The sequence below is a fragment of the Campylobacter taeniopygiae genome, from assembly GCF_005406225.1.
Classification (GTDB): Bacteria; Campylobacterota; Campylobacteria; order Campylobacterales; family Campylobacteraceae; genus Campylobacter_D; species Campylobacter_D taeniopygiae.
On the sequence record NZ_NXLY01000002.1, the window covers coordinates 57,672 to 153,391 of the forward strand.

100 protein-coding genes and 2 pseudogenes (1 of these 102 only partly in view) are annotated in these 95,720 nt (G+C 29.6%); 58 read left to right on the forward strand and 44 right to left on the reverse strand.

Going from position 1 to position 95,720, the window contains the following annotated elements; translation table 11 throughout:
- The 5 genes from ccoG to CQA75_RS01295 form a co-directional block, all read left to right on the forward strand.
- Positions 1–172, forward strand: partial view of a cytochrome c oxidase accessory protein CcoG gene (gene ccoG, locus CQA75_RS01275; RefSeq protein ID WP_137623253.1) — the 3' portion only. The gene continues 1,196 nt to the left of window position 1, outside the view; 172 of the gene's 1,368 nt are visible here — the last part of the coding sequence; its start codon lies off the left edge, out of view; the stop codon is at positions 170–172.
- On the forward strand, positions 169–795 hold the full coding sequence (locus CQA75_RS01280) for a TetR/AcrR family transcriptional regulator (RefSeq protein WP_137623254.1): 627 nt from the start codon (positions 169–171) through the stop codon (positions 793–795). The genes ccoG and CQA75_RS01280 overlap by 4 nt, the downstream gene beginning before the upstream one ends.
- 93 nt (positions 796–888) lie before the next feature.
- On the forward strand, positions 889–1,989 hold the full coding sequence (locus tag CQA75_RS01285; RefSeq protein ID WP_137623255.1) for an efflux RND transporter periplasmic adaptor subunit: 1,101 nt from the start codon (positions 889–891) through the stop codon (positions 1,987–1,989).
- Positions 1,989–5,108, forward strand: a complete 3,120-nt coding sequence (locus CQA75_RS01290; protein WP_137623256.1) for an efflux RND transporter permease subunit — start codon at positions 1,989–1,991, stop codon at positions 5,106–5,108. Before CQA75_RS01285 ends, CQA75_RS01290 begins: the two co-directional genes overlap by 1 nt.
- Positions 5,101–6,564 (forward strand): efflux transporter outer membrane subunit, encoded by a 1,464-nt coding sequence (locus CQA75_RS01295; RefSeq protein WP_137623257.1) that lies wholly within the window; start codon positions 5,101–5,103, stop codon positions 6,562–6,564. The genes CQA75_RS01290 and CQA75_RS01295 overlap by 8 nt, the downstream gene beginning before the upstream one ends.
- Positions 6,565–6,573: 9 nt before the next feature.
- Here CQA75_RS01295 and cmeU read toward each other — a convergent pair whose 3' ends face one another.
- Complete coding sequence (gene cmeU / locus CQA75_RS01300) at positions 6,574–6,825, reverse strand: CmeU family protein (RefSeq protein WP_137623258.1); 252 nt, start codon at positions 6,823–6,825, stop codon at positions 6,574–6,576.
- A gap of 110 nt (positions 6,826–6,935) precedes the next feature.
- Between cmeU and CQA75_RS01305 the strand changes: the two genes are divergently transcribed.
- Positions 6,936–8,276, forward strand: coding sequence for a coproporphyrinogen III oxidase family protein (locus CQA75_RS01305; RefSeq protein WP_137623259.1), 1,341 nt, complete (start codon positions 6,936–6,938; stop codon positions 8,274–8,276).
- A 2-nt stretch (positions 8,277–8,278) separates the two neighbouring features.
- On the opposite strand, the gene hemJ is transcribed toward CQA75_RS01305, so the two are convergent.
- The 4 genes from hemJ to CQA75_RS01325 form a co-directional block, all read right to left on the reverse strand.
- Positions 8,279–8,731: a protoporphyrinogen oxidase HemJ gene (gene hemJ, locus CQA75_RS01310; RefSeq protein ID WP_137623260.1), complete on the reverse strand. Its 453-nt coding sequence runs from the start codon at positions 8,729–8,731 to the stop codon at positions 8,279–8,281.
- Complete coding sequence (gene lspA, locus CQA75_RS01315) at positions 8,715–9,176, reverse strand: signal peptidase II (RefSeq protein ID WP_137623261.1); 462 nt, start codon at positions 9,174–9,176, stop codon at positions 8,715–8,717. Before lspA ends, hemJ begins: the two co-directional genes overlap by 17 nt.
- Positions 9,169–10,506, reverse strand: a complete 1,338-nt coding sequence (glmM, locus tag CQA75_RS01320; RefSeq protein ID WP_137623262.1) for a phosphoglucosamine mutase — start codon at positions 10,504–10,506, stop codon at positions 9,169–9,171. Before glmM ends, lspA begins: the two co-directional genes overlap by 8 nt.
- Before the next feature lie 89 nt (positions 10,507–10,595).
- Positions 10,596–11,615, reverse strand: coding sequence for a cytochrome-c peroxidase (locus CQA75_RS01325; RefSeq protein WP_137623263.1), 1,020 nt, complete (start codon positions 11,613–11,615; stop codon positions 10,596–10,598).
- Between the two features lie 205 nt (positions 11,616–11,820).
- Here CQA75_RS01325 and plsY point away from each other — a divergent pair, with 205 nt between their 5' ends.
- The 5 genes from plsY (at position 11,821) to CQA75_RS01350 (ending at position 15,314) form a co-directional block, all read left to right on the forward strand.
- Positions 11,821–12,432 (forward strand): glycerol-3-phosphate 1-O-acyltransferase PlsY, encoded by a 612-nt coding sequence (gene plsY / locus CQA75_RS01330; RefSeq protein WP_137623264.1) that lies wholly within the window; start codon positions 11,821–11,823, stop codon positions 12,430–12,432.
- Complete coding sequence (locus CQA75_RS01335; RefSeq protein WP_137623265.1) at positions 12,417–12,734, forward strand: dihydroneopterin aldolase; 318 nt, start codon at positions 12,417–12,419, stop codon at positions 12,732–12,734. Before plsY ends, CQA75_RS01335 begins: the two co-directional genes overlap by 16 nt.
- A gap of 79 nt (positions 12,735–12,813) precedes the next feature.
- Positions 12,814–13,485 (forward strand): homeostatic response regulator transcription factor HsrA, encoded by a 672-nt coding sequence (hsrA, locus tag CQA75_RS01340; RefSeq protein ID WP_137623266.1) that lies wholly within the window; start codon positions 12,814–12,816, stop codon positions 13,483–13,485.
- A 120-nt stretch (positions 13,486–13,605) separates the two neighbouring features.
- The gene (locus tag CQA75_RS01345; protein WP_137623267.1) at positions 13,606–13,851 is read left to right on the forward strand and encodes a YfhL family 4Fe-4S dicluster ferredoxin; all 246 of its coding nucleotides are present in this window, start codon (positions 13,606–13,608) and stop codon (positions 13,849–13,851) included.
- Positions 13,851–15,314, forward strand: a complete 1,464-nt coding sequence (locus CQA75_RS01350) for a Ppx/GppA phosphatase family protein (protein WP_137623268.1) — start codon at positions 13,851–13,853, stop codon at positions 15,312–15,314. Before CQA75_RS01345 ends, CQA75_RS01350 begins: the two co-directional genes overlap by 1 nt.
- A gap of 2 nt (positions 15,315–15,316) precedes the next feature.
- On the opposite strand, the gene CQA75_RS01355 is transcribed toward CQA75_RS01350, so the two are convergent.
- The 3 genes from CQA75_RS01355 to CQA75_RS01365 are packed head-to-tail and all read right to left on the reverse strand — an operon-like array spanning position 15,317 to position 16,833.
- Entirely contained in the window at positions 15,317–16,102 is a 786-nt protein-coding gene (locus CQA75_RS01355; protein ID WP_137623269.1) for a hypothetical protein, read from the reverse strand.
- Positions 16,103–16,408 (reverse strand): flagellar motor switch protein FliN, encoded by a 306-nt coding sequence (fliN, locus tag CQA75_RS01360; RefSeq protein WP_137623270.1) that lies wholly within the window; start codon positions 16,406–16,408, stop codon positions 16,103–16,105.
- Complete coding sequence (locus CQA75_RS01365) at positions 16,408–16,833, reverse strand: chemotaxis protein CheX (protein WP_137623271.1); 426 nt, start codon at positions 16,831–16,833, stop codon at positions 16,408–16,410. Before CQA75_RS01365 ends, fliN begins: the two co-directional genes overlap by 1 nt.
- A 200-nt stretch (positions 16,834–17,033) precedes the next feature.
- Here CQA75_RS01365 and CQA75_RS01370 point away from each other — a divergent pair, with 200 nt between their 5' ends.
- Together CQA75_RS01370 and uvrA are read left to right on the forward strand one after the other, a co-directional pair.
- Entirely contained in the window at positions 17,034–17,819 is a 786-nt protein-coding gene (locus CQA75_RS01370) for a sulfite exporter TauE/SafE family protein (protein ID WP_137623272.1), read from the forward strand.
- A gap of 52 nt (positions 17,820–17,871) precedes the next feature.
- Positions 17,872–20,694, forward strand: a complete 2,823-nt coding sequence (gene uvrA / locus CQA75_RS01375) for an excinuclease ABC subunit UvrA (RefSeq protein WP_137623273.1) — start codon at positions 17,872–17,874, stop codon at positions 20,692–20,694.
- Positions 20,695–20,774: 80 nt separating this feature from the next.
- On the opposite strand, the gene CQA75_RS01380 is transcribed toward uvrA, so the two are convergent.
- Together CQA75_RS01380 and CQA75_RS09120 are read right to left on the reverse strand one after the other, a co-directional pair.
- Entirely contained in the window at positions 20,775–22,370 is a 1,596-nt protein-coding gene (locus CQA75_RS01380) for a disulfide bond formation protein B (RefSeq protein ID WP_137623274.1), read from the reverse strand.
- Between the two features lie 11 nt (positions 22,371–22,381).
- Positions 22,382–22,549, reverse strand: coding sequence for a hypothetical protein (locus tag CQA75_RS09120; protein WP_171000065.1), 168 nt, complete (start codon positions 22,547–22,549; stop codon positions 22,382–22,384).
- Positions 22,550–22,701: 152 nt separating this feature from the next.
- Between CQA75_RS09120 and CQA75_RS01385 the strand changes: the two genes are divergently transcribed.
- From CQA75_RS01385 to motB, 4 genes are all read left to right on the forward strand, one after another.
- Positions 22,702–23,145, forward strand: a complete 444-nt coding sequence (locus tag CQA75_RS01385) for a YqaA family protein (RefSeq protein WP_137623275.1) — start codon at positions 22,702–22,704, stop codon at positions 23,143–23,145.
- A gap of 70 nt (positions 23,146–23,215) precedes the next feature.
- Positions 23,216–25,858, forward strand: a complete 2,643-nt coding sequence (gene polA, locus CQA75_RS01390; protein ID WP_137623276.1) for a DNA polymerase I — start codon at positions 23,216–23,218, stop codon at positions 25,856–25,858.
- A gap of 9 nt (positions 25,859–25,867) precedes the next feature.
- Positions 25,868–26,644, forward strand: coding sequence for a flagellar motor stator protein MotA (motA, locus tag CQA75_RS01395; protein ID WP_137623277.1), 777 nt, complete (start codon positions 25,868–25,870; stop codon positions 26,642–26,644).
- A gap of 2 nt (positions 26,645–26,646) precedes the next feature.
- Positions 26,647–27,378: a flagellar motor protein MotB gene (motB, locus tag CQA75_RS01400; protein ID WP_137623278.1), complete on the forward strand. Its 732-nt coding sequence runs from the start codon at positions 26,647–26,649 to the stop codon at positions 27,376–27,378.
- An 11-nt stretch (positions 27,379–27,389) separates the two neighbouring features.
- On the opposite strand, the gene flhB is transcribed toward motB, so the two are convergent.
- Positions 27,390–28,481 (reverse strand): flagellar biosynthesis protein FlhB, encoded by a 1,092-nt coding sequence (gene flhB, locus CQA75_RS01405; RefSeq protein ID WP_137623279.1) that lies wholly within the window; start codon positions 28,479–28,481, stop codon positions 27,390–27,392.
- A gap of 107 nt (positions 28,482–28,588) precedes the next feature.
- Positions 28,589–29,185, reverse strand: coding sequence for a peroxiredoxin (locus tag CQA75_RS01410; protein ID WP_137623280.1), 597 nt, complete (start codon positions 29,183–29,185; stop codon positions 28,589–28,591).
- Positions 29,186–29,431: 246 nt separating this feature from the next.
- Between CQA75_RS01410 and CQA75_RS01415 the strand changes: the two genes are divergently transcribed.
- From CQA75_RS01415 to CQA75_RS01440, 6 genes are all read left to right on the forward strand, one after another.
- The gene (locus tag CQA75_RS01415; RefSeq protein ID WP_137623281.1) at positions 29,432–29,716 is read left to right on the forward strand and encodes a DUF362 domain-containing protein; all 285 of its coding nucleotides are present in this window, start codon (positions 29,432–29,434) and stop codon (positions 29,714–29,716) included.
- A 133-nt stretch (positions 29,717–29,849) separates the two neighbouring features.
- On the forward strand, positions 29,850–30,263 hold the full coding sequence (ndk, locus tag CQA75_RS01420; RefSeq protein WP_137623282.1) for a nucleoside-diphosphate kinase: 414 nt from the start codon (positions 29,850–29,852) through the stop codon (positions 30,261–30,263).
- Entirely contained in the window at positions 30,264–30,623 is a 360-nt protein-coding gene (locus CQA75_RS01425) for a hypothetical protein (protein ID WP_137623283.1), read from the forward strand.
- A 21-nt stretch (positions 30,624–30,644) separates the two neighbouring features.
- A complete protein-coding gene (rpmF, locus tag CQA75_RS01430) occupies positions 30,645–30,791 on the forward strand; it encodes a 50S ribosomal protein L32 (RefSeq protein WP_002778205.1) in 147 nt (48 codons plus the stop codon).
- 5 nt (positions 30,792–30,796) lie between these two features.
- Positions 30,797–31,783, forward strand: coding sequence for a phosphate acyltransferase PlsX (gene plsX / locus CQA75_RS01435; protein ID WP_137623284.1), 987 nt, complete (start codon positions 30,797–30,799; stop codon positions 31,781–31,783).
- A complete protein-coding gene (locus tag CQA75_RS01440; RefSeq protein WP_137623285.1) occupies positions 31,776–32,756 on the forward strand; it encodes a beta-ketoacyl-ACP synthase III in 981 nt (326 codons plus the stop codon). Before plsX ends, CQA75_RS01440 begins: the two co-directional genes overlap by 8 nt.
- On the opposite strand, the gene CQA75_RS01445 is transcribed toward CQA75_RS01440, so the two are convergent.
- The 16 genes and pseudogenes from CQA75_RS01445 to CQA75_RS01520 form a co-directional block, all read right to left on the reverse strand.
- Positions 32,757–33,107: a RidA family protein gene (locus CQA75_RS01445; RefSeq protein ID WP_137623286.1), complete on the reverse strand. Its 351-nt coding sequence runs from the start codon at positions 33,105–33,107 to the stop codon at positions 32,757–32,759.
- Complete coding sequence (serC, locus tag CQA75_RS01450; RefSeq protein WP_137623287.1) at positions 33,104–34,174, reverse strand: phosphoserine transaminase; 1,071 nt, start codon at positions 34,172–34,174, stop codon at positions 33,104–33,106. Before serC ends, CQA75_RS01445 begins: the two co-directional genes overlap by 4 nt.
- A gap of 3 nt (positions 34,175–34,177) precedes the next feature.
- On the reverse strand, positions 34,178–35,347 hold the full coding sequence (gene xseA / locus CQA75_RS01455; protein ID WP_137623288.1) for an exodeoxyribonuclease VII large subunit: 1,170 nt from the start codon (positions 35,345–35,347) through the stop codon (positions 34,178–34,180).
- Positions 35,344–36,051, reverse strand: a complete 708-nt coding sequence (ubiE, locus tag CQA75_RS01460; RefSeq protein WP_137623289.1) for a bifunctional demethylmenaquinone methyltransferase/2-methoxy-6-polyprenyl-1,4-benzoquinol methylase UbiE — start codon at positions 36,049–36,051, stop codon at positions 35,344–35,346. The genes xseA and ubiE overlap by 4 nt, the downstream gene beginning before the upstream one ends.
- Positions 36,051–37,253: a hypothetical protein gene (locus CQA75_RS01465; RefSeq protein ID WP_137623290.1), complete on the reverse strand. Its 1,203-nt coding sequence runs from the start codon at positions 37,251–37,253 to the stop codon at positions 36,051–36,053. The genes ubiE and CQA75_RS01465 overlap by 1 nt, the downstream gene beginning before the upstream one ends.
- 44 nt (positions 37,254–37,297) lie before the next feature.
- A complete protein-coding gene (gene perR / locus CQA75_RS01470; RefSeq protein WP_137623291.1) occupies positions 37,298–37,708 on the reverse strand; it encodes a peroxide-responsive transcriptional repressor PerR in 411 nt (136 codons plus the stop codon).
- Positions 37,709–37,819: 111 nt separating this feature from the next.
- Positions 37,820–39,658, reverse strand: coding sequence for a 1-deoxy-D-xylulose-5-phosphate synthase (gene dxs, locus CQA75_RS01475; RefSeq protein ID WP_137623292.1), 1,839 nt, complete (start codon positions 39,656–39,658; stop codon positions 37,820–37,822).
- Positions 39,651–40,469, reverse strand: a complete 819-nt coding sequence (gene fliH, locus CQA75_RS01480) for a flagellar assembly protein FliH (RefSeq protein WP_137623293.1) — start codon at positions 40,467–40,469, stop codon at positions 39,651–39,653. The genes dxs and fliH overlap by 8 nt, the downstream gene beginning before the upstream one ends.
- A gap of 7 nt (positions 40,470–40,476) precedes the next feature.
- Entirely contained in the window at positions 40,477–41,505 is a 1,029-nt protein-coding gene (gene fliG, locus CQA75_RS01485) for a flagellar motor switch protein FliG (protein ID WP_137623294.1), read from the reverse strand.
- Positions 41,506–43,188, reverse strand: coding sequence for a flagellar basal-body MS-ring/collar protein FliF (gene fliF / locus CQA75_RS01490; RefSeq protein WP_137623295.1), 1,683 nt, complete (start codon positions 43,186–43,188; stop codon positions 41,506–41,508). It lies immediately after the preceding gene.
- 227 nt (positions 43,189–43,415) lie between these two features.
- Positions 43,416–43,667 (reverse strand): annotated as a pseudogene (gene pheA / locus CQA75_RS01495) (chorismate mutase); the annotation flags it as partial.
- Entirely contained in the window at positions 43,655–44,422 is a 768-nt protein-coding gene (locus CQA75_RS01500) for an HAD-IIA family hydrolase (RefSeq protein WP_137623297.1), read from the reverse strand. The gene CQA75_RS01500 and the pseudogene pheA, both read right to left, overlap by 13 nt.
- Position 44,423: 1 nt before the next feature.
- The gene (gene lysA, locus CQA75_RS01505; RefSeq protein WP_137623298.1) at positions 44,424–45,632 is read right to left on the reverse strand and encodes a diaminopimelate decarboxylase; all 1,209 of its coding nucleotides are present in this window, start codon (positions 45,630–45,632) and stop codon (positions 44,424–44,426) included.
- Positions 45,633–45,661: 29 nt separating this feature from the next.
- Complete coding sequence (locus tag CQA75_RS01510; protein WP_137623299.1) at positions 45,662–46,720, reverse strand: LptF/LptG family permease; 1,059 nt, start codon at positions 46,718–46,720, stop codon at positions 45,662–45,664.
- Position 46,721: 1 nt separating this feature from the next.
- On the reverse strand, positions 46,722–47,264 hold the full coding sequence (gene pth, locus CQA75_RS01515) for an aminoacyl-tRNA hydrolase (protein WP_137623300.1): 543 nt from the start codon (positions 47,262–47,264) through the stop codon (positions 46,722–46,724).
- The gene (locus CQA75_RS01520) at positions 47,261–47,797 is read right to left on the reverse strand and encodes a 50S ribosomal protein L25/general stress protein Ctc (RefSeq protein ID WP_137623301.1); all 537 of its coding nucleotides are present in this window, start codon (positions 47,795–47,797) and stop codon (positions 47,261–47,263) included. The genes pth and CQA75_RS01520 overlap by 4 nt, the downstream gene beginning before the upstream one ends.
- Positions 47,798–47,904: 107 nt before the next feature.
- Between CQA75_RS01520 and CQA75_RS01525 the strand changes: the two genes are divergently transcribed.
- The 4 genes from CQA75_RS01525 to CQA75_RS01540 are packed head-to-tail and all read left to right on the forward strand — an operon-like array spanning position 47,905 to position 49,844.
- Entirely contained in the window at positions 47,905–48,237 is a 333-nt protein-coding gene (locus tag CQA75_RS01525; RefSeq protein WP_137621930.1) for a DMT family transporter, read from the forward strand.
- Entirely contained in the window at positions 48,237–48,551 is a 315-nt protein-coding gene (locus CQA75_RS01530) for a DMT family transporter (RefSeq protein ID WP_137623302.1), read from the forward strand. Before CQA75_RS01525 ends, CQA75_RS01530 begins: the two co-directional genes overlap by 1 nt.
- A 9-nt stretch (positions 48,552–48,560) precedes the next feature.
- Entirely contained in the window at positions 48,561–49,130 is a 570-nt protein-coding gene (bioD, locus tag CQA75_RS01535) for a dethiobiotin synthase (RefSeq protein WP_137623303.1), read from the forward strand.
- Between the two features lie 33 nt (positions 49,131–49,163).
- Positions 49,164–49,844, forward strand: a complete 681-nt coding sequence (locus tag CQA75_RS01540; protein WP_137623304.1) for a tetratricopeptide repeat protein — start codon at positions 49,164–49,166, stop codon at positions 49,842–49,844.
- 141 nt (positions 49,845–49,985) lie between these two features.
- On the opposite strand, the gene CQA75_RS01545 is transcribed toward CQA75_RS01540, so the two are convergent.
- Positions 49,986–51,260, reverse strand: coding sequence for an adenosylmethionine--8-amino-7-oxononanoate transaminase (locus tag CQA75_RS01545; protein ID WP_137623305.1), 1,275 nt, complete (start codon positions 51,258–51,260; stop codon positions 49,986–49,988).
- Between the two features lie 133 nt (positions 51,261–51,393).
- Between CQA75_RS01545 and CQA75_RS01550 the strand changes: the two genes are divergently transcribed.
- From CQA75_RS01550 to CQA75_RS01595, 10 genes are read left to right on the forward strand one after another with little or no spacing between them, the layout of a single operon-like run.
- Complete coding sequence (locus tag CQA75_RS01550) at positions 51,394–52,014, forward strand: tetratricopeptide repeat protein (RefSeq protein ID WP_137623306.1); 621 nt, start codon at positions 51,394–51,396, stop codon at positions 52,012–52,014.
- Between the two features lie 9 nt (positions 52,015–52,023).
- On the forward strand, positions 52,024–53,166 hold the full coding sequence (locus tag CQA75_RS01555) for an aminotransferase class I/II-fold pyridoxal phosphate-dependent enzyme (protein WP_137623307.1): 1,143 nt from the start codon (positions 52,024–52,026) through the stop codon (positions 53,164–53,166).
- Positions 53,163–53,774 carry a pimeloyl-ACP methyl esterase BioG family protein gene (locus CQA75_RS01560; protein ID WP_137623308.1) on the forward strand — a complete coding sequence of 204 codons (612 nt, stop codon included), beginning with the start codon at positions 53,163–53,165 and terminating at the stop codon, positions 53,772–53,774. Before CQA75_RS01555 ends, CQA75_RS01560 begins: the two co-directional genes overlap by 4 nt.
- Positions 53,771–54,448, forward strand: a complete 678-nt coding sequence (bioC, locus tag CQA75_RS01565) for a malonyl-ACP O-methyltransferase BioC (protein WP_137623309.1) — start codon at positions 53,771–53,773, stop codon at positions 54,446–54,448. The genes CQA75_RS01560 and bioC overlap by 4 nt, the downstream gene beginning before the upstream one ends.
- Before the next feature lie 47 nt (positions 54,449–54,495).
- Complete coding sequence (modA, locus tag CQA75_RS01570) at positions 54,496–55,233, forward strand: molybdate ABC transporter substrate-binding protein (protein ID WP_137623310.1); 738 nt, start codon at positions 54,496–54,498, stop codon at positions 55,231–55,233.
- Positions 55,230–55,625: a TOBE domain-containing protein gene (locus tag CQA75_RS01575; RefSeq protein ID WP_137623311.1), complete on the forward strand. Its 396-nt coding sequence runs from the start codon at positions 55,230–55,232 to the stop codon at positions 55,623–55,625. Before modA ends, CQA75_RS01575 begins: the two co-directional genes overlap by 4 nt.
- Positions 55,618–56,289: a molybdate ABC transporter permease subunit gene (gene modB, locus CQA75_RS01580; protein WP_137623312.1), complete on the forward strand. Its 672-nt coding sequence runs from the start codon at positions 55,618–55,620 to the stop codon at positions 56,287–56,289. The genes CQA75_RS01575 and modB overlap by 8 nt, the downstream gene beginning before the upstream one ends.
- 8 nt (positions 56,290–56,297) lie before the next feature.
- Positions 56,298–57,176 (forward strand): sulfate/molybdate ABC transporter ATP-binding protein, encoded by an 879-nt coding sequence (locus CQA75_RS01585; protein WP_137623313.1) that lies wholly within the window; start codon positions 56,298–56,300, stop codon positions 57,174–57,176.
- A 2-nt stretch (positions 57,177–57,178) separates the two neighbouring features.
- A complete protein-coding gene (locus CQA75_RS01590; protein ID WP_137623314.1) occupies positions 57,179–57,376 on the forward strand; it encodes a hypothetical protein in 198 nt (65 codons plus the stop codon).
- Between the two features lie 42 nt (positions 57,377–57,418).
- On the forward strand, positions 57,419–57,955 hold the full coding sequence (locus tag CQA75_RS01595) for a hypothetical protein (RefSeq protein ID WP_137623315.1): 537 nt from the start codon (positions 57,419–57,421) through the stop codon (positions 57,953–57,955).
- A 116-nt stretch (positions 57,956–58,071) separates the two neighbouring features.
- Here CQA75_RS01595 and CQA75_RS01600 read toward each other — a convergent pair whose 3' ends face one another.
- From CQA75_RS01600 to surE, 4 genes are read right to left on the reverse strand one after another with little or no spacing between them, the layout of a single operon-like run.
- Positions 58,072–58,395: a type II toxin-antitoxin system RelE/ParE family toxin gene (locus CQA75_RS01600; RefSeq protein ID WP_137621917.1), complete on the reverse strand. Its 324-nt coding sequence runs from the start codon at positions 58,393–58,395 to the stop codon at positions 58,072–58,074.
- A gap of 30 nt (positions 58,396–58,425) precedes the next feature.
- A complete protein-coding gene (gene blaOXA, locus CQA75_RS01605) occupies positions 58,426–59,184 on the reverse strand; it encodes a class D beta-lactamase (RefSeq protein WP_246023722.1) in 759 nt (252 codons plus the stop codon).
- The gene (locus CQA75_RS01610; RefSeq protein WP_137623316.1) at positions 59,181–59,837 is read right to left on the reverse strand and encodes a ThiF family adenylyltransferase; all 657 of its coding nucleotides are present in this window, start codon (positions 59,835–59,837) and stop codon (positions 59,181–59,183) included. Before CQA75_RS01610 ends, blaOXA begins: the two co-directional genes overlap by 4 nt.
- Complete coding sequence (surE, locus tag CQA75_RS01615) at positions 59,834–60,604, reverse strand: 5'/3'-nucleotidase SurE (RefSeq protein ID WP_137623317.1); 771 nt, start codon at positions 60,602–60,604, stop codon at positions 59,834–59,836. Before surE ends, CQA75_RS01610 begins: the two co-directional genes overlap by 4 nt.
- Before the next feature lie 170 nt (positions 60,605–60,774).
- On the opposite strand from surE, the gene CQA75_RS01620 reads away from it, so the two are divergent.
- From CQA75_RS01620 to dcuC, 5 genes are all read left to right on the forward strand, one after another.
- Positions 60,775–61,557: an RICIN domain-containing protein gene (locus CQA75_RS01620; RefSeq protein ID WP_137623318.1), complete on the forward strand. Its 783-nt coding sequence runs from the start codon at positions 60,775–60,777 to the stop codon at positions 61,555–61,557.
- A gap of 11 nt (positions 61,558–61,568) precedes the next feature.
- Positions 61,569–62,375 (forward strand): cytolethal distending toxin subunit B family protein, encoded by an 807-nt coding sequence (locus tag CQA75_RS01625; protein WP_137623319.1) that lies wholly within the window; start codon positions 61,569–61,571, stop codon positions 62,373–62,375.
- Positions 62,376–62,948, forward strand: a complete 573-nt coding sequence (locus tag CQA75_RS01630) for an RICIN domain-containing protein (RefSeq protein WP_137623320.1) — start codon at positions 62,376–62,378, stop codon at positions 62,946–62,948.
- A 128-nt stretch (positions 62,949–63,076) separates the two neighbouring features.
- Entirely contained in the window at positions 63,077–63,781 is a 705-nt protein-coding gene (gene pepE, locus CQA75_RS01635) for a dipeptidase PepE (protein WP_137623321.1), read from the forward strand.
- A gap of 11 nt (positions 63,782–63,792) precedes the next feature.
- Positions 63,793–65,091: a C4-dicarboxylate transporter DcuC gene (gene dcuC, locus CQA75_RS01640; RefSeq protein WP_137623322.1), complete on the forward strand. Its 1,299-nt coding sequence runs from the start codon at positions 63,793–63,795 to the stop codon at positions 65,089–65,091.
- Here the strand turns inward: dcuC and pepT are convergent.
- Positions 65,081–66,316 (reverse strand): peptidase T, encoded by a 1,236-nt coding sequence (gene pepT / locus CQA75_RS01645; RefSeq protein ID WP_137623323.1) that lies wholly within the window; start codon positions 66,314–66,316, stop codon positions 65,081–65,083. The two genes, dcuC and pepT, sit on opposite strands and share 11 nt — an antisense overlap.
- An 85-nt stretch (positions 66,317–66,401) precedes the next feature.
- Here pepT and CQA75_RS01650 point away from each other — a divergent pair, with 85 nt between their 5' ends.
- The 12 genes from CQA75_RS01650 (at position 66,402) to CQA75_RS01705 (ending at position 82,107) form a co-directional block, all read left to right on the forward strand.
- Positions 66,402–67,154 (forward strand): extracellular solute-binding protein, encoded by a 753-nt coding sequence (locus tag CQA75_RS01650; protein WP_137623324.1) that lies wholly within the window; start codon positions 66,402–66,404, stop codon positions 67,152–67,154.
- Between the two features lie 101 nt (positions 67,155–67,255).
- Positions 67,256–69,718: a DNA methyltransferase gene (locus CQA75_RS01655; RefSeq protein ID WP_137623325.1), complete on the forward strand. Its 2,463-nt coding sequence runs from the start codon at positions 67,256–67,258 to the stop codon at positions 69,716–69,718.
- Complete coding sequence (locus CQA75_RS01660; RefSeq protein WP_246023724.1) at positions 69,711–71,498, forward strand: ATP-binding protein; 1,788 nt, start codon at positions 69,711–69,713, stop codon at positions 71,496–71,498. The genes CQA75_RS01655 and CQA75_RS01660 overlap by 8 nt, the downstream gene beginning before the upstream one ends.
- 64 nt (positions 71,499–71,562) lie before the next feature.
- On the forward strand, positions 71,563–74,403 hold the full coding sequence (locus tag CQA75_RS01665) for a DEAD/DEAH box helicase family protein (protein WP_137623326.1): 2,841 nt from the start codon (positions 71,563–71,565) through the stop codon (positions 74,401–74,403).
- Complete coding sequence (lpxB, locus tag CQA75_RS01670; protein WP_137623327.1) at positions 74,400–75,494, forward strand: lipid-A-disaccharide synthase; 1,095 nt, start codon at positions 74,400–74,402, stop codon at positions 75,492–75,494. The genes CQA75_RS01665 and lpxB overlap by 4 nt, the downstream gene beginning before the upstream one ends.
- A gap of 11 nt (positions 75,495–75,505) precedes the next feature.
- A complete protein-coding gene (gene greA / locus CQA75_RS01675) occupies positions 75,506–75,991 on the forward strand; it encodes a transcription elongation factor GreA (protein ID WP_137621905.1) in 486 nt (161 codons plus the stop codon).
- A 2-nt stretch (positions 75,992–75,993) separates the two neighbouring features.
- A complete protein-coding gene (locus tag CQA75_RS01680) occupies positions 75,994–76,752 on the forward strand; it encodes a UDP-2,3-diacylglucosamine diphosphatase (RefSeq protein WP_342772951.1) in 759 nt (252 codons plus the stop codon).
- A complete protein-coding gene (locus CQA75_RS01685) occupies positions 76,745–77,698 on the forward strand; it encodes a chemotaxis protein (protein ID WP_137623328.1) in 954 nt (317 codons plus the stop codon). Before CQA75_RS01680 ends, CQA75_RS01685 begins: the two co-directional genes overlap by 8 nt.
- A 3-nt stretch (positions 77,699–77,701) precedes the next feature.
- Positions 77,702–79,972, forward strand: coding sequence for a hybrid sensor histidine kinase/response regulator (locus CQA75_RS01690; protein WP_137623329.1), 2,271 nt, complete (start codon positions 77,702–77,704; stop codon positions 79,970–79,972).
- A gap of 4 nt (positions 79,973–79,976) precedes the next feature.
- The gene (locus CQA75_RS01695; protein ID WP_137621902.1) at positions 79,977–80,501 is read left to right on the forward strand and encodes a chemotaxis protein CheW; all 525 of its coding nucleotides are present in this window, start codon (positions 79,977–79,979) and stop codon (positions 80,499–80,501) included.
- Positions 80,501–81,124, forward strand: a complete 624-nt coding sequence (gene serB, locus CQA75_RS01700; protein WP_137623330.1) for a phosphoserine phosphatase SerB — start codon at positions 80,501–80,503, stop codon at positions 81,122–81,124. Before CQA75_RS01695 ends, serB begins: the two co-directional genes overlap by 1 nt.
- Positions 81,124–82,107: a transaldolase gene (locus CQA75_RS01705; protein WP_137623331.1), complete on the forward strand. Its 984-nt coding sequence runs from the start codon at positions 81,124–81,126 to the stop codon at positions 82,105–82,107. The genes serB and CQA75_RS01705 overlap by 1 nt, the downstream gene beginning before the upstream one ends.
- Here CQA75_RS01705 and CQA75_RS01710 read toward each other — a convergent pair.
- The 10 genes from CQA75_RS01710 to CQA75_RS01755 all read right to left on the reverse strand — a co-directional run bounded on the left by CQA75_RS01710 (position 82,093) and on the right by CQA75_RS01755 (position 91,949).
- Positions 82,093–82,515, reverse strand: a complete 423-nt coding sequence (locus tag CQA75_RS01710) for a Sua5 YciO YrdC YwlC family protein (protein ID WP_137623332.1) — start codon at positions 82,513–82,515, stop codon at positions 82,093–82,095. The genes CQA75_RS01705 and CQA75_RS01710 overlap by 15 nt on opposite strands.
- An 8-nt stretch (positions 82,516–82,523) precedes the next feature.
- Positions 82,524–85,793, reverse strand: coding sequence for a carbamoyl-phosphate synthase large subunit (carB, locus tag CQA75_RS01715; RefSeq protein ID WP_137623333.1), 3,270 nt, complete (start codon positions 85,791–85,793; stop codon positions 82,524–82,526).
- Between the two features lie 101 nt (positions 85,794–85,894).
- Positions 85,895–86,644, reverse strand: coding sequence for a rod shape-determining protein MreC (mreC, locus tag CQA75_RS01720; protein WP_137623334.1), 750 nt, complete (start codon positions 86,642–86,644; stop codon positions 85,895–85,897).
- Entirely contained in the window at positions 86,634–87,674 is a 1,041-nt protein-coding gene (locus CQA75_RS01725) for a rod shape-determining protein (protein ID WP_137623335.1), read from the reverse strand. Before CQA75_RS01725 ends, mreC begins: the two co-directional genes overlap by 11 nt.
- Positions 87,675–87,688: 14 nt before the next feature.
- Positions 87,689–88,912, reverse strand: a complete 1,224-nt coding sequence (gene clpX / locus CQA75_RS01730; protein ID WP_171000066.1) for an ATP-dependent Clp protease ATP-binding subunit ClpX — start codon at positions 88,910–88,912, stop codon at positions 87,689–87,691.
- Complete coding sequence (gene lpxA / locus CQA75_RS01735; RefSeq protein WP_137623337.1) at positions 88,905–89,696, reverse strand: acyl-ACP--UDP-N-acetylglucosamine O-acyltransferase; 792 nt, start codon at positions 89,694–89,696, stop codon at positions 88,905–88,907. Before lpxA ends, clpX begins: the two co-directional genes overlap by 8 nt.
- On the reverse strand, positions 89,696–90,136 hold the full coding sequence (fabZ, locus tag CQA75_RS01740; RefSeq protein WP_137623338.1) for a 3-hydroxyacyl-ACP dehydratase FabZ: 441 nt from the start codon (positions 90,134–90,136) through the stop codon (positions 89,696–89,698). Before fabZ ends, lpxA begins: the two co-directional genes overlap by 1 nt.
- Positions 90,137–90,214: 78 nt before the next feature.
- Positions 90,215–91,288 (reverse strand): epoxyqueuosine reductase QueH, encoded by a 1,074-nt coding sequence (locus tag CQA75_RS01745; RefSeq protein ID WP_137623339.1) that lies wholly within the window; start codon positions 91,286–91,288, stop codon positions 90,215–90,217.
- Positions 91,288–91,746 carry a thioredoxin-dependent thiol peroxidase gene (gene bcp, locus CQA75_RS01750; protein ID WP_137623340.1) on the reverse strand — a complete coding sequence of 153 codons (459 nt, stop codon included), beginning with the start codon at positions 91,744–91,746 and terminating at the stop codon, positions 91,288–91,290. Before bcp ends, CQA75_RS01745 begins: the two co-directional genes overlap by 1 nt.
- Complete coding sequence (locus CQA75_RS01755; RefSeq protein WP_137623341.1) at positions 91,743–91,949, reverse strand: tautomerase family protein; 207 nt, start codon at positions 91,947–91,949, stop codon at positions 91,743–91,745. The genes bcp and CQA75_RS01755 overlap by 4 nt, the downstream gene beginning before the upstream one ends.
- A 240-nt stretch (positions 91,950–92,189) precedes the next feature.
- On the opposite strand from CQA75_RS01755, the gene CQA75_RS01760 reads away from it, so the two are divergent.
- The 4 genes and pseudogenes from CQA75_RS01760 to CQA75_RS01775 form a co-directional block, all read left to right on the forward strand.
- Positions 92,190–93,257, forward strand: a complete 1,068-nt coding sequence (locus CQA75_RS01760; RefSeq protein ID WP_137623342.1) for a prohibitin family protein — start codon at positions 92,190–92,192, stop codon at positions 93,255–93,257.
- A gap of 19 nt (positions 93,258–93,276) precedes the next feature.
- On the forward strand, positions 93,277–93,807 hold the full coding sequence (locus CQA75_RS01765; protein WP_137623347.1) for a DUF2393 family protein: 531 nt from the start codon (positions 93,277–93,279) through the stop codon (positions 93,805–93,807).
- The gene (locus CQA75_RS01770; protein ID WP_137623343.1) at positions 93,807–94,316 is read left to right on the forward strand and encodes a DUF2393 family protein; all 510 of its coding nucleotides are present in this window, start codon (positions 93,807–93,809) and stop codon (positions 94,314–94,316) included. Before CQA75_RS01765 ends, CQA75_RS01770 begins: the two co-directional genes overlap by 1 nt.
- A gap of 115 nt (positions 94,317–94,431) precedes the next feature.
- Positions 94,432–95,720: pseudogene (locus CQA75_RS01775) on the forward strand (cache domain-containing protein); the annotation flags it as partial.

The following is a 95,720-nucleotide window of genomic DNA, read 5'->3' on the forward strand; positions in this document are numbered from 1 at the left end:
CAAAAAAATTGTCATCATTAAGGCTATAAAAAAACTTGCTAACGATAATCATAAAGATGTTATTTTTCCGCTTTCAATTAAAGCTTATGCTAAAGATGATAACAAAATCGTTATTTTTAGAAAAACGATTTTTATTTATCCTAAAGTTTCAATTTTTAAGGAGGTAAAATGAATTCAAACAAAATACTTTCTAAGAAAAATTTGGCTCGAAAAGATAAAATAAAAAAAGTCGCCTGCGAACTTTTTTTAGCACGAGGATTTCAAGAAACCAGCCTAAGTGATATTATCAAAATTTCTGGGGGCTCTTATTCTAATATTTATGATTGTTTTCAAAGCAAAGAGGGTTTATTTTTTGAAATTTTAGATGATGTTTGCAAGAAACATTTTGATCTTATTGCATCTCAAATTCATATCTCTGAAAATAAAAATTTAAAAGAAAATTTAATTTCTTTTGCTAAAGTTTTTGTCAATATATATAATACAGCTCCAATGGTTTCTTTGGGAAAAATTATTTTTTCTCAAGTTTATAATACAGATTATCTTCAAAATTGGATACAAGATAATCAAAAATTTTTCGCTCATAACATCTTAGCAAATCTTTTTTCAAAGCAAAAAAATAAATATATCTGCGATAATGCCGCAAAGTTAGCCATTACTTTTTGCAATATGCTAAAAGAACCTTATTATACTTTAAATGTTCTAGTAGATTTCCCGCTTATGAATAATAAAGAACAAGAAGAACATATAGAATTTATGGTTGATCTTTTTTTAAATGGTATTTCAAATAAAACCTAAAAAATATTAAATTCAAGTTTAATTAATAAAATTTAATTAGAATACCAATGTTTAAATATTTTAATAATAAAAAATACAAAAATTAAGGTAAAAATGATGAAATTTGTAAAAAATATCTTTTTAATAAGTATTGCATTTTTAGTTTGTGCTTGCGAAAAAAAAGAAGCTCCCAAAATACAACAAGATCCAATATCTGTAAGTTTTATGAAAGCAAAATCTGAAAATTTACCTCTTAGTTTCACCTATCCAGCAAAACTTGTAAGCGATTATGATGTGATATTAAAACCTCAAGTAAGCGGAGTGATATTAAAAAAATATTTTAAAGCCGGCGATAGAGTTAAAGAGGGTCAAAAATTATTTCTCATTGAACCTGATAAATTTGAAGCAAATGTTAATTCTGCACAAGGAAAATTCTTAATGGCAAAAGCTAGTTTTGACAATGCTCTAAAAGATTATGAAAGAAACAAAATTTTATTTTCAAAAAAAGCCATTTCAAAAAAAGAATACGATACTTCTTTAGCAAATTTTGATAGTGCAAAAGCAGAACTTGCAAGTTCCAAAGCTGATCTACAAAACGCTAAAATTGATCTTAGTCATACTGAAATTCTTGCACCATTTGATGGAGTTGTCGGTGATGCTTTAGTCAATGTAGGAGATTATGTTAATTCCGCAAATACAGAATTAGTCCGCGTTACAAACCTTAATCCAATTTATGCAGAATTTTACATTTCTGATACAGATAAACTTAATATTATACGAAATACTCAAAGTGGAGAATGGGATCTTAAAAATATTCAAGCTACATTGAATTTAAATGGAGAAGAAGTTAAGGGAAAACTTTATTTTATCGATTCAGTGATAAATGCAGATAGTGGAACTGTTAAAGCTAAAGCTATTTTTGATAATAACAATTCTAGTCTTTTACCAGGAGCATTCGCCACAATCACTTCAGAAGGATTTATCCAAAAAAATGGCTTTAAAATACCACAAAGTGCCATTAAACAAGATCAAAATGAAGTATATGTTTATACCATAGTTAATAACAAAGTTACAAAAAGCCCAATCCACATCAGCTATCAAAACAATGAATATGCCATCATCGACTCTGGACTTAAAAATGATGATAAAATTATTTTAGATAATTTCAAAAAAATTCACATTGGATCTGAAGTTCAAGAAATTGGGAGTAAATAATGTTCTCTAAGTTTTTTATAGAAAGACCAATATTTGCCTCTGTTGTTGCCATTATTATTTCAATTTCTGGAGCCATAGGTTTAATCAATCTACCCGTAGAGCAATATCCTGCGCTAACTCCCCCTACAGTTCAAGTAACAGCAAGTTATACTGGTGCAGATGCTCAAACGATAGCCTCAACTGTTGCAACTCCTATTGAAGATGCAATCAATGGCGTTGATAATATGATTTATATGGATTCTACGAGTTCTACAGGCCAAATGAAACTCACTGTTTATTTTGATATAGGAACTGATCCTGATCAAGCAACTGTGAATGTAAATAACAGAATTTCAGCAGCAACAGCAAAACTCCCAGAAGCAGTTAAAAAACTTGGGGTAACCGTTAGAAAATCTTCTTCTTCGATACTTGAAGTTGTTTCCATCTATTCAGATGATAATTCGATGAGCGATGTAGATATTTTTAACTATACTACTTTAAATATCTTAGATGAATTAAAAAGAATTCCTGGAGTTGGAGATGCTAACGCCATAGGTGGTAAAAACTATTCTATGAGAATTTGGCTTAAACCTGATTTATTAAACAAATTTAACATAACCGCTACAGATGTTATCAATGCAATTAATGAACAAAATGCTCAATATGCGACAGGAAAAATTGGCGAAGAACCTGTTATCAATAAATCCGCTCAAGTACTTTCTATAACAATGCAAGGAAGACTTTCCACTCCTAAAGAATTTGAAAATATCATTATAAGAGTTAATAAAGATGGATCTTTCTTGAGAATTAAAGATGTGGCAAATGTAGAAATAGGATCTCAAGAATATACCTCAACCGGACGTTTAGGAACCAAACCAGCTGTTCCAATTATGATTAATTTACAATCAGGTGCTAATGCTGTAAGCACTGCAAAATTAGTCAATAAAAAACTTGAAGAACTTTCTAAAAATTTCCCTCAAGGTTTAAAATATAAAGTTCCTTTTGATACAACAATTTTCGTTAAAGCTTCTATTAAAGAAGTGATAAAAACTTTTGCTGAAGCCTTAATTTTAGTTCTTATTGTTATGTATCTTTTCTTGAAAAATTTCAGATCAACCCTTATTCCAATGATCGCTGTTCCTGTTTCATTACTGGGAACTTTTGCTGTGCTTTATTTACTTGGCTTTAGTATTAATCTTTTAACTCTTTTTGCTCTTGTTTTAGCCATAGGTATTGTTGTTGATGATGCTATCATAGTGGTTGAAAATATTGATAGAATTATACATTCTAACCCCAATATTTCGATCAAAGATGCAGCTATTCAAGCTATGCATGAAGTAAGTTCACCGGTTATTTCTATTGTTCTTGTTTTATGTGCTGTTTTTATCCCTGTGTCATTTATTTCAGGGTTTGTAGGAGAAATTCAAAAACAGTTTGCCCTAACCTTAGCCGCTTCTGTTGCTATTTCTGGATTTGTTGCACTCACATTGACTCCTTCATTGTCTGCAATTTTTTTAACAAGAAATGAATCAAAACCTTTCTATTTTGTTCAAAAATTTAATGATTTTTTTGACTGGAGTACTTCTGTATTTAGTGCTGGTGTAGCCTATATGCTAAAACGCACTATTCGCTTTGTTCTTATTTTTTGTATTATGCTAGGAGCGATTTTTTATTTATATAAAATTGTACCAAGCTCTCTTGTTCCAAGTGAAGATCAAGGTGCTATTATAGGTCTTATCAATCTACCTGCTGGCACACCTTTACATAAAACCATAGAAGAAGTAGAAAATATGAATAAAGATATCTACAAAATGGATAGTGTAGAATCAGCTATTTCTCTTATAGGATTTGATCTTTTTACAAGCTCTTTAAAAGAAAATGTTACGGTAACATTTTTAAAATTAAAAGATTGGAGTGAAAGAAAATTAAATTCTAATCAAATCATTGGTATGTTATTTGGAAAATATGCAAACGATAGAAACGCTCAAAGCTTTTTTATTAACCTTCCTGCGATCCCTGGAATCAGTTTAACAGGTGGTTTTGAAATGTATGTCCAAAATAAAAGCGGAAAAACTTATGATCAAATTCAACAAGATGTTAATAAACTACTAGAAGCAGCAAAAAAAAGAAAAGAATTATTTAATGTAAAAACAACTCTTGATACTAATTTTCCACAATATAAACTTATTATTGATCGAGATAAAATGAAATATTTTAATCTCAATATGCAAGATGTTTTTAATACTATTAGTGCAACAATAGGAACTTATTATGTTAATGATTTTCCTATGTTGGGAAAAAATTTCCAAGTTAATATTCGAGCTTTAGGAGATTTTAGAAATACTCAAGACGCGTTAAGAAATATCTTTGTAAGATCAAATGATGGAAAAATGATCCCTCTTAACTCATTTTTAACCCTCTCTAGAAGTGTTGGGCCTGATGATGTTAAAAGATTTAATCTTTTTCCAGCTGCTCTTATACAAGGAGATCCTGCATCGGGTTATTCTTCTGGACAAGCTATTGAAGCGATCTCAGCTGTTGCTAAAGAAACCTTAGGAAGTGATTATTCAATTGCTTGGGCAGGAACTGCTTATCAAGAAGTTAATTCTAAAGGCACTGGATTATTTGCTTTCACCTTAGGAATGGTTTTTGTATTTTTAATTTTGGCAGCTCAATATGAAAGATGGCTTATTCCACTTGCTGTTGTTACCGCTGTTCCTTTTGCAGCATTTGGATCTTTTCTTTTAGTAGCTCTTTCAGGATTTGACAACGATATATATTTTCAAACTGGACTTTTGCTTTTAATCGGACTTTCTGCAAAAAATGCAATTTTGATTATTGAATTTGCTATGGAAGAACATCTTAAAAAAGGAAAAAGTGTTTTTGATGCTGCCATTAGTGCTGCAAAATTAAGATTTAGACCTATTGTTATGACTTCACTAGCCTTTACTTTTGGTGTTTTACCAATGATTTTTGCTCATGGGGCAGGAAGTGCTTCCCGTCATGCTTTAGGAACGGGGCTTATAGGTGGGATGATCGCTGCTTCTACTTTAGCGATTTTCTTTGTTCCATTATTTTTCTATCTTTTAGAAAATCTAAGTATTTGGATTAACAAGAAAAGAGGTAAAATCCGTGAATAAGATTATTTCAATAAGTATTATTACAAGTCTTGGATTATTGATTTCAGCCTGCTCTTTAAGCCCAAATTTAAATATTCCTGAAGCAAATTATACCCTTGCTGATAGCAAACAAGAAAATAATAACGGTATTGATCAAAGATGGTGGGAAGAATTTCAAGATGAACATTTAAATAAACTTGTTGATTTATCCCTTAGGAACAATTCTGATTTAAAAATTGCTTATATACATTTAAAACAAGCTAGCGCACAATTAGGGATCGATTTTAGCAATTTATTGCCAAAATTTGATGCAAGTGCAAATGCTCTAAGAAGTAAAACTTCGATAAATGCACCAACAAATAAAAGTGGTCAATTTAATTATGGCAATGACTTTAAAATGGGGTTAAATTTAAGCTATGAAATTGATCTTTGGGGTAAGTACCGAGATTCTTACAGAGCAAGTAAAGCTTCTTTTGAGGCAAGTAAATATGATTATGAAGCGGCAAGACTTTCCATTATTTCAAATACAGTTCAAACGTATTTTAATCTCGTAAATGCTTATGAAAATGAAAATGCTTTAAAGCAAGCTTATGAAGCAGCACAAGAAATTTATCGCATTAATAATGAAAAATTTTCAGCAGGAACTACTGGAGAGTATGAATTATCTCAAGCTAAAGCCAATCTTGAAAGTATTTCTTTACAATACAATCAAGCACAACTTAATAAAGAAAACTATCTTAAAGCCTTAAAAATATTAACCTCCAATGATTTAAATAATATACTTTATCAAAATCAAGACTACCAAACCTTTAATCTTAAAGAGTTTGATATTCCAACTGGAATCACTAGCGAAATTTTATTACAACGTCCTGATATCAGCTCTTCTTTAGAAAAACTCATGCAAAAAAATTATCTTATAGGCGTTGCTCGTTCAGCTTTTTTACCTAGTCTTTCCTTAACCGGACTTTTAGGTTTTGAAAGTAATGATTTAGATACTTTGGTAAAAAATGGCTCTAAAACGTGGAATATAGGTGGAAGTTTTTTAATGCCTATTTTCCACTGGGGTGAAATTAATGAAAATGTTAATTTAGCCAAATTAAATAAAGATGAAGCCTTTATAAACTATGAGAATACTTTAAAAACGGCCTTTGGGGAAATTCGGTACGCTTTAGTTTCTAGAAAAAACATACGCTTACAATACGATAATGCTTTATCTAGCGAACAAGCCTATAAAAGGATTTATGAAATTGCTAAAGAGCGTTATGATGTAGGAGAAATGTCTTTGCAAGATTATTTAGAAGCTCGAAAAAATTGGCTTAATTCTCAAATCAATTTCAACAATACAAAATACTCTTATGCTAACTCTATCGTAGATGTTATCAAAGCCTTTGGCGGTGGATTTGATCGACAAGATGAAAATTCTTGGGAAAATGCCCAAAAAGAAGAGTTTCAAAATTTAGAAAATTCTTTAAAATAAACGTTTGATTTAGAAATCTTTTTCTAAATCAGCGCTTGTGATTTTATAGGCCTTATAAATAGCTGGTAATATTTTTCTTATTGCATAATCATAATGATAAAATCGTTTATACATCTCTTGAGCATTTAAATCTTTTGCATTTTTAAAATCAAAAACTTCAGTATTTTTCAATTTTTCAATATTTTCATCAAAAAAAGAATAAAATTCTGATCTTTTTTTAAATAAGGCATTTAAATCCTTAACAATTTCTGATTTTTCCATAATATCACATCCTTTTAAAATAATTTCTATTGAAATATAAAAAATTTACCATTAATTTAGTAAAAATTTGATAAAGTTCTCTATCATACTTTAATTATTAGGTTTATTCGATGAATTTGTTTCAAAATTTAGCTTTAAAATATTCTCATATTATGATGGAAAAATCTTTAGAAAAAGGTTTTAATGTTGAGCTTTTAAAGGATCCAAAAGAAAAAATCCCAAAAAATGATAAAACTTATATGCTTTATGCTCATATACCTTTTTGTCATACTTTTTGTCCTTATTGCAGTTTTCATAAATATTATTATGATGAAGAATTAGCTAAAATTTATTTTGAAAATCTAAGAAAAGAAATACTCTTAATTAAAGAAAAGGGGTTTGATTTTACCTCTATGTATGTTGGTGGTGGCACAACTCTTATTCATGAAGAAGAGCTACTAAAAACCTTGGAACTTTGTAAAAAAATTTTCAATATTAAAGAAATTTCTTGCGAAACGGATCCAAATCATATAAAACCTGAAAAACTTTCCATGTTTAAAGGCGTAATCGATAGGTTAAGTTGCGGAGTTCAGAGTTTCAATGACGATATTTTAAAAAAAGTTGCAAGATATAATAAATTTGGCTCTTCTCAAATGCTTCAAGAAAAAATTTCAAAAGCAATAAATATTTTGCCTATTTTTAGTATAGATTTGATCTTTAATCTTCCAGGACAAACAACAGAGCAACTTTTAAATGATTTAACTGTTGCTAAAAATTTAGCTCCTCAACAAATTACAACTTATCCCTTAATGAAATCAGGATTAACCAAAGATAATATAGCTAAAAGTTTAGGCGTAAGCACTGAAGATAATGAATTTAAATTTTATCAAATCATACGAGACTTTTTTAAAGATTATCAGCAAAATAATGGCTGGAGTTTCTCTTTGGAAAAAAATACATTCAATGATGAATATGTAAGCTCTCATCATGAATATTTAGGAGTGGGTAGTGGTGCTTTTAGTTTTTTAGATGGAGAACTTTTAATCAATGCTTTTGATTTAAACGATTATTCAAGACTTATAAAAGAAAAACAAAATGCAAATATTGCAAAAGCTAATTTTGATAAAAAAGAAATCATAAAATACGTCTTTTTAACTGAAATTTTTGCGGGAAAAATAGATATCAAACGCTTCAATAAAACTCTTAATTGCGATCTTGAAAAAGAGCTTTTTATTGAGCTTTTGGGTCTTAAAATGAGCGGAGCCATCAAAAAAGAAGATGATTTTTTAACTACAAGCAAATTTGGTCAATATCTTTTTGTTGTTTTAATGAAAGATTTTTACACTGGAATGGATCTTGTTCGTGCAGTTTTTAGAGATAGTAAGCGTATTAAAAATAAAAACTTTATCGACATTATGAAAGAAGATGTTAATCCGCTTGAACCCGCTAGTATGGAGATCAAGGCGAATTAAGATTAGAACGGGCGGACAACCATCATTAAAGCAATGATGATAAACATAATTGTGGGAAATTCATTATAAATTCTAAAGTATTTTCCGCTTTTTGTATAAATATCTTTAGATAAAGCTTTTAAACAAAAATAATTGTGTATATGAAAAAGGATTAAAAGCGTTACACAGGTAAGTTTTACATGCATATAAGCTGCCCCTTCCATTAAAATTTCTTTATGAGCATGCAACATTAAACTTCCGGTAATCAAAGTCGCAATCATTGCAGGGTTTTGTATAGCAAAATAAAGTTTTCTCTCTTGAATTTTTACCACATCAGTAAAACCTTTATTTTCTTTATGTTCTACATGATATACAAAAAGTCTTGGCAAGTAAAAAAGTCCGGCCATCCAAGAAACAAAAGCTAGATAATGCACCCATTTAATCCAAAAATAATACTCATTAATCCATTCTGTCATTTTTACTCCTTCTTTTTATAAAAATTTCTTGTATAAAAATCAACGCAACACTAATATTTATCATAACATCTGCTACATTAAAAATAGCAAAATTAAACCATTTGTGCCAAAAAAACATATCTACAACTCCACCATGTACAAAACGATCCAAAAGATTTGAGCATCCAGAACCTAACATTATCCCAAAAGCTACGATATGTTCTTTTAAAAATTTTTTTTGCCAAAAAAGATACATGACAAGTATCAATATAAATACCAAATGAAAATATTTTAAATAATGATCTAAAAAACTAAGCATTGAAAATGCAATACCAGTGTTTAGAGCAAAGGTTAAATCAAAATATTCACTTTGCCACCTCATCCCCCCTAAAGTCAATTGCTTAACCCATTGATCTAGGATAAATGCTGCTATAAAACAAAGGATAAATTGTAATTTTTTACTCATTTAAAGCTTTCTTAAAAAAATTAATAACATTATTCATTTCTTTTTCCAAAACTTTACTATCTTTATTTTCTAGCAAAAGCCTGATCAAATTTTCAGTTCCAGAGTAACGAAATAAATAATTAATATTTTTATTTTCCAAATCTTTTTTTAGTTCTTTTAAACCTTTAATTTTTTCTAAGTCTTTTTTTTCAGAAATTTTCAAATTTGTTAAAAGTTGCGGATAAGGCTTAATTTGACTTAAAATCGCACTCGCACTTTTTTTCCTTGAAAGCATTAATGCACTAAATTGCAAGGCTGCTATAAGCCCATCTCCTGTTTTAGCATAATCACTAAAAATAATATGCCCACTTTGTTCTCCACCAAAATTTCCACCGATGGCTTTTAGTTTTTCGAGTACATATTTATCTCCAACATTGCAAGTTTCAAGTGAAATTTCATGCTTATTTAAAAATTCTTTCAACGCCCCATTACTCATAATAGTTGCAACAACGCTTGATTTTAACTTGCCTTGCTCTTTTAAATAAAGAGCTAAAACACCTAATAAGCTATCACCATGTGCCACTTCGCCTTTTTCATTCACTACCACCAAACGATCAGCATCTCCATCGAAAGCAAAACCAACATCTGCACGAAATTTTATCACTTCAGATGCTAAATTCGACGGGTGCAAAGCTCCACAATTTTCATTAATATTAAGCCCATTTGGTTGATCATTGATCACAATAACTTCTGCCCCAAGCTCTCTAAATACAGTTGGTGCTACCTTATAAGAAGCTCCATGCGCCACATCTAAAACAACACGTAATGATTTTAAAGTCAAATCTTTAGGAAAAGAATTTTTAATTGAAACAATATAACGTCCTATAACATCATCAATTCTTTTAGCTTGTCCTATTTGATCCATACTCACTTTAGAATCTTGTATAAGTTTGTCATTAAAATAAATTTCTTCTATTTTTCTTTCAACATCTTCATTAAGCTTATTTCCATGTGCGTCAAAAAATTTAATACCATTATCATAATAAGGATTATGAGAAGCCGAGATCATTATACCTGCATCGCAACGCATATCTTCTGTTAAAAAAGCAATAGCAGGGGTTGGCATAGGTCCTATTTCAATGACATTATATCCTATAGAAGTCAAACCTGATACAATAGCATTTTCTATCATATAACCACTTCGCCTAGTATCCTTACCTACTAAAATATTATTTGTAATACTTTTATCTTTAAAATAAATTCCAGCAGCCATAGCCAAACGCATCGCTAAAAAACTATCTAGGAATTCTCCAGCTTTTGCTCTTACGCCATCCGTTCCAAAAAGTTTCATTTATATCCTTTTTTGATAGTATTACTTTAAATTATAACAAAAAATAAAGTCTAAAAAACTAATAGACTTAAAAAAGTCTATTAGTTTAATTAGAATTGAGGTAGTGGTGTTTTTTCTGTGGAAACTGGAAGCTGAGGATAAATTATTTTAGGTTTAACACCTGTTAAAGATTTTAAAAATGTCTCTATACTTTTTGCATCTTTATTAGAAATGTTAATTCCAAGTTGCACACTTCCCATCTCTTTGATAGCATCGGTTAATTTCCAAATCGCCCCATTGTGAAAATAAGGTGCTGTTTCGGCTACATTTCTTAAAGTTGGAGTTTTAACCATTCCGTTTGCATCTCCTTTAAAATCACCTAAATTAGAAAATTTATATTTTCCAGCTACTTCGAAAGGTTGCATATTTCCGCCCAAATTAACTCCGTTATGACAAGCCACACATCCTTTATCTATAAAAAGTCTTAAACCTTTTTTCTCATCATTGCTTAAGGCTTTTTCATCGCCATTTAAAAAAGCATCAAAGCGAGATGGAGTAATCAAAGTTCTTTCAAAATTTGCAATCGCATCGGCTATATTGTCAAAACTAACACCACTTTTGCCATAAATTTGTTTAAATTCTTTCACATATTCAGGTAAAGATGAAATTTTTTCAACAGCTAATTTTGCAGGAGTAGCCATTTCTGGTTCTGATTGTATAGGGCCTTTGGCTTGATCTGCTAAATTTTTCGCACGACCATCCCAAAACTGTACATTATTTAAAAATGCATTATAAACAGTTGGAGAATTTAAATGATGGGGATTTTCTTTCCATTTATTTCCTATAGCAGTTGAAACTCCATCTGCACCACCTAAACCTAAATTATGACAAGTATTGCATGAAATAATACCACTTTTTGAGAGTCTAGGATCAAAATAAAGTTTTTTACCAAGTTCAACTTTTCTAAGATCAAATTGACTTACTTTCACCCCATTTGATTTTAAAATTTCCTCAACGCCTTTTTGATCTTTTGGCAAAGGCTTTAAACCAGAATTTTTAGCCTCATCAATTAAATTCATTGCACTTAGGCTTGAAGCAACAAATATTGCTGCAAACAACAAAAATCTCATCTTTTACTCCTTTATATAGAATTAAAAATTTTAAATTTATTAATCTATATTAATAAATTATGAATAAATACTATTCTTTTAACGCTTAAATAAGAATAAAAAATATGTATTAATATTTTTTATTCTTAGCTAGACTTATTTATTTTTTTTATCTATAATATTCCTTTACAAACAACCTAAAAATAATATTATGAGGTTTATAACAGTGGAAAATTTAATTATTTACGCTATGGCTTATTGCTTAGGTGCAATTCCTTTTGGCTTAATTTTGACAAAAAAATTTGCAAATATAAATATCAAAAATCAAGGATCAAAAAATATAGGAGCAACTAATGTTTTAAGGGTTGTAAAAGAATATAATCCCGCTTTAGCTAAAAAACTTGCCATCACAACAGTGATTTTAGACTTTGCAAAAGCTGCATTACCTTTACTTGTGTTAAAATTTTTAAATTATGATTTAAATGTGCTTTGGAGCGTTGCTGTATTAGCTGTATTTGGACATTGTTATTCTATTTATTTATTATTTGAAGGTGGAAAAGGTGTTGCAACAGGCGCTGGAGCTATGATTGTACTTTTACCTTTAGAGGTTGTAACAGCTTTTGTTGTTTGGTTTATTGTGGGTAAAATTTTTAAAATTTCTTCCTTGGCATCTTTATTGGCCTTAGTAACCTTTATTGGAAGTTCTTTTATTTTTAATTACAATATGGAAGTTATTAATACTCACGCACCTGTATTTATCATAGCTTTTCTTATTTTTTATAAGCATATTCCAAATATTTATAGATTAATTTTCAAAAAAGAATGCAAAGTCATATAAGCATAAAAATACATTTTAAATGTATTATCGGAATTTTAAACTTTGAACGCAAAAAAAAGCAAAAAATTTGTGTTAAATTAAAAGCTAAGGCAAATGATTTTTTAGACTATGCAAAGGTTTCAAAAAAAATCAAAAAAATATACAAAAAAGAAAAATTTTTTACCTTAGAGGAATCTTTGGATTTTGTAAGTGAAAAACTTCATTGTAAATTTCCTCAAATCACTTATTTGAAAATAGCAACTTTTAAACCTAAAATAATAAAAAATGGCAAAGTTGGAGTAAAATTAAAAAAAAGATATTAATTTTTTTTTAAAGATATCTAAACATTTACTTAAACTATGTTATAATTTTTAAAATTTTCTTATTACGAAGGATAAAACAATGAGAATTTTAGTTATAGAGGATGAAATTAGCCTTAATAAGTCTATTATAGATAATCTCAATGAATTTGGCTATCAAACAGATTCATCGGAAAATTTTAAAGATGGGGAATATTATATTGGAATAAGACATTATGATTTGGTATTAGCAAGCTGGAACCTATCTGATGGTGATGGTACAGAACTTATCAATATCATAAAACAAAAATCCCCTAGAACTTCAATAGTTATCATGTCTTCAAAAACTGATAAAGAAACAGAAATAAAAGCTCTTAAAGCAGGAGCTGATGATTTTATAAAAAAACCTTTAGATTTTGATATTTTACTAGCAAGAATTGAAGCAAGATTAAGACTTGGTGGAACAAATGTGATTAAAATTGAAGATCTTATCATTGATCCAGATGAAGAAAAAATCACTTATAAGGATCAAGATATAGAACTCAAAGGGAAACCTTTTGAGGTTTTAACTCATTTAGCTAGACATTCAGATCAAATTGTATCTAAAGAACAACTTTTAGATGCTATTTGGGAAGAACCTGAACTTGTAACCCCAAATGTTATTGAAGTAGCTATCAATCAAATTCGCCAAAAAATGGACAAACCTTTAAATATTTCTACTATTGAAACAGTTCGTAGAAGAGGATATCGTTTCTGCTTTCCTAAAAAATCTTGAAAAAAATTTTACACCATTTCTTGGTGTAAAATTTATCTTTTTTATTTAATTTTATATTATATTTAAGTTTGATTATTGTATAAACTAGACAAAATATTATTTAGTTTATGAAAGGTTATAATGGCTCTTTTAATAACAAAAGATTGCGTATGTTGCGACGCTTGCAGAGAAGAATGTCCTGATGAGGCTATTTATGAACATAGTCCAATTTATGTTATTGACGCTGATCTTTGCTCTGAATGTGTGAATGATTTTTCAGAGCCTGCTTGCATAGTGGCCTGTCCTTATGAATGTATTATTCCAGATCCTGATAACATAGAAAGTATAGAAGAGTTAAAATTAAAAAATCGCAATAGAGATCTATAATGGCCAAAAAAACCGCTGTTGTTGATTTAGGATCAAATTCTATTAGAATGGTGATTTTTGAAAAAACTTCAAGATATGGTTTTTATACAACTTGTGAATACAAACGTAAAGTAAGATTAGGTGAAAATTCTTACAATAATGGTAAAATTCTTCAAGAAGAAGCTATGCAAAAAGCTGAAAATGCTTTAAGATTTTTCAAGCAATGCTCTTTAAAACACAAATGTAAAAAAATTTTCATCATAGGAACTTCAGCTTTAAGAGATGCCCCCAACTCTAAAGAATTTATAAAAAGAATCAAAACCAAGCTTAATTTAAATATACGATGTATTGATGGGAAAGAAGAAAGTTATCTAGGTGGTTTAGCCGCTTTAAATCTTTTAAGCCCTTTTAAAGATGCCACTACTCTTGATATAGGTGGAGGATCAAGTGAGCTTTGTTTGATTAAAAACAATAAAATAGTTTCTTGTATTTCTTTAGATATAGGAACAGTTAGATTGAAAGAATTGTTTTTTGACAAAGGAAAAACCAAATCTTTAGATCAGTTTATCGATCCTATTTTAAAACAAATTCCTAAAGAATTTTGTAATCACAATCTTATAGCCATAGGTGGAAGCTTAAGAGCTATTTCAAATTCTATTATGCAAAAAAATTCTTATCCTTTGAAAAATTTACACGATTTTCGTTATGATTTAGAAGAAGAAAGAGAGCATATTGAAAAAATTCTTGAAGCTAAAGTTGATTCTTTGGCAAATTTTGGCATCAAAAAAGACCGTTTTGATACTATTAAAAAAGGAATTTTTATATTTTTAAAAATTGCCCAAAAACTCAATACAAAATATATTATAACAAGTGGAGTGGGAATTAGAGAAGGAATATATTTAAAAGATTTATTACGCCCAAACAATCGTTTTCCTGTAAATTTCAATCCTAGTTTAAAATCCTTGCAAGATAGATTTCTACAAGAAGATAAAAATAATCATACAGCCAAATTTGCAATGCAATTATTCAATGCTTTAAAAAACATTCACAAAATTCATGATCATTATAAACAAAGCTTGTTAGCTGCAGCCAAACTATGTCATATAGGAGAGTATTTGAATTTTTATTTTTCAAATGAACACTCTGCGCATTTTGTTTTAGGTGGATTAAATTATGGTTTTTCACACAAAGAAAAAGTTTTAATCGCAAATATTATTAAGCTAAATGGAAAAAAAATCAACCCATATAATCTAGAGCCTCATAAACAACTTTTGCCTAATTTTCATATTCTTTCTTGGTTAAATTTCATACTCAATTTAGCAAAAACTCTAAACAATACCAATGAAAGCAAAATCAATTTTACCGTTTTAGATAATACGCTTTATATTTTTAATGAATTTAAAGAACTAAATTTACCAAAAGAAGAATTGAAAAAAATTGCAAAACCTACATCAATAGCTTTAAGCTTTAATCAAAAGCCTTAGAGCTATTTTTTCTGACGTTGTTCTATAAGATTTTGTATGCGTTTTTTATTTTCCTCAAAAAAAGAATCAAAATTCTTTTCTTTTTTTTCTAAATCAATTTGCCCCTGCTCTGCTTCTGCACTCTCTAAAACAATATTAGAATTACCTATTATCATAGTATATCTTTTATGGGCATATTCAAAAACGACTAATTGATTGTTTTTATCTAAAAATCTTTGAAAAATCATACGAAAATCTCTTGAAATACCGCTTTTTTTTGAAATCAAAGAATTTTTAAACCACCAAAGTATTATAAGTAAAATTATTAAAATCACCATAACTAAAATATAGTTTGTATAATCATATTTAACCAAATTTGCATCCTTAAATTCAAATGAAGTTTCTTTTTCTTGATTTGATTTCAAAATAGAATCTTGACTCAAATTTTCTTGTTTATTTTGCTGTGTAACTCGAATTCTTACTCCGAATTTATCATTAATAGAACTCACATTAAGTGAAATATTTTGTTTGTTTTTTAACATGATATAAGTATCATTATTTTTCGAGCTAATACTAACTCTATCAACGAGTTTAGAATTTAAATTTTTTAACTCGTCTTTAGAATACGTTAATTTGCTAAAAGTTAAAAGAATAAAATTCTTATCTTTTGTTTGAGAAATTTTCCCATTATAAGCATTATCAAAAGAAAGCATCAAATCTACCCGATCATTTCTATCATAAATATTATAATCGACTAATTTAACCGCAAACAAAGGCAAAGTCAAAAAACATAATAAAAAAAATTTCATTTATATTTCTTTTTTAAAATATTGAAGCACAGTTTTAGAATCTAAAATTTCATTAATCCTTATCGCTAAATTTTTCTCATAAACCATAACTTCACCCTTGCCAAAAATACGTTTATTGATATAAAGTTCCACGCTTTCACCAGCAGGTTTTTCAAGATCAATCACTGAACCTACTTCCAATCTTAAAAGATCTGCCACACTCATATTTGTTGTACCAAGCTCACTGACAAAATCTACACTGATATCTAAAATATCTTCATAAGATTGTAAAAGTCCGTGAGTTTCAAATTCTATTTCATTGCTCATTATTGACAATATCCTATTCTAAAACAATAATCTTTAAAACCATAAGTTAATGACTGGTCTAAAATAATATTTGGATTATGTATTCTTCCTAAATATTCTGGTATGCCGAGTTTATACTCATCATCACCACCTTTAGCATCATTGAGTAATTTTTTCGCATATCCTACAATCTGATTAGCACATTCTTTAACAAGATCACACCTATCATCTTCTTGAAAATCTTCCTCTCCAATGAAAATGGTTGAAACTAAATGTAAAAATTCGGTCGAAAAAAATAAATAAAAATTATATTCTCTACCGCTTTTTTCTACCACAGAAATACTAGAGCCATAAAATTCACCTTTTAATTCTTCAATGGGTTCCATATGAACCTGTAAAATGTGCTCAAAAAAATGTATTATGGAATATTCAAGAGTTTTTAACATAATCTATTAACCGCCTTTAATTAAAACCCTATAATTATTATAAAATATAATAAAATAAATTTGCTTATAAACTATTTATATCGAATAAATAATGCGAAAATTATAAATACCAAAATACCTTTTAATATTAAACATAAGATAATACTTAGCTTAATAAGATAAAATATTTAACTTAAAAATAACAATTACTAGGAAAAATTATGGATTTTTCAGATCTACCTTATTTATTAATAGGCATATTTTCAGGTATAACTTCAGGTCTTTTTGGTATAGGTGGAGGTATGGTTATCGTTCCTGCGATGCTCGTTTTAAATGAGAGTTCCCATCATGCGATTGGAATTTCAATCTTGCAAATGATTTTTGCTGCAATTTTTGGATCTTATATTAATTACAGAAAGAAAAATTTAAATATTAAAGATGGTATCGTTATAGGACTTGGCGGACTTTTAGGCGCAAGCTTTAGCGGATTGCTTTTAAAATTTTTAAATGATATTAGCCTAACAACAATCTTTTTATGCGTCAGCTGTGTTTTTTTTATAAAATATGCTTTTGGCTTTAAAGAAAATGCCGTTAAAAGTGAAAGAAGTGCTTTGCAAAAAAATATTATTTTATTTATAGCTGGCTCTTTTACTGGAATTTTTGCGATTTCTTTGGGTATAGGCGGAGGACTTTTGATCGCTCCAATTCTGGCTTATTTTTTAGGATATGATAGCAAAAAAGTAGTTTCTTTATCTTTATTTTTTGTTATTTTTGCTTCTATTTCTGGGATTTTATCTTTATCAACTTCAGGAGTTATTGATCATGTAGTAATTCATAAAGGTATTATTGTAGGCATTGCCTCTATGATAGGAGTTTTCATTGGTATAAAAATCATTGAAAAAATGCAAATTTCTTCTCATAGAAAAATTTTACTTTGCATTTATGCCTTATCCATACTTGGGACAACTCATTCTTTACTTAAAAAACTTGCAATCATAAGCTTTTAGTAAAATTGTGTTAAAATTTTAATTTATTTAATATAAATTTTTAGGAAAAATGATGAATGATAAAATTAAAATTATCGGTGCTAAAGAGAATAATTTAAAAAATATTGATCTTGAAATTCCAAAAAATAAACTTATAGTTTTTACAGGGCTTAGCGGTAGTGGAAAATCAACACTTGCTTTTGGGACACTCTATGCTGAAGGACAACGCCGCTACATAGAAAGTTTAAGTGCTTATGCAAGGCAATTTTTAGATAAAGTAGGCAAACCCGATGTAGATAAAATAGAAGGCTTAACTCCAGCCATTGCCATCGATCAAAAAACTACATCTAAAAATCCTCGTTCTACTGTCGGGACTATCACTGAAATTTATGATTATCTAAGGCTTTTATACGCAAGGATAGGCATTCAGCATTGCCATCAATGCGGTCAAGAAATTTCATCCATGAGTGCTAATGATATAGTCAATGAAATTTTAAAATTTCCTAAAGGAGCAAAGATTATTATTTATGCACCTTTAATAAGAGAAAAAAAGGGCACTTATACTGATTTGCTTGAAAATTTACGCAATAAAGGCTACGTTAGAGCACAAATTGATGGAGTTTTAGTTAGACTTGATGAAGAAATAGAACTCGCAAAAACAAAAAAACACACGATAAAATTAGTCATTGATCGCCTTGAAATTAGTGAAGATTTACTTTCAAGACTTGCAAGCGATATTGAAAAAGGTTTGGAAGAAAGTTTTAGAGAGATTGAAATCGAAGTTTTAAATCACGAAGAAGTAGGCATCAATAAACACTATCACTATAGTGAGCATTCAGCTTGTTTTAATTGTAAAATTTCTTTTGTTCCTCTAGAGCCTTTAAGCTTTTCATTTAATTCTCCAAAAGGTGCTTGTCAATCTTGCGATGGCCTAGGCATTCGTTATACCTTGGATATGAAAAAAATCATCGATGAAAGTTTAAGCATAGAAAATGGTGCTGTAAAAATCATGTATGGCTTTAACAAAAGTTATTATTATAAATTTTTAATCGCTTTTTGCGAACAAAATGAAATTTCTATCAAAAAACCTTTTTTAGAGCTTAGTGAAGAAGAAAAACGTCTTGTATTATACGGCAATGCAAAAATTATAGAGTTTTTTTGGAAAAGAAATCGCTTAAAAAGAACTTTTGAAGGCGTTGTTAAAATGGCTTATGAAATGCTAAAAGATGAAAAAGACTTGGGTGAATATATGAGTGAAAAAATCTGCAAAGATTGTCAAGGACACCGTTTAAAACCTGAAAGTTTAGCTGTGCGTGTTGCCAAAAAAGATTTGGGTGAAATTTTAGATATGAGCATAGAGGATAGCACGACTTTTTTTTCCAATGAAAAAAATTTCTCCTATTTAAGCAAACAGCAAAAGCTTATTGCTAAACCTATTTTAAAAGAAATCAATGAAAGACTTTTCTTTTTATATGATGTAGGTCTTGGTTATCTTTCTTTGGGGCGCGATGCAAGAACTATTAGCGGAGGGGAGGCACAAAGAATTCGCATTGCTTCTCAAATTGGAAGTGGATTAAGCGGGGTTATGTATGTCTTGGATGAACCAAGCATTGGACTTCATGAAAGAGATACAGCAAAACTCATTAAAACTTTAAGAAATTTGCAACAAAAAGGCAATACCTTAATCGTTGTAGAACATGATAAAATGACTATAGAAGAAGCAGATTTTATAGTCGATATTGGTCCAAAGGCAGGAAAATTTGGAGGAGAAGTTGTATTTTGTGGAACTTATAAAGAGCTTTTAAAAAGTAAAAGTGAAACCGCGCTTTATATGAATGGCAAAAAACAAATTTCACAACTTCACAATAGAAAACAAGAAGAATGGCTAGAGCTTAAAAATGTTAATATTAACAATATCAAAAATCTAAACGTTAAATTTCCTTTGCAAAATTTAGTTGCCATTACCGGCGTTTCAGGATCAGGAAAAAGTTCTCTTATACTTCAAACCCTTTTACCTTTTGCTCAAGAAGAATTAAATCGTGCCAAAAAAGTTAAAAAACTTGGTGGTGTAGAAATTGAAGGACTTGATAAATTAGATAAGGTTATTTATCTTGATCAAAGTCCTATAGGAAGAACTCCACGTTCCAATCCTGCTACCTATACTGGTGCTATGGATGAAATAAGAAATCTTTTTGCAGCTACTAAAGAAGCAAAAATGCGAGGCTATAAAGCGGGGCGTTTCTCTTTTAATGTCAAAGGGGGACGTTGTGAAAAATGTAGCGGCGATGGAGAAATTAAAATAGAAATGCATTTCTTACCTGATGTTATGGTGGTTTGCGATACTTGCCATGGCAAACGTTACAATGACGCTACTTTAGAAATCAAATATAAAGGCAAAAATATAAGCGAAATATTAAATATGAGTGTTTTAGAGGCAAATGAATTTTTTGCTTCAGTACCAAAGATTCGCCAAAAATTAGAAACTTTAGTTAAAGTGGGACTTGATTATCTTACTTTAGGACAAAATGCTACAACTTTAAGCGGTGGAGAAGCTCAAAGAATCAAACTAGCCAAAGAATTAAGTAGAAGTGATACCGGAAAAACACTTTATATCCTTGATGAACCTACTACTGGACTTCATTTTGAAGATGTTAATAAACTTATTTCTGTATTACAGCATTTAGTCGATCTTAAAAATTCTGTTTTTGTCATAGAACATAATTTAGATGTCATTAAAAATGCTGATTATATCATCGATATGGGTCCAGAAGGAGGGATAAAAGGCGGAAAAGTAATCAGCACAGGAAGTGTAGAAAAAGTAGCTAAAGATCATAAAAAAACAGGGTCTTATACCGGATATTATCTAGATTTAGAACTTAAAAATATAAAAAATTAAAAATGACACAAGTGCAAAAAAATAGTATTTTTTAAATTACTGATTATCTTGCCATTAAAAATTTAACAACAAATTAAAACCTATAAAGGATTTTTATAGGTTTTAATAATATCTTTATGATTATTTGTACGATCTAAAATATAAATGATATCATTTTTTATGGCCATAGATTTTGGATTTTCAAGCCCATTTATTGTATATGCATCTATAATTTTAGCATTCTTATAATCAATCACAAGCATAGTGCTATAACGCAAACTTAAAGCTAACATTTTATCTCCAACTATATCGGTTGCAACAATATAATAATCATTAATATTTCTATCTTTTTTAAGCTTTAAATTTTTATCTACACTTAAAACAGATTCTCCGCTTAAAAGATAATCTTTTGTACTTGCATAAGATAATATAAGTTTAGGACTAAATTGATTTGGAACCGTAATAAGATATAAAAAATTACCATCACTGGTATAAGAATGAACATAATTTTGCTTAGATCTTATGGTTAAAATATATTTTCTTGAAGGCTCATACCACCCTTCCTTATGAGAAAAAAATGCTGGCATAATAGATCCACTAGTTTGTTTAAATGCTTGCCATTCAAGCATAGGATCAATTTTCACTTCTTTAGAAACTTTTTGAGTTCCACTAAAAGTTTTATTAAAAGCCCCTATAATCAATTTATCGCCAACAAAAGTAGCGCCAACTATATACTTCATATCATTACCATTGGTTTTATCAAATAAAACAAAGCCATTTGATCTGTTAAAATCTTTAGTATAAACCACAGCCATTTCATTGGTTATTAAAGCAAACTCGTCACTATTTTTATTATAAGCTATAGCATTAATTGATTTAAATTGATTTAATTCTGGAATAGTAATTTCATAACTGCGATTAAGAGATATAATGCTCTTATTGATTTCAAAGGCACCTTTAGAGCTATCTCTTTCAAAAGTTAAATTTTTTGGTTCATTTAAATCTTTGATAAATACACTTTCTGGAACATTTTTACCTAAAAGATTAAATTTAGCTAATCTGCTCCAAACTTCAGTTGTCCAAGTTTTTGTCATAATCGACATATCAAAAGTCAAACGATCAGGATTAGATTTTCCAGTAAATGGAGGAATTCCATTAACAATTAAGGCTTGAAAAGCATTTGAGCAAACCACTATAAAAGAAAGCGTAAATACAATTTTTGAATATAGACTTAAAGGCTTTGGTTCCATTTTTTCACTCGCTAAATCTCGCATCATGGAACTTTTTTTACGTATAAAAAGAAGAGCTAAACTCATTACTACTACAACACACCAATAAACTACAACAGCCCAAGTATAAGTATGAGCTCCTACAAGCTTATCTCCAAGTCCTATACCTATATCTCTTTGCCACCAACTAGCAGTATGGCGAATTCCCATATAAATTCCATAAGATGCAAATAAAAAAACACAAACAATATATTTTACCTGTGGTCCATAACGTAAAATAAACATTCCTAAAACACCTATAATCACCATTCCTATGCGTTCAAACCAGCAAAGAGTGCAAGGTGATTCATTGTGAAAATATCCTAAATATATGTTAGCAAATCCAACCGGCACAGCAAGTATAAGCAATACCGCAGTTGTCATAAACAGATAAAAATACTGATCATTTTTATTTAAATAAGCATTCATTGTTTCACTCCTTACCAATTACCGCTTGGAATAACAGAATCAAAACTAGCTATTAAATACATAAAATAATTTAAACACGCGCCTATAAGAAAAATTCCAAAAATCAATCTTTCTCTTTCCGGCTTTATCAATATAAGCAATATAGAAATTGCTAATAAAACAAGTATAGTAAATTCCATAAACTGACTCCTTGATTTTGAAGATTATAAATTATATAAAAATAAAAATTAAATAAAAATTATAATTTTTTAATATAAAATTAATATTTTATAAAAATATAGACATTTTAAACAATTTAAAATATAATATTTATTTTATTTGGCGGATTAAAATGTTTGATTTTTTATATAGTGATATAAGCTATTTAGGGCTTTTTTTAGTATGCTTTCTCTCAAGCACTCTTTTGCCTTTAGCAAGCGAAGCTTTTGTTTTAGGTTTTATAAAACTCAATTTCAACCCAACACTTGTACTGACAATAGCTACCTTAGGCAATACTTTAGGAAGTTTAAGCACCTATGGCTTAGCTTTTTTGGGTAAAAAAAATATTTTGGAAAAATATTTTAAAAAATCTTTAAAAAAACTTGAAAAATGGGATACAAATTTTTTTAAATTTGGTGCCTTTTTTGCTTTTTTTACTTTTTTACCTTTGGTTGGTGATATTTTTGCACTTGGACTAGGTTTTGCTAAATATCCTTTCTTAAAAAGTACCTTTTTTATTTTGCTTGGAAAATTTAGCCGTTATTTTTTTATCATTTTTTTATCAAGTTATTTTTAAAATCATAAGTTTTTAATATAAAAATTGACATAATATAAAAAATTTTAATCCAAAAATTAAGAGAAAGATTTTGAAAACTTTAACAATTATAGATACTTTTGGCTTTTTTTTCAGACTTTTTTATGCTTTAAAAGGTTTTAAAAATTCCCAAGGACAAGCTAGTGGAATGATTAGTGGCTTTGCTAATTTCATTTATAGTTTAAAAAATGAATATCAAAGCGATTATATTATCTTTGCGCTAGATTCTAAAGGAAAAACTTTTAGAAGTGATATCGATCCAAATTATAAACAAAATAGAACTCCTCCGCCTCCTGAATTATTAGAACAAATTCCAATCTGTATTGACATGATAGAAAAAATGGGGTTTATGAATATTTCTTGCGAAGGATATGAAGCTGATGATATCATCGCTTCTGTAGTGAAAACTTTTAAAAATGAAGATGTTTTTATCCGTATTATCACTCAAGATAAGGATCTTTATCAACTTATAAAAAATGAAAAAACAAGCATTTATAGTCCTATTTCAAAAAATGAATACAACGAAGAAGCTTGTTTGGAAAAATATGGTGTTAAACCTTGTCAAATTAGAGATTTTTTAGCACTTTGTGGGGATACTTCAGATAATATTCCAGGAGTTAAGGGTATAGGAGCTAAAGGAGCTAAAAAACTACTTGATGAATTTGAAAATATTGAAAATATATATGAAAATCTAACATTGATCCGCAATGAAAGAACTCGTTCTTTGCTTTTAGAAGGAAAAGAGAATGCTTTTTTGAGTAAAAAACTCACTTCCTTATATGAAGATTTAAAATTTGAAAATTTACTCGAAAAAGCTGTATTTCCTAAAGATGAGCCTCTTTTAAATGTGCTTGAAATTCTAAAACATTATGAGCTTAATTCCTTGCTAAAAAAATTACATAACAATTCCGAAAGCTACGATAAAAAATTAGATTTTAAAGCTAATTTAATTTTAGATGAAGATAAACTTTTTGAAATTTTAAATTCCCTTGATCAAGAAAGTATTGTTGCCTTTGATACAGAAACTACAGGACTTGATACTAAAGAAGCTAAAATTGTAGGATTTAGCTTTTGCATTAGCGAAAATGAAGCTTTTTATGTGCCTTTAACACATAGCTATTTAGGAGTAAAAGAACAAATTTCACTTTCAAGTGCCAAAAAAGCAATAGAACTAATTTTTAGACATTTCATAATAGGACACAATCTAAAATACGATTTTCAAATCATTCAAAACAATTTTGCTTTAAATCCCCCAAAAAATTACGCAGATACTATGATTTTAGCTTGGCTTTTTAATCCATCTTTAAAAGTTAATATGGATGATTTAGCCCTTAGACTTTTTAATCATGAAACCTTACATTTTGAAAATCTCGTAAAAAAAGGTGAAAATTTTGCAAATGTAGAACTTGAAAAAGCTTGTCAATACGCAGCTGAAGATGCTTACATTACCTTAAAATTTTATCTTTATTTTTTAAAAAATCTTGATCCTAATTTATTAGAAATTGCTAAAAATCATGAATTTAATTTTATAAAAATCATTATGATGATGGAAGAAAATGGAATTAAACTTGATACGCAAGCACTTGAAAGTTTAATGAAAAAATTTGAAGGTGAAATCAAAAATTTAAGCGAAGAGATTTACACACTATGTCAAGATAAATTCAATCTTAATTCACCAAAACAAGTGGGTGATATACTCTTTGAAAAATTAAAACTTCCTAGCGGCAAAAAAACTAAAACAGGTTATTCTACAGATGAAAAAGTTTTAAATGAAATCATTGATCAACATCCAGTTGTAGCTAAAATTCTAGATTATAGAGAGCTTGCAAAGCTTTATTCTACCTATTGCGAACCTTTAATAAAACTAGCTTTAAAAGATAAAAATTCACGTATTTATTCAAGTTTTTTACAAACTGGAACCGCCACAGGGCGTCTTTCTTCAAAAGATCCAAATTTGCAAAATATCCCAGCTCATGGACAATATGCTAAAGATTATAAATCATGTTTTATTTCACAGGATGGTTTTAGTTTTATTAGTCTTGATTATTCTCAAATAGAGCTTAGAATGCTCGCGCATTTTAGCGAAGATGAAAAACTCTTAAATGCTTTTGAAAACAATGAAGACATTCATGCTAAAACAGCTTTAATGATTTTTGGTGAAAACAACTATCAAACAAGAAGTGTAGCAAAAAGCATTAATTTTGGCCTTATTTATGGAATGGGCTATAAAACTTTAAGCAAAAATTTAAAAATTGAAACCAATCTTGCAAAATCTTATATAGAAAAATATTTTGAAAATTTCACTAGTATTAAAAATTATTTTGAAAAAGTCAAAAAAGAAGCAAAACAAAATGGTTTTATTTCAACCTTGCTAGGGCGCAAACGTTATTTTGATTTTGAAAATGCAAAACCTATGCAACTGGCTATGTATGAAAGAGAAAGTATTAATTCCATCCTACAAGGATCGGCTGCAGATATCATAAAATTAGCCATGATAGAAATTTCAAAAGATTTAGATGAAAATAAAAAACTCATTTTGCAAATTCATGATGAATTGATTTTTGAAGTTAGAGATGATTTATGTGTAAATTTTGTTAAAAAAGCTAGTGATATTATGGAAAATATAGTAAAATTAAAAGTAAAATTGCAAACAAGTTCTAGCATCGCCAAAAAATGGGGCGATTTAAGCAAATAAGGAGAAATAATGGATCTTTCAACCATACTAGGGATGGTTCTTGCGGTAACTAGTATTTCCGTAGGGGATATATTAGAAGGGGGAAATCCTTTACATGTTATTCACCTTTCTTCTTTTCTTATCGTTATGCCAACTGCCGCTTTTTGCGCAATGACCTCAACTCATAAAAAGATTGTTAAGGCAGCTTATAAAGAATTAAAAATTGTTTTCAAGGGTTCAGGAGTTAATTTGCCAGAAAGAATAGCTCAATTGATTGAATTTGCAGTTATAGCACGTAGGGATGGACTTTTAGCTCTTGAATCAAGAACTAATGAAATTGAAAATGAATTTTTAAAAAATGCTATGATGATGCTTGTTGATGGTAAAAGTTTTGAAGAAATTCATGAAAGTATGGAAATTCAAACCGAACAATTAGAGGAACACTATAAAGAATGTGCCGAATATTGGATAGTCTTTGGAGAAACTTGTCCGACTATGGGACTAGTTGGAGCTGTTTTTGGTTTGATTTTAGCCCTTAAACTTTTGGATAACCCTCAAGCAATGGCGGCAGGTATTTCAGGTGCATTTACAGCTACGGTTACAGGAATCTTTGGAGCATACGCTTTATATACTCCATGGGGTAGAAAATTAAAAGCCAATGGTATGGAGTTTGTTAAAGAACAAATTGTAATTACAGAAGCCGTCAAAGGAATAGCAGAAGGAGCAAATCCTAGAGATTTAGAAGCTAAACTCTTTAATTTCTTAAGCCATGATGATGTAAGAATTTCACAATTTGATAAAGGTTAAAAATGGCTAAAAAAGTAAAATGTCCAGAGTGCCCAGCTGGTGAAAAATGGGCTGTTCCTTATGCAGACTTTTTATCTTTACTTTTGGCACTTTTTATTGCTCTTTGGGCTATTTCAAAGTCTAATCCAGCTAAAGTAGAAGCTTTAAAAACCGAATTTGTTAAAATTTTTGATTATACCGCGACTCAAACAGTGCAACAACAAAATCAAGATACCCATAAATTTAAAGGTTCTCAAGAAGAAAAAGATGATGAATTAAATAAATTAAAAAAAATGACTCTTAATCAGCAAGAAATCATTAAAAAACTTCAAGCTGCACTTGATCAATCAGACAATCAAGAAATACTCAATCTTCCTTCTAAAGTTGAATTTGAAAAAAACAGCTCTGAAATAGAATCTGCTGATATTCAAGATTATCTAAAACGCATAGCTCAACTCATTTCATATCTACCTCCTCAAGTAAAAATTGAAATTAGAGGTTATACGGATAACAGTGAATCTTCTCTTAGAAGTTATGAGTTAGGATACGCAAGAGCTCAAAGCGTTTTAAAATACCTTATGAAAGGTGGAATTAATACTAAAAATATCACCCTAAAAAGCTATGGACTCAATGATCCTCTAAATGGAAATCCTCAAGCTTTAGAAAACAATCGGGCAGAAATTTATTTTAAAGTTGATACACAAGATAAAGACGCTAAACAATCTGTATTAGATCTTATAGAAAAGAGTAAATAAAATTTACTCTTTTAACTATTATTTTTCTTTACTTGCCCTGCTAAACGCCCCTTATTATTAGTATTATAAACAAAGCCTAATACCTCAGCAACCGCTTTAAATAATTCTCTAGGAATCAAATCATCAACATCGCAAACCTTATAAAGCTCTCTTGCTAAAGGAGGGTTTTCATAAACCACTACATTATTATCATAAGCAACTTGCTTAATACGCAAAGCAAGAAAATCAACTCCTTTAGCAACTACACGAGGTGCTTGCTCTTTTGTAGTATCATAACGTATAGCAACTGCATAATGCGTAGGGTTTGTGATCACCACATCAGCTCCAGCAACATCTTGCACCATACGACGCCTTGCAGCTTCCATTTGCAAACGTCTGATTCTACCTTTAACTTGTGGATCTCCTTCCATTTGTTTATATTCATCTTTTATCTCTTGTTTGCTCATCCGCAAACTTTTAAAATATTGAAATCTCACTAAAAAAACATCTAAAACAGCAATCACTAAAAAAGCAATGATCACAATAGAAGCTAAAATAATTACTTTATCTCTAAGCCAATTAAGTTGTTCAACTAAATTATAACGCTCAAGAAGGGGCAATTCATTCATAAATTTCAAAAGAACAACAAAAGCTATACTAAAAACCACTCCTACTTTTAGAAGAATTTTAAAAGTATCTAATATCTTTTTTAAAGAAATTAAATTTTTAATTCCTTTTAAAGGATTGATTTTTCCTAAATTTGGCATAATGGGTTTAGTAGTAAAAATAAAACCAAACTGCATAATATTTCCCAAAACCCCAGCCACCATAATACTTAAAACTATAGGTGCAAGCATGATTAAAACCTCCAAAATACTTTTAATCATAATACCTTGAACTATACGCAAATCCAATTCCGCACCAATAAAACTTTGATAATATCTATATAAATTTGTAATTCTTTGGCCTATAAAACCCATAGTAAATAAAGTAACAGCTAAGCCTATTATTAAAGTTACTATAGCTGCAGCATCTTGAGATTTTGGAACATTACCTTCATTACGGGCATCTTCTATTTTTTTGGACGTGGGTTCTTCGGTTTTTTCTTGATCTTCGCCTGGCATTAACAATCCTGATTAAAATGATAAGAAAATTATATAATGAAAAAGGATGAAATTCAATAAATTCAAGAAGTTTTAAAGAGGAATGCCTCTTTAAAGAGGCATTTTAATTATAATTTACTTTCATTTTTATTAAGATATTCAGCAACACCTTTAGGATCAGCTTTCATACCCTCATCACCTTTATTCCAACCTGCAGGGCAAACTTCACCGTGTTCATTTGTGAAAAGCATAGTATCTACCATTCTAATCATTTCATCGATATTTCTACCTAATGGTAAATCGTTAATAACTGCATGACGAACTGTTCCATCAGCATCTAATAAGAAAGAACCTCTAAGTGCCACCGCTTCAGCATAAAGAACATCAAAATTTCTAGCAATTTGTTTTGTTAAATCAGCCACAAGTGGAAATTTAACCTGACCAATACCACCTTGATTAACTGGAGTATTTTTCCAAGCAAAATGTGAAAATTCATTATCTCCTGAAATTCCGATTACTTCGATGCCACGATCTTTAAATTCTTGATATCTCTTATCAAAAGCGATAATTTCTGAAGGACATACAAAAGTAAAATCTTTTGGATAAAAAAATACCACAGCACCTTTTGGTCCTATATTTTTATAAAGATTAAAATCTTGAACTATTTCATTATTTCCTAGTACTGCAGGTGCAGTAAAATCTAAAGCTTTTTTTGTAACGATCATATTTTTCTCCTAAATAATAAATTTTATTAGTAACAAAATTATATCATTTAAATCTTTAAAAAATTTTAAAATAAGATAATTAATGTATTGTATTAAATTCTTTGGAATTTTTACAAAACATAATCTTTATAAAATATTAAAATATTATTATCAAAATTTTAGTTTTTTGATTATCAAAATTTTAGTTTTTTTAAGAATAGTATGATACAATTTTTTTCGTAAAATCTCAAATTAAAAGGAAAAAAGATGGCTGTAAAAATTACAGATATTTGTATTGCTTGTGGTTCTTGTATTGATGAGTGTCCAGTTAGTGCTATTGTTGATGATGCTAGCAATCCAGAAGGTCAAGATAGTTATTATGTTTATGCAGATAAATGCGTTGAGTGTGTAGGTCATAATGATCAACCAGCCTGTGCAAGCGCTTGTCCAACTGATGGATGTATAGTATGGAGCGAAGTTGCTTCAGGGCAACCAAGCCGCGATAATATCGGTGCAGATATGAGAAATGGAGATACTCCAGTTTTTGCTTAATCCATCCAAAAGCTAGTTTCTACTAGCTTTTCTTTAATTTTTTTTAAAAAAAATCTAGTATAATTCCAACTTTGCTTAACATAACAAAAAAACAAATTTATTATTTTTGTATTATTTTAGGAGTAAGTTTATCATGGAAAAAACTTTATCAATTATTAAACCAGATGCTGTTCGAAAAAATCTCATAGGTAAAATTTTAGATCGTTTTGAAAGCAATGGACTTAAAATAATTGCATTAAAAAAAATTCAACTTACAAGCGAACAAGCGGAGAATTTTTATGCTATTCATAAAGAAAGACCTTTTTTTAAAGATTTAGTGAATTTTATGATCAGTGGTCCTGTTGTTATTTCTATACTAGAAGGCGAAAATGCTGTCTTAAAAAACAGAGAACTAATGGGAGCAACCGATCCAAAAGAAGCTAAATCCGGCACTATTAGAGCAGATTTTGCAGAAAGTATCGATGCAAATGCTGTTCATGGAAGTGATAGTTTAGAAAACGCAAAAAACGAAATTGAGTTTTTCTTTAAATCAAATGAAATTTGCTAAATGAAAATTAGTTTTTCAAAGATTAATAACACAAACTATCCTTTTAAACTTAATCTTGAAAATATAATTTTTGAAGGAAATTTAGCAAAAATAAATACAAAACTTGTTAAAATAAATGCAATAATGCAAGGTTTTGTTTATAGACCTTGTGATAGCTGTGGTGAAGAATTGGAACTTTGTGTTCATGAAAATCTAGAGCTTTTTGCAAGCGATGGTATTTTTAAAGATGAAAATAACGAATTAAGCAATACCATAGAATTTTTCGATGGACAAATAGATCTTATAGAAGTTGCAATTAGCGAACTTGAAGCTTATTTGAGTGATTATTTTTATTGTAATCACTGTAAAAATAAAAATTAATTAAATTAAAAAGGAGATAAAATGGCAGTACCTAAGAGAAGAGTAAGTAAAACTCGTGCAGCAAAAAGAAGAACTCACTATAAAGTTAGTCTTCCTATGCCTATAAAAGATAAAGATGGCAGCTATAAAATGCCACATCGTGCAAACCCAAATACTAAGGAATATTAAAATCAATGATAAGCATTGCTATTGATGCAATGGGGGGAGATTTTGGGGAAAAACCTATTATAGAAGGCGTTATTGAGGCATTAAAAGAAAAACCTTTTAATGCTGTACTTGTAGGTGACTCTAAAATTTTAAAACCTCTAATTCCAAAAGATTTTGAACAATATATCCAATACGAAGAGGCTCATGAAGTTTTTTCTATGGATGAAAATGCAACTGATGCTTTAAAACGTAAAGATACTACAATTTACAAAGCCATAGAATTAGTCAAAAATGGCAAAGCCAAAGCTGTTGTTTCAGCTGGTCATAGTGGGGCAAGTATGTCTTTAGCCACTTTAAGACTTGGAAGATTAAAAGGAATTTTAAGACCTGCGATCGCTACTTTAATGCCAAATGTAGTCGGCAAAACTCTCTTTTTAGATGTGGGAGCAAACACAGACTGTAAAGCAGATCATTTGTTTCAATTTGCTATTATGGGAGATATCTACGCTAAAGAATTAATGAAAATTTCTAAACCTCGCTTAGCATTGCTATCCAATGGAGAGGAAGAATGCAAAGGGAATGAACTCACTAAAGAAGCACATCAAATGATGAAGCAAATTCCAAATTTTATCGGCAACGCTGAAGGTAGAGATATTTTTAATGGAGAAATTGATATTTTAATTTGCGATGGCTTTAATGGCAATGTGATCTTAAAAGCATGCGAAGGTGTAGCGACAGCTATTTTTCAAATTTTAAAAAGAGAAGTTCGACAATCAATTTTTGCAAAAATAGGTGCTTTGATGATGAAACCTTGCTTTAAAAAACTTAAAAAACATATGGATTGGCAAGAATATGGAGGAGCACCTTTGCTAGGAGTGAATGGTTGTGTGATCATTAGTCATGGAAAAAGCGATGCTAGGGCGATTAAAAATGCTATTTTTCAAGCGATCAATTTTGGAAAATCCAATATTAACACCTTAATAGAAAATGAATTAGAGAAGTACAATGCCTAAAGCAAGTTTAAAAAGTATAGCTTCTTATGCACCTGATAAAATTTTAAGTAATTTTGATCTTGAAAAAATGGTCGATACAACCGATGAATGGATTGTTAAACGCACTGGAATTAAAGAACGCAGAATTGCTAATGATGATGAACAAGCTAGTGATTTAGGAACAAAAGCAGCTATAAAGGCCATTGAAAGGGCGAATTTAAAAATTGAAGATATTGATGCCTTACTTGTTGCGACTTTAAGTCCTGATTATTTTACCATGCCATCTACAGCTTGTAAAATTGCTGCAAATTTAGGACTTAAAGATGTTACGGCTTTTGATGTTTCAGCTGCTTGTACTGGATTTATTTATTTATTAGAACAAGCCAAAGCTTTTGTAGAAAGTGGTCTTAAAAAAAATGTTCTTATTATAGGAACAGAAAAAACAAGTTCTATTATTGATTATAGTGATAGAAGCATGTGTATCCTTTTTGGAGATGGTGCAGGAGCTGGTATTGTCAGTCTTGATGAGCAAAATACCATCCTTGATGTCCATACGGCAAGTAATGGTAATTTTGGAAATCTTTTAATGACTCAAAGAGCCCAAAAATCTAGCATTTGCCATCCTTTAATGATGCAAATGAAAGGAAATGAAGTTTTTAAAGTAGCAGTGCAAACGCTTAGCAATGATGTTGTTGATATTTTAGCGAAAAACAATATTGATTCTAAAGATATAGATCTTTTTATCCCTCATCAAGCTAATTTACGCATCATTAAAGCTGTTCAAGAGAGACTAAATTTAAGCGATGAAAAGTGTGTTGTTACAGTCCATAAATACGGTAATACTTCAGCAGCATCTATACCTATGGCTATGAATGATGCTTATGAGGAAGGACGTCTTAAAAAAGGAGATTTGATTTTGCTTGACGCCTTTGGAGGAGGATTTACTTGGGGTTCTGCTTTATTAAAATTTGGTGGAGAAAATTATAAGCAATAATTAATTATTGCTTATTTTTCCAAAAGCTTGAATTTCCACAAGATAGCCTTCTGCTAAAATGCTTTGAACACAAGCTCTTACAGGTTTAGCATAATCTTTAATCCATTCATCATAAATTTCATTCATAGCTTCAAAATCATCCATATTAGCAAGCCATATTTGAATTTGTATGAGAGAATTTTTATTGGCACCTATTTTTTTAAGCAAAAGTTCAATTTCTTGCAAAGCTTCTTGGGTTTGTTTTTTAATATCGCCTTTAGGATCAAAAGCTACTTGTCCTGCTGTTTTAAAATAATCATCATAAACGACAACTTGAGACATTCTTTGACATTCATCATAACGTTTTATCATTGATATTTCCTTCTAAATTCTTTCATAAATTCACATAAAATTTGCACCTGTTCTAAAGTGATGGCGTTATAAATACTTGCCCTAATTCCACCTAAAATTCTATGACCCTTTAAACCTATTAATCCTTCTTTTTCAGCCTCTTGAACAAAAATAGGATTTAAGTCTTTATTGATTGAAAAACTAACATTCATTAAAGATCTATCTTTTTTATGAGCATGTCCTTGATAAAATCCTTCACTTGAGTCTATATAATCATAAAGCATTGTAGCTTTTTTTAAATTTCTATCATATATTTGATCAAGTCCACCTTGTTTTAAAATCCATTTTGTTTCCAAATCAAAAATATAAATAGCAAAAGTTGGAGGCGTATTATATAAAGATTGATTTTCAACATGAATAGCATATTTAAGCATGCTAGTTAATTTTTTTTGACGTGATCTTTCGATCATATCTTTACGTATAAAAACACAACTCAAGCCAGAAATTCCAGCATTTTTTTGTATGCCACCATAAAAAAGAGCTATATTTGAAAAATCAACTTTTTTAGAAAAAAAATCACTTGATGCATCTACAATCAAAGGACTTTTTGTTTTAGGATAATCTTTAAACTGCGTTCCATAAATAGTATTGTTAGAACAAATATAGGCATAATCAGCATGATCGCTAAAATCGATATTTGGAATGTGATTGAAATTATCATCTTCACTGCTAGCAACTACTTTAACATCAACGCCTAAAATTTGAGCTTCTTTAATAGCCTTACTTGTCCAAACCCCTGTATTAGCATATTCACAAATTCCACCCAAAGATAAATTCATCGGTATCATTGCAAATTGCAAACTAGCGCCTCCATGCAAAAAGAGAACTTCATAATCATCATCTAAACCATAAATTTCTTTTGCTCTTTCCATAGCTCCAAAATGTATTTCTTCAAAAACTTTAGAGCGATGTGAAATTTCCATAATAGAATATCCCTTGCCTTGATAATCACATAATTCATTTCTTGCATGCTCTAAAATTTCCAAAGGTAAGGTAGAAGGACCTGCACTAAAATTAATCTTTCTCATCTTTCACTCCTCTAAAATTTTTGCTTGTTTTTGCACAGTTTGAGAACTTAAAAGCACGGTATCACCATCTTTTAAATCTTGCAATTTTACTATTTTACCATTTTGACTTAATGAAATTAAATTTTCACTTTTTTTAAAAAAATTTTCATGCTGAAAAAAAGAATTTTCTATTTTTTCCAATTTTAAATTTGCTTTTTCTAATTTATTTTTAATTAAAAGCTTGATTTGTTTCATTAAAAGTGAAATTTGATCTTGTTTATCCCCTATAGTTTTTTTTAAAGATTTAGCTTTAAAAATTTGATACAAATTTAAAAGCAAGTCTTGGTAATTTTGCATCTTTTGATTCATCGTTTTTCTAAAATTTTCTTCTAAATTATCCAAATTTTGCTCTAAATCTAACTTAGAATAAAATAAAAAATCTATCGCTGCCGAAGGAGTTGGCGCTCTAAAATCAGCAACAAAATCACTAATAACATAATCAATCTCATGTCCAATAGCTGAAACAATAGGGGTTTTAGCTTTAAAAATTTCTCTTGCTAAATTTTCATCATTAAAGCAAAAAAGATCTTCTCGACTGCCACCTCCTCTAGCTATAATAAGAATATCAAGATCCATAGCATCGGCTTTTCTTAAAGCATTGATTAAAGAGTTTGGCGCTGTATTGCCTTGGGTTAAAGCATTAAAAATATAAATTTTGGCCAAAAAATATTCTTTTTGATCAATAAGCTTTAACATATCTTGTAAAGCCGCTGAAGTTTTTGAAGTGATGATTCCTACTTTTTTTGGAAATTTGGGCAAAGCTTTTTTATGGATACTATCAAATATACCCTCGTTTTGCAATTTTTCTTTTAGGGCAATGAATTGACTTTCTAAATCACCAAATCCAGATTTTTTCATATTATTAGCAACAAATTGGTACCTTCCGCTTTCAGGATACAAACTAACATTGCCAACCAATTCTAGCAAATCCCCTACTTCGGGCTTAAAATGAACTTTTAAATTATTATTTTTAAACATAACGCAAGCTATGCTTGATTTTTCATCTTTTAAATCAAAATACCAATGTCCTGAACCATGTATAGTGATTTTTGAAATTTCACCACTAAGCACAATATCAACAAAATGCGTTTCTAATAAAGCCTTAGCTTTTAAATTTAATTCACTTGGAGTCATAATTTTTTAGCTATAAACATTGAACTAACACCAAAACTAAAGCTTTTAAAATCTATCATTTCAAAACCAGAGTCACTCAATTCTTTTATAAATTCTTCCTTACTTAAAAATTCATCAATAGAATTAGGCAAATACTCATACGCGCTTTTATTTTTACTGATAATTCCACCTAAAGTTGGCAAAATATTTTTCAAATAAAAATCCCTCAGAGTTGCTATAAATCCGCCTTTTTCTCTTTTTGTAAATTCTAAAATAACAAAAATTCCGCCTTTTTTCAAGACTCTAAAAAATTCATTTAAAGCTTGTTTCCTCTCTACTACATTGCGAATTCCATAACTTATACTTACGATATCAACGCTTTGACTCTCTAAAGGTAAATTTTGAGCCTTTGCTTGTATAAAATCAATGTTTGGAAATTTTTGCTTAGCAATCTCTAGCATACCTTCGCTTGGATCAATGCCTTTAATGCTTGCAATATTTTTAGAAAGCATCTTAGCTTTTTCTTGCCATATAGCGATCATATCGCCTGTTCCGCAAGCGACATCAACTATATTGATAAAATCAGGTTTGTAATACTTTAAAACCTTTTTGCAAGCGAATTTACGCCAACTTATATCAACCCCGAAACTTAAAATTCTATTGGCTTTGTCGTAACTTGGAGCAATTTCATTGAACATTTCTATGATTTTATCTTGTTTTTGCATTAATACCCTTTATAAATTTTTAATCCTTTATTTGATCGAGAGATTAATTTAAAGAATTTTTCTCTTTTTTTAATCATTTTTACAATCATTTTTTCTCTAGTTTCAAAAAGAAAAAATTTTTCATTGAGCTTATTTAAAGATTTTATATCAAAAAAATTGCAAAAATATTCTAAAAAAATTAACAATTCTGAAAAACTCCTTGAAAATTTTTCATTCTCAAAATTTTTCAATAAATTTTTTTTAAAAAAAATCAGCTTTTTTCTAAATTCATTAGCTAAAATTTGTTTAAAAAGTTTATCCTTTTGCAAACCTTCATAAAAAGAATTTTCTTTTATAAAAAAATCAAAATCACTAAACAAACTTTGCAAATTTTCACTGCTTAAAAACAAAAGCAATTCTTCAAGATTTTCATCTTTTTGAAAAAAAATATTGCATTTTTCGACAATTTCTTGAAATCTTAAAGATAAATTTGTATTTAAATTCTTATCAAAAATTTCTTCTGTGTCTAATAAAACTATATTAATTTTATCAGCATAAGAAATAAACTCGTAAAAATATTCTTCTTTTTTCTTATCTAAAGCCAAATTCCAATAAAATTTTAACTTTTTAAAAAGATAAAATAAGAAAATTCTATAACCCTCAAAAGCATTGATTAAGCCTGAAAATTTTAAATTAAAAGTCTGATTTTTTTCGATATTCTTAAAATATTTTTCTATATTAATTTGTTCAAAATCACAACCATAAAGAGTTATAAATTTAGAATCCAAGATGTAATCAAATTCCTTTTGAATTTTAAACTCATAAGGCAAAATAAAACGATTTGCTTCATCTAAGGTTGGAAAAAAAATTTTCAAAATATAAATTTTAGATTTATTATAAACTTCAATAAAACTTTTTAAAGAGCAAAATTTAAACTCGTAACGTTTCTTTTTAATGCTCTTTCCTATACTTTTTTTACGAGCTTTTTCAAATTCTTTTTTTGATATTTGTTCTTCTTGATTTTGCTCTAAAATTTTATCATTAGTTTCTATGATTTTATAATAAAAACCATCAACACTCTTAAATTTGATACTTTGAGAATGGGTTATTTTGGTATAAAAAATCTCAAGCTCGTGAATTTTAAATAAAACTCCGTCTTCTTGAAGATTTTTTAAAAGTGTGGCATTAGGAAGTAAAAAATTTTTTTGAATTTCATATACCATTAAAATAACCTTTAAATTAATAGGTTATTTTAACTTTATTTTCCTTAATGACACTTTTTGCAACTATCAATATAGGTGCAAACCGCTAAATAGTTGATCAAGCTTCCTATTTTCTTTTCTAAAAATTCTTGATACTCTTTAAGTTTTACATCCTTAAAACTAAGATCTTCTATATTCCCACATTTAGAACAAACAATGTGCATATGTTCTTCTTCATAAATATCATAACAAGTTTTTTGATTTAAAGCATTGATTTCAACAACTAAACCTTGCTCTCTTAAAGTATTTAAATTCTTATAAACTGTAGCAAGCGATATGGAAGGATATTCTTGCTTGATTTCCTCATAAAGCTCTTCAATATTTGGATGTTCATGTCTTTTTAAAATCTTTAAGATGCATAATCTTTGTGGAGTAGCTTTTAAATCATGCTTTTTAAGCATTTGTAATATTTCCATTATCAACAATCCTTAAAAATTTATGATGAAAGGAATGATAATAAAATTTTCATTAAAAGAAGTTTATATCAAATAATATTTTTTATCAATTAATAAAATAAAATTTATTTATCATTGCAAATAAATCTTTATTTTTTCCACTATGCTTTTAACATCGAGTTTTAACTTTTTCTCTACTTCGCTTGTCTTTCCGTGTTCAATAAATTCATCTTCATATTCAAAAGAAATGATTTTAATGTCTAAATTGTATTTTTGGATAAAGCTTTGTAATAAACTTGCTACTCCGCCAATTTTAGCATTTTCACTAAATACAAACCAAATTTTACTTTTTTGTGCCAAATCTTTTAAAAGCATCTCATCCAAAGGTTTAGCAAAAATCAAATCAATTAAATTAATTCTTTCTTGCATTTCATTTAAAACTTGCCAAGCTTTGCCCACGCCTTGCCCATAACCTATAAAAGCGATTTTACTTTGTTCATTTTTTATCAACCATTGTGCTTTACCTAACTCTATCTTAGAAGAAGAAAATTCTTGATTTAAGATAAAACTACCCCTAGGATAACGAAAAGCTAAAGGTCCTTGATGATGATAAGCATATTCCATAATATTTTCCATCATCAACTCATCTCTAGGAGCAACAAGGGTTAAATGAGGCAAAGGCGCTAAAAAACTCACATCAAAAACGCCTTGGTGAGTTTCTCCATCTTCACCCACTATACCAGCTCTATCCATAGCAAAAACAACATTTAAATTCATAATAGCACAATCATGAATCACTTGATCATAAGCGCGCTGTAAAAAAGTACTGTATATAGCTATAAAAGGTTTAAATCCTTCTCTTGCCATAGCTGCCATAGAAGTTACTGCATGCTGTTCAGCAATGGCAACATCCCAAAATCTTTGCGGATATTTCTCAATTAATTTATCAAGCCCTGTTCCACTAGGCATAGCAGCTGTAACACCTACGATATTTTCATATTTTGAAGCTAATTCTAATAATTTTTGAGAAAAAATTTCAGTTGCACTTTTAGTAGAACTTTTTTTCAAAGCCTCGCCGCTATCAATATCAAAAGCTCCCACCCCATGCCATTTAGAATGCTGACCTTCTGCTAAAGCATAACCCTTACCTTTTAAAGTTTGAGCGTGAATTACACAAGGTTTTTGCATTGCCTTTGCTTGCTTTAAAGCAGAAATAATCTCTGCTAAATTATGCCCATTAATAGGCCCTATGTATTCAAGTCCTAATTCTTCAAACAAAAGCCCAGGAGTGATCAATCTAAAACTTTCCTCAAAACGCTTAGCCATATAGGTTGCAGAATCTGGTAAAACACCCAACATTTTTGCAACTCGTTTTTTAAAATTTTGATAAAACTGTGTCGCCATTGCTTGAGAAAGATATTTTGAAATCGCACCTATTGGTTTTGAGATACTCATCTCATTATCATTTAAAATTACAACGCAAGGAAATTTAGAATCCCCTAACTCATTTAAAGCCTCATAAGCCATTCCTGCACTTAAAGCTCCATCGCCTATGAGTGCCACAGGGATACGTTTTTCACCCTTTAAGGCTATAGCTTTACAAGCCCCAACCGCTAAAGAAAGAGATGTGCTAGAATGTCCCGCAATAAAATAGTCTCCCTCGCTAGGCTTTGTATAACCGCTTAATCCATCAACTTGTCTTAGAGTATGAAAAATTTCTTCTTTTCCGCTTAAAAGTTTATGGGTGTAAGATTGATGAGAAACATCAAAAATAAAAGGATCAGTTTTTGCATCAAAAACCGTATGCATAGCTATTGTTAATTCCACCGCTCCCAAATTAGAACTTAAATGCCCCCCATTTTTAGAGACAACTTTTATAATTTCTTCCCTAATTTTTTGAGCTAAATTTTCAAGTTCATTAATACTTAAAAATTGTAATTTTTCTTGAGTATGAGTAAAAATTTTATTCATTATTGATCATCTTTTTAATTTTAGTCAAACGAGAATTTAAATTAGACTCTATATTTCCAGCATCACTTAAGATAATCACACTTCCTTTACTAATAGCATCATCAAGATTTATTTTTATGTGTTTAAATTCACTAAAATGATCTTTTAGATAATCATAATCATTAGAATTAACCTTAATTTCAATCGCACTAGCCCCTTTTAATTCACTCACTAAATTTTGAGCTAAAGCATACGCGATTTTGCTAGAATTATTTTCAAGTTCTTTAATAATAACTTCCTTAGCTATATCTATAGCTGTATCAGCTAATTCTTTTTCATTTTTTTCTATAAAAGAATCTAATTTTATACAAGCTTCATCAAGCTTGGCAATGCTTTTTAAATATTTATCTTTTAATTCATCTAATTCTTTTTGGAATTCTATCTTAGCTTTTTCGTATCCTTCTTTTGAAAATTTTTCTTTAGCATTTTCAAGTTCAGAATTTAAGCGATTGTTAAATTCATTTTCTTGACTTTCAATTTGCATTTGAAGTTTTATAATATTGCTTGACATTTCATCAGTTTTTTTAAGTAAATCCTCTACAAAACTTGGTTGAAAAGCAGGTATTGTATTGGATTCATTTTGTATAGGTTCTAAATTGGACACTTCTTCTTGTTTTAATTCTGGCGTTGTAGGAGTGGGAATTGCTTTCTCATTTTCTTGAGTATTTTTCTCTACTTTATTATCAAATTCTGAAATAACCTTAAAATGATAACCTTCAACAACATGCTGTTCTGAAGTTGCACCCGAAATAACATTACTACGACTAGCCATTTTCTACCTACTCTATCATTTCATCAGCATCGCCTGTTTGAACTAGGCCTTGCTCTGCTAATTTTTGAACCACTTCAACCACTTTTCTTTGCGCATCTTCAACATCTTTCACACGCACAGCTCCCAAAAATCCCATTTCTTCAAGAAAAGCTTCACTCGCACGTGTAGACATATTTGCTAAGAATTTTTGTTTTAATTCTTCACTAGCTCCTTTAAGACCTATCATAAGATCTTTTTTATCTGCTACTTTTAAAATTTCTCTTATTGCTTGAGTGCTGAGTTTTTGTATATCATCAAAAGTAAACATAAGTTCTTTAATAGTTTCAGCCAATCTCTCATCACTTTGCTCAATATAAGTAATAGTAGATTTAGAAGCCTTTTGACCCAAGCGATTAAGTACTTCAGCCACGGCTCTTGGACCACCCACTTCAACTTTATAAGAAGTAAGACTTTCAAGCTTGCTTTCCAATACAGCAGAAACCCTTTTAATAATGCTTGGAGAAATATCCCCAAGATTTGCCATTCTGATCACAACTTCAGCTCTTAATTCATCACTAAAATACTCTAAAGTTTCCGCAGCATGAATTGAATCCATGTGTGCTAAAATAAGAGCAATAGTTTGCGGGTGTTCTTTTACAATAAAATCAGCAAGTTGCTGAGGTTTAATTTGTGCCAAATAAGCAAAATTCTGATTATTTTCCATACTTTTTGTAAGTTTTTCAAGAATCCTATTGGCAATTTCAGGACCAAAAGTACGAAATAATATTTCTTTAGCATATTCTAAACCGCCACTTTTAATGTATTGATTAGATTGAAGTAAGGTATAAAATTCTTCCAAAACAGCTGTCGCTACAGATCTATCAACATTTTTTGCCATAGCAATATATCGTGAAATTTCTGTAATAACATCAATTTCCATATGCGAAAAAACAGAAGTTGTGGCATCTTCACCAAGCTGTATAAGAAAAATCGCTACCTTTTCAGGCATCGATAAATCATCATAAACCATTTTTTGTTCTTCGCTAAGCTTGATCATCTATATATCCTTATCACTAAATTCGCTATCATTTTGAATTAAATTCTGCAAAAGCACAGCAATTTCTTCGCCCTTATCACTTACTAAACCTCTTAATTTTTCAAGTAAAACCTCATATTGAATAGTATCTTCATTGAAATTTTCTCCGAAGCCAAGTTGCTCTTCAACCTTTTTCCTAGCCATATTGAATTTTTCTAATGCGTCTTCAGCCTCATCTATAATTGCATTAACCCCGCCCTCTTTAATATCTTCTTGAGTAGCCATATCCTCAAGCATTTTTTGTGTAAATGGCGTAATGACTTTTTTGTAAAAAATAAAAAGCAAAATCGCTGCAATAAAATACTTAACAGGTGGAATGAAAGGCTCAACAAAACGATTGTAAAAGGTTTTAACCTTGCTTTCAACCCTAACAGTCTCGCGATGGAATGGTAAATTTTGCACCACAACACTATCACCTCTAGCTTGATTGTAATTAATAGTGCTTTTAACGATACTTTCTATACTAGCTAGTTCTTGTTTTGTGAGAGGAACATATTCACTTTTAACATCTCCATTTGCATCAACAACATCTTGATATTTTCCATCAATCGTAACCGCAGCTGAAGTTCTAATAATGGTTGCAAATTGTTTTTTTGTATTGGTAATTGTTTTTGAAATTTCATTATTGGTTGTAACTTGATTTTTCTTATAAGTATCAATTTCTCCCTTATTATCAAGCCCTTCAACAGGACCTGTATTTGAAACCGCACCTGGAACACCTTGAACTTCACGATCTTTTCTTCCAGTTCTTTCTTCATTTAAAGTTTGCTCACTTCTTACAACAGTATTTGGATCATAAATTTCACTTTGAGATTCTTGTTTAGAAAAATCAAAATCTATATTTACACTTACCTTTACCTTATCTGTCCCTCCTGCAAAAGGAGCTAAATTCTCTATAATTTTATCCTCTAAGGCTTTTTCTTGATCGCTTTTATATTTGATCTGCTCTCGAACTAAATCATCACTGTTATCTTTATCATCTAAAGGAATACCTCTTTGATCACTGATTTTAATATTGTCTTTTTTAAGATTTGCAACTGCAGCCGAAACGATATTTTTAATCCCATCAATTTGCTTTGCCGTAAGCCTTAGACCTTCTTTAACATTAACTACTACTGAAGCGGTTGGCGGAATTTGTCTTTCTGTAAAAACAGAATCTTTTGGAATAGCTATATGCACGACTGCACTACGAATAGGCTCTAAAGTTTCAATCGTTCTTGATAGTTCCCCTTCAAGGGCTCTTCTATACTTTATAGCGATATCTTGATCGGTTGCACCAAATTGCTGTTGATCAAAAGCTTCAAAACCTATGCGACTATCCTTAATAAGTCCTTCGCTTGCAATGAACATTCTTTGGCGATAAACCTGATCTTTAGGAACTAAAATTTTATTTTCACTAGCAAGTTTGTAAGGGATATTGTTTTGCTCAAGCTTAGCCACAATAGCAGCTGAAGAGCTAGGACTAACATTTTCTACTAAAACTGCATATCCATCACTTGAACCACTTCCACCTCCGCGAAATAATGCTAAAAACACTAAAAAACCTACAACAACCACTATAGATGCAGCAATAACAATCAATTGCTTACGAGTTAATTTTTGAAAAAGTTGTCCGATTTGGTGTAGCATTTCTTTAAAATCCATTAATTTCCAGTCCCCAGCTTAATGATTTTTATATTTTCAATTCTTTAAATTTCAATAAAATCAGCAAATTTTATCAATTTTAATATAATTTTACCAAATTTATTTATTAAACTCATAAATTATTTTTATATTATCAAACATTTTAGCAAAAAGCACTTTATAATTTTTAAAAATTTACATTAATTTTATATTTTGTTATAAAAAATATAAAGTTTATTTCAAAATCTTTCCAAAGTTCTTGCAACGGCAAAAATTTTGTCATAAATCAATTCTATGGCATCATGATCTAAATTTTTTAAATTTTTATTTTTTAAACGATCAAGAATCTCTTTTTCTCTTTTGGGATAATAAATTTCTTTATTATGGTTTTTTTTAATTTCTCCTATAATTTTAACATAAGCCATTCTTTCATTTAAAAGCTCTAAAATTTTATCATCCACTATATCAATTTTATCTCTTAGTTCTTTTAAATCAAGCATTGCTCTTCCTTTAAAATTTCAAAAATACTCGGATAAACTCCATCAAGAACGCTTGTATCAATGCCTTTAGTATTGTTTAGTTTTCCACTTAAAACTAAATAAGTTTTCATATTTAATTCTTTTGCTTTAAGTAAATCCCCTTTAAAATCGTCACTGATTATTTTTATATCTTCAAATCGAGCATTGTAATTTTGCATTTTTAACAATTTTAAAGCCTCGTTATAAAAAATCACACTTGGCTTACCCACAACATCATATTCAAAATGAATTGCGTTTTTAAGCATAGCCATTATACTTCCTACCCCTGGGTAAGATTTATTGTCTTTTTTATAAATGCTACTTTCATGCATAGCCACAACTTTAACTCCATTTTTAATCATTTCTATAATACTAGCAAAATCATTAAATTTAAAATCATCAAAACTAGCAATAAGAACTAATTCTGGATTTTTAAAATCCAACTTAAAGCCAAGCATTTCAAGACTTTGCAAAAACTCATTAGCACCAAAAGCAGCAACTTTACAAGGCTTAAAAAGAGTTTTTAAAATACAAAAAGGATCTAAATAAGCATTATCTTTTATATTTAAGCCCTTTTGTCTTAAAATTTCTAAAAAATCAAGTTTTTTGGTATTGTTTGTGATAATCACATAAGCAAGATTATTTGTATTTAAAAAATCGATTAATTCTTTGGCTCCAAAAATTAAAGATTTATCAGCATCTGAAATAAGCGTTCCTTGAACATCTAAAAAAAACATTTTAAACCTTTATAAACTTCTCCTCTAAAGCAATTTGATCTTTAAAGCTTTCTCTTTGGCGAATCAGTCTTATCATCCCATTTTCTAAAGCTAATTCGCAAACTTTATTTCTAGTGTTGTAATTACTACTCATACTAAAGCCGTATGCTCCAGCATTTTTAATCACCATTATATCACCATTTTGCGTATGAGGTAATAATCTTTCCTTAGCAAAAAAATCACCGCTTTCACAAACCCCACCTACAACGTCACATAGGCTTTCTTCTCCTTGATTATAAGGCATATCAATTTCATGATAAGCTTCATATAAACTTGGACGTATCAAATCATTCATAGCGCCATCAACGATAATAAAACGCTTTGTTTTATTGTGTTTTTCATAAAGTACTGAACAAACAAATTCCCCATTTGAGGCTACCAAAAATCGCCCTGGTTCCATTCCTATAGTTACATCAAGTCCATTAAGACTAGCTAAAATTGCTTGTGCGTACTCATAAAGATTAGGTTCTAGATCTGTTTTTTCATAAGCTACGCCAAGCCCTCCACCAATATCAAAAAATTTAAGATCAATCTTTAAAGCTTTTAATTCTTTAACGAGTTTTGCAACAATACTAGCTGCTTCATATATAGGGCTTAAATCTAAAAGTTGTGATCCAATATGAAAATGTATCCCAACAGGTTCTAAAAAAGAAGAATTCTTTGCATAAATATACATTTTCTTAGCACTCTCAATTTCAACCCCAAATTTATTTTCATTTAATCCTGTAGAAATATAAGGATGAGTTTTTGCATCTACATTAGGATTAACCCTTATGCTAATTCTTGCCTTAGTGTTTAATTCTTTAGCCACTTGCTCCAAAAGTATCATTTCAGCTTCACTTTCAAGATTGATATATAAAATGTTATATTTTAAAGCAAGTTTGAGTTCTTCTTTGGTTTTACCTACTCCACTAAAAATGATTTTATAAGGCTTTGCGCCCACTTTTAAAGCACGTTTAACCTCACCTATACTCACACAATCAAATCCGCTATCTAATTTAACAAGCATTTGTAAAAGGCTTAAATTTGAATTGGCTTTTACGGCATAAAAAATTTGTGATTTTCTAGCTTTAAAGGCATTTTTTAATTCTAAAAATTTTTCTTTAATCGCATCAAAATTATAGATATAAAAAGGGGTTTGAAATTCATCTTTAAGTTTTTTATAATCCATACTTTCCTTCTTTAAATTTTAATATCAAATCAACGATTTTTATAAAACTTCATTAGGCCAAAAAAGCCTAGCAATACAATAGGCAAAACGATACCAATTTCACTGATTATAACGCCATTTTCACTTAATCTTGAAAACAAATATAAAAATCCCCAAGATAGTAATGTCACCACAAAAGCAACAAAAGCCACAAAAGCAAGATTAAAAAATCTAGAAATAACAGGAAAATAATAATACATAATAAGCATTAAAAAAGGAGCAAAAAATGGCATAAATATAAGTTTATAAAGATTAATCTTTAGCGTTTCTATGCTAATGTTTTGATCCTTGAAAAGCCTTAGACTCTCCCAAGCATCCAAAATAGAATAATTACTATTGCTCGCAACACTTTCAATGATTTTTGGCTTAAAGCCCTCTAAAGCACTTAATTCTTTAAAATCTTGCACATCAATGCCTTTAGCGCCCAGCATATATTCTTTAGGAAGAGTGGTTAAATTTCCATCTTTTAAGATCCAATTTCCCTCTTTAAAGGATGCTTTTTTAGCTTCAACAAAAGAATTTAAGGTAGAGTTATTAAGATCAAAAATTTTGATATTTTGGACGCTGTTTTGTCCATTGTTTATTTTAGAAATATAAACAAAATCATTATTGAATTTTAAAAAAACTTCTCCACCTTGTTTATTTAAAACTCCATTTTTTAAAATATTTTTTTTATAATCATTTGCATAGGCAAAAGAAGTAAAATTTAAACCAATATAAACACAGCAAAAAAACAAAGCCCATAAAAAAGGGAAGATAACGACTAAATTTTTACTGATTCCTAAAGCGTAAAAACTTACAAATTCATTAGTTCTAATCATTGAAATGAGTGACAATATAAATGCAAAAACTATAGAAAGTGGCAAAATATAAGGCACAGCAGAACAAGCTAAAAAAACCACATAAAGTAGCTGAAGATTGACACTTTGTGGCAAATCTTTAAAATTTAAAAGCAAATCAATACCACAATAAAAACCAATTAAAGATAAAAATATTATGAAAAAATTCTTAAGATAAATTTCTGAAATGAAACGAAAAAAAATCCACATTTTAAGCTCTTAAACTATACAAAGATGAAACACTTGATAAATCTTTTTCAATCAGTTCAAATAATGCTTTTTTAGAGTGTTCTAAGATTTTATCTAAAATTATTTTTTCCTCGTCTTTAAATTGTCCTAAAACATGAGAGATGACGTTTTCTCCCTTGCCTACGCCTATACGCACTCTTTCATAATCATTGCCACATAAAGAATCGATACTTTTTAGCCCATTGTGTCCGCCGCTTGAACCGCCTTTTTTAAAACGCAAAGCCCCTAAATTTATATCGATATCATCATGTATAACTATAAGTCTTTCACATTTATAAAAATCCTTAACCGCTTTAACGCTAGTGCCTGAATTATTCATATAAGTGCTAGGTTTAAGAAGAAGTAAGGAGGAGCCAATCTTAAATAGCTCTCCTTTAAATTTTGAATTGTTAAGATTTGTAAAATTTTGATCTTTTAAAATCAAATCAATGAGCATAAAGCCTACATTATGGCGAGTATTTTTGTATTCCTCACCTATATTGCCAAGCCCTACGACTAAGATCATCTAGCTTTTTCTACGCCAACAACCGCTATCCTATCAGCGTCTAAAATAGTAACACCCTCAGGAACTACTACATCACGAACAAGTAAAGCATCACCTACATCAAGTTTGCTAACATCAAGTTCAAAGAAATTTGGTAAATTTTCAGCTTTACATTTAACTTTTAATCTTCTCTTAGATTGGATTAAAACACCTTTATTTTTAAGACCGATAGCTGTTCCTGTGATTTTAACTGGAACCATATATTTAGAAATCACACCTTTTTGTGCTACTTTTAAATCTACGTGTTTTAAATCACTTGTAACTGGATCTTTTTGATAATCCACAACCACAACATTTAAAGTTTGAGAACCCACTTTAACATCAAAAGCTAAAGTTGTTTTTTTACGAACTTCTTTAATGAATTCATTGACCTTAAAAGCAGCGTGGATATTTTCCAATCCTTTACCATAGATGTTTGCTATTAGATAACCATCTCTTTTTAAAGCTTTAGCTGCTTTTCTACCGATACTCTCTCTAACGATACCTTCTAACATCTTTTTTTATCCTTTCAAAAAAATAAGCTTTAATTTTAGCAAATATTGGCTTAGTTAAAAGTAAAAAAGTATATAATTATGATTTAAAATTGTATTTGGGATATTTTTTGAAAAAAGAATTAAATACTGCTTGGCTATGGGTTATTTTTGGAGCCTTGATAGAGTGCTTTTGGGTGAGTGGTTTAAAATACTCCTATGAAATTTGGCATTATTGCTTAACCGCTATAGGCATTTTTATCTCTTTTAATTGTTTTTTAAAAGCATGTAAAAAAATAGAAATCAGTGTAGCTTATAGTGTTTTTGTAGGCATTGGAACCGCTGGCATTGTGATAGCTGAAATTGCCATTTTTCATGAAAAATTTTCTATTTTAAAAATCTTTTTCATACTGCTTTTATTGCTCGGTGTGATAGGTTTAAAATTTAGTTCTAAAGAGAATTAATGGCTTGGATATTTTTAATCATTGCTGGAATTTGTGAAATTATAGGTGTTATCATCATGAAAAAATACGTCGACACACACGCAAAAAAATATCTTTTATTACTCATATTTTGCTTTATGTGCTCTTTTATGAGTTTGAGTTTAAGTATGCAAAGCATTGCTATGAGTATTGCTTATGCTATTTGGACAGGTATTGGTGCCGTGGGTAGTGTTGTAGTTGGTATAGTTTTATTTAAAGAGAGAAAAAATTTTTTAAAACTCTTTTTTATCTCAATGATTTTATTTTCCACTATAGCTTTAAAATTACTTTCTTAAAGGATTAAAATGCAAATTTATATTAGTGGTATTCACACTGATGTTGGAAAAACGTATTTAAGTGCTAGAATTTGCAAAGAATTGGGTTTTGATTATTTTAAACTCATTCAAGCAGGCACTCCAAAAGATAGTGATATCATAGCTCAATTTAGCCCAAAAACTAAAATTTTTAAAGAGGGTATATTTTTACAAACTCCCGTATCACCTCACAAGGCAAAAACTCTAGAAGGGTTAAATTATAAAGCTTTTGATATTGCTTTGCCTCAAAGTGATAAACTCATTATAGAACTTGCAGGTGGTATTTTTTCACCTATTGATGATGAAAAAACAATGATTGATTTTATGCAAAAATTTAAACGCCCTACCATTTTAGTCGCAAAAGATTATTTAGGAAGTATCAATCATACGCTTTTAAGCATAGAAGCCTTAAAACAAAAAAATATACCCATCCTAGCCTTAGTTTTAAAAAGTGAAGATCCTTTTAGTAAAGATTTTATACAAAAATATACACAAATTCCCATCATAGATTTTGATGATAAGGTTTGCGAGAAACTTTTAAAAATCATTAATAAATTTTAATGTATTATTTGTTTATCAATAAAGGAGTGAAAAATGAAACAAATATTATTTAAATTTTTGATTTTGAATTTTTTACTTGTAGTTTGTGCATGTTCACAGGATGGTTCATCCGTAGATGACTTGTTTAAAAAAGGTCAAGAGGCGTTAAAAAGTGGTGATCGAGATAAGGCTATAGAGTATTTAAAACAAGCTTGTAATTTAAATTCGGGATTAAGATCAGGATTTTCTTGTTATCAAGTTGGAAATTTTTATCGCAATATTGTGGGTGATACACGTAAATCTTCGGAATATTATGAAAAAGCTTGTGATTTAAATTTAGGACTTGCTTGTTTTGCAAGTGCAGATACATACCGTATTATAAATCCTGATAAAGCTTTAAACTATTATAAAAAAGCTTGTGATTTAGAAATATCACAAAGCTGTGTTGAACTTGCAAATTTATACATAGAAGAAAATAATGCTTCTAAATTTTTAGAATATCTTAACAAAGCTTGTGATTCAAAAGATGCAAAAACTTGCAATGATCTTGCAAAAATATATGAACAAGGGGTAATAAAATATAAACTAGGAATAGAAGATAAAGAAATATCAATCAAAAAAGATAGCTCTAAGGCCTTACAATACTATAAAAAAGCTTGTGATGAAGCTGAAAGTAATGATAGCGCTAAACAAGATTATTGCGAAAAATATCATCAATTAAAAAGCAATTTTTAAAAATTATTTTAATCCTAACTTTTACATTATAAAGTTAGGATTTCACATTTTAGCTTCACATAAAATCTAATTTTAAAAAATCTTTAAAATTTTTATCATGTAAGCAATTTTCTAAGCTTCTTTTATCGTATATCACTAATTTCAAAAATCATTGAAAATTTGCTCTAAACTATCCACTACATAAGAAATTTGCTCCTTTGTAATCACATAAGGGGGCATAAAATAAATTGTATTTGCAAGCGGCCTCAAAAGCAAATCTTTTTTTAAAGCTCTTTTAAAAACCTCAAGCCCAGCTCTTTCGTATTTTGCATTTAAAATATCAAAAGCACTGATCATCCCGCAAGTTCTAAAATTACCAAGAAAATCAAATTTTTTAAGTCTTGAAAACTCTTGCTGTATAAAGGTGCTTAAAATTTTATTTTTTTCTAAAATATTTTCATTTTCAAATATATCTAAAACTGCATTTGCCGCAGCACACGCTAAAGTATTTCCCGTATAACTATGAGAATGCAAAAAAGCTTTATAGTCTTTGTAAGGTGCGTAAAAAGCTTGATAAATTTCATCCTTAGTAAGCACCACAGAAAGAGGCATAAACCCACCCGTAATTCCTTTTGAAAGACAGATAAAATCAGGGCTTTGTTTGCATTGATGTAAAGCAAAAAGCGTCCCTGTGCGTCCAAATCCCACGGCAATTTCATCAAAAATAACTTGCACATTAAATTCATGACAAAGCTTTATGGCTTCATCAATAAATCCTGCCTCATACATATGCATATTTCCAGCACACTGCACTAAAGGTTCTAAGATAAAAGCACAAATTTCACTAGAATGCTTTTCTAAAATCCCTTTTAAAACAAAAAGTTCTTCTTGATAGTCTTTATTTTTTGGGACAGGGGTATTAAGACATTCTAAAAGCAAAGGATTGTAAGTATCTTTATAAAGTGCAACATCTCCCACGCTTAAAGCCCCTAAAGTTTCGCCATGATAAGAATTGCTTAGAGATAAAAATTTATTTTTTTTCAAACCCTGATTTAAATGATAATGAAAACTCATTTTAAGTGCTATTTCTACCGCACTTGATCCATTATCTGCGTAAAAACATTTATTAAAATCTCTCCCAACTTTTTCACAAAGTCTAGCTGAAAGTTTGATAATAGGCTCATGCGTAAAACCAGCCAAAATCACATGTTCAAGCTCATCAACTTGCTTTTTAATGGCATTTGCGATTTTTTCATTACAATGCCCAAAAAGATTCACCCACCAAGAACTGATGCAATCTAAATATCTTTTATCGTCAAAATCATAAAGCCAAACCCCCTTAGCTTTTTTTATAGGGATTAAAGGCACATTCTCATGATCTTTCATTTGAGTACAAGGATGCCAAATGTGTTCTAAGTCCAGTTCTTTTAAATTCATTTTTACTTCTTTGATTTTTAGTGCAATAATACTACATTTTTATACAAAAGCACTTTAAAATCAACATAGATATTTAGAAAATATTTATATAATTAAGATTTATAATTATCATTTTTATTTTGAAAGGAAAACGATGAAAAAAATATTAATTATTTTGGGATTTTTATTTAGTTTTGTATATGCTCAAGAAGATTTAGTCAAAAAAGGAGTTGAAGCTTATAGCAAGGGTGATTATCTGACAGCTTTAAAATATTTTCAAAAAACTTGTGATTTAAAAGATGGTGAGGGTTGCAGTAATCTTGGATTTATGTATGCATTTGGATTAAAAGTTAATAAAAATTATTTTAAAGCTATGGAATTATTTAAAAAAGCTTGTGATTTAAAAAATGGTGACGGATGCAGTAGACTTGGGGTTATGTATCAAGAGGGAATAGGTATTAAAAAAGATCTTTCTAAAGCTTTAGAGTTTTATAAGAAAGCTTGTGATTTAAATCATGGTTTTGGATGTTGCAATCTTGGGATTATGTATGCAGATGGAACAGGTGTTAAAAAAGATATTTCTAAAGCTTTAGAGTTTTTTGAAAAATCTTGTGATTTAAATGACGATCTTGGGTGTTATTATCTTGGTGCTATGTATGAAGATGGAATAGATGTTAAAAAAGATATTTCTAAAGCTTTAGAGTTTTATAAGAAATCTTGTGATTTATCAGGGGAAGATGAAGCTTGTCAAAGTTATATAAGGCTCAAAAAATAAAGCTTAAATATGCAAATTGTACAAATTTTAGATGAATTAAAAAAACAAGATAATTTTAGAATTTTACGCCCACTAAGGCATGAAGGAAAATATGTCTATAAAGAAGGCAAAAAGCTTTTAAATTTAGCCTCAAATGATTATCTAGCGCTCTCTTATGATAAAGAATTAAAAGAAGAATTTCTAAGCACTTTAAAAGATGAAAATCTATTTTTTTCAAGCTCAAGTTCAAGAAGCTTGAGTGGGAATTTTGAAATTTATGAAGAATTAGAAGATTATTTAAAAGCTGATTTTAAAAATAAAGAAATACTTCATTTTAACAGCGGATATCATTTGAATTTATCCTGTATAGCCGCACTTTCAAGCTTAGATAAAACTCTTTTTTTGGCTGATAAATTTATCCATGCGAGTATGATTGATGGATTAAGACTCAATGGAGCTAATTTTTTTCGCTATAAACACAATGATTTAGATCATTTAGTATCTTTGATCCAAAAACACTATGAAAAATATGAAAATATCATCATACTTAGCGAAGCCTTATTTAGCATGGATGGAGATTTTAGCGATCTAAAAGCCCTTGTCGAACTTAAAAAAACTTATCCAAAAATAAAACTCTATATTGATGAAGCCCATAGTGTTGGATGTTTTGATAAAAAGGGCTTAGGATTTGCAAAATCCCTTGGCTTAGAAAATGAAATTGATTTTTTGGTTTTTACCTTTGGAAAAGCTATTGCTTCAATGGGTGCTTGTATGATTTGTGCTAAAAAATATAAAGATTTTTTCATCAATAAAGCACGCGCTTTTATCTATTCTACGGCTTTACCTCCTATCAACGTTGCCTTCACGCTTTTTATTTTTAAAAATATGACAAAATTTCAAAATAAAAGAGAAAATTTATATCATCTAAGCCAAAATTTTAAAAACAAACTCAAAGAAAAAAAATATCAAATTTTAGGGGATTGTTATATCATTTCTTTGATCTTAGGGGATAATAAAAAAGCCTTAGAAATATCTAAAATACTTGAAAAAGGTGGCTTATTTGCTCCGGCAATTAAAGAACCTACCGTGCCTAAAAATACAGCTAGAATTCGCTTTTCTATTCACGCAGAACTTAATCAAAACGATCTTGATCCGATTTTGGAGTTATTATGAAAAATACTTTTTTATACAAAAATCCCAATTGTGATGAATTGATTGTTGTTTTTGGAGGATTTACAAGCCATCCAAGTCATTTTTTGCATTTAAAAAGTGAGAAAAATGTTGTATTGTTTTATGATTTTGAAAATTTAGATTTTGAATTTAATTTTAAAGCTTTTTCAAAAATCAAATTAATAGCCTTTTCCATGGGAATTTGCCTTGCTAATTATCTTTTAAAAGAATACAACTTTAATCAAAAAATTGCTCTCAATGGCACAAATTTAGGCATCGATAAAGAAAAAGGTATCCATCCTACGCTTTTCAGTAAAACCATAAAAAAATTTAATTTAGAAAATTTTAAAAATTCTTTATTTAAAAATCATAAAGATAAAACTAAAAATTTTATTTTTAAAGATGAAAATGCTTTAAAAAATGAACTTAATGTGCTTTTTGAATTTGCTTTAAAAGAGCAAAAAGAAAATTTAATTTGGGATAAAATTTACTCAAGCAATCAAGATGAGATCTTTCCACAAAATGCTTTAAAAAAAAGCTTTGAAAATTTAATTTTTCTAAATGAGCCTCATTTTGCTTTTTTTCATTTTCATTCTTGGGATGAACTTTGAATTTTTTAAAAGCCAAATCGAGCTATCAAAAAGCTGCAAAAGTGCAAGATTGGATGGGAGATAAGCTTTGTGAAAAAATCCCTACAAATGAAATTTTTGATCAAGTCTTTGAATTTGGTTGCGCACAAGGTGAATTCACACAAAAATTAAAAAAGAAAATCATCTTTGAAAAATACATTTTAAACGACATTTTAGATTACAAAATTCAAGATAAAGTTGAAATTTTTGATATGAATGATATTGCTCATCACCCTTTAAGCACTCAAAAATTTGATCTTATTGCTTCTAATGCAACCTTACAATGGCTTGATCTAAAAAAAATACTGCCAACCCTTAAAAACATGCTTAACAAAAAAGGTATTTTACTTTTATCTACTTTTGGTGAAAAAAATTTAGAACAAATCGCACAAAGCACAGGATTTTCTTTAAACTATCTTTCTCTTTTTGAAATAAAAAAAATCCTACAAGAGTATTTTTTTGAAATTTTTATAGAAGAAGATTTTATCACTTTAGAATTTGAAAGCCCTTTGGAGGTTTTTAGACACTTAAAATTAAGCGGGGTAAATTCTTTAGGTTATCACGCTTTATCAAAAACTTTTTTAAAAGACTATGAAAAAAGATTTCAAAACAAACTCACCTATCATCCTATTTTTATTTATGTAAAAAAAATATAAAATTATTTTGTTATAATCTGGGCAAATTTCCTTAGGAACTATCACAAATGAAAAAAATATTATTTTTTTGTATGTTTTTATTTTTATGTCTTAAAGCAGAAAATCTTAGCATTTTTGTCGCTTCTTCAGCTTCAAAAGCTATGAGTGTGATTAAAGATGAATTTTTAAAAACCCATCCAAATGATAACATAGAAATGATTTTTGGCGCCTCTGGAAAATATTACCAACTTTTAAAGCAAGGGCGAAAATTTGATTTATTTTTTTCAGCCGATGAAAAATACGCCGAGGCGATTTTTAAAGATCAAAACGCCTTAGAAAAACCAAAAATTTATGCTTTGGGTGTTTTAGCCTTATATAGCTTAGACCCAAATTTAATCCATTTTGAAAATCTCAAAGAAAATTTAACAAAAATCAATCATCTAAGCATAGCAAATCCAAAAATCGCTCCTTATGGAGTTGCCGCTAAAGAAATTTTAGAAAAACTTGATCTAAATGAAAGTTTAAAAAATAAAATTATCCTAGGTGATAATATCGCACAACCGGTTTTATATGTTGATTCTAAAGCATCCAAACTTGGCATCGTGGCTTATTCTTTAGTTTCTCCTATTAATCACCCCAAAGGATACGCAAGTATTATCGATCCAAAATATTTTACCCCTTTAAAGCAAAGCTTTGTGATCACAAAATACGCCAAAAATAAAAAATTAGCCTTTGAATTTAGCAATTTTATAGCTTCAACTAAAGCAAAAGAGATTTTTAAAAAATATGGATTTAATACTCCATGAATATTTTAAAAGGCAAAGTTTGCGAAGTTAATTATCAAGATGATTTGATACTCGTAAAAATAAATTGCGAAAATGAAATTTTTAGGGTTCTAATGCTTGCTCCATTTAAAGAACTTAAATTAGATCAAGAACTTCAAATGCTTTTTAAAGAACATGAACTTTGTTTTGCCTCGCTAAATTCTAATTTAAGCGTAGAAAATTCCTTTAAGGCAAAAATTTCAAAAATCAAAGAAGGAAAACTCTTATATCATGTATTTTTCAAATTCCACGATCAAGAACTTTCTAGCTTGATCACCAAGGAAAAAGCTTTGGAATTGAAACTTTGTCAAAATCAAGAATGGCTTTGCTTTATCAAAGCAAATGATATTATTTTAAGGACAAACAATGCTTGATCCTGTCTTTTTACAAACTCTCTTTCTAACTCTTAAACTAGCTTTTATCACCACTTTTATACTTTTTTTTATAGGTGTTTTTTTAGCTTATATTTTAAGTTTTACTCATTTTCCTTTTAAAGCTTTATTACAAACTTGTATCAATTTACCTTTGGTTTTGCCTCCTAGTGTTTTAGGTTTTTATCTTTTGATCAGTTTTTCAGCCAATACTTTTTTAGGGAATTTTTTGCAAAAATATTTTCACCTTTCTTTGGTTTTTACCTTTGAAGGACTCGTTTTTGCTTCTATTATTTTTTCTCTACCCTTTATGATCAATCCTTTACAAAGTGCTTTTTCATCGATCAATCAAAATCTCTTAGATGCTTCTTATACTTTAGGCAAAAGCAAAATAACCACGCTTTTTAAAGTCATCTTACCTAATTGCAAAGCGGGTATTTTTTCAGCTTGTGCCATGAGTTTTGCCCATACTATGGGTGAATTTGGAGTTGTAATGATGATAGGCGGACACAAACAAGGCGAAACTTTAGTCGCTAGTATTGCAATTTATGACGAACTTGAAACCTTAAATTACACCCTAGCGCACCAATACGCTTTTACGCTTTTTATCCTTTCTTTTGCCATACTTTTAAGCCTATATTTTGTCAATAAAAAGTTAAATTTTTAGGAAATTAAATGCTAAAACTAGATCTAAAATATCAAGTCAATACTAAAAATTTTGAATTTAAAACTCACATTGATCAAGGTGAAATCACAGCTATTTTTGGAGAAAGCGGAGCTGGAAAGACAACTTTGCTTAAAATCATAGCGGGGTTAATCAAACCAAATTGCGGGTACTTAGAAGTAGATAATGAAATTTGGTTTGATCATAAAAAAAATATCAATCTAAACATACAAAAAAGAAAAATAGGTTTTATGTTTCAAGATTATGCTTTATTTCCTAATATGAATGTCAAAGAAAATTTAAGCTACGCAAATAAAAATGAAAAAAAAATCAATGAATTTTTAGAGCTTATGAATTTAAAAGAATTAGCCAAAGCATATCCTAAAGAACTTTCAGGCGGACAAGCCCAAAGAGTTGCTCTAGCAAGAGCCTTAATAAGAGAGCCTAAAATTTTGCTTTTAGACGAACCTTTAAGTGCTTTAGATTTTAAAATGCGTATGAATTTACAAGATGAACTTGCAAAAATTTTACATCATTTTAAAATCACAACTTTATTTGTAAGCCACGATATAGCTGAAATTTACAAACTAAGCCATAAAATTATAGAAATTCAAAATGGCAAGATCATTAAAAATTTACCCAAAAATGAATTTTTTACACAAGCAAATTTAAGCGCAAAATTACGCTTTAGCGCGACTTTACTTGAGATTAAAAAAAGCGATATTTTGATCATTTTCACCCTACTTCTAAATCAAAACATCGTTAAAATCACACTCAGCGAGGAAGAATTTTTAAAAGATTATCAAGATGTAAAAATCGGCGATACGCTTTTACTTTCTATAAAAGCTTTTAATCCTATCATCGTAAGGAAAATAAACAAGAAGGAATAAAAATGAAAAAAATCATCATAAATTTAATTTGCATTTTATTTATCAGTGGATGCAGTCAAAAAACAACTGAAATAGTAGGCTACAGCATAGCATTTGCACCCTCAATAGCAGTTTCTGCTGTAGGACTTACTGCTCTTGGAGTGCTTTATCCTCCAATGTGGCTTTTAAGTAAAATTGATAAGAAAACAAGTAAAAATTAAAAGCATTCTTTTTGTAAACTTGTAGATTTATGTCAATCTCAATTGAATCTAGATTCAAAAACTACTAATGAAATTTTAAACGAGATTAAACATGAAATTTCTTATTTTAAAAAACGTGAAAAGTATTTTTCTCAAGTATATAATAAATTATTTGACAGCAAAAATGAAGAATATAAAAAATTCACTCAAGAATATGAAAAAAATACCCAAAAATATATCGATGCTTATAAAAAAGTTCTTGCAAGTGAAGATGATACTTGGTTAGCATATTCCAATGAAACAAATAAAAAAATATTGTATGCTTTTTATAAGGCTTATGAACGTTATCCTTTTATTAATAATGCTGAAACATTAACTGATAATAAAATTTTTGCTGTGAGTGATATAGATTTTGATTATTTTTATTTTGATAATGAGTTTTTAGTAAAAAAAGAAGATGAAGTTCTAGAAAAACTCAGCAAAAAACATATTAAAGAATATAAGAAATTTAAAGAAAAAACTTTAGAAAAATCCAAAAAAAATCAATCAAAAAGAAATCGCTTACAATGGTTTTGTTATATTTTTTCAAATACAAGATGAAAAATTTAAACCTATTTTAGGCTATGTTTCTTACAAGCTTGCAAATGAACCTGATGTGCATTGTACTTTATATTGATGGAAAAATGTAATTTATAAAAAAAGATTTAAAAGAATAGCTAAGCAAGCATTCTTTTAATATCTTTTAATCTCTTGACGCAAATTTCAAGATCTTTATTTTTAGTCGCATTGTCTTTTTTAGCATAGGCGTGCAAAATAAATAATTTCGTTTCAAAAGCATAAAAAATTCTGATCGAATGTCTTGGAGTTTTCAATCTTATCTTAAAAATATCATCACATCTTGTTTTGCTGTGTTGCTCATCAAGCTTGTTGCCATTTATAGCTAATTCTTGTATCATTTTATAAGCTTTTTCTTTATAACTAGACTCAAGGTTATTTATAAATTTCGTGATTTTATTATTATAATAAACGATTTCATACATAACAAACCTTTAATTTGTTAATATTTTATCTTATTTTTTCAAATCCTTAAATAAATAATTTAAATATTGATTTAAAATTTCTTCTCTTTTATATAAATCTTTAAAATTTGAAATTTTAACATTGAGTGCAAAAGATTGATAAGAATGAAATTTTTTCAAATAAACAAATCCTACAATCCAAGCAATACTATCATTAAAGCCCGTTTTACCATAAAGAATAAAATCATCATTTTGTCTTAACTCGATCGTTTTAATGACTTCTTCTTGAATTTTTTTAGAATAAGGAAGTTTTAAATTGGCAAGTTTAAAAAGTAAAGCGGCTTGTTCTTTGGCTGAAATTTGTAAAGTATTATCAAGCCAAAAAGCATCAATTTTAGAAATTTTTTTATTGCCATAATCAAGCTTGTTTAAATTTTCTTGCATTCTTACTTTGCCTATTTTTCTAGCAAGTTCTTTAAAAGCAGGCACTTGAGATCTTTTTATAGCTGAAGTTAAATTCGCATCCTGTGCCCAAGAAGATAAAAAGACTTTTTCGCCTTTATAATGATAAAAAACTTCACTTGTATCTTTGAGTACATGAGAATTTAAAGCGATTAAAGCATTAAAAATTTTAAAAGTAGAAGCTGGAGAAAAACGCTCTTTAGCTTTTAAAAAATCATTACTCAAAAACTCTTTACCATCATAAACAATCATTACTCCGCTAAGATTTTGCTCTTTAAAAAAATCTGGCAAATTTTTAGCAAAAATAAAATTTTGAAAAAGTAAAAATAAAATAAATATTCTTATCATTTTTTATCCATAACCTTTTTAAAAGCCAAAGAAGCTAAAGCCAAACCAAAAGAAGCCGTAACCCCCATAAAAGAACCAAGATCCTTACAGCAAGGCACTTCATCTGAAAAAACCACGTCAAAATCTTGATTAAAACCCGATTTTCTAAGTTCATAACGAAATTTTTTTGCCAAAGCATCACCGTAAGTTTTAAAAATACTTGTCGTTTTAATACGCGTAGGATCAAGTTTTCTTGCTCCACCTGTAGAAGAAATAAAAATTTGCTTTTTAAAATCAATCCTATTAGCCAAAGCTACTTTAGCAGGAATATCATCAATCGCGTCGATAATAAGATCAAAAGAACTCAAATCAAATTGATTAAGAAAATCTTGATCAATTCTAGCTACAATACCTCGAGCTTGATAAATTCTTTCAAAAACTTTCGCTTTTTCTTCACCTATGTGCTCACTATGAATTTGGCGATTTTGATTTGTGCTTTCAAAGCAATCCCCATCGATTAAAGTAAGATTTGTAAAACCACTTCTAAAAAGCGCATCAACGCAAATTCCACCAACTCCACCAAGCCCACAAACTAAAACTTTAGTTTGAGAAATTTTCTCTAAATTTTCTTCTCCAATCAACCATTTTATACGCGTAAATCTATCATTCATTATTTTTCCTTAATCCATTTTTTTGTTTGTTTTAATTTTTTATAAGCCGTTAAATCAAGCATTATAGGCGTAATAGTCGCATAACCTTTCTTTAAAAGAGCGATATCGGATTTTTTTTCTTCTTCAAAATCTAAATTAGCACTTGCAAGCCAAAAATACTTCTTTCCTCTTGGATTGACATTGCAATGGGCTTTATAATTGTAAATTCTTTTTCCAACTTTAGCGATTTTAATCCCTTTAAATTTAGTTTTTGAAGATGGAAAATTCACATTTAAAAATTCTTTTTTATCTAAAGGAAATCCTTGATTAAAAATTTTTTTCACAAGTTTTTTTATAATTTTTAAAGCGATTTTATAATCTATTTTTTCATTATTTTTATAAAATTGTGAAAAAGCAATAGCCGGAACTCCTTGTAAAACAGCCTCCATAGCTCCCGCACAAGTACCAGAATATGTAATATCTTCACCTACATTTGCGCCTTTATTGATCCCACTTATAACAAGATCGGGTAATTTTTTCTTATAAAAAGCATGTAAAGCCAGATAAATACAATCCGCAGGAGTTCCATCATCTAGCTTATAAAATCTTTTTTTAACCTTAACAAACTGAAGAGGTCTTACCAAAGTAATAGAATGAGAACAAGCCGATTTTTCATTTGAAGGTGCAACTACTGTTATTTTTGCTTTAAATTCTTTTTTCAGCATCTCAACAAGTTTTTTCAAGCCTTTGCTTTCATAGCCATCATCATTAGTAATAAGAATTTCTTTCATTTTCAGCCTTGTTATAATTTAAATTAAAGAAATTATTTTCAAAAAAAGTAAATTAAAATTATATACAAAAAATAATAATTTTTATTACTTTTTAATCTGTAATTTAAATTCAAATTAAATTTTTGTAAATTATGTTATGATACTAAATATCAAAATTAAGGATATTGCCCATGAAAAAAATCAAATATGGCTTATTTTTTCTAGTTTTTACTATGATGTTTTCAGCTTGTTCGACTAAAGAACTCAATCCTTTAGGACGCTCTTATGGGGAAATGTATGATAGTGATCCTTTAAAAATCGGTCAAGAACCAACAGCACCACAAAAGCAAACTGGTTTAGCTGAAGGACAAAAATTTCCAGCCATCCCTTTAGTGCCACCTGTTTTGCATTTTGACTCTGCTGATGCTAATTCTACAGAAATTCCAAGACCGAGATTAAAATCAAATGGTGAATTTAATGACGTCTCCGCCGTTGGAGGGATCAGCTATACAAGTGATTATGTAACCGTTATGAATCCAAATGGAGCAGCATTGACTATATCAAACACCAATCCAGGAAATTGGATATGGGGATATAATCTATACGCAAGTAAAGGTTTTGAAGATGCAAGAACTTGGCGTTTGGTTGAATTTGCAAGCAATATTGTTATGTTTAAAAATGCCCAAACCAATACTTGTCTTAATGCTTATGGTAATGGTATAGTGCATTATCCTTGTGATCAAAGCAATCACGCACAATTTTGGAAACTCATTCCTATGAGTAATGGAGCGTATCAGATTAGAAATGTTGCCACACAACAATGTATCCAAACCCCTGTAAATGATGTCATGCATGAATTTAATCTTAGCTCTTATAAGATTTATTTAACAGAGTGTGTCAAACCAGGTGAAAAAACTTTGGACAGACAATGGTATATCACAGCGCCTACTTATGGGGCTATTTCACCTTATTAAAGGAATAAACAATGAGAAAAGTAATTTTATTTTTATTTTTTAATATTAGTTTTGTTTTTGGAGCTTTGGAAAATTATTCTAGCGGAACTTGGAATATGCAAGGATCTTCAGCTTCAACTGAAAGCAAATGGAATGTTAGCGTTAGACAGCTTATAACTGGGGATAATCCTTTAGATATAGTTGCTATACAAGAAGCAGGAGTTCTACCCTCAACTGCTACAATGACTACAAGACAAGTACAACCTGTGGGCGTTGGAATTCCTATACATGAGTATGAATGGAATTTAGGAACTTCATCGCGTCCAAATGTAGTTTATATTTATTACTCAAGAATAGACGTTGGAGCTAATCGCGTTAATATGGCGATAGTAAGTAGAACAAGGGCTGATGAGGTTATAGTATTGCCTCCTCCAACCGTGGCCTCAAGACCTATTATAGGGATTCGAATTTGTAATGATGTATTTTTAAATGTCCATGCTTTAGCTAGGGGCGGAAATGATGCGGGTGCTTTAGTAACAGCTGTAGATATGCACTTTAGAAATTTACCCGATATTAGCTGGATGATCATGGGAGATTTTAATCGCAACCCTAATCAACTCCTCCCATTACTTGATGCTGATTTAAGAAGACGCATTAACATTGTCTATCCACCTTCTTTTACGCAAACTTCAGGCAATACGATTGATTATGCCATCACTGGAAATTCTAATCAAGCAGCAGCCTATAGACCACCATTGATCACAGCTGTTTTAGCCTTAGCGGGTATTAGAACTTTTTTAGCATCGGATCATTTTCCAGTTAATTTTAGGAGGTTTTAAATGAAAAAAATTTTAGTTTTATGTGCTGTATTGATGAGTTTAGCTTTTGGCATTGAACCTAAAGGGGATTTGCCTGATTATACGCCTATGTTTGCAATCAGATCTCTTCAAACTGGAATTTCAATCAGTATTTTTAGAGAAAGCTCACAAGATCTAACCGATCAAAATTGGGTATTAAGAGAAATCACTTTAAGTGATAAATTAAAAGCTAAAGATACACTCGCTGATAAATTTCCTTTTGGTTATGTTCAATTTGTCAATCCAAATGATGATGATATATGTTTAGCTATTTTAGAAAGTGGTTTTTTTGGGGTTAAATCTTGTAAAGGAGATTTAGAAGATGAAAAATTAGAAACTGTTTTTTCTATCATGCCAACAACAAGTTCTGCAGTGCAAATTAGATCTTTGGTTTTGGGTGGAGTGGAATGTATATCTACCTTTCGTAACCCTCAAATTCCTTTAGAAACTCGTATAGGCATACAAGAATGCTTTAGAGGACCTCATCAATTTATCGCGCCTTTTCAGTTATTGTTTTTTACTCCTGCTATCGTTGAAGCAACTCCGCTTAATTAATTTACCTTTTTAGGTAAATTAATTATTAACTTTTATAAATAAACTAAAAACACTTAAAAAATATTTTTTAAAAAATCAAGCTTTATTTGCTATAATTGCTAAAAAATTATTTTAAAAAGGAAATTTTTATGTTAAATCTTTTGCTTTTAAGCAGTTCAAGTTATCAAAATACCGGTTATTTAACCCATGCCAAAACCTATATACAAGATTTTTTAAAAGAATGTGATTCTTTAAATGAAGAAATACTTTTTATCCCTTATGCAGGGGTAAGAAGAAATAATGATGAATATGAGAAAAAAGTAAAAGAAAGTTTAAATCAAGAAAATATCGTCTCTATACATCGTTATAATCACTCTAAAGAAGCTATTTTAAAAGCTAAAGTCATTTTAGTCGGCGGGGGTAATACTTTTATGCTTTTATCTAAACTTTATGAATACGATCTTTTAGATTGTCTAGCTCAACGCGTCAAAGAAGGGGCTTGTTATATCGGCTGGAGTGCTGGATCAAATATAGCAGGAAAAAGCATAAAAACAACCAACGATATGCCAATTATCATGCCTCAAAGTTTTAACGCACTCAATCTTTTTCCTCATCAAATCAATCCTCATTTTATCAGCGGCAAAATTCAAGGGCACAATGGAGAAAGTCGAGAAGAACGCTTAGAAGAATTTTTAATCGCCAATCCTCAAGAAAAAATTTACGCCATACCTGAAGGATCGGCTCTTAGAATAAAAGATGATAAAGTTAAAATTATAGGGCATAATCCAGTGCTTAAATTTGAACACCCTATGAAAAGCACAACTTTAGAACTCAATCAAGAATACCCTTATTAAAAGGAATTAAAATGCATAATTTTTATTTGATATTAGCAGCTTTAGGAACTTTGGCAACTGTTATTTTACTCATTAAAAAAGCAGAGACGAAAACAACTTTATTTGGTGTTGGTTTTATCCTTTGTTTGGTTTCTTTAAAGCCAATTGATGCCTTAAATGCCTTTACTTCTTCAATGACTCAAGCCTCTTTGCTTAAAGCCATTTGTGCGAGTATGGGTTTTGCCTTTGTGATGAAATTCACTCGATGTGACGCTCATTTAGTTCGATTGCTCACCGCTCCTTTAAAAAATTTAGGCTTTTTCTTAATCCCTATTGCTTTTATCATAACTTTTTTTATTTCCATTGCTATACCTTCTGCGGCCGGTTGTTCTGCGGCTGTTGGGGCAACTTTAATCCCTTTATTGATGGCTTCTGGGATCAAACCTGCTATGGCAGCGACTGCGGTTGTAAGCGGAACTTTAGGAAGTGCTTTAAGCCCTGGCACTTCTCATAATGGCATCATCGCTGATATGAGTGGCTTAAGCATCCCTCAAGTTTTAAGTGTTCAATTTAATTTTACTTTTGTTTCTGGAATCATCACTTGTATTTGTTTAATCATTATGGCTCTTATTTTTAAAGATTATCAAAAAGGAGCAGTTTATGAAAGCAAAACACAAACCGAAGAAGGAATTAAAAAAGCAAATTTCTTATATGCTTTGATGCCTTTAGTTCCTATTGTTATTTTGATCGTCGGTGCAAGCAATTTACCAAAAATTGAAATTTTAAATCCTATTTTAAACTGGACAACTAAAATTCAAGTGGCAGAAGCTATGCTTTTAGGTGCTATTTTAGCTATGGTTGTAACTATGAGTAGTCCTACTAAAATTTGTCAAGAATTTTTCAATGGTATGGGAAATTCTTATGCTAATGTTGTAGGTATTATCGTTGCTGCAAGTGTTTTTGCTGCAGGATTGGAAGCTTGTGGAGCTACTAAGGCTGTGATTGAATTTTTAAAAAATGAGCAGCATTATGTCCGATTTGGAGGAACCTTTATACCTTTTTTAATGGCTATGGTAACAGGTTCAGGCGATGCGCCAACTATGGCTTTTAATCAGTCAATCACCATACACGCTAAAGATTTAGGCTTTGATCAAGTGGCATTAGGTATGGTAGCCACAGTCGCTGGGGTGCTTGGAAGGGTTGTTTCACCTATCATGGCGGCAAGTATTATTGTCGCGGGTATCGCAGGGATAAATACCATAGAAATTGTAAAAAGAACTGCGCTAGGCTCGATCATTTCTCTTTTAGTGATCGCTTTTATTATGCTTTAATTTCACTAGCTAAAAGAATGATTTCTTGCAAAACTTTACTTGCTGCTTTTAAAGATTTAAGTGGCAAGTATTCATAAATAGAATGAAAATTATGTGCTCCAGTAAAGATATTTGGACACATAAGCCCTTTTTCAGATAGCACAGCCCCATCATAACCGCCACGCATAGGAATGATCTTTGCCTTTATATCTAAATTTTCATAAGCTTTTAAAGCCAGTTTTACAGGGAGACAATCCGTAGTTTTTAAGGCATTAAAAACATTTTTATAACGATTTGATAAATGAATTTGTATCCTTTGCTCACCCCACATTTTTTTACAAGAATCGCATAAATCTTGCAAGAATTGCATTCTTTGCTTATATTTTTCCTCATCAAATTCTCTAATGTCTATTTTTAAAATCGTTTTTGCACTATTTCCATTTATTTCTTTCACCCAAAAATACCCTTCCTTGCCTTGCGTGTATTCAGGTGCCTCACCTCTTGGCAACATAGAAATAAATTGATGGGCTAAAATCAGCGAATTTACAAGTTTGCCTTTTGCACTCATAGGGTGTGCTGAAACTCCTTGAAAAGTTACTATAGCATCTCCAGCATTCCAATTTTCATAGATAAACTCACCTATACCACAACAATCCAAACAATACCCAAAATCAGCGTTAATTTCTTTCACATCAAAAGCCTTAGCCCCTCTTAATCCCTGCTCTTCATCAGGCAAAAAGCCCACAATGATATCCCCATGTTTTAAAGAAGGATTTTTAACAAAAAATTCAAGCATATCCATAATCGCAGCGATGGCGGCTTTATCATCCGCACCTAGCAAACTCGTTCCATCAGTATGGATAATATCATCGCCTTTGTAATTTTTAAGCTCTTCAAATTCACTTTCTCTTAGATAAAGATCTAATTCTTTATTAAGACAAATATCTCCACCTTCATAATGCGTGATCTGTGCTTTGGTATCATTTTTTTGCTCACTACTAGTATCTAAATGTGCAAAAAAAGCTATACGGGGTGCATTGGAAACATTTGCAGGTAAAAGTGCTGTTGTGATAGAATTTGATCTTTTAACAATCTGACTCAATCCAAGCTCTTGAAGTTCCTTTGCTAGCAAACTAGCCAGTTGCATTTCATTAGGATTTGAAGGCATGATACCTGCCAAACCATTTTCTTTATTGGTTGTGGTATTGATCTTAGTATAATTTATAAATCTTTGGGCGATATCCATAAAAACTCCTTAAATTTTACGCTTAGGAAAAAGAATTAATCATCTTGTATTATAATCGCATTTCATTAAATTTTTAGGATGAAAAATGAAAAAAATATTAAATTTATTTGGTGCTTGTGCGGTTTTTGCAAGTTTAGCTTTTGCAGATGTTAATATGTATGGTCCAGGTGGCCCTCACTTTGCTTTACAAGAAATAGCAAAAAAATACGAGAAAAAAACCGGCGTAAAAGTCAATCTTACCTTTGGTCCTCAAGCTAGTTGGATCGAAAAAGCAAAAAAAGATGCGGATATATTATTTGGTGCTTCGGATCAATCAGCTTTAGCCATTACAACAGATTTTGATAAAAAATTTGATGTTAAAAAAATCGAACCATTGTATTTTAGAAAAGCGATCATTCTTACTCAAAAAGGCAATCCTCTAAAAATCAAAGGCTTAGAAGATCTTGCTAAAAAAGGAGTGAAAATCGTTGTCCCAGAAGGTGCAGGAAAAAGCAATACTTCAGGAACAGGCGTTTGGGAAGATATGATAGGAAGAACTCAAAATATAAAAATGATTCAAGATTTTAGAAACAATATCGTTGCTTTCACCCCTAACAGCGGTGCTGCTAAAAAATTATTTTTAGAAAAAAAAGCGGATGCGTGGATCACTTGGATCGATTGGGCTAAGGCAAATCCAGACTATGGCGATGTTGTTGATATCGAAAAAAAATTAGTCGTATATAGAACTTTCAACATAGTCGCAAAAAATAATGCAGATAAACAAATTCAAGATTTTATCACTTATCTTAAAAGTGATGATGCTTATAAAGTATTTAAAAAATACGGATATAGAAAATAAAGCTTACGCAAACACGCACTCTAGTGTGTGTTTGATTTTATTCTTTTTAAATTAAGCCTATATACGCTACAATTAAAACAATTTAATTGCAAGGTTTAATTATGAATTTCAAACAAGCATTTTATTCAAAACTAGAAGATTGTTATTTGGGTGCTAAAATCAAATATTCAAAAAATCAAACTAAAAATGGTTTTACAAATTTGCTTTCCATAAAAGAAAAGTATTTTCAAAAAATTAAAGAATATTTAGACACACAAAAAATTTATACAAACACTTACAATAAACTTTATAATTTTTTTAGCTCTTATTTAAATGAAACAGGAACTCCATTTTTCTACGATACGCCAATTTATAAAAATATCTATGCAAAAGTGTATTCAAATTCAAAAGATACAAATCTTTTTTACAAAACACAAAATTTATATTATGTAAAATCAGATACTATTTACAATCCTCTAAGTTTGCAAAGCGATGAATATACTTTTAATTTTCTTACCGATGAATACGTGCAAAATCCTGACAATAACAAGAACAAAATAAATTTTTATTTGCAAGATATACGAGATAATAATATAAATATAAAAGTGATTAATTCTAAAAATTCTGATTATATCAATATATTTAAGCAAAACTCAAACGAATTCAGTGATGATTTTTTAAAATTTTTAAAAAAAGAAAATATAAACATAAAAGAAGAAGAGTTAAAAAAGCTTTTTAAGTCCTATAAAAAACAAAATGAGGTGGATTTTTTCATACACAAAGATGCTAGAAATTTTTTAAAAGAACAATTTAATTTATGGTTGTTTTTTTATGTCAATGACAGCGTCACTGATTGGACTAAACAAAAAATAGAAGATATCAATTCTCTTAAACAAATCGCCTTTAAGATCATAGACTACATAGCCGATTTTGAAGATGAACTAAAGGCTATATGGTTAAAACCAAAATTTGCTAAAAATACCCACTATGTTTTTAGCATAGACACTATAAAAACTCACGCAAACAATGCTGATAAAATTTTAAAAACCATTTATAAAGATACAAAATTTAAAGATCAAATCACAGAATGGCAAGAACTAAAATTTATAGAAGATGATTTTGATATAAAAAACATAGATGAAGAAAAATACAAATTTTTACCTCTTGATACAAAGTATCTAAGCGAAGAAAACTACTATAAACTTTTAAGTTCCTTTGAAAATTTAGATGAAATTCTAAATGGAGAACTTATAAAAAGCGATAATTTTCAAGCATTAAATTCCTTAATGCCAAAATATCAAAATAAAATAGATCTAATCTATATAGATCCACCCTTTAACACCGGCAGCGATTTTGAATACAAAGATAAATTTCAAGATAGCACTTGGCTTTCTTTGATGCATAATCGTTTAGAATTAGCAAAAGAATTTTTAAGTGATAGGGGAAGTTTTTATTTGCATTTGGATGAAAATGCTGATTATCGAGGTAAAGAACTTTTAAATGAAATTTTTCACGATATGGAGTGTAAAAAAATTACATTTAATACAAATGCTACCAAAGATAATGAGTCTGATTTATTTGGTTACAAAAGTTTTGGAAACAATTTTGTTTTAAAAAGCTCGACAATTCTTTTTATAAAAAATGAAAATAGTATTTTTAATAAATTATGGAAACCAAATAGAAATGCATCTTTATTAAATCTGGGACAACTTGATTTAATAGGTATTCCAAAAACACAAACCCCTAAAAAAATAATAGACTATGAATATTATATTCAAAAATGGGATGATGGTAAATTGCATCATAAAAAAATTGATATAAAAGATGAAAAAATATATCCCTTAAGCGATATTTGGAATGATTTATATTCTTTTACTCAATCTGAAATGAGGGTTAGTGAAAATATATCTTTTTACAGTTCCCAAAAACCTGAAAACATGCTTAGAAGGATAATACAATCTAGTTCCAATGAAAACAATATTGTAATGGATTTTTTTGCAGGCAGCGGAACAACATTGGCTGTTGCTCATAAGTTAAATAGAAAATTTGTTGGTATAGAAATGGGAAAACATTTTTATGAAAAATACCTAACATTTGATAAAGAATCCAAACAATATGAATATAGATTGGGCTTACTTGGAAGAATGAAAAATGTTATAGCTGGAGATATTGAGTTTTATGCTATTGACAAAAAAAGAAGGTCATCTCTTTCAAAGATAATAGAATTTAAAGGTGGTGGTGCTTTTAGATACTATGAACTTGAAAGCTATGAAGAAAGTTTAAATGAATGTGAGTATGCTTTAAATGAAAATACAATTATTGATTATCGTAAATCAAAAAAACTTATAAAAGGACTTAAAAAAGGAGAAAATATCTGCCTTGATATGAATGCTTACAATAAAGAATTTGATATATTTTTAACTATGTCAAATCTTTTAGGACTTAAAATCAAAAATATTTTCATAGATAAAAATGGCATAAAATCTTGCAAATTTGAAAATGATGAGGTTATAAATCTAGAAAATATAGACTTGATACAATATCCAAAACTTAAAAATCTAATATGGTGGGAAAATCATGAGTGAAATGCTGATAAATATTGAAAGAGTTGTTGATGATCTAAAAAATATAAAATTAAATAATGTTTTTTTTGAAGCTATTGCAAATTCTATGCAAGCTAATGCCACGAAAATAGATGTAAAAATTTATTCAGCAAACCTGTATGGCGATATTCAAAATTCACTGCAATATATAGATAAACTTGAGATTATAGATAATGGCGATGGATTTAATAAAGAAAATTTAAAGTCATTTAAAGAATATGGTAGCAAACATAAAATTTCTTTAGGCTGTAAAGGAATCGGTAGATTTATTTATCTAAAAATTTTTAGACATATTTATATAGAAAGTAAAAACATAGAATTTGCTTTTAATATTAATGGCATAGAAAAACAAAAAGAAGCAAGCAATAGTATAACCAAGATATCATTTTTAGAGCCAAAAGAAAATATTAGTATTAATTTTAAAAATTTAGAACAAGCTATCAAAGAACATTTTTTACCATATTTTTTAATGCATGAAAATAATAAACATATTGAAATAAATATTTATAACAATAATAAATTGGAATATAAAATTTTAAGCAATCAAATACCAAATTTTAAAGAGAAACAATTTAATATTAAAGAATATAGTTTTGTCTTAACTTATGCATATGGTAATAAAGAATTAAAAAATGAGGGACATTATGTCGCAGATAAGAGAGTGGTGTCCAAAAATTCTGATTTAGAAAATGAAAAAAAATACAATCTATTCAAAGATAATGAACTTAAGATATACTTTATTTTAGAGAGTATATATTTTGATAAAAATGTAAATAATGAAAGAAATGAATTGCTAATTTACCCCAAGAAAAAAACCGCATTTCAATTTGGTGATCTATGTTGGGAAGATATACATAATGAACTAGAATTACAATTAAAAGAAATTTATAAAGAAAATGGTTTTGATATAGATAAAACTATAAAAAAAAATAGAAAAGAAGCTATTAAAAAATTTCCTTATCTTGGTGCATATTTTGATGATAGCAATGAATTAAATATAGAACAAATGCAAAAAAATGCAAAAAAAGAATTTGAAAATGATAAAAACTTTCTAAGAGATGAGAATAATAAAAAAGATAAAAACTATGAAGTAAAATTAAGCAAGGTAACTCAAGCAGAACTAGCAGAATATATTTTTGATAGAAATAGAATAATTCAAAAATTAAGAGAATGTATTAAAAATAAAAGTATTGAAGAAGAAGTGCATAATTTATTTATGCCGAGACATACAAAAGATGAAAAACAAAACTATAAAACAAATAATATCTGGCTTTTTGATGATAGATTTATGGGTTATGATAAAATTTTTAGTGATTTTAACATAAAAAATATTTTTCCAAACTTGTATGACAAATTAGAAAGACCCGATATACTAAGCATTGTTTCAAACACTTATGATAAAAATAAAATAACTGATATTTTACTTATAGAATTTAAAAAACCTCATGAAAATATCACTCCAGCACAAGCTGAAGAGCAGCTATTAAAATATGGTAGATTTATAAATCATTTAGTTGATAATAAAATTAGAATTTGGGCTTATGCTTTCTTAAAATTTAATAATGATACCATGGAAAGCTTAAATGATAAAGCTTATAATAAAATATTCACTTCTAGTAACTTTCCATTATGCTATAAATATCATGAACGCAATAATATGATTATAAATTTTTTAGACTATGAAGCATTAATATGTGATGCGGAAAACAGAAATAAACTATTTTTAAATATTTTAAAAGGAAAATATTTAAACGATGAATAATATCAAAAAAATTGGTAAATTTTATTTATAAAATACCAAAGCAAAGGGTTTATAAGGAAAGATAATGGCAAAACAAAATACAAAAAAACATTTATTATTAAATGAATTTATCCATAAAAAAATACTTATGCAAGATTTTGATAAAGGTTATGATTTTGATAGCTTTTCAAATGGCATAAATTTACAATACTATCAAAAAAGAAGTATTAAACATGCCTTAACCATTCTTTCTTTTTATATGAGCGATGAATTAAAATCTGATATACATAATCAAGAGCGTAGAAAACTCTTAGAATTTTATCAAGAAGAAAGCAAAAATATAAAAATTCAAAAAAAAGATATTGCAAGGGCTTCTTTTTGGATGGCCACAGGAAGTGGAAAAACCATAGTTATGATTAAACTCATAGCCTTGATAAATAAATTCATTAAAAATAAACTTTTGCCTAAAAAACCTATAATGCTTTTAGCCCCTAATGATAAAATTTTAAATCAATTTAAAGCAAATATAGCAAAATACAATAATCATCATAGTGATTTTATCAAAATAAAAGATCTAAAAGATTTTGAAAACTTGGAAAAAGATGTTAGTTTGCTAAATGAAGCTGTGGTGTATTTTTCTAGGAGTGATTTACTCGAAAACGAAGAAAACGTAGGCAAAGATAAAAAAGCAAAAAGATTAAATTATAAAAATTATTTAAATCAAGACGGTTGGTATATATTGCTAGATGAAGCACACAGAGGCGATAGCAAAACATCTTTAAGAAAAAACTATTATCATGAAATTGCTAGGGGTTTTACTGAAGAAGATGAATTTCCTAAAGGTTTTGTGTTTAATTTTTCAGCTACTTTTGAAGATGAAATAGACTTTATAACTTGTGCTTATAATTATAATTTGCAAAAATTTAACCAAGATGGGTATGGCAAAAATATTGCGGTTTTAAGTGAAAATTTAGAATTTAAAAATGAAAACAGCGATGAAAACAAAATGAAAACAATTTTAGAAAGTTTTTTGATTTTTAATGCCATTGTTAAGACAAAAGAAGAACTGTTTTCAAAAAGACAAGATTTTAAATATCACAATCCTTTAATGATAGCAGTTTCTGATAAAGTAAATACTCAAGATGCAGGAATTAAACTATATTTTAAAGCAATACTTGATGTGCTAAAAAATAAAACTGATATAAAAAATTTAGCTTCAAATCTTTATAATAAACTTCAAAATCAAAATTTATTTTTTAATGAAAATGAATTAAGTGATGAATTTTTAAATCATATTAAAAATGCAAACAATGATGAGCTTAGAAAAAATATTTTTTATGCGAGCTCAAATGCAAATTTGGAATGTTACACTATTAAAGGAAATGATAAAGAATTAGCCTTTCAAAGTAAAAATTCCAATAAACCTTTCATGCTTTTAAATATTTCAAACGCAAAAGAATGGGAAAAAGAATTTCTACTTGAGCTTGGAGTAGAAAGCATCAAAGATATATCACAAAGTTATTTTGAAGATATCAATAGTGAAAATTCACCTATTAATATAATGCTAGGAAGTAAAGTTTTTTCAGAAGGATGGGATAGTAATCGTGTAAATTTAATCTCTTTTATAAACATAGGTAGCATTAACGCTAAAAAATATGTCCTTCAAACCATAGGAAGGGGAGTCAGAATAGAACCTTTTTTAAATCAAAGAAAAAGATTATATCCCCTAAAAGAAACATTTGAAATTGATGAGCAATGTATAAAATTAGCATATGGTTTAGAAACTCTTTTTGTAATGGCGAGCGATAATGAAGCCATTAAAGCTATTATAGAGGGCATAGAATATGAATTTATGGAGAGTAGATTTCTTAAAGGCTTTAAGGAAACAAAATTATCATTTAACTTACCAGTGCCAAAATACAAAAATGAAGCAAAATTAAAAAATATTTATAAAATCTCAAAAAGAGAAGCAAATTCTTTAGAAGAGTTTATAAATTCTTACGATGAAGATGTTTTAATTTTAGAACAGTGTTTATATAAAAATTTTAAATATTCTACATTGCAAGAGTTACATAAATTTATCGATAAAAAAGAAAGTAGAATACAGCTATCAGGAGACAAGGTAGAATTTAATGAAAAAACAACATTAAAAACAATCAATAATGTATTAAATTCCAATACTAAAATTTTAGATAAATTTGTAAAGCTAGATAAAGAAATAACACATCATAAAAATATACAAGCAAAGTTAGATCTTGAAACAGTTCAAGAGATCAACAAGGTTATAAAAGATGTTTTAAATGCAAAAAATGAAGATGAACTAAAAGCAGATTTCGAGAATAAAAAGATAAATTTAGATGAGCTAATGCGGAGCATAAAAGAAAGTGATAAAAGCAAAAAAGTGCAAGGATATACAATTAGTGCAAGGCTTAGCAAACATTATTATAATCCTTTAATTATCTATAATGAAAATGATAAAGAAAATAAAATTAATTTTGCTATTTCCAATAAAAGTGAAAAAGAATTTTTAAATGAATTAGAAGAAAACTTAAATTTGCCTTTTTTTAAGCAATATAAATGGTATTTTTCTAAATTAGTAGAAAATCAAGATGAAATTTATATTCCATATTTTGATGAAGAGCAACAAAAAGAAAGAAAATTTTATCCTGATTTTATATTTTGGTTAAAACATAAACAAAGCGGAGAATTTATTATATATTTTATAGATCCAAAAGGTTTAAAAATAGAAGATAATCCTAGATTTAAATTAAAAGGATTTAAAGAAATATTTGAAAATAACAATTTAATTTATGAAGATAAAAATATAAAAGTTAATTTATTTTTTTACAATAAAGAAGGAGATGCATTTGTATCGGACGAATTAAAAGAATTTGTTAAAGCAAATATAGAGGATATTTTCAAATGAAAACCTTTCTCGTTTGTGCCTTAGAACCTTCAGCAAATTTGCACCTCAAAGAAGTTTTAAAAGCCTATAAAGATGAGTATAAAGAATTTGATTTGGTGGGAATTTATGATGAGAGTTTATGCGATGAATTTAATCTAAACTCAAAACCCCTCTATAGCTCACACGAATTTAGCGCTATGGGTTTTGTAGAGATCCTACCTCTTATCTTTAAAGCAAAACGCGCGATAAAAGAATTAGTCCATTTAAGCTTTACGCAAAAAATAAATGCGATTTTATGTATAGATTCTCCCGCTTTTAACATCCCTTTTGCGAAAGCTTTAAAAAAAGCCGATTCTAAGATAAAAAGAATTTATTATATCTTACCTCAAGTTTGGGCATGGAAAAAAGGAAGAATTCCCATCATAGAAAGTCATTTTGATGTTTTAGCCTCTATTTTGCCTTTTGATGATCAGTTTTTTAGCAAAAGTATTTACGTTGGGCACCCACTTTTGGACGAAATCAAAGAATTTAAAGATGAAAAAGATACACAAGTTCTACTTTCAAAAAAAGAACATGAAAAAATCGTTGCTTTTTTACCTGGATCAAGAAGAAGTGAAATCAAACGCTTAATGCCTATTTTTAAAGAGCTTTCTAAAAATTTTCAAGGTGAAAAGATCCTTTGTATCCCTCCTTTTAATCTTAACAAACTCGATCTTTATGGCGATATTAGCGAATTTAAAATAGAGAGTAATACACCTAAAGTTTTAAAAAAATCAGATTTTGCCTTTATTTGCAGTGGCACAGCAACTTTGGAGGCAGCTTTGGTTGAAACTCCTTTTGTTCTTGCTTACAAAGCAAAGGCGATTGATATTTTTATAGCAAGGCTTTTTGTAAAGTTAAAACACATCGGCCTTGCAAATATTTTTTGCGATTTTGCAGGAAAAGAAGAGCTAAACCCTGAATTCTTACAAAATGAAGTCAATGTAGAAAATTTATATCAAGCTTATCTTAAATACGATTATAAGAGTTTTTTTGCTAAAGTTAATTTTTTAAAACAGTATTTAAAATTTGGAAGTGCAAAAAATTTAGCTAAAATACTTGATGAAAATTAAAAGGATAAATTATGCAAAAAGAACCAATGAGTCAATTTGGATATGATAAATTAGTTGCTGAATTGAAAGACTTAAAAGACAATCAACGCCCAGCAGTCGTCATAGAAATCGACACTGCAAGAAGTCATGGGGATTTAAAAGAAAATGCAGAATACCACGCAGCAAGAGAAAAACAGGCCTTAATCGAAAGTCGCATAGCAGAACTTAGCGATTTGCTAGCTCGTGCGCAAGTTATAGATCCTGCAAGTTATGAACACGATAGCGTAAAATTTGGATCTAGTGTTGTGATTATGGATTTGGACACTGAAAAAGAAAGTAAATACACCCTCGTTGGAATTTGTGAAGGAAATTTGGATAAAGGTTATATTTCCATTGCTTCACCTATAGCAAAAGCTATGCTTGGAAAAAAAGAAGGCGATGAATTTAAAGTTCGCTTACCTAAAGGTGAAAGCGAATTTGAGATCGTTTCTATTAGCTATGAACCTTTGAAATTCTAAGGATGCAAGAATTAATCTTACAAAATAAGGCAATTTTAATTGCCGATGCACATGAAAATACTCAACGAAGAGGCTTTTGGAAATTTTTACAAGCTTTGAAAAATGATGAAATTTCCACACCTCAACTCATCTTAATGGGCGATATTTTTGATCTGCTCATCGGAGAAATTTCTGCTACTCATGAATTTGCAAAACCCTATATTTATTTACTTGAAGAATTAGCACAAAAAATAGAAATAATCTACCTTGAAGGAAATCATGATTTTAATCTTTCTTGCTTTTTTGAAAAGGTAAAAATTTTTTCCCTAGAAAAACAACCTTTGAAACTTAAATTGCACACAAGTAAAGTTAAAAATGAAAATTCCTATATTTTTTTAGCACATGGCGATATTTTTTTATCTCCTTGCCTACAATTTGCACTCAAAAGCCTTAGAAATCATTATTTACTTGTATTTTTAAACTGGATAAATCAAATCAGTTTTCACGCTATATCAAAAAAAATCTTAAAAAATCAAAATCGAAAAAATCTATTTTATAAGATAAAAAATTTTGAAAATTTAGCCAATGAAAGATATCTAAAATATAGGAATTTAGGCTCTTGGGTGTGTGAAGGGCATTATCATCAAAATTTTATTATCGATAAAAAAGACATTAAATATTTTAATCCTGATAGTTTTGCACATAAGGAAAGTTTTTTTTTAGTAGAATACAAACAAGAAATTGAATTTCGAGAACAGAAATTGAGGGGTCAAAATGTTTGATGAAAATATCGTGAAAACGGGTTCAAATGAAATGGAGCTTGTCGATTTCCGTATCTTTAAGCAAGGACAAGATAAGATTTATGAAGGAATTTATGGAGTAAATGTCTCTAAGGTTAGAGAAATTATCAAAATTCCAACCCTTACAGAACTCCCAGGAGTACCTGAATACATCGAAGGGATCTTTGATCTTCGTGGTATCGTTATTCCTGTAGTTAATCTTGCTAAATGGATGCAAATCACCGAGCCAGAAAGTACTTTGCTAAAACCTAGGGTAATTATTACCGAATTTAGCAATATTCTTATAGGTTTTATTGTGCATGAAGCTAAAAGAATTCGTCGTATCAATTGGAGAGATATAGAACCAGCAAGTTTTTCAGCAGGCTCTGGTGCTTTAGATAAAGGTAAAATTACCGGAGTTACACGTATAGAAAATGACGAAGTATTACTGATACTTGATCTAGAAAGCGTTATAGAAGAACTAGGAATTTACGCACCTAAAACTGATGTTGATTACAAATTAGAAAAATTTAGCGGAACAGCACTTATCTTAGATGATAGCTTAACAGCTAGAAAACGTGTAAAAGATATGATGCAACAACTTGGCTTGCAAGTTGTTGAGGCTAAAGACGGAGTTGAAGGCTTAAACAAACTTGAAGAACTCAGCCAAGTTTATGGTGAAAATTTATGTAATATTTTAAAAATTATAATCAGTGATGTTGAAATGCCTCAAATGGATGGTTTCCATTTTGCAGCACGTCTTAAAGATGATGTAAGATTTAAAGATATTCCTATTGTCTTTAACTCATCATTGTCTAATGAATTTATGAATGAAAAAGGTGTCCAAGAAGCTGGTGGAGAAGGCTATTTGGTTAAATTTAATGCTAGTGATTTCTTTAGTGAAGTAACTAAAGTTTTAAAAAGACACCAATCACAAGAACAGGGGTAAAATATGGAAGATATGCAAGAAATACTTGAAGACTTTTTAGTTGAGGCTTTTGAGCTAGTTGAGCAAATCGACCATGATTTGGTAGAACTTGAATCAAATCCAGAAGATTTAGAATTACTTAATAGAATTTTCCGTGTTGCACACACAGTAAAAGGCTCTTCAAGCTTTTTAAATTTTGATGTTTTGACAAAATTAACTCATCACATGGAAGATGTTTTAAATAAAGCAAGACATGGGGAATTAAAAATCACTCCAGATATTATGGATGTAGTTTTAGAATCCATCGATAGGATGAAAACTCTACTTAACTCTATCCGTGACAATGGAAATGATACAGCTATAGGTATGGATATAGAGCCGATTTGCACAAGATTGACTGCTATTTCTGAAGGAGAATCTCCAGCTGGAAATTCAGCACCAGTAGAAGAAAAACCAGTAGAAACTCCTCAAGAAGAACCTGTGCAAGAACCAGAAGTAGATGTTAATCAATTAAGCGATTCTGAAGTAGAAGCTGAAATTGAAAGATTGCTAAAAGTAAGAAAAGCGGAAGATCAAGCACGTCGTGCGCAAAAAAAGAAAAATCCAACAACACAAGCTCCACAAAAAACAGAAAGTGGTGAAAAGAAAGTTCCAGCATCAAGTAGCGGTGGAGGTATGGATCAAACCATTCGTGTTGAAGTTAAAAGATTAGATCATTTGATGAATTTAATCGGAGAACTTGTTCTTGGTAAAAACCGCTTACTTAAAATTTATGATGATGTTGAAGAGCGTTATGAAGGTGAAAAATTCCTTGAAGAACTCAATCAAGTTGTAAGTCAGCTTAGTATTATCACAACCGATGTTCAATTAGCGGTTATGAAAACTAGGATGCAACCTATTGCGAAAGTTTTCAATAAATTCCCAAGAGTTGTTCGTGATTTAAGTCGTGAGCTTGGCAAACAAATAGAACTTGAAATTTCTGGTGAAGAAACAGAGCTTGACAAATCTATTGTTGAAGAAATCGGCGATCCAATCATGCATATGATTAGAAATTCTTGCGATCATGGAGTAGAAGATCCAGCAACTCGTGTAGCTAATGGCAAACCTGAAAAAGGTATCGTTCAGCTTAAAGCTTACAACGAAGGAAATCATATAGTTGTTGAAATTACCGATGATGGTAAAGGGCTTGATCCAAATGGCTTAAAAGCAAAAGCTATGGAGAAAAATTTGATCACAGAAAGAGAAGCAGATCAAATGACCGACAAAGAAGCCTTTGCACTTATTTTCAAACCAGGTTTTTCAACTGCAGCTAAGGTTACCAATGTTTCTGGACGTGGCGTTGGAATGGACGTTGTTAAAACCAATATTGAAAAACTCAATGGTGTGATTGAAATTGATAGCGAATTAGGTAAGGGAAGTACCTTTAAACTTAAAATTCCTCTTACTTTGGCTATTATCCAATCTTTGCTTGTTGGAACTCAAGAAGAATTTTATGCTATTCCATTGGCAAGTGTTCTTGAAACTGTTAGAGTGCCAGTTGATGATATTTATACTATTGAAGGTAAAAATGTATTACGCTTAAGAGATGAAGTTTTATCTCTTGTGAGACTTTCTGATGTATTTGGTGTTAAACAAGTACTTGAAAGTGGTGATCAAACCTATGTTGTAGTCATCGGTGTAGCTGAAAGTAAGCTTGGTATTATAGTAGATACACTCGTAGGACAAGAAGAAATTGTTATCAAATCTATGGGAGAATACTTACAAAATATCCAAGGTATAGCTGGAGCTACAATACGTGGCGATGGTAGAGTAACATTGATCATCGACGTGGGTGCTATGATGGATATGGCTAAAGAAATTAAAGTTGATATTAAAGCCCAACTTGAAGCCAGTTCTAAAAAAGTGAAAGAACAACCAAGTGATTATAAAGTTTTAATCGTAGATGATTCTAAAATGGATAGAACTTTAATGCAAAAAGCATTAGAACCACTTGGAGTAAGCTTGATCGAAGCAACAAATGGAGCTGAAGCACTTAATATTGTAAAATCTGGTGAGCACGATATTGATGCTATGCTTATAGATATTGAAATGCCAAGAATGGATGGTTATACCTTAGCAGCTGAAATTAGAAAATATTCTAAATATCGCAATTTACCACTTATAGCTGTAACCTCTAGGACAAGCAAAACAGACCGCTTAAGAGGAGTGGAAGTAGGTATGACTGAATATATTACGAAGCCTTATTCTCCAGAATATTTGGAAAATGTGGTGAGAAAAAATTTAAAACTAGGATAAGAATATGAGTAATGAAAAATTAGAGCAAATATTGCAAAAACAGCAAACTCAGATAGCTGGTCCTGATATCGATCAAAAAGAAGATGATATTATTCAACTTGTTGGATTTGTGGTTGGAGATGAAGAATACGCTATTCCAATCCTCAATATTCAAGAAATCATTAAACCTATAGAATATACAAGGGTTCCAAGTGTGCCTGATTATGTTCTAGGTGTGTTTAATATGCGTGGTAATGTTATGCCACTTATTGACTTAGCACAGCGTTTTCATTTGGGTAGCTCAAAAATGACTCCTCAAACTCGCTATATTGTTTTAAGGGGTTCAACTGATGCAGGTAGCAATGCTTCTGGAAATGCGGGTTTTGTCATAGATAGATTAACAGAGGCTATTAAAATTCATAGAAACCGTATTGATCCGCCACCTGAAACTTTACTTAAAGAAAAAGGTATGATATACGGTATAGGTAAAAGAGATGAGAATATCTTAACCATTTTAAAGGTTGAAGCCTTACTTAAACGTGAATTTTGATGATAAAGCTTTGTATTTTTGATTTTGATTCCACTTTAATGGATGGCGAAACTATAGATATCTTAGCTGATTCTTATGGTGTAGGTGATAAAGTAAAAAATATCACTTACACAAATTCTAACGAACAACTTGATTTTTTTGAAATTCTTGTTAAAAAAGTATCTTATCTTAAAGGCATGTCTTATACAAAAGTTTTAGAAATAGGACAAAAACTTCCATTGATGAATGGAGCCTATGAACTCTGCGAATTTTTAAAATCCAAAAACATATTTTTAGCTATTTTTAGTGGTGGTTTTTACGAAGGAATTAATCCAGCAATGCAAAAGTTAAATATTGATGTAGGTTTTGCCAATCATTTACATCATAAAAACGATATTCTCACTGGATGTGTAGGTGGAGAAATGATGTTTTTAAATTCTAAAGGACTGATGCTTCAAAAACTCAAAAAAATGCTTTGTTTAAAAAATGAAGAAGTTATGTGTGTTGGAGATGGCTTTAATGATATCGCTATGTTTGAAGAAAGTGGCTTAAAAATTGCATTTTGTGCTAATGAACTTTTGCAATCTAAGGCCGATATTTGCATAAACAAAAAAGATTTAAAAGAAATAATAAAGGCTATATAATGAAAAAATTTTCTTTGTGGTGTGATTTTATTGAAAATAGTTTTTTAGATCATGATTTTTTAAACCTATTATCTTTTGGGATTAATGGTGCGACTTCTAATCCAGCAATTTTTAAAAATGCTATTTTAAATTCTCCAGTTTATCAAAATAAAATCGCTGTTTTAAAAGGCAAAAAAGTAAAAGAAATTTACGAAGAACTTGCCATTTATGATATCAAAAAAGCCGCTGATAAACTCGCTCCTTTATTTTATCAAAAAAATGATGGTTTTATCAGTATAGAAATAGATCCAAGGCTTTATGATAACACTACTTTAAGCTTAGGAGAAGCAAAAAAACTTTATACAGCCATTGCTAAAGAAAATGTTATGATTAAAATCCCAGCAACCAAAGCTTCTTATGAAGTCATGTATGAACTCATGAAAAATGGTATCAATGTAAATGCAACGCTGATTTTTTCACAAGAACAAAATAAGCAATGTTTTGAAGCTCTTAATCAAGGTTTAATAGAATTTAGAAAAACTCATGCCCATTTAAAAGGAAATCTAAATACTCCAAAAGCTGTAATCAGTATCTTTGTGAGTCGTTTTGATAGACTCTTAAATGCAAAAACAAAAGAACAAAATCGCATAGGGATCCTAAATGCAAATTTAGCTTATAATTACATTGTAAGTCAAAATGAGCCTAATATCCGTCCACTTTTTGCTAGCACCGGAGTAAAAGGTGATGATCTGCCAAAAGATTATTATATCAAAGAACTTCTTTTTGAAAATAGCGTAAATACTGCTCCACTTGATGCCATTAAAGCTTTTGATTGGAAATTTGATTTTAAAAATCCACTGGATAATACAGAAATTAAAACACAACTTGATCAAATAATCGCAGAGGATGAATTGAAACAATCTTATGATGTTTTATTGAAAGAAGGTTTAGAACAATTTTGCATAGCTTTTGAGGAAATTTTAAAAGCTTTATCGGATTTTTAACTTTTTACTCCCTCTGATTTTTAATATTTTAGAGGGAGTGCTTTCAAAAAAAACTTTATCTAAAATCACATCAGCTACACTTTTAGCCCAAATTTCATCAAATTTCTTTCCATGTTTATTTGCAGAACTCGAGTAAAAAAAACCATTTTGAAATAAAAATTCAGCATGCTTACAATCTTTAACAATACGGATGGCTTGATTATTAGGATAAATAAAAGTAGTTTTCTTAGCACGACGCACCAAATTTTTAAAACCTTTTGGCACCCTTGTGAGATTTTGCAACTCGCTAAATTTTGCTGAAGTGATAAGACAAGGCTTATTTTTAGCCCTGCCTTTTAAGGCATTTATTTCTTCTAAATTTTTACTTAAGAAACCAGCTGTTGTATCTGTTTGCGCTAAATAGATCATAAAATATTTTAAACTTTTAAGTGCTCTTGTAAGCTTTTTATTTCCAAATAAGTTTTTCCTTGTATAGCTTTGATCGACTTAGCACCCGCTAAAGCAGAACGTAAATTAGTAAAATATGGAATTTTAAAGCGTATGATATTTTCACGGATTTTTTTAGTATCTCCTTGAAAACTATGACTATCGCTTGTATTAATCACTAGATTAATTTCACCATTTTTTAATTTATCCTCAACATTTGGGCGACCTTCAGAAATTTTATGTACAAGCTCACAGTCAAAGCCATTCGCTTGTATTTCTTTACAAGTTCCACTCGTTGCCATTAACTTAAAGCCTAATTTAGTATATTCTGCAGCCATTTTTTTAGCATACTTTTTATCTTTTTCTTTTAAAGAAATAAATACAACTCCGTTTTCTGGCAAATGATTAAACGATGCAATTTGACTTTTTGCAAAAGAATTAGCAAAATCTTTACTAATTCCCATTACTTCACCAGTAGAACGCATTTCAGGTCCAAGTTCTAAATCACTACCGCTTAGTTTTGCAAACGGAAAAACCGCTTCTTTTACGCTAACATATTTTAAAGCTTTAGGTTGTAAAATTTTTCGTGTAAAATCAATAATTTTAAAACGATCGTAAAATTTTAAAGCTTCTTTTAAATCGCCTTGCCACATCACACGTGTTGCTACTTTAGCCAAAGGAAGACCTGTAGCTTTACTGACAAAAGGCACAGTTCGACTCGCTCTAGGATTAACTTCTATGATATAAAGTTCATTATTGTAAATAGCAAATTGGATATTTAAAAGTCCAACAACACCCAAATTTAAAGCTATATCTGCTGTTTTTTCTGCAATTAAATTTTGCATTTTTTCATCTATATTGCAAGGCGGCAAAGAACAAGCACTATCACCAGAATGAACTCCTGCTTCTTGAATATGCTCCATAATTCCAGCAATATAAACATCTTTTCCATCGCAAATTGCATCCACATCAATTTCTGTAGCATTGTCTAAATATTGATCAATTAAAACCGGACTTTTATCACTTACACTTACCGCTTCTTGCATATAAATTCGAAGTTCGGATTCATTACTCACTACACGCATGGCTCTACCACCCAAAACATAACTTGGACGAACTAAAACCGGATAACCAATTTCACTCGCTTTTAGCACTGCTTCTTCTACGGTAATTGCTGTCGAATTTTTAGGCTGATTAATACCTATTTTTTCAATAAATTCAGCAAATTTTTTCCTATCTTCAGCCATATCAATCACTCTTGCATTTGTGCCTATAATTTTTGCACCAAAAGCACTAAGACGCTTAGCGAATTTTAATGGAGTTTGACCGCCAAAATGCACAATAATTCCATCAGGTTTTTCTCGCTCAATCACAGCTCTTAAATGTTCAAAATCAATAGGTTCAAAATATAAAATATCACTCGTATCATAATCAGTTGAAACAGTTTCTGGATTACAATTATACATAATGGTTTTTATGCCCATATCTTTTAAGGCAAAAGAAGCATGCACACAAGCATAATCAAATTCTATCCCTTGTCCTATACGATTTGGCCCACCCCCTATAATCATAACTTTTTTTTCTTTTTTATCTCTTGATTCTTGCTTACTTTGAGTTAATTCACTCACATTGATACTAGAATAAAAATAAGGAGTTAAGGCTTTAAATTCACCTGCACAAGTATCCACTTCGCTAAATTCTGCTATGATTTTATGTTTCATTCTTGCATAATAAATATCATTTTGACTGAGTTCTAAATTATCTTTTAAATTAACTTGCAAGGCGATCATCTTATCAGAAAAGCCCATAGTTTTTGCTTTTCTTAAATGAAATTTATCATTTAAAATATCCATATCGATTTGTTTTTCAAAATCTACAATTTCTTTAATTTGAGCTAAAAACCAAGGATCTATACTGCTTAACTCATAAAGCTCTTCTATATCAAATCCTTCTCTAAAAGCTTGTGCAACATAAAGCAATCTTTTTTCATTAGGATTGCGAATTTTAAATATAAGATCATTCTTATCTTCAAATTTAACCTCATCAAATCCACTTAAAGATCGCTCTAAAGAACAAAGTGCTTTTTGAATACTCTCTTTAAAAGTGCGACCTATGGCCATCACTTCACCTACACTCTTCATTGCTGTGCCTAAAGTTGTATCTGCGTTTGGAAATTTTTCAAAAGTAAAACGAGGAATTTTTGTAACAATATAATCAAGCACAGGTTCAAAACTAGCCGGAGTTCCTGTGATATCATTTTTTATTTCATCTAAGGTAAAACCAACCGCTAAAAGAGTCGCTACTTTTGCTATAGGATATCCCGTTGCCTTACTTGCTAAAGCACTCGATCTTGAAACTCTTGGATTCATTTCTATCACTATCATTCTGCCATTTTTTGGATTGACAGCAAATTGCACATTTGAACCGCCAGTATCCACTCCGATTTCACGTAAAATAGCAAAGGAAGCATTTCGCATAACTTGATATTCTTTATCAGTTAAAGTAAGAGCAGGTGCCACGGTAATACTATCGCCCGTATGCACCCCCATAGGATCGACATTTTCTATACTGCAAACAATAATACAATTATCATTTTTATCGCGTATAACCTCCATCTCATATTCTTTCCATCCGAGCAAACTTTCTTCTATAAGAATTTCATGTATAGGAGATAAAGCTAAGGCCATATTAGCAAGCTCTTTAAATTCATCCATATTATAAACAACACCACTTCCAGCGCCACCTAAAGTATAAGAAGCACGGATCATTAAAGGAAAACCAATTTCATCAACAGCTTTTAAGGCCTCATCATAATTATACGCATACATCGATTTTGGCAAATCCATACCAATTTTTTTCATGCACTCTTTGAAAACTTGACGATCTTCGCCTTTTTTAATCGCTTCAGGATTTGCCCCTAAAAATTTCACATCTCCTAAAAGTCCGCTTTCATAAACTTCCATAGCGACGTTAAGTGCTACTTGCCCACCCATAGTAGGTAAAATAGCATCAATTTTTTCTTTTTTAATAATATTTAAAATATTTTCTTTTATAATAGGTTCTATATAAGTTGCATCTGCAAATTCTGGATCTGTCATAATCGTCGCAGGATTAGAATTAATAAGCACTATACGGTAACCTAATTCTTTCAAGGTTTTAGCTGCTTGAGTCCCAGAATAATCAAACTCGCAAGCTTGACCTATCACAATAGGACCACTTCCTATAAGTAAAATATTTTTTATATCGGTTCTTTTTGGCATAAATCCTTCCTAAGTAGCGTAATTTAGCCCTAATTATAACAAATTTTACATTGAGTTTTAATATATTTTTTTTAAATTTCTAGAAGAAAAAATATCTTTAATCATACACTATCGACAATATAAAGATAAGCAGGGATATTGATTTTAACATAAGGTTTTACCACAACGCTTTTATAAATTTCTCCATCGCTAATTGCCACTACTTTGCCCACTGGAACATCTGAAAAAAATATATTATCAAGCCCACTGGTTAAAATTTCATCTCCTATATGTATTTTGGCAGATTTTGCAATAAAATTAACCACAACCTTACCATTTTCACCTTGAAGAAGTCCTGGAATTTTATCTTTTCCTATATAAACTGCAAAAACACATTTTTCATCACCTTGCAAAATTGCCATAGCTCTATCATTTTTATTGATAGCAATACCCGCTGTATATCCTTGATAGATTAAACCTTTATTTTTATCAGGCGGAACTCTAGCAAAATCAAGCCATAATCTCTTATAATCATTTAAGCTTACATAAGAAATAGCTCTTGTTAAAGAAACTTGAGGTAAATATTTGGTTGAATTTTTATCTTCTAAAATTCGGTTGAGTTGATTGGCAAAGCTTGTAGTTAAAACTGCCATATACTCTAACTCTTGATTTCTAGCTTTTAGTTTTTCGATTTGTTCTGCTTGATTAAAATGCTTAGAAAACTCTTCGGAAATAAAATCCTTAATTCCATAAAATTTTTCTATAACTACATCATTTACAAAAAGAACATTTTTTTTAATTAACCCTCCATAATAAAAAGATATAAAGATTAAAAAAAATAAAATAAGAATAAAAATAAGTTTATTCTTCATTAGTTAGCTGTTGCAAAATTGAAATTTCTTCTAATGCTTTACCCGTTCCCTTAGCAACAGCTAAAAGTGGTTCATCGGCAATATATACTGGCAAACGAACAATTTCTGAAAGATATTTATCAAGACCACGGATTAAGGCTCCTCCACCAGTTAAAACAACTCCATTTTCTACAATATCACTTGCTAAATCAGGTGGCATCATTTCAAGAACCATTTTTAAGGCATCCGCTATTTCTTTAAGCTGCTCTCTCATTGCCTCTCTAATATCTTCGCTAGTAAGCTCTATACGACTTAAAAGCCCGCTTACCTGATCTCGACCCTTAACCACCATAGAAAGCTCTTTTGGAAGTTGAATAGCTGAACCTATTGTGATTTTTATCTCTTCACCCGTTCTTTCTCCAATAATTAAATTATATTTTTCTTTAACATAATTTACAATACTCATATCCAATTTATCACCGGCTGTTCTGATTGACTTTGAAATCACAAGTCCACCTAAAGAAATGACCCCAATTTCTGTCGTTCCACCGCCAATATCTACAACCAAACTTCCTTTAGGCTCATCAATAGGTAAATTCGCTCCTATAGCTGCTGCCATAGGTTCTTCTATTAAAAATACCTCTCTAGCTCCAGCACTTAAAGCACTTTCTCTAACCGCTTTTCTTTCAACTTGAGTTAAACCATAAGGAACTGAAATGATAATTCTAGGGCGTAAAAAAGACTTTCTTCTGTGTGTTTTTTCAATAAAATATCGGATCATCTTTTCAGTAATGTCAAAATCAGCAATCACTCCATCCTTCATTGGACGAATTGCTTCTATATTGCCAGGAGTTTTGCCCACCATATCTTTAGCTTCTTTTCCTACGGCTAAAATTTTGGCTTTAGCGCCGTATTTTTCACGCTCAACCGCAACAACAGAAGGCTCATTGATAACAATGCCTTTATCTTTAACCAAAATAAGAGTATTAGCCGTTCCAAGATCTATACCCATATCGCTCGAAAAAAATCCTATAAGTTGATCTAAAATCATTACATTCCTTTATTTTAGCTTATTTTCTTTTTAATCAATAATGCTTTAGCATTATCTCTTACAACTTCTTTTGTAATAATAATATCATAGTTTTTATATTCTGGTAATTCAAACATTAAATCCACCATCATTTCCTCTATAATACTCCTAAGTCCTCTAGCACCAGTTTTTCTTTCTAAAGCCAATTTAGCAATTTCTTTTAAGGCTTCATCTTCAAATTTTAAATTCACATTATCAATTGCAAAAAGTTTTTGATATTGCTTAACAATAGCATTTTTTGGCTCTGTTAAAATTCTTACCATATCATCTTCATCAAGTTCATTTAAAGATGCTATAACATGCAAACGCCCGATTAATTCAGGTATAAGGCCAAAATGAACTAAATCATCCGGTTCGATTTTATCAAGTAAGGCTTTATTTTCTTGAGTATTATCATCAAAAAAACCTACAACTTTATCACCTAACTTGCGTTTTAATATAAGATCTAAGCCATCAAAAGCTCCACCGCAAACAAATAAAATATTTGATGTATCTATTTGGATAAAATCTTGATTAGGATGCTTTCTCCCACCTTTTGGAGGAATATTTACAAGGCTACCTTCTATGATTTTAAGTAAGGCTTGTTGTACCCCTTCTCCGCTTACATCTCTAGTTATAGATCGATTCTCACTCATTCTTGCAATTTTATCAATCTCATCAATAAAAACAATACCTTTTTGAGCACGTTCAACATCTCCATCAGCAGCCTGTAAAAGACGTGTAAGTATATTTTCAACATCTTCACCAACATAACCCGCTTCAGTTAAAGACGTTGCATCACAAATTGCTATAGGCACATCTAAAAATTTGGCCAAAGTTTGTGCAAGCAAAGTTTTACCGCTTCCAGTTGGACCGACCAGTAAAATATTTGATTTAAAAAGCTCTGTATCATCTCCGTCGAGTTTTGATCTAAATAATCTTTTATAGTGATTATAAACACCCACGCTAAAAACTTTTTTAGCTCTTTCTTGCCCGATCACATAACGATCAAGATACTCTTTTAAAATTTTTGGCGTCATATCATTAAAATTAATATTGTGCCCTTGCTCACTTTCTTTAGTCTCTTTTTCTTCTCCAAAAATAATATTATAAGCTGCCTCAACACAACACTCGCAAATAAAAGAATTATGATCACCATTTTCCAAAATTCTTCTTTGAGAATTTTCAAATTCATTACAAAAACTACATTTTCTAGGCATTATTTTTACCTTTATATACTGGAATTCCACGCTTTGTTGTCAAAATAAAATCGCACATTTTTTTAACATTCTCACTTTGTGTGTTTTCAAGAAGCTCTTGGGCATTATCTTTTAAATTCCCTTTTCTAAATAGAAATTTAAAAGCTTTATTTAAAACATCCACTTCATCTTTATCAAAACGGCGGCGTATGCCTACTAAATTTAAACTTCTAATGCTAGCACGATTTCCTTCAGCTAAACAAAAAGGAACGATATCTTGAGATAAAGCACTCGCGCCTGCGATCATACAACTTTCTCCTACTTTTACAAATTGATGAATAGGTGTTAAACCTCCAACGACGCAAAAATCTCCAAGTTCTACATGACCTGCTAAGGTTGCGTTATTGGCTAAAATTATATTATGACCCAAAATGCAATCATGTGCGATATGACAATAAGCCATGATAAAAGCATTATCGCCTATACGTGTAAAGCCATCTCCTTTTATTGTGCCCGAATTAATAGTTACAAATTCTCTTATGGTTGCATTTTTACCTATAATAACACCACTTTTTTGCTCATCTTTATAAGAAATATCTTGAGGAATATCGCCCACAATAGCATAAGAAAAAATTCTAGAATGATCTCCTATTGTTGTATCTGAAAGAATTCTAGCTCCCTGTTTTATGGTAACATTATTTCCTATTTTTGCTTCTTTGCTTACATATGCATAGGCTTCAATTGTAACATCTTCACCAAGAATTGCACCTTCTTCTACCACTGCACTAGGATGAATTTTTGTCATTACTTATCCACAATCATCGCTTTAAGTTCGGCTTCTGCAACTAAATTTTCATCCACAAAAGCTTGACCTTTAAAAACCCACATATTACCACGATTTTTCACTACTTTCATTTCATAATCAAGTCGATCTCCTGGACGCACTGGATTTCTAAATTTTGCTCCATCAATGCCGGTAAAATATACAACTTTACTTTTAGGATCTACCTTATCATCCATACTTTCAAAAGCCAACACTCCACCCGTTTGTGCCATTCCTTCTAAAATTAAAACACCTGGATAAATAGGATGATCTGGAAAATGACCTAAAAAAACAGGATCACTAATGCTGATATTTTTGTATCCTTTAACTATCTCATTTTTCTTTAAATCAACAATTCTATCAACCAATAAAAAAGGATATCGGTGTGGTAAAATTTCTTGAATTTGCGATACATTTATCATTTAAAGCCCTCATGTGTTTTCTTCTATGAAAATTAAAATTTTACAAAAAAAATACTAACAAAAGCATAAAAATTATTTTTAAATTAAAAGAATTTTTTCCTCTGTATCAAAATAAATTTCACTTTTGGCACAAATTTCATAACGACCTTGATGAATTTGATCTAAGATAATCACGGGAGAGAGATTATAAGAATTAAATAATTTGTGACGTAAATTGATTTCTTGATTGATTTTTAAAGGCTTATTTAAAAACTCTTCAAAAGTCTTAAATTTATTTTTTAATAAAGAATTAAAATATTTAAAACTCCAAAAATTAATTTCATCTTTAAAACTGACATAAAAATCAACTTTATCTTTTTCTATGCTCAATTTTGTATAAGAATTTTTAAAATGAGAATAAAATAAAATATATGATTTAATTGGTTTTTTATCCAATTTTACTAAAGCGTTTAAAAGTCGGTAATTTAAAAATTTATCTCTTTTGATTTCAAATTTTTTTCCTTTTTTTTCAAGAGTTTTAATTTTTTTATAAAAAGCTATTCTAGATTCTATACTTGCGGGCAAAATTTGTCCATTAATCGGAGACATCAATTCATCAATAAAACTTTTATCCTGCTTTTGTTTTTTCAGTCCATAAATACACCCACAATAATTTTGATGATAAAGTTTTTGTTCTTTAGCTAAAGCAAATTGTCTTTGCGTTCCTCCATTTTTACGAAAATCTGGAGCTAAAAATTCTATACCATAAGGTTCGCATTCTTTTTGTAAAGCATTTTTTAATTGTTCCAAATCTTTTTTTGGGCTTGTTAAAAGCGTAGTGGTAAGTTTTTTTTGTCCTAATTTAGCGGCAAATTCTACACAAGACCTCATTCTTAAATCAAAACAAATCTTACATCTTGCGCCCTTCTCTGGCTCATCTTCAAATCCACGCACAGCATTGAGCCATTTCTCATACTCATATTCACCTTTATAAAGCTTGATTTTTAGCTTCTCGCAACTTCTTTTAACATCTAAAAATCGCAATTCATATTCACTTAAAGGATGGATATTAGGATCATAAAAATAACCTATAATTTCTTCCTTAGGATAAGCCTTTCTTAGCTCTTCTATAAAATAGTGACTATCTACACTACAACAAATATGTACAAGCATTAAAGACTTTCAAGCACTTTTAAAGCATGATCTTTTACGCGAACATTGCTATAAATTTGCATAATTTTTCCATTTTCATCAATCACAAAAGTCGAACGTATAATGCCTTCGTATTCTTTGCCGTAATTTTTTTTAAGCCCCCAAGCTCCATAAAGTTTTGCCACTTCTTTTTCATTATCACTCAATAAAATATGTTTTAAATCAAATTTAGAGATAAATTTTTCATGAGTAGAGGTGCTATCTGGACTTACTCCTAAAATCACAGCATTTTTATCGCTAAAACGATCATAATTTTGACTAAAATCACACGCTTCTGTTGTACAACCTGGGGTATTATCTTTTGGATAAAAATACAAAATCACTTTTTTTCCGATAAAATCTTTGAGTGCTATTTTAATTCCATCTTGATTTAAAAGCTCAAATTCGGGAGCTTTGTCTCCTATTTTTAAATCACTCATTTTGCAGCCTTTGCTTTAATTTGCTCTACACTCTCTCCGCCAAATCCTATATCATAATTTTCTACATCTTCTATCATTACAACTACTCTTTCTTTATTTTTATTATATTTTGTGCTTAAAAGATGAGTAATATCAGCTATAAGTTCAGCTTTTTTCTCCTTGCTTAATGCGGGTTTAGCTAATTTTATATTTACAATTGGCATTTTTTCTCCTTTTAATTTTTGTAATTATTTCAAATTTAATAAAATAAAACAATACTAATCATTGTAAAATCTGTAGTTATTTTTATAAAAATTTCAAGCTTTACTAAATTAAATCAAGCTTAATTCTTAATTATTTGCATTTAATGCAACCGAATTTAAAATATTATTAAAAGTTTATTGTTAGTTTATTTTTGATAGAATTGAGTCCTAAATTTTTAAAAATCAAAATTAAGGAAAAAAATGCCAGCTGATTTAAATGATTATTTTAATAAGAAAAATAAAAATTCCAATGAAAATAATCAAAAAAACTTTAATTTCAAAATGTCTGATTTTAAATTTTTTGGAAAAATTTCACCCTTTGTCTATACAATAGCAATACTAATCATATTTATTATACTCATCAAACCTTTTGTGGTGATTAACTCTGGAGAAATGGGAATCAAATCAAATACAGGTAAATACGATCCCGAACCTATCGCTCCGGGACTTCATTTTTTCTTACCTTTTATTCAAAAAATCACTATTATTGATACAAGAATACGACAAATCAATTATGCATCTTTTGAAGGTGCTAATGAAAATTTAAGTTCTGGATCAGGCGTTATCAATAAAAACAGTATTTCTGTTTTAGACTCAAGAGGACTTCCTGTATTTATAGATGTAACAGTGCAATACCGCTTAAACCCTTCTCAAGTACCACAAACCATTGCCACTTGGGGATTAAACTGGGAAAATAAAATTATTGATCCTGTAGTGCGTGATGTTGTAAGAAGTGTCGTAGGAAAATATACAGCCGAAGAATTGCCTACTAATCGTAATACCATAGCAGCACAAATTGAAGAAGGAATAGGAAAAACCATATCTGCTCAACCAAACAAACCTGTTGAACTTCGTGCAGTTCAATTAAGAGAAATCATCTTGCCTTCTAAAGTAAAAGAACAAATAGAACGTGTTCAAATTGCCAAGCAAGAAGCAGAAAGAGCAAAATATGAAGTTGAAAGAGCCAATCAAGAAGCATTGAAAAAAGCGGCTTTAGCAGAAGGTGAAGCAAATGCAACTATTATAAGTGCTAAGGGTAAGGCCACAGCTGTTAAAATTCAAGCCGATGCGCAAGCTTATTCTAATAAAGAAATCGCCAATAGCTTAAATAATTCTTTATTGACTTTAAAACAAATAGAAACACAAAAGGAATTTAACGAGGCTTTAAAAATCAATAATGATGCTAAAATTTTCTTAACACCTGGCGGAGCTGTGCCTAATATTTGGGTTGATACCAAAGATGCTAAAAAACAAAGCTCCTTTCAATAATTTTTAGGAAAAAACGGTGATAGAAAAAATAAGAGAAATAGTGCTTTTTTATACCACTCATTTATATTTGGTAGATTATATGCTCATTTTGTTTATTTTTTTTCTTTTCACCGGAGTTTCGCTTTTATGTGTTTTTTTACGCCATAGACCAGTTATAGCGCTTTTTATCATTGCTTTAAATTTAATTTTTTGCTTCATAGTCTTTATTTTTGGATTTAAAATAATAGATCACGAGGCAAGAAGTAGAACTCTTGAAATTATATCTCAAAGAATGCTACATACCTCTGGAGATTTAATTGTTGATTTTAATATAAGCAATACCTCAAAACATGATTTTAAAGAATGTAAAATTACAACAAAAATTTTTAAAAATGTCTCGCCAAAAGATAATTTTATCAATCGATATAAAAATAAATTTATACCTTATAGACAAAAAAGTGCTGAAGTAAAAAACTTAAAGAAAAATACAACTCAATTTCAAAGAGTTGCCTTTGAGAATTTTCAATATGAAAATAACTTCACCATACATCTAGCTTCAGAGTGTTTTTAATGCAACTTACAATTTATCACTTATTCGCTTTTATTGTTATAATTGTTTGTTTTGTTTTAATTTGTGTTTTAATTTTTTTAAAGATAAAGCAAAAAGAAATAGCTTTAATGGCTTATACCATCAATACTATTTTTTCCGCATTATTGATTTACTCTATTTTTTTAACCATCAATCAATTTACCGTTCAAGCTAAACTTGATAATTTATCCTATACTAGAGATTTAAGAAATGAAAGCGTTATCATTAATGGAAAAGTAGAAAATTTAACTCGATTCAATATTAAAAAATGCTATTTAATGCTTAATATATTCAATAAACAACATGTAAGTGGAGATATTTTTGACGATAAAAATATCCGAAATGCTAAAATGAAAAATATGAGTGTTTCTTACACTATAGAAATTATAGATAATCTTCCTGGAAATACTTACAAAAATTTTTCAGCTTCAGTGCCATTTCCACCAAGCTTTAATGATGTAGAATTTTATCATACTTTTAAATGTTTTTAAAATAAAATTTACTATTAAGTATTTATTATTACCTTTTAATTATTTTTTTTTAAAATAAATATAGATATTATATCCATTTGCAAAATTTAAATTATTTTTACGAAAGGATTAAAAGATGTTTAAATCTTTAAATATTGGCACAAAACTGATTTTATGTGCTGCCATAAGCATCATCATAGGATTAGCAATAATGATTTTTTTCATATCTTTACAAGTCTCTTCAAATATGGAAAAACAAGCTGAAGAAGCCATTACAATAGCTTCAAAAAGATATATAAACTATATGCAATCTGCACTTAACGAGCCTATAGTGCTTTCAAATACTACAGATATGGCGATTCAAGATATAATAAAAGATGATGGACAAGTTAATACTAACATAGTACAGAATTTAATTAAAAATACTTTAGATGGTAGCATTCATACCACTTATGCTTTTTTATATTTAAAAGATCCTTCAATACTTGTTGGCGGCGATAAAGACAAATTCTTAAATAAAGACGGCACCTTATCAATGATTTTTTACGATTCAACTCTAGGAAGTGCCGGTGGAATAAAAATAACTCCTTATGAAAATCTTTATCAAAATACTCAAGTTTTACAAAAAGTCGAGAAAAATGCTGATTTTAATAATCCTCATGTTGAATTTGGAAAACCTAAGAAATTAAACTATGGGTATGGCGAATTCCTAGGAATAAATTTTGCTATACCGCTTTTCAATAAAAGTGGAAAATATATCGGATCTTTAGGTTTTTCTCTAGAATTTTCAGAAATGTCCAAAACTTTACTGGATCCAAAATTAAATTTTCATGAAGGCGATCAAAGAATCCTTTTCTCGGATGATGCAAGATTTATTATACATGAAAATCCTAAAGCACTTTTAGAAAAAATAAGTGATTATAATCATTCTCCTTCTGTTAAACCTATCGTAGAAGCGATTAAGGGACATAAAGATTTACTTATGAATGATTTTCTTACTTCCACAGGATTTTTAAGCTATGCTTCTGTGGTATCCTTTAGCACACTTAATGATTCAAGTCACTGGAGTATATTAGTAACGACACCGCGTTCATCGGTTTTAGCTCCCGTATATAAATTACAATTTTCTATTATTATAATTGCTATTATCTTTTTAGTGATAGTTTTAGGCGTTATTTATATTTGCGTTAGAAAAATAATAAGCAGTAAAATCAGTATGACTTTGCATTATTTACAAAATTTCTTCCGCTTCTTAAATCATGAAACTAAAGATGTTCAAACTATAGAAATCCATAGCAATGACGAATTAGGACAAATGGGCAAAATCATCAATGAAAACATCCTTATGACTAAACAAGGTTTAGAACAAGATAACCAAGCTGTAAAAGAATCTGTTTCTACTGTTCAAGTAGTAGAAAAAGGAGA

Bases quoted from the DNA above. Each gene is read 5' to 3' on its own strand.
- CQA75_RS01280 (WP_137623254.1), top strand. From the start codon at position 169: ATGAATTCAAACAAAATACTTTCTAAGAAAAATTTGGCTCGAAAAGAT.
- fliN (WP_137623270.1), bottom strand. From the start codon at position 16,408: ATGAGCAATGAAATAGAATTTGAAACTCACGGACTTTTACAATCTTAT.
- CQA75_RS01540 (WP_137623304.1), top strand. From the start codon at position 49,164: ATGAAACAAATATTATTTAAATTTTTGATTTTGAATTTTTTACTTGTA.
- CQA75_RS01335 (WP_137623265.1), top strand. From the start codon at position 12,417: ATGCAAAGTCATATAAGCATAAAAATACATTTTAAATGTATTATCGGA.
- lysA (WP_137623298.1), bottom strand. From the start codon at position 45,632: ATGGATTATAAAAAACTTAAAGATGAATTTCAAACCCCTTTTTATATC.
- blaOXA (WP_246023722.1), bottom strand. From the start codon at position 59,184: ATGATAAGAATATTTATTTTATTTTTACTTTTTCAAAATTTTATTTTT.
- CQA75_RS01760 (WP_137623342.1), top strand. From the start codon at position 92,190: ATGCCAGCTGATTTAAATGATTATTTTAATAAGAAAAATAAAAATTCC.
- CQA75_RS01520 (WP_137623301.1), bottom strand. From the start codon at position 47,797: ATGTTAGAAGGTATCGTTAGAGAGAGTATCGGTAGAAAAGCAGCTAAA.
- motA (WP_137623277.1), top strand. From the start codon at position 25,868: ATGGATCTTTCAACCATACTAGGGATGGTTCTTGCGGTAACTAGTATT.
- CQA75_RS01380 (WP_137623274.1), bottom strand. From the start codon at position 22,370: ATGAATGCTTATTTAAATAAAAATGATCAGTATTTTTATCTGTTTATG.
- CQA75_RS01575 (WP_137623311.1), top strand. From the start codon at position 55,230: ATGAATATTTTAAAAGGCAAAGTTTGCGAAGTTAATTATCAAGATGAT.
- CQA75_RS01510 (WP_137623299.1), bottom strand. From the start codon at position 46,720: ATGTGGATTTTTTTTCGTTTCATTTCAGAAATTTATCTTAAGAATTTT.
- CQA75_RS01620 (WP_137623318.1), top strand. From the start codon at position 60,775: ATGAAAAAAATCAAATATGGCTTATTTTTTCTAGTTTTTACTATGATG.
- plsX (WP_137623284.1), top strand. From the start codon at position 30,797: ATGATAAGCATTGCTATTGATGCAATGGGGGGAGATTTTGGGGAAAAA.
- CQA75_RS01290 (WP_137623256.1), top strand. From the start codon at position 1,989: ATGTTCTCTAAGTTTTTTATAGAAAGACCAATATTTGCCTCTGTTGTT.
- CQA75_RS01665 (WP_137623326.1), top strand. From the start codon at position 71,563: ATGGCAAAACAAAATACAAAAAAACATTTATTATTAAATGAATTTATC.
- serB (WP_137623330.1), top strand. From the start codon at position 80,501: ATGATAAAGCTTTGTATTTTTGATTTTGATTCCACTTTAATGGATGGC.
- rpmF (WP_002778205.1), top strand. From the start codon at position 30,645: ATGGCAGTACCTAAGAGAAGAGTAAGTAAAACTCGTGCAGCAAAAAGA.
- CQA75_RS01660 (WP_246023724.1), top strand. From the start codon at position 69,711: ATGAGTGAAATGCTGATAAATATTGAAAGAGTTGTTGATGATCTAAAA.
- greA (WP_137621905.1), top strand. From the start codon at position 75,506: ATGCAAAAAGAACCAATGAGTCAATTTGGATATGATAAATTAGTTGCT.
- lpxB (WP_137623327.1), top strand. From the start codon at position 74,400: ATGAAAACCTTTCTCGTTTGTGCCTTAGAACCTTCAGCAAATTTGCAC.
- CQA75_RS01705 (WP_137623331.1), top strand. From the start codon at position 81,124: ATGAAAAAATTTTCTTTGTGGTGTGATTTTATTGAAAATAGTTTTTTA.
- CQA75_RS01445 (WP_137623286.1), bottom strand. From the start codon at position 33,107: ATGATAAAACGTTATGATGAATGTCAAAGAATGTCTCAAGTTGTCGTT.
- carB (WP_137623333.1), bottom strand. From the start codon at position 85,793: ATGCCAAAAAGAACCGATATAAAAAATATTTTACTTATAGGAAGTGGT.
- CQA75_RS01555 (WP_137623307.1), top strand. From the start codon at position 52,024: ATGCAAATTGTACAAATTTTAGATGAATTAAAAAAACAAGATAATTTT.
- CQA75_RS01770 (WP_137623343.1), top strand. From the start codon at position 93,807: ATGCAACTTACAATTTATCACTTATTCGCTTTTATTGTTATAATTGTT.
- surE (WP_137623317.1), bottom strand. From the start codon at position 60,604: ATGAAAGAAATTCTTATTACTAATGATGATGGCTATGAAAGCAAAGGC.
- CQA75_RS01550 (WP_137623306.1), top strand. From the start codon at position 51,394: ATGAAAAAAATATTAATTATTTTGGGATTTTTATTTAGTTTTGTATAT.
- clpX (WP_171000066.1), bottom strand. From the start codon at position 88,912: ATGCCTAGAAAATGTAGTTTTTGTAATGAATTTGAAAATTCTCAAAGA.
- CQA75_RS01680 (WP_342772951.1), top strand. From the start codon at position 75,994: ATGCAAGAATTAATCTTACAAAATAAGGCAATTTTAATTGCCGATGCA.
- CQA75_RS01350 (WP_137623268.1), top strand. From the start codon at position 13,851: ATGGCCAAAAAAACCGCTGTTGTTGATTTAGGATCAAATTCTATTAGA.
- CQA75_RS01695 (WP_137621902.1), top strand. From the start codon at position 79,977: ATGAGTAATGAAAAATTAGAGCAAATATTGCAAAAACAGCAAACTCAG.
- CQA75_RS01625 (WP_137623319.1), top strand. From the start codon at position 61,569: ATGAGAAAAGTAATTTTATTTTTATTTTTTAATATTAGTTTTGTTTTT.
- CQA75_RS01530 (WP_137623302.1), top strand. From the start codon at position 48,237: ATGGCTTGGATATTTTTAATCATTGCTGGAATTTGTGAAATTATAGGT.
- CQA75_RS01440 (WP_137623285.1), top strand. From the start codon at position 31,776: ATGCCTAAAGCAAGTTTAAAAAGTATAGCTTCTTATGCACCTGATAAA.
- ubiE (WP_137623289.1), bottom strand. From the start codon at position 36,051: ATGCAAAAACAAGATAAAATCATAGAAATGTTCAATGAAATTGCTCCA.
- ndk (WP_137623282.1), top strand. From the start codon at position 29,850: ATGGAAAAAACTTTATCAATTATTAAACCAGATGCTGTTCGAAAAAAT.
- pepE (WP_137623321.1), top strand. From the start codon at position 63,077: ATGTTAAATCTTTTGCTTTTAAGCAGTTCAAGTTATCAAAATACCGGT.
- CQA75_RS09120 (WP_171000065.1), bottom strand. From the start codon at position 22,549: ATGGAATTTACTATACTTGTTTTATTAGCAATTTCTATATTGCTTATA.
- fliF (WP_137623295.1), bottom strand. From the start codon at position 43,188: ATGGATTTTAAAGAAATGCTACACCAAATCGGACAACTTTTTCAAAAA.
- CQA75_RS01415 (WP_137623281.1), top strand. From the start codon at position 29,432: ATGGCTGTAAAAATTACAGATATTTGTATTGCTTGTGGTTCTTGTATT.
- CQA75_RS01560 (WP_137623308.1), top strand. From the start codon at position 53,163: ATGAAAAATACTTTTTTATACAAAAATCCCAATTGTGATGAATTGATT.
- perR (WP_137623291.1), bottom strand. From the start codon at position 37,708: ATGGAAATATTACAAATGCTTAAAAAGCATGATTTAAAAGCTACTCCA.
- cmeU (WP_137623258.1), bottom strand. From the start codon at position 6,825: ATGGAAAAATCAGAAATTGTTAAGGATTTAAATGCCTTATTTAAAAAA.
- mreC (WP_137623334.1), bottom strand. From the start codon at position 86,644: ATGAAGAATAAACTTATTTTTATTCTTATTTTATTTTTTTTAATCTTT.
- pth (WP_137623300.1), bottom strand. From the start codon at position 47,264: ATGATCTTAGTCGTAGGGCTTGGCAATATAGGTGAGGAATACAAAAAT.
- CQA75_RS01590 (WP_137623314.1), top strand. From the start codon at position 57,179: ATGAAAAAAATCATCATAAATTTAATTTGCATTTTATTTATCAGTGGA.
- fabZ (WP_137623338.1), bottom strand. From the start codon at position 90,136: ATGATAAATGTATCGCAAATTCAAGAAATTTTACCACACCGATATCCT.
- dcuC (WP_137623322.1), top strand. From the start codon at position 63,793: ATGCATAATTTTTATTTGATATTAGCAGCTTTAGGAACTTTGGCAACT.
- bcp (WP_137623340.1), bottom strand. From the start codon at position 91,746: ATGAGTGATTTAAAAATAGGAGACAAAGCTCCCGAATTTGAGCTTTTA.
- pepT (WP_137623323.1), bottom strand. From the start codon at position 66,316: ATGGATATCGCCCAAAGATTTATAAATTATACTAAGATCAATACCACA.
- fliH (WP_137623293.1), bottom strand. From the start codon at position 40,469: ATGGCTAGTCGTAGTAATGTTATTTCGGGTGCAACTTCAGAACAGCAT.
- dxs (WP_137623292.1), bottom strand. From the start codon at position 39,658: ATGAATAAAATTTTTACTCATACTCAAGAAAAATTACAATTTTTAAGT.
- hsrA (WP_137623266.1), top strand. From the start codon at position 12,814: ATGAGAATTTTAGTTATAGAGGATGAAATTAGCCTTAATAAGTCTATT.
- CQA75_RS01365 (WP_137623271.1), bottom strand. From the start codon at position 16,833: ATGTTAAAAACTCTTGAATATTCCATAATACATTTTTTTGAGCACATT.
- motB (WP_137623278.1), top strand. From the start codon at position 26,647: ATGGCTAAAAAAGTAAAATGTCCAGAGTGCCCAGCTGGTGAAAAATGG.
- modA (WP_137623310.1), top strand. From the start codon at position 54,496: ATGAAAAAAATATTATTTTTTTGTATGTTTTTATTTTTATGTCTTAAA.
- CQA75_RS01545 (WP_137623305.1), bottom strand. From the start codon at position 51,260: ATGAATTTAAAAGAACTGGACTTAGAACACATTTGGCATCCTTGTACT.
- CQA75_RS01425 (WP_137623283.1), top strand. From the start codon at position 30,264: ATGAAAATTAGTTTTTCAAAGATTAATAACACAAACTATCCTTTTAAA.
- bioD (WP_137623303.1), top strand. From the start codon at position 48,561: ATGCAAATTTATATTAGTGGTATTCACACTGATGTTGGAAAAACGTAT.
- CQA75_RS01385 (WP_137623275.1), top strand. From the start codon at position 22,702: ATGTTTGATTTTTTATATAGTGATATAAGCTATTTAGGGCTTTTTTTA.
- CQA75_RS01600 (WP_137621917.1), bottom strand. From the start codon at position 58,395: ATGTATGAAATCGTTTATTATAATAATAAAATCACGAAATTTATAAAT.
- CQA75_RS01650 (WP_137623324.1), top strand. From the start codon at position 66,402: ATGAAAAAAATATTAAATTTATTTGGTGCTTGTGCGGTTTTTGCAAGT.
- CQA75_RS01630 (WP_137623320.1), top strand. From the start codon at position 62,376: ATGAAAAAAATTTTAGTTTTATGTGCTGTATTGATGAGTTTAGCTTTT.
- CQA75_RS01285 (WP_137623255.1), top strand. From the start codon at position 889: ATGATGAAATTTGTAAAAAATATCTTTTTAATAAGTATTGCATTTTTA.
- uvrA (WP_137623273.1), top strand. From the start codon at position 17,872: ATGAATGATAAAATTAAAATTATCGGTGCTAAAGAGAATAATTTAAAA.
- CQA75_RS01710 (WP_137623332.1), bottom strand. From the start codon at position 82,515: ATGATCTATTTAGCGCAAACAGATACAACAGCTGGTTTCTTAAGTAAA.
- serC (WP_137623287.1), bottom strand. From the start codon at position 34,174: ATGAGAAAGATTAATTTTAGTGCAGGTCCTTCTACCTTACCTTTGGAA.
- CQA75_RS01410 (WP_137623280.1), bottom strand. From the start codon at position 29,185: ATGATCGTTACAAAAAAAGCTTTAGATTTTACTGCACCTGCAGTACTA.
- CQA75_RS01585 (WP_137623313.1), top strand. From the start codon at position 56,298: ATGCTAAAACTAGATCTAAAATATCAAGTCAATACTAAAAATTTTGAA.
- CQA75_RS01465 (WP_137623290.1), bottom strand. From the start codon at position 37,253: ATGGTATATGAAATTCAAAAAAATTTTTTACTTCCTAATGCCACACTT.
- CQA75_RS01370 (WP_137623272.1), top strand. From the start codon at position 17,034: ATGGATTTTTCAGATCTACCTTATTTATTAATAGGCATATTTTCAGGT.
- lpxA (WP_137623337.1), bottom strand. From the start codon at position 89,696: ATGACAAAAATTCATCCTAGTGCAGTGGTAGAAGAAGGTGCAATTCTT.
- CQA75_RS01325 (WP_137623263.1), bottom strand. From the start codon at position 11,615: ATGAGATTTTTGTTGTTTGCAGCAATATTTGTTGCTTCAAGCCTAAGT.
- CQA75_RS01345 (WP_137623267.1), top strand. From the start codon at position 13,606: ATGGCTCTTTTAATAACAAAAGATTGCGTATGTTGCGACGCTTGCAGA.
- CQA75_RS01500 (WP_137623297.1), bottom strand. From the start codon at position 44,422: ATGTTTTTTTTAGATGTTCAAGGAACGCTTATTTCAGATGCTGATAAA.
- modB (WP_137623312.1), top strand. From the start codon at position 55,618: ATGCTTGATCCTGTCTTTTTACAAACTCTCTTTCTAACTCTTAAACTA.
- CQA75_RS01655 (WP_137623325.1), top strand. From the start codon at position 67,256: ATGAATTTCAAACAAGCATTTTATTCAAAACTAGAAGATTGTTATTTG.
- CQA75_RS01355 (WP_137623269.1), bottom strand. From the start codon at position 16,102: ATGAAATTTTTTTTATTATGTTTTTTGACTTTGCCTTTGTTTGCGGTT.
- fliG (WP_137623294.1), bottom strand. From the start codon at position 41,505: ATGATCAAGCTTAGCGAAGAACAAAAAATGGTTTATGATGATTTATCG.
- CQA75_RS01725 (WP_137623335.1), bottom strand. From the start codon at position 87,674: ATGATTTTAGATCAACTTATAGGATTTTTTTCGAGCGATATGGGTATA.
- CQA75_RS01305 (WP_137623259.1), top strand. From the start codon at position 6,936: ATGAATTTGTTTCAAAATTTAGCTTTAAAATATTCTCATATTATGATG.
- lspA (WP_137623261.1), bottom strand. From the start codon at position 9,176: ATGAGTAAAAAATTACAATTTATCCTTTGTTTTATAGCAGCATTTATC.
- CQA75_RS01685 (WP_137623328.1), top strand. From the start codon at position 76,745: ATGTTTGATGAAAATATCGTGAAAACGGGTTCAAATGAAATGGAGCTT.
- flhB (WP_137623279.1), bottom strand. From the start codon at position 28,481: ATGCCAGGCGAAGATCAAGAAAAAACCGAAGAACCCACGTCCAAAAAA.
- CQA75_RS01745 (WP_137623339.1), bottom strand. From the start codon at position 91,288: ATGCTTGTACATATTTGTTGTAGTGTAGATAGTCACTATTTTATAGAA.
- hemJ (WP_137623260.1), bottom strand. From the start codon at position 8,731: ATGACAGAATGGATTAATGAGTATTATTTTTGGATTAAATGGGTGCAT.
- glmM (WP_137623262.1), bottom strand. From the start codon at position 10,506: ATGAAACTTTTTGGAACGGATGGCGTAAGAGCAAAAGCTGGAGAATTC.
- CQA75_RS01755 (WP_137623341.1), bottom strand. From the start codon at position 91,949: ATGCCAATTGTAAATATAAAATTAGCTAAACCCGCATTAAGCAAGGAG.
- CQA75_RS01690 (WP_137623329.1), top strand. From the start codon at position 77,702: ATGGAAGATATGCAAGAAATACTTGAAGACTTTTTAGTTGAGGCTTTT.
- xseA (WP_137623288.1), bottom strand. From the start codon at position 35,347: ATGACTCCAAGTGAATTAAATTTAAAAGCTAAGGCTTTATTAGAAACG.